Origin of the sequence: Rhizobium lentis (assembly GCF_017352135.1) — a bacterium.
Classification (GTDB): domain Bacteria; phylum Pseudomonadota; class Alphaproteobacteria; order Rhizobiales; family Rhizobiaceae; genus Rhizobium; species Rhizobium lentis.
Genome location: NZ_CP071454.1, coordinates 903,436 through 987,500, shown reverse-complemented (window position 1 = coordinate 987,500; position 84,065 = coordinate 903,436). Strand labels below are relative to the sequence as shown.

Sequence of the window (84,065 nt, the reverse complement as noted above, 5' to 3'; positions counted from 1 at the left end):
ACACAGGGCTCTGCGAAGTCGCAAGACGACGTATAGGGTCTGACGCCTGCCCGGTGCTGGAAGGTTAAGAGGAGAGGTGCAAGCTTTGAATCGAAGCCCCAGTAAACGGCGGCCGTAACTATAACGGTCCTAAGGTAGCGAAATTCCTTGTCGGGTAAGTTCCGACCTGCACGAATGGCGTAACGACTTCCCCGCTGTCTCCAACATAGACTCAGTGAAATTGAATTCCCCGTGAAGATGCGGGGTTCCTGCGGTCAGACGGAAAGACCCCGTGCACCTTTACTATAGCTTTACACTGGCATTCGTGTCGGCATGTGTAGGATAGGTGGTAGGCTTTGAAGCGGGGACGCCAGTTTCCGTGGAGCCATCCTTGAAATACCACCCTTATCGTCATGGATGTCTAACCGCGGCCCGTCATCCGGGTCCGGGACAGTGTATGGTGGGTAGTTTGACTGGGGCGGTCGCCTCCGAAAGAGTAACGGAGGCGCGCGATGGTGGGCTCAGACCGGTCGGAAATCGGTCGTCGAGTGCAATGGCATAAGCCCGCCTGACTGCGAGACTGACAAGTCGAGCAGAGACGAAAGTCGGTCATAGTGATCCGGTGGTCCCGCGTGGAAGGGCCATCGCTCAACGGATAAAAGGTACGCCGGGGATAACAGGCTGATGACCCCCAAGAGTCCATATCGACGGGGTTGTTTGGCACCTCGATGTCGGCTCATCGCATCCTGGGGCTGGAGCAGGTCCCAAGGGTTTGGCTGTTCGCCAATTAAAGCGGTACGTGAGCTGGGTTCAGAACGTCGTGAGACAGTTCGGTCCCTATCTGCCGTGGGTGTAGGAATATTGACAGGATCTGTCCCTAGTACGAGAGGACCGGGATGGACATATCTCTGGTGGACCTGTTGTCCTGCCAAGGGCATAGCAGGGTAGCTATATATGGACGGGATAACCGCTGAAGGCATCTAAGCGGGAAACCCACCTGAAAACGAGTGTTCCCTATCAGAGCCGTGGAAGACGACCACGTTGATAGGCCGGGTGTGGAAGTGCGGCAACGCATGAAGCTTACCGGTACTAATAGCTCGATCGGCTTGATCGTTCTCATTGACAATGCTCATCAGCCAAAGCTGATGAAGCCAGAAGGGAATAGGCAGTCGGCAATAGCCACTCCTCATTCGCTTCAAAGACGTGTTCAAAAAAACGATGACAATAGCGCTATTGCCTAATGGCAACTGCCTACTGCCTCATCCCCAGCTTCTCAAAACATAAGTTGCGCTTTGCCGACCTGGTGGTTATGGCGGGGTGGCTGCACCCGTTCCCTTTCCGAACACGGCCGTGAAACGCCCCTGCGCCCATGGTACTTCGTCTTAAGACGCGGGAGAGTAGGTCGCTGCCAGGTCTGCTAAGCGCAACTTTAATCTTCTCTGATCAATCAACGGCCCACGCCGTCACAAAAGGGTCGCTCAAGCGGCCCTTTCTGCTGTAAAATAATATCGCGGGGTGGAGCAGCCCGGTAGCTCGTCAGGCTCATAACCTGAAGGCCGCAGGTTCAAATCCTGCCCCCGCAACCAAATCTCTTCCTTCTAAAAGCAGAATGCTCCTCGTGGAGCAGCCCGCTCGGCGGGCAATCGATTCACTGGATCGATTGCTTTCCGCCTCGCCTCGTCAGGCTCATAACCTGAAGGCCGCAGGTTCAAATCCTGCCCCCGCAACCAAACTTCCAAAAGCTAAAGCAAAACGATCCCCTCGGATGAGCCCGCTCGGCGGCAATCGATTCACTGGATCGATTGCTCTGCCGCCTCGCCTCGTCGTTCGCTAAGGCTCACCATAACCTGAAGGGTGAGCCTGCGAACGGTTCAAATCCTGCTACAGCACGCGGCGCTGGTCTAAACTACAACCCTGTACGACGTTAAGGTCACGCTCCATGCTGGTCCGAGAGGGCAAGTCCTCGATGGGTTCCGTGCCAACGCTCCGCCTCAGGGCGTAAAGTCGGCGGGAGCGTTTCCTACGGTTCTACGACAGGCGCTTGGCTGGAACCCCTTCATCCGGTAAACATCCATCAGGCGAAGTGCTGCTTTCGAACCGAGCTTCATGATCCCGTCAGAGCCTCCGCCTGAGGAACGACTGCCTGCACAGCACGCTGCAATTTCTTCGCCGCGCCGAACTGGTCAGGGGTGCGGATCTTTTGAAGCCATCGATCAGAGCCAGGGATTGTCGCATCTTCGAACTCCCGCAGTTTCCGCCTTTTGACTTGTCAGATCATGATTTCTCCGCCGGTAACGGGGATGACCGCGCCGGTCATGTAATTTCCGAGTTCGGAGGCCAGCAAAACATAAGCGCCCGCAGGAGGATTCCAGCATCTGGGAGTTGGAGGACCGGGAGCACTACACGTTCTCCAAGATAGGCTGCTGGCTGGCGCTTTCCAACGCGGCCGAACTGGCCCGGAACGGCCATATAGCCGGCAACGCCGAAAGATGGGAAAAGGAGAGCGAACGCATCCGTGGCTGGATCGACGAACACTGCTGGTCCGAGGCCAAGCAGTGCTACAAGTTCCATGCCGGCACCGAGCGGCTCGATGCGGCGCTTCTGCTGACCAGCCGCTTTGGTTTCGAACATGAAGGCCGGCTCGCCAAGACCCGGGCAGCGATCGAACGTGAATTCGCCGTCGGGCCGCTCGTATGCCGATATAGCGGAGTAGTGGAAGAGGAAGGCACCTTTGTCGCATGCTCCTGCTGGCTCGTCGAAGCCTATGCGTTTCTCGGAGAGGTCGATCGGGCGGGGGGAGATGCTGCAAACCTTGCTGGCAAAGCTCGGCAACAATTTCGGCATCCTCAACGAACAAATCGACCCTCACACGGGCGCTGGACTTGGCAATCTTCCCCAAGGGTTCAGCCATCTCGCATTGCTGCACGCAATCTTTTCGATACAGGAAAAAAGGTGATCGAGTTCGATCGCAGCGGTGCGCACTGGACCAGTGTCCGGCAGATATATCGATCCGCTGCGGATAAGCTTGCGACCTGATCGATGACGTCAATCGAGGCCTGGTATCGCTAAGGTTCAAAGGCGTGAAGTGAGAAAAGTCTCCATGGCTGCGGAACTCCTCCTCGCCGCCTTTGTTTGTGGCTGGCAACAAGGAGATTTATGATGAGGAAGATTGCGTTTTCAATTGCCTTCGCCGCGCTTGCAACATCCGCTCTCGCCCAGTCGGCAGCGGAGAAAACCGGCGTCAATTCGGTCATGGGGGTGGCTCCGAAGACCGAGGACTTCCTGATGCTGGCGTCCGGCAGCGACCTGTTCGAGATCGAATCGAGCAAGCTGGCCCTTCAAAAAGGCGATGACGAAACCAAGAAGTTCGCGCAGCAGATAATCACCGACCACGAAAAGACCAGTTCGGAGTTGAAGGCGATGATCGCGAGCGGCAAGGTGAAAGGCTCCTCGGCCACCGTGTTGCCGGACAGTTTCAAGGAGGAAACCGACGACCTCGCGAAGCTTGATGCAGCCAAGTTCAAAGAAGAGTATTTTGACGATCAGGTCGATGCTCACGAGGATGCCGTGGACCTCTTCAAACGTTATGCCGAGGGTGGCGACAATCCCGATTTGAAGGCCTGGGCAGGCAGGACGCTCCCGGCGCTGGAGCATCACTACAAGATGGCGCAGGATCTCGAAAAGAATTGATGGGCCATCGAGCCGCCTCGGTATCAGGCGGTGAGGCAAATTGAACCCGCGCGATAATTTGCGCGGGTTTTGCTTATGAGGTGACGTCACGCGATTGGAGGAGCCCATATGCTGGGGACGAACCGGAATGCCGGACGGGCGGGACACCGTGAGCCAACCGGGCGGGCCGTCTAGCCCAAGCGCTCCTTGATCCACCCGCACAGGAAATCTCTGGCTTTCGCCGCAAGCCGCGTGGGCAGCCGCTCGAAACCATGGGGGGCTTCCGGGACGACGAGCAGGTCTGCATGACCCGTTTGGCGCTGCCAGACGTCGTGGATCCTGCGGCTGTCGTCCAGGATGGGGTCCAGCGCGCCGGCTATGAAGAGGGCAGGCGGCATGCCGGTCAAGTCGGCGAAGATCGGCGATACCTCGGGAGTTGTCGCGCGTGAACGCATGGTCAGCCGTTCAAGATTGTGGACGGCGGATGCAGGGTCGATGATCAGGCTGCGTCGGGCATTCACAAGGCTCCGTGACCCGCTCATGTCGAAGGCACCGCAAAACGAAACGAAGCCCGCGACGTTATCCAAAGGCTGCCTTTTCGCGACCTGGAGCAGGGCGCATGCGGCAAGGTGGGCTCCGGAAGACTCGCCCTCGACAACCAGCCGGTCGGTTCCGAATTCCGGAAGACGATCGAGTGCCCATTTGGTCAGAGCAACGGCATCACGGATCGTGCGCTCGAGATCGTCGTCCACGGCCAAATGGAAATCGCCGCTGGCAATGGCGACATTGCCGGATCTTGCGATCTCTGCATTCCAGCCATCGTCCAGCTGCGAATTGCCAAGTATCCAAGCTCCGCCGTGAAAGTGCAGGTAGAGGGCCGCCACCGGTCCCTGTGGTCGAAGAAGACGGATGGGTATTTCACGATCGTCCGCTCGCAACTTGACGATGTCGATAGTGACATCGCGCTGCCGCGGCTTGGGCAGCAAGATACCGGCAAGCTTCACGACGCCGTTGATTATCCTTGCATTCAGCCGCCTGCCGGTATGATAGCGCGGCAGGTGAGCGAGAACATGGTTGAGGCGACGCGCTCTTCGCACGTCGAGATCCTCGAAAACGGAAAACGGGTCTATTTCCATGTTACAGCCGAGTGGCGAGATGTCCGGCCGAAGGCCGGAGATTCAAATGTTCTTCTCGCGAACCGACGTGAATGCGTCGGTTCTGCTGACTTCGATATCAGGATGCGCTTCCGGATGCTGGAAAGCCCCGGATGGGCTTACAGCCCCTGGACGGCATCCGAGCTCGATAAAACGGCCGGCGCCGGAAACGAGGATGAGTTGATGCCAAGCTGCTCCTCCGCCTGGCGCCTGTGGTCGCCATCCCGGCCCTCCGGCCGGCCATCGCTTTCCCATATCTGATAGGCCCGTAGGCGGACTGCATCGTCTTGTCCTTGCATTCGATACTTCCTCTGTTCTCAATTTCGCGATCATTGGCTTAAATTCATCGATAGGCGTCATTGCTGATTTTGCCGGGCTTGGCCGAGTCGAGGACATAAGGCCGACCTTCGGGAACCGTGATCGCTTGAAAGTTTGCCGCCAGTTCGTGCAGGGGCTGCCGCATATGTTGCCCTTTCATCGGACGTCAACGTCCGCTGATCACCAGGTCTGGTTTCAGTTTGGCGAGGAGGCTGACCGATCTGTTCCGCCTCGTCCCAGTCCGGCGTAAGATAACGGGGCGGGCCGTGCATTTCGGGCTGCTGGGTGAGAGCCTCGTAGATGGATTCCTGGCCACTGAAGCAGGCCCAGGCGATATTCCTGGTTCGTCTTCCGGGCGCATGTTCACCAACCTTTCGAACTCGATAACGCGGCTGGCGGGACGAAGATCGAACGGGTTTCGGAACTGGCTGACATGGTTTACCTCTCGTTTGGAGAGCGCCCAACCAGGCGAGCGGTCCGGAGTTCCATGCGCATTGCCAATGAATGGACGCAGAAAGTATTTTGGAGGTCCTTGCGTTAATTTCACCTGAGCGTGAACCTCCGGCACCTCGCAAAGTTAGCGGCGCGGGGTTGCTGAGTTTTCAGACGGGAATGCAAGTGAACCAGGAAAGCCATATCAGCCTCTTTGCGGGCAAACGGGTCCTCGTCGTAGAGGACGAATATTTTCTGGCCGATGAGGTTCGCAGGAAGCTCAGTCAGCTTCAGGCCCTTGTCGTAGGGCCGGCGTCAAGCGTGGAAGCAGCCTTGGCTCTGATCGAGCAGGAGGAAATCGATGCCGCCATCCTGGATGTTCATCTTGGCGATGAATTCGTATTTCCCGTAGCCGAAAAACTCGACGAACTCGATATCCCGTTCGTCTTCGCCACCAGTTACGATCCCGCCTTCATACCGAAGGAATTTTCCGGTTTTACTCTGTGTGAAAAGCCGACAGAGCTTGAGAAGATAGCAAAGGCCCTCTTCGCGTCAGGTCCATCGAGCGGGATGCATTAGATCAGTCGTGCTAACCCAACTCGCGTGCAAGCTGCTGACGACCGCGGTTGACGCGGCTTTTCACAGTGCCGACAGGGCAGTCGCATTGGCTGGCAGCAATTTCGTAGCTGACGCCCTGGATGAAGATGAGGTCGATGGCAATCCGGTACCTTTCGGGCAGGCGCCCTATAGCGTCTTCGAGCTCATGCCCACGCACGACCCAGTCCTGAGTTGGGGGAACCGACGGCCGTTCAGCGACATTGGCTTCTATGCCGACTCGCTCCCGTTTGGCGAGGCCGAATTTGGTGCAGAAGCTGTTCCGCATGATGGTGAACAACCAGGATTTGAGGCGTGTGCCCTCTTCAAACTTTTCAAGATTGGACAGGGCCTTGAGGCATGTTTCCTGTACGAGGTCGTCGATATCGTTGGGGGAAGCATGGAAACGCCTTGCAAACTTTCTCAAGGCCGGCATGAGCTCGACGAGTTCGGCTTCTATGCGCCTTTGTCTTTGGATCGGGCTCATGCACTCTTCCTCCTCGTCTAGGACGCAACTATCGACGTGCTAACCAACCCGGTCGCCTATTGTTCCTTACCGTCTAGGTTGTCTGTTAAGCTGGACCACATTCCGTCTATTTTCGCGGCGCATATATCCGGTCGAGAACTTGAGCAGCGTCCGCGAAGTTCCTGCAGTCGTGGTCGAAACCCGGGTCTTCCGCGAGCCGGCGTACCCATGCGATGGCTGAGCGGCCGCCCCAGTCGTCCGGGGGATCGACGAGCCGTTCGCTGGAGGTGCCGGCAAATCGATCAGCGGCGAAGTCGTAGAAAGAGCCGCCGACATTACGCATGGACGCGCCGCCCTTTGTGCCGAAGAAACTCGCTGCGATGATGGCATCGCATCCCGCCTGCAGTCGCCATGAGCAAGCGACACGCACGATCGTTCCGGTTTTCAGCCCCAACGTCGCAAGGCCATAGTCCTCGACATCGGCTGATGCGGGATCGAGCGCTTGCCCACTGGAGATGATATGGCTGGATACGCCTTCCACCTCCGGAAAATCCAACGCCCAGAGGGCAAGATCAATCAGGTGGATGCCGAGATCCATCATGCATCCGCCGCCGGAAAGCGCCTTGTCGTAGAACCATGGCTTGTCTGGGCCATACGCGTTGTGAAAGGTGAGGTCGGCGGCAAAGACATCGCCGAGTTCTCCTTCCCGGACAAGTTCCCGGATGCGGCGCATGGCTTGCGTATGGCGATAGGAGAGATCGACGCCGAGCAGGCGGTCGGCGGCCTTTGCCGCGTCGATGACGGCGCGTACCTCGTGGCCCGTCCGTCCCAGGGGCTTCTGGCAGAACACCGCCATGCCTGCATCCAGCGCTCGGATGGACTGTTCGGCATGCTGAGCGCTCGGTGTTGCAACGACCACGCCGTCGATATCTTCCGCCAGCAGAGCGTCCAGATTCTCGACAATCTTTGCTCCGGGAGCGAGGTCGGCCGCTTCCCGCGCGACGTTTTCGGAGGAGTCGGCTATGGCGACGACCTGCGCCGCGCCGCTGTTCAAGATCGCCTGCATCCGATGGCGGCCGATCCAGCCGACCCCCAGGAATCCCAGCCGCACGGGCCGGGCTTGGCCGGCCAATTCTTCTTGCTTGACCATTTCGTTCATCGATAGATCACCAGCGCTTTCAGGAAATTTCCGGGGCGATCGCGAGTATCGTCGAGTGCCTGGCCGAGCTTTTCGAGCGGGTAGTGGTCGCTATAGAGCGAGGAGGGGTCGAGGCGCCCCTGCACAACGGCTTCGATCGCGTCCCTGATGCCCTGGATATAAACGGCCGGATCGCGTTCATGGGCATTGATCACGTCGAGTCCACGCCAGTTCCAGAGCTGCAGGTTCACCTGCCGCGGACCGTCCTGGTGATACCCGGCGATGATCAGCCGGCCGCGTTCCATTGTCAGTTCCGCTGCGAGATCGAGCGGCCACTGCTTGCCGACAGCCTCGATGACGCGGTCGCAGAAGCGCCCGTCCGTCAGATGCCGGACCTCTTCGATGATCCGCCAGTGGTCGTCCATGGCGATTGTCTCGGCGGCGCCCATCTTCCTTGCGACGTCGAGCGAATGCGCGCGACGGGAGATGGCGATCACCCGCGCGCCTGCTCCTGAAGCAAGCTGGGTCAGGAGGGCGCCGAGGAAACCGATGCCGACGATCGCGACCGTCTGGCCGGGCCGGATATCTGCCCGGCGGAAGATATTCATGGCGCAGCCAAGCGGTTCGCCCGGGAAGGGGAGGCCATCGAGCAAGGCTGGCAGGGGCACGACCATATCCGCGTCGGCGATGTCATGGGTGGCATAGGCATGGTGGCTGAGTGCGGCGATCCGATCGCCGACCGCGACATTCGTCACATCCTCGCCGATCGCCTCGACGCGCCCCCATCCCTCGTGCCCCAGGCCGCCGGGCTCCGTCGGAAAAATCATCCAGTCCGGGCCGGCCCAGGGGGTGAGGTTGGAGGCGCAGACCCCGCAGCCCTCCAGTCGCACCCGCACCTGTTTTGGTCCCGGTTCCGCAATCGGAATGTCTTTCAATTCGATCTTGCCGGGGCCGGTGATGACGGCGGCGCGCATCGTGGTCACTACGTTCTTGGAGATGACGTTCATTTGGCTGCCTTCTGCTGGACGTGGTCGAAAGGTCGGGCCGCACCCAACTGAAAACGTCCGCAAGAGTTCCGGAAGAAGTCAAAGAAGATGATGGTGAAGATGAAGAACGGCTCAGCTAGGTTGCTGGCGTTCGATCTCTTCCATCACCACTTCCGGCGGCACGTCCTTCTTCATTTCGTCGATCTCATGCGGCGCGACCTCAGTTTCGACGCCGAGCTTTTCAGCAATCGCCGCCACCATGGCGACGAGCCTAGTGGTTTCGTGCTCGTTGAGCAGCGAAATCTGCAGGCTGAGGTCAGCGCGCTTGTCGTCTTCGGCAGCCATGCGGTTCTGGCTGATCAGAACGAAGGTCGAGATAAAGATCGCTTCGACCGACGCTGCCATGGCGAGGATGACAAGCGAGGGATCAAACGGCGGGAAGATCGGCAACCATCCCAGATTGACGACGATCCAGAGGCTGAAAGCCGCCGCATGGATATAGACAAAGACCATGCTGCCGGCAAAATTTGTCATGACCTGGGCGAGCCGCTCCTGGCGCGACAAGGCCTTCTCATCCTCGGCCCTGCGGCGGATCAATGCACTTATGTTTCGATCGAGGACGACGGATATATGGTTTTCTTCCGACGGACGGTGCTGGACATCGGCTTCATCGGTGCGGTCGTGGAGCAAGTTTTCATCCTTCTGCAAGAAGGCGCCTAACCCGTCCGGTTGCCGCCGGTTCCAGGCCGTCGCAGAAATGGGATGATGTCATTGATGAAGTCATTGATGACAAAGATGACGTAGAAGAAGGAACTTTTGCACCCGAGCCATGTTGGGCGGCCCATTGAAATCCCAATCGCGATTGAAAGGGGCCCTCATGGCGAAGATCCTGGTGACTGGTGGATGCGGCTTTATCGGCCGCCACGTAACGGAAGAGCTTCTCGAAAACGATTATGAGGTACGTATCCTCGACGCCCTGATCGACCAGGTGCATGGCGACGCGGAGGTCGCCGTTCCGGAGGATGCGGAAGTCATTCGTGGCGATGTCCGGGACAAGGTGGTCGTCGAGAAGGCCTTCGATGGGGTGGACGGTGTCATCCATCTGGCTGCCGAAGTCGGCGTCGGCCAGTCCATGTATGAGATAGCGCGTTATGTGGGCGGCAACGATCTCGGCACCGCGGTTCTCCTGGAGGCGATGATCGGTCGTCCGGTCAGGCGGATCGTCGTCGCATCCTCGATGAGCGTCTATGGCGAAGGGCGATATCAAACACCCGACGGCAACCAGCTTGGCGTGGTCCGCCGCAGGCCGGAGCGGATCAAGATCGGTCAATGGGATCCCCTTTCCTCCGATGGCCAGCTCCTGACACCGGTCGCGACCGACGAGGAGAAGCCGGTCGATCTTGCCTCGATCTACGCGCTGACGAAATATGCTCAGGAAAAACAGGTGCTGATTTTCGGCGAAGCCTATGGGGTCGACGCCGTCGCGTTGCGGCTTTTCAACGTCTTCGGGGCGGGGCAGGCACTTTCCAATCCTTATACGGGCGTCCTTGCCAACTTCGCCTCGCGGCTCGCCAACAACCAGCCACCGATGATCTTCGAAGACGGCCGACAGCGCCGCGATTTCGTGCATGTGCGCGATGTCGCCCGCGCTTTCCGGCTGGCCCTGGAAAAGTCGAACGCCGCCGGCCATGTCATCAATATCGGAAGCGGCGAGGCCTATACGATCGAGGAGGTGGCCATCCTTCTTGCCGAAGCCATGGATGTGTCGGAGATTGCTCCCGACATCATGAACAAGGCCCGTTCCGGCGATATCCGCAATTGCTTTGCCGACATTTCCAAGGCGCGCGAACTACTTGGGTTCGAGCCGCAATTCGGGCTGGAGAATTCGCTCGCCCCGTTTGCGGAATGGGTGCGGAATTCCGGCGCGATCGACCGTGGAGCAGAGATGAAGCGCCAGCTCGAAGAGCGGGGGCTGGTATCATGAATATATCGATTCCCGCCGTGAATGTGTCGCAGGCCCGCAAGACTTTCGGTTTCGTCGAATGGTTTCGGCCCGGTGAATTCGAGCGGACCGAGCGCGTGCTTCCCGACATACTGGCAAGCGGCGCCAGCCACCTGCGCACCCACCTTTCCTGGGCCGAATATCTGGCGCCGGGTGGAGAGGAATGGTTCGACTGGCTGATCCCGCAACTCGGCCGTCAGATCGATCTTCTGCCGTGCATCCATTACACCCCGCCCTCCATGTCGCGTACCGGACGGTCGTCGGGTGCGCCGCATGAGCTGAAGTCCTACGCTGACTTCGTCGACCATGTCTTGACCCGTTACGGCAAACACTTCCGCCATATCGAATTGTGGAACGAGCCGAACAACCTTCTGGACTGGGACTGGCGCGAGGACGGTGACTTCCAGCTGTTTTGCGAGATGGTGGGCGGCGCGGCTTACTGGGCGAAACATCGCGGATGGAAGCCGGTGCTCGGCGGCCCGTGCCCCTTTGATCCCTATTGGCTGAACCTGATGGGTGAACGCGGTGTCCTGGGCGTCGTCGATGCCGTCGGCTTCCACGGCTTTCCTGGAACGTGGGACAGCGAGGAGGGTACCTGGGGCGGTTGGGACATGCATCTCGGCGAGATGCGGAAGATTCTCGATCGCTACAACCGTCACGCCGAAGTCTGGATCACGGAAACCGGTTATTCCACCTGGCGCAATGACGAGATGGAGCAGGCGCGCCGTTTCGTGAAGGCGCTGAACGTGCCGGCCGACCGGATGTACTGGTATTCCTGGGCCGATGTCGCGCCGGACGTTCCTGTTCAGGAAGGGCTATGGTTCGACCCCCGTCACTATCATTGTGGCGTCGTCACCTATGACAGCCAACCGAAACTGCTTGCGCGTCTTCTGACGGAGGGCGGCGTATCGCGGGTCGAGGACGTGACGCGGCTCGCCACGCCGAACGTCGCGAGCGGCGCCTTGCCAATCGTCATTACCGGCGGCAGCGGGTTCATCGGGTCAAATCTTGCCGACAGCTTCCTCAGCGATGGCGAGGATGTCGTAGTGCTCGACAATCTCGGGCGCCCAGGCGTCGACCAGAACCTTGCATGGCTGATGGATCGACACGGCAAGCGGGTTCATCCGGCGCTCGCGGACGTGCGCGATTTGCGCGGCATAGAGGCGGCCTTCGCCGATGCCAAGGCTGTCTTCCACTTTGCCGCCCAGACGGCGGTGACGACGAGCCTCGTGCATCCGGTCGATGATTTCGAGGCGAATGCCCGTGGCACGATCAACGTCCTCGAGGCGGTTCGGAAGGCGGGCAGACAAGCGCCGGTGATCTTTGCCAGCACCAACAAGGTCTATGGTGCGCTCGATGACCTGAAGATGCTCGAAACCGAAGACCGATATGTGCCGGCACATTCAGACATACGGCTGAACGGCATCGGCGAGGATCGGCCGCTCGACTTCTGCACGCCCTATGGCTGCTCGAAAGGCGTCGCGGACCAGTATGTTCTCGACTATGCGAAATCCTACGACATTCCGACGGCCGTATTGCGGATGAGCTGCATTTACGGTCCCCGCCAGTTCGGCACCGAAGATCAGGGCTGGGTCGCGCATTTCCTGATCCGCGCACTCGGCGGCGAGCCGATTTCGATCTATGGCGACGGCAAGCAGGTCCGCGACATCCTGCATGTCGAGGACGCGGTGGGCGCATATCGAACGGTCCTTGCCAATATCGACAAGGTAAAAGGTGCAGTTTTCAATCTCGGCGGCGGACCGCAGAACGCCGTCAGCATCCGTGCCGTTCTTCGTGAGATAGAGGCGATTACCGAGCGCTCCATCGATACCCGCTTCGGGGACTGGCGTGCGGGCGATCAATTCTACTTCGTCGCGGATACCCGAAGACTGGAGCGCGAACTGGGCTGGCAGGCGCGCGTTCGGTGGGCGAGCGGCATCCTACATCTGGCGGAATGGCTGGCCGAACATCGTTTTCCCGGTGAAGCGCTGCTCCGGAAGCGGCGGAAGGTGCCGGCATGACGGGGCGATCGAACAAAGCCGCTCGCCGCCGTATCCTGATGTCGGTCGATGCCGTCGGCGGGGTCTGGCGATACGCACTTGATCTCGCAGTCGGGCTGAAGCCCCTCGGGCTCGAAACCATATTCGCCGTGTTCGGCCCGCGCCCCTCCGCAGAACAGGTGCGGGAAGCGGAAGCCATCGGCAAATTGATCTATTGCGATGCGCCGCTCGACTGGATGGCGGAAACTGAAGCCGACGTGAAGGCCGTGCCCGGCACGATTGCGGAGCTCGCCGTCAGAGAGAGGGCAGATCTCGTGCATCTAAACCTGCCGTCTCAGGCAGCCGCGGTGGATGTCGGCGTTCCGGTTGTGGTCGTCTCACATTCCTGCGTCTCCACGTGGTTTCACGCGGTTAGAGGTTCAAGCGTACCGGAAGCTTGGCAATGGCAGGAGCGGCTCAACCGGCAAGGTTTCGATCAGGCAGATGCGGTTCTTGCCCCGAGCCGCAGTCATGCAGCCCTGCTTGGATGCGTTTATGGGACCATCGACGGTCTGCAGGTTATTCATAACGCGAGCCGCGTATCCCCAGCTGGCGGGCCGAAAGATGATTTCGTCTTTGCCGCCGGTCGCTGGTGGGATGACGGCAAGAACGGTGCCGTGCTCGATGCGGCAGCGCCGGAGATCTCGTGGCCTGTTGTGATGGCCGGCTCGAACCGGGGACCGACCGGGCAGTACGTGCCGATCGAAAAGGCCCGGAACCGAGGCGAACTTTCCCATGCCGAAACGATGCAGCTGATGGGAAAGGCGGCGATCGTCGTATCGCCGTCGCTGTATGAGCCGTTTGGGCTCGCCGTGCTCGAAGCCGCGCGTTGCGGCAGCGCGCTGGTGGTTGCCGATATCCCGACCTATCGCGAATTGTGGGATGGCGCCGCTCTCTTTGCGGATCCCCACGATCCGCGGGCGTTCGCGGCAGCAGTCAACCGCCTGGTCAGGGACCCTTCCTTGCGGACGATATGCGCGAACCGAGCCCGTATTCGTTCGCTCGATTTCACGGCCGAAGCGCAGGCGAATGCGGTGGCACGCCTCTACACCCAGATCCTTTCGACAAAATCAGCCCTTACCGCGGCGGAGTAAGCATGAAATTCATCTTCTACACCCATTCGCTAATTTCCGACTGGAACCATGGCAACGCCCATTTCCTGCGCGGCGTCATGCGTGACCTCGTTCGCCGCGGGCATCAGGCTTTGGCACTGGAGCCAAACGATTCCTGGAGCCGGGCGAACCTGATTGCGGAGCAGGGACCGGTCGCGATCGAAAGGTTCCGTGAGACATTTCCGGATCTGGGCTTTCAGATTTATGGGGCGGACTTCAACCATGAAGCGGCGATCGACGATGCTGACGTCGTTATCGTGCACGAGTGGACCGAGCCCGCCCTGGTGGAGCGGATCGGGCAAGCGCGCCGTGATGGCGGCCGCTTCACGCTTCTCTTTCACGACACCCATCATCGTGCCGTTTCGGCAGAAGGCGACATCGCCGGGCTGCGGCTGGATAATTATGACGGCGTGTTGGCATTCGGAGAGACGCTACGGCAGCGATATCTGAAAACCGGCTGGGGCAAGAGGGTCTATACCTGGCACGAGGCGGCTGATGATACGTTGTTCCGTCCGAGACCGGAGATCGCCAGGACCGGAGACCTGATCTGGATCGGCAATTGGGGCGACGACGAACGCTCCGCTGAGATCCTGGAATTCCTTGTGAGGCCGGTGAAAGTGCTCGGGCTCGATGCAGCCGTGCGCGGCGTGCGGTATCCGGAGCACGCCCTGGAGGCGCTTTCGGAGGCTGGCATCGAATATGGGGGCTGGATCGCCAACGCCGAGGCGCCGCTCGCCTTTGCCCGTCATCGTGTCACGGTTCACATTCCTCGCCGGCCCTATGTGGAAAATCTGCCCGGCATTCCGACCATCCGGGTGTTCGAGGCGCTTGCCTGCGGCATCCCGTTGATCTCGGCGCCCTGGAACGACGCCGAAAACCTGTTCCGACCCGGTCATGACTATCTGGTCGCGCATGACGGAGAGGAAATGGCAAGACAGCTGAGCGAAGTCCTTTCCGATGCAGACCTGTCGGACGCGCTGGTCGCATCGGGTCTCGAAACCATCCGATCCCGCCACACATGCCGCCACCGCGTCGACGAACTGCTTTCCGTCCTCGCCGAATGCGGCACGCGGCGTGTGGTCGAAAAACTTGCAGCAAAAGAGGCCGCCGAATGAAGATCGCCTTTTACGGATCGAGCATCGTCTCGGCTTACTGGAACGGCGCCGCCACCTACTACCGGGGCCTTCTACGGGCGCTGGCTCAGAAGGGTTATGACATCATCTTCTATGAGCCGGATGTCTATGACCGCCAGAAGAACCGGGACATCGATCCGCCCGAATGGTGCGGAGTGGTCGTTTATGACGGGACCGTCGAAGCACTGAAGACGGTAACTGCCGAAGCTGCACGGGCTGACATCGTCGTGAAGGCGAGCGGCGTCGGGTTCGAGGACGACCTGCTGCTGCAGGAAGTGCTTCGCAATGCGCCCCCCCGGGCGCTGAAGATATTCTGGGACGTGGATGCGCCGGCGACCCTTGCCGAGCTTCGGGGGGACCCCGATCATGTCCTCCGCAAGGCGCTCGGGGAGCTTGATCTCGTCCTGACCTACGGGGGAGGCGATCCGGTCGTAGATGCCTATCGGAGCCTAGGCGCTGCGAATTGTGTTCCCGTTTACAACGCGCTCGACCCGGTCACGCATCATCCGGTGCCGCATGACGCACGCTTCAGCGCCGATCTCGGCTTCCTGGGCAATCGCCTGCCGGACCGGGAAGCGCGCGTCGAGCATTTCTTCCTCGAACCCGCGGCGCGTCTGCCGCGTCAGACGTTCCTGCTGGGCGGATCCGGCTGGGGTGACAAATCCATGTCTGAAAATGTCAATTTCATCGGGCACGTCTCGACCCGCGATCACAATGCCTTCAACGTCACCCCTAAGGCGGTGCTCAACATCTCCCGCGCCAGCATGGCAGAGAACGGATTTTCTCCTGCAACCCGCGTATTCGAGGCCGCCGGCGCCGGTGCCTGCCTGATCACCGATTACTGGGAGGGTATCGAACTCTTCCTCAAACCGGAAGAGGAGGTGCTTGTCGCCCGGGATGGCCAGGATGTCGCCGATATCCTGGCCGGGCTCGACCGCGAACGGGCAAAGGCTATCGGCGAGAGGGCGCTTACCCGCGTCCTTTCCGAACACACCTATGTTCACCGGGCCGAGGCGGTGGACCTGCTGTTCCGAAGCCATGCAGGCGCGGCTCGGGAGGCGGCGGAATGAAGAAACCTCTCGATATCGTTGTTCTCGGACTGACACTTTCGTCCTCCTGGGGAAACGGCCACGCGACGACCTTTCGTGCGCTGATCCGCGGCCTGAAAGCGGAAGGTCATCGCGTTCTTTTCCTGGAACGGGACGTGCCGTGGTATGCCGAGCATCGCGATCTGCCGGAACCGGATTTCTGCGAACTCCTCTACTATTCCGACATCTGCGAGATGCTTGAGGTTTACGCGGGCCGACTTATGAAAGCCGACGTAGTCATAGTCGGATCGTATGTGCCCGACGGTGTGGTGTTGATCGATCGCCTGGAGGCGCTCGACCTCAAGAGACTATGTTTCTACGACATCGACACGCCTGTGACGCTGGCAAAGCTCGATCGAGGCGACGAGGAATACCTGGCGAAGCGTCAGGTCGCGTTGTTCGACATCTATTTTTCTTTTTCCGGCGGACAGGTGCTGACCCGGCTGGAAGAGCAATACGGGGCCAAGAAGGCGCTTCCGCTCTATTGCTCCGTCGATGCCGAGCGCTATCAGCACACGGGAGAGACTTTTCGCTGGGACCTCGGTTATCTCGGCACGTTCAGCCCCGACCGTCAGCCGACTGTCGAAAAGCTGCTGATTGAGCCGGCCCGGCGCCTTCCGCATCTTCGTTTCGTGGTCGCAGGTCCGCAATATCCCGCGGATATCGATTGGCCGAAGAATGTCGAGCGGATAAACCATCTGCCGCCGGCGGATCATTCAAGCTTCTACAGCCGTCAGCGGTTCACGCTGAACGTCACCCGCGCCGACATGATCGCCGCCGGCTGGTCCCCGAGCGTCCGGCTGTTCGAAGCGGCCTCCTGCGGCACGCCTATCATCAGCGACTACTGGCGCGGCCTCGACGAACTGCTGCTGGACCAGCACGCCGTCCTGATTGCCACGAAGACGGAGGATGTCCTCAAGGCGCTGACCGGGATCGACGAAAGACAGCGCCGCTCGCTTGCGGCCAGGGCAAAGGCGATCGTCCTTGAGGGCCATACCGGGCTGGCGCGCGCTCGCGGGCTCATCGCCGACCTCAGCCAGCTTCCGGAACGACAGATCCATCCGCAATCCATGCTTCAGCCAGTCTCAGCCTAAGGAGAGGTGTAATGCTGCAAAGAACCCGAAACGGAAAAGGAAAGACTGTTCTTGTCGCTGGAGGTGCCGGCTTCGTCGGTTCGCATCTCTGCGATGCGCTGCTTGCCCGCGGTGATCGGGTCATCTGCGTGGACAGCTATCTCACCGGCTCGGAGGACAATGTCAGGCCGCTCCTCAACCATCCGGGTTTTCGATTGATCGAGATGGATATCTGCGATCTGGAAGCCATCGATGTGCCGGTTAGCCAGGTCTACAATCTGGCTTGCGCCGCTTCTCCACCGCAATATCAGGCGGACCCTGTGCATACAATGATGACGTGCGTAGCCGGCACCGGCAACCTTCTGGCGATTGCAGAACAGAATGACGCCTCGTTCCTCCAGGCATCGACCAGCGAGGTCTACGGCGACCCGGTCGAACACCCGCAACGGGAGGATTATCGCGGCAATGTCAACTGCATCGGCCCGCGCGCCTGCTACGACGAGGGTAAGCGGGCGGCGGAAGCGCTCTGCTTCGACATGCTGCGTGCGGGAAGGGTCGATGCGCGCGTGGCTCGCATCTTCAATACTTACGGGCCGCGGATGCAGCCGAACGATGGTCGGATCATTTCCAATCTTCTCGTGCAGGCGATTTCCGGCGAGCCGCTGACGATCTATGGCACCGGCGAACAGACGCGCTCGTTCTGTTTCGTGAGCGATCTGGTGGCGGGATTGATGGCGCTGATGGATGTCGATCCCAATCCGGAAGGGCCGGTCAATCTCGGCAATCCCGGCGAATTCACGATCAATGAACTTGCGGCGATGGTGCTGGATATGGTTCCGACGACGTCCCGGATCGTTCACCGGCCGTTGCCGCAGGACGACCCGCAGCGCCGCCGCCCGGATATTTCCAAAGCACGCGAGCTGCTGGGCTGGCAGCCCCAAATTCCGCTTTCGGAAGGGCTGAAGCACACCGCCGGCTGGTTTATCGCGACGCTCGGCGAGCCGGCCGCCGATCTCTCCTCCACCAAGGCGCGTGGCAGGGCCGCGCCTTCTGAAGTCCATGCGGGAGTGTAGGTATGGATGCAAGACACGGCGGAGAGGAAGAGCTGCAAAGGAAGATCACCAGACTCGGCCCCTGGTTCCACAACCTTGAAATCAGGGGCGTCCAGACGGCTCCAGACCATTTTCTCGGTGACTACCCCCGTTTCAAGTGGGACGGGTTCAAACACGTCATTCCGGCGGATCTGCAGGGATGCAGCGTGCTTGACGTCGGCTGCAATGCCGGCTTTTACGCTCTCGAAATGAAGCGCCGGAATGCCGGGCGGGTTGTCGGTCTCGATCCCGACGCACGCTATCTGCGGCAGGCGCGGTTTGCCGCGGCGGAAACCGGGCTCGATGTGGAGTTCAGGCAGATGTCCGTCTATGACGTGGGCAGGCTGGGCGAGAAATTCGATCTCGTCATCTTCATGGGCGTGCTCTATCACCTTCGTCACCCGCTGCTGGCGCTCGATCTGCTTTACGAGCATGTTGTTGGCGACCGGATGTTGTTTCAGTGCCTGCAGCGCGGCGACGAGCGGATTCCCGATCTCAAGGAAGACTACGGTTTTTCGGAATGGTCGGTGTTCGACCGTCCGGATTACCCGAAACTCTTCTTCGTCGAGGAGCGATATGCCGCAGATCCGACGAATTGGTTCATTCCCAACAAGCCGGCTGTCCAGGCCATGCTGCGCAGTTCAGGCTTCGCCATCGAAGCCAATCCGGAACGCGAGGTCTATCTCTGCCGCAAGGGCGAGCGGCATTATGCGGTCGAGGCACCACCGAGCATAGGTTAACCTGTCTGGTCGCTCGCATGAGGCGAGGCACGCATCCCATAAGCATCGGCCGCCAACCGCTCGCGGCCGATCAGATGGCCTCGCCCGCCGGTGCCCATTGGCCCAGGAAAGAAATCGCGGTCGGATTCACGCAAGCGATTGCGCAATAAAAGTTGGAACTAACAACGCCAGTCCATGTTCGAAGCCTCAACTACGAGGATTCTACATGAGCGTTGCTCCTTTCCGCTGCCCCGCCATCGGCCAGTCGCGCTCGCGGTCATCGTCGTTGCCACCTGTACATCTCCTTCCTTCGCCCATAGGCAAACCCAACGCGGGGGTTTTGGACAAGCTGCAGACGTTCGAAATGCACAAGATCCACATCACCAAGCCGGTTGCGGCTGGTTGAACGGTCGAAGCCCGGGCATCCCGGGGTTCCTTTTTTCCCCTGTACTGAGGCCCGGATTGCCTCATCAGGCTACGCGAGGACTATCCATGAAGGCGCTTACCTGGCACGGCAAACACGACATCCGCTGCGAAAGCGTTCCCGACCCGGAAATCCACGACGGACGCGACGCGATCATCAGGGTGACGGCCTGCGCGATCTGCGGTTCGGACCTGCATCTCTATGACGGCGTCATGCCCGAGATGCATAGCGGCGACATCATGGGCCACGAAACCATGGGCGAGGTCGTCGAGGTCGGCAAGGAGAATACGAAACTGAAGGTCGGCGACCGCGTCGTCGTTCCCTTCACCATCTCCTGTGGCGAGTGTTTCTTCTGCCAGCGCGGCTTCTACTCCGGCTGCGAACGCTCGAACCCGGATCGTTCCAAGGTGACCAAGCTCTGGGGCAATTCCCCCGCCGGCCTGTTCGGTTATTCGCATCTTCTCGGCGGCTATAGCGGCGGTCAGGCGGAATATCTGCGCGTGCCCTACGCCGATGTCGGCCCCATCAAGGTGCCGGATGGCCTGACCGACGAGCAGGTGCTCTTCCTCTCCGACATCTTCCCGACCGGCTATATGGCGGCCGATTTCTGCAACATCGAGCCGGGTGATACGATCGCCATCTGGGGCTGCGGCCCCGTCGGCCAGATGGCCATCAAGTCCGCCTTCATCCTCGGTGCCGAGAGGGTGATCGCCATCGACACGGTGCCGGAACGGTTGGCGCTGGCTGCGGCCTCCGGAGCGGTCACGCTCGATTTCCGGGACGAGGATATCTACGAAAAGATCATGGACCTGACGAACGGCCGCGGCGCAGATGCCTGCATCGATGCCGTGGGCACTGAGGCCGATGCCTCGGCGAGCTGGGATTCCCGCCTCGACCGCATCAAGGTCGCGACCTTCATGGGCACCGACCGTCCCCACGTGCTGCGCCAAGCCATCCATTGCTGCCGCAACTTCGGCACCGTGTCGATCGTCGGCGTCTATGGCGGCTTCCTCGACAAGATCCCGATGGGCTCCGCCATCAATCGCGGCCTCACCTTCAAGATGGCCCAGACACCGGTGCAGCGCTATCTGCCGCTCCTTATGGAGCGCATCCAGAACGGCGAGATCGATCCGTCCTTCATCATCACCCACCGGGCGACCCTCGAAGAGGGGCCGGACCTCTACAAGACATTCCGTGACAAACAGGACGGCTGCATCAAAGTCGTTTTGAAGCCGTAAAGGAGAAATCCCATGAATCCCGTTCAAACAGGCAAGGGCCTTGCCGTCGTCACCGGCGCCTCGACCGGCATCGGTTATGAACTCGCCAAATGCGCGGCCGAGGACGGTTATGATCTCGCCATCGCCGCCGATGAGCCCCGCATTCAGGAAGCGGCCCTGAAACTTAAGGAATTCGGCGTGAGGGTGGAGGCCATGCAGGTGGACCTCTCGACACCGGACGGCTTGCGCCGGTTTGCATCGGGAATCGCCGCGCTCGACCGCCCGGTCGAGCTTCTGCTCGCCAATGCCGGCAGAGGGCTCGGCGACGGCTTCCTCGACCAGGATATCGGCGAGGCCCAACGCGTCGTCGATACGAACATCAGCGGCACGATCGCGCTCGTGCATGAGATCGGCAACCGCATGCGGATGCGCGGCGAAGGGCGGATACTCTTCACCGGATCGATCGCCGGCTTCATGCCCGGCACGTTCCAGGCGGTCTATAACGGCACCAAGGCCTTCATCAATTCCTTCTCCTTTGCGCTGCGCGAAGAGCTGAAGGACACGGGCATCACCGTGACCTGCCTGATGCCGGGTGCCACTGACACCGACTTCTTCGAGCGCGCCGACATGCTGGACACCTCGGTCGGCCAGGGCAAGAAGGACGATCCCGCCTTCGTCGCCAGGATCGGCTATGATGCGATGATGAACGGCGAAGGGGACGTCGTTTCCGGCTGGAAGAACAAGCTCATGTCCGCCGCCGCCAATGTCACTCCGGCGGAAACTCTCGCCAGGCAGCACCGCAAGATGGCGGAACCGGGCTCGGCGGAACATTGATGGCGCGCTTCCACGAAAAGGGCGGAATGCCAGGCAGATGCCGTCCAGGGTGAGCAGGCGTTTTCGTGGGTTGGCATGCGGGGTATAGGAATTTGGCGGCATCTGTGCGTCGACGTTCAACTGATGTTCATCGAGGATACACCGTGGCGGGTTCCCTGGATGGAGCGGGGGTTCTGCCGCAGATCGTCGAAGTCGCAGCACGTCATCCCGGCGAGGCACGAGGCCAGGGTTTAGCTTCTTCACGGCGATAGATGATCGTCTCTGCGGCCAGTTTATCGTGCGCTCGACCAATCGCAGGAATCGTCTCGGGTTCCGCTGCATCACGAGAGTGCGTTTGAGATTAGATGCGATTGCGCATCACCGTCTTGCTTCCTTGACGACTTGCTTTCCCCTATAATCCCTGCCGGGCACACAGGAGTTCTGTCATGAGCGAAGACGCCTTCAACATGTCGATTCGCAAGTTCCTGAAGGAAGTCGGCGTCACCTCGCAGCGCAAGATCGAGGAGACAGTGCGCGAAGGGAAGACCGACGGCAAGAAGCTGAAGGTCCGCGTGACGCTGACGGCGGAAGGCACCGGCCTCAACCACGTGGTGGATGGCGAAATTGAACTTCCATAAAAACCGCTTGGGCTGAGTGCCCTCGAATACCCGCGATTTTTGCAAGTTTCTGTGGTTTCAGGCCCCCGCAACCAAACATCACAAGCCCGCCTCGAGCGGGCGTTTTGTTGCGTAACGGCTCCAGGATTTAACCGCAGGCGCCTGCAAGCAGGCACAGCCGACGTGACGCGACAGAAAACAACAAATCCCTGACCACACAACCACAGCCCCAAATGCCTCCAAAAGGCTCCTCAAGGGCTTTTTGTGTTTCGGCGCCCGCTTGAAATCCATCGCAGCGCCTCATCGGGTATAGCCCTCACATCCGGCGGCGATGTCAGCAGCGGAGCATGGGCAGGTGTGAGAAGAAACTGGCCGATCGGTCAGTACAAGATGTTCCCATGATAGGCGGATTAACCCCCGTCTTTCAGGGAGAAGGCCAGCACGTAGTCGCCGATGTCGGTCGAATTTGCAGCTCCGCCAACCGAAACCAGAACATATTGCCGGCCTGTTTTCGGTGAGATGTAGGTCATTGGCGTCGCGCTCGAGCCGACCGGGAGAGGATATTTCCAAAGCTCGTTGCCGTTCTCGGCGTCATAGGCGCGGATGTAATAGTCCTGGAAGCCGGCAAAGAAGACGACGCCGCCAGCGGTCGCCGACGTGCCGGCATAGGTCGGCAGGCCCATTGCCATAGGCATGTTCATCTTCATCTTGAGCGGTCCGAGCTGTTCGGCAGTGCCGGCCGGCACCTGCCATGCGATCTTGCGCGTGTTCAGATCCACTGCGGTCACCGTGCCCCATGGCGGTTGCGTGCAGGGAATGCGCAATCGTGATGTCCACTTCTCGGTCGTCATGCCATAAGGCGTGCCCCGCTGCGGCGCGGAGGGCCCATGCGCGGTCGTGACGAGGGCGAAATCGACATATTCGTCGCGCGGAACGAGCGCGAAGATACTGGGGACGCGAATATCGTTCATGAAGACGCGGTTGTTGGCCGGGTCTACCGAGAGGCTTCCCCAGTTGAGACCGCCGAGGTTTCCCGGCTGCTGAAGTGCCGGTTGTGTGCCGATCGGTGTGAAATCGCCGTCGTAGCGCAGCTTTCGAAAGGCGATGCGGCAGGCGAGCTGATCGAACATCGTCAGGCCCCAAGCCCTCTGCTCCGTCACCTGTTCGGCACCGATTGTCGGCATGCCGACCGAATAAGGCTGCGTCGGAGACAGTTTCTCCTCCGGCGCACCCCCTTTCTGCGGCACGGGCTTTTCCTGAACGTCGGCAAGGGGGGCGCCGGTCTGCCGACTGAGCAGGAAAAGCTGCCCGCGTTTGGTGGTCAGCAGCACGGCGGGTACGGTGGCGCCGTTGCCATCGGGCAGGTCGATCAGCATCGGCTGGGCGGGGAGATCATAGTCCCAGATATCGTGATGCACGGTCTGGAATTTCCACCTCTCCCGGCCTGTCGTCACATCGAGCGCCACCAGTGTCGCGTTGTAATGATCGGCGAAAGCCGGCCGATTGGCGCCGTAATAATCCGGCGTGGTATTGCCAAGCGGGGCATAGATGAGGCCGAGCTTGTCGTCGAAGGCGGCTGTCGTCCACATGTTGGGCGTGGCGCGCGTATAGGTTTCACCCTCCAGTGGAAGCTTGGTGATCGCAGGATTGCCGAGATCCCATGCCCATTCGAGCTCGCCGGTGACCACATTGAATGCGCGGATGACGCCTGAGGGCTCGCCGACCTCCTGATTGTCGGTGACCCAGCCTCCAATGACGATGAGGTTGCGGGCGATCAGTGGCGCCGATGTCTGGAAGTAATAGCCCTTCTTGACTTCGCCCATGCCCTGGGAAAGCTGTACGGCGCCATTATCGCCGAAGGCCGTGCACGGCGCGCCGGTCTTGCTGTCGATCGCCAGAAGCCGGGCGTCGATCGTCGTCTGTATCAGGCGTTCGTTGCAAAGGCCGTCGGGCGAACGGTTCGCTTCCGGCATCTTGTAGTAGCCGAGGCCGCGACAGCGCTGCCAGTAGGGCGCCGACGCCTTGGGATCGAAGGTCCAGCGGGGTTTTCCCGTATCCGTATCGAGGGCCGCGATCACATTCGTCGGTGTGCACGTGTAGACGGTATCGCCGATCTGCAAGGGCGTATTCTGGTCAACGCCGTCGCCTCTTCCGGTGCGGTATGACCAGGCAAGCTCAAGCTGGGCAACGTTGCTGCGGTTGATCTGGTCGAACGGGGAATAGCGATCTCCCGCTGTGCTGCGGCCATAGGATGTCCAGTCGGAGGGGGAGTTGTCGCCTTTGGCCGCCTTATAGGCAGGAATGTCGGCGGAGGGGCGGATCACCTCGTGCGGCGTGAACGCAAGGCTGAAGCCCGCAGCAAACAGAATGGCGGCAAGCGCGGCGCCGCCATAGAAGAGCTTTCGGTTGGCGGCCGGTAAACGCGCTGGTGCAAAAAGAAATGCAAATCCCGCCAGAGCGATAGGCGACATCAAGCGTGCGAAGAGCGCCCAGAAATTGGTGCCAGACTCCCACAATGCCCAGGGAAGAGTGAAAACGGCGACAAGCAGGATAATGAGCGCGCCGAGCGGCTTTCGGAGCCATAGCAGAACTGCCGCAACGAGGTAGGCAAGTCCTGTGATTGCGTAATAGGGCGACCCGCCGAGGCTGATCAACAACGCGCCGCCTCCTATCAAGCCCAATCCGATAAGGGCGAGAGCGATACAGTATAGAGCGGCCAGATATTTCATCGTCTTCTCATCCAATTCGCTACCCGATCGCCCTCATTCGCCTCCGACCATCAAACGGCGCCTTGGGCAGCACAGGGCCATTGGAGCGATGGTCAGCTATTCGTCCCGAAGAGGGGCAGTCCCCTCAAATTTTTCCTGATGTAGCTGTGGTCACTGACACGTGTCCCCGAGCCGGCGATGATGCTTGTGATTACGTCAAAACTTCCGAAAGGGGCGCAGATGGTTCTCGGCGAAAAACTTGATCTGGCGAAGGGGCGGCCGACGGGATTCGATTACATGCGACTGCTGCTGGCCTTTTCGGTGCTTTGGATACATACGGCTCGCGTTACCTATGGCGATGATCTGTTTTTGTGGGAAACGCCCCTGCGTCCCTTTATCAAGTCGGTGCTACCCATGTTCTTTGCCCTGAGCGGGTTCCTGGTTGCCGGCAGCCTGGCGCGGTCGAAGACGTTGATCTCTTTTCTTGGCAATCGATTTATCCGGATTTACCCCGCTCTCGCGGTGGAAGTGTTGCTGGCTGCTTTTATACTTGGAGCGATCTATACCGAGTATGACCTCAGTAACTACTTCAGCGACCCCCAGTTTTTTGCATATCTCCTGAACGTCACCGGGCACATTCACTTCAATCTTCCGGGAGTGTTCCTGAACAACCCTGATGCCGCCATGGTGAATGGGCAGCTCTGGACGGTGCCTTTCGAACTTGAATGTTATGTCGCGATCGCCTTGCTTTTCCTGCTTGGCGTAGTCAAACGGCGCGCAATTGCGCTCGTGGCAACGACGGCGTTGATCGTGGGCTTTGGGCTTGCGAGATATTGGAAGCACGAGAGCAACTGGGCATCCATGCCGACGACCGCATCGGGGAATCTGCTGATCGGCGCCTTCCTCGTAGGCGTGACCATCTATCTCTACAAGGACAAGATTCTGTGGGATGTCCGCATCTTCATCGCTGCTGTTGCCGTCATATTGTGGGCTTACTGGTTCAGCCCATTTGGGGACTTCGTTGCCATTCCGGCTATTGGCTATGTAACCGTCTTTCTCGGGCTCACCTCGCCCCGCAAACTCGGAGTGCTTCAGGGAGCCGACTATTCCTATGGCGTATTCCTCTACGGCTATCCCATCCAGCAGGCCTTCGTCGCACTCGGACCGTGGGCGCATAACTGGTGGCTGAATGGGATCGTCTGCAGCATGATTGTCACTTGTTTTGCCGCCCTCTCGTGGCGCTTTATCGAAAAGCCTGCGCTGGGGTTGAGGAAACAGGTGACCTGGCTTGAGAACCTGTACCTGCAGCGCGGTTCAAGACGGGAGTTGGCCGGAGCGGTTTTGAAATAGGCTTCCGGTTTCACATCCGATAGCCCGGGAAACCGAAGCCGGCCAGCGAAGAGATCATCACGCTTGCCGTCGCCAAGCTCTGACGGCGCCTAAAGCTCAATACTGATGCTAGGCTCATGCCATCGCATGATGCCTCAAGCAGGCAATACCGTGCGGAGCGGAGCCTCGTTTAGATTTGCCCTAAACTTCGAGCGGCACGGGGGAAAATCCGATTGAGCGTATTGGCGGCTTCCAGGTTCGGTCACGATGGCGATCCAAGGGAGGCAGGGGCGTAGCCATTTTCATGCTTTTTCTGCGGATGTCGCTGCGCGGAACCAGGCATGTTCTGCTGGACTGTTTCGATTTCGTCCCCCGAGATATTCCTCCAATATTTCCAGCCCTCGCCTTGAATAAGCCCTTGATCGGACAAGTCCTTCCAGCTTGTGTAAGTGCCTGTATCGTCACAGACGAAGTCACCCATCCCCTTGTCGGCGGAGTAAACGGTGTATTCTTCCGTATGCTGAGAAAGGTGCTCGGCATCGGCAACTTTGTGCACGAAGGTCGATAGGAATTTGAAGTGAAGAAGGGCGCCGGATACGCAAAGCGCGCCGCGCATGTCGCCCAAATTCAGGCAGAGCGGCCAGACCTGGTGCGATGATTTGAGAAACAGCCGTTCACCTGTCACATATATAAGAGGGAGCTTGTTGAGCGCCGGCCCGTCCCAGAGCCTATCGCGAAAATAAATGCGTCCGCGAACGCCGCCTTTGATCCATGTCGTCCTGTTGCGGTCGTCGAAATGTGCGACATAGCCGGATCGGTCGAAAAGATTGCAGACCTCCAGCGGGTTGCGACCGGGTTCGCATATGTTTTCCAGGACCGGACGCTGACTGTACATGTCGATCATGACCGAGCGGAGGGAATGGCCGCCGGTAGATTCGATATAGGCTGTCAATTGATTGATTGGGCGGGAGTCGCAATGCGGATAGACCAGAAACTCGTCTGCATCGACATAAAGGACCCATTTCTCCTGACAGTGCCGGTTGATGACTTCATTGATCCAGTCGTTCCCGAACCTTGCCGCCTTGTAGGAACCGTGAGCCGAGAGCAGCGAGACATCGTCGAAGCTGGCCAGCAATTCTGCCGTTCCGTCCGTCGAGCCGTTGTCGATGCAGATGAAGTGCTCGAAACCGAGGTCGCGATAATATTGCAGGAAGAATGCCAGGCGGTGGCCCTCGTCACGGATGACGCAGATGACGACGTGGCGCGCCTGCTTGAGGGCGCTGCGCAGCAGGTCGTAGCGGACCTGCCGAGCCTTTAGCGACCGGCGCAGGCGCGCTTTTGCGTAATGCGAGATACTAGCGACGGAAGCCCGATAACTCATTTTCCATCCTGAGTTCTATATACGGATCTTTTTTCGGGTCGGACCAATATGCGTCATCATACAGCATAATCGCCAACCAGCAGGCTCTGGACCCTCGGGTGAGGCCCATTCCTCTCGATCGCGTGTTCGAGGCGTGCCCGCATCGACCGATATTTATAGAGCATCTTCCGATCGAGGCTTATTCCGCGATAGAGGGCGCTGTAAATCGGATGCGCCTTGCGCAGATCGACGTAGACTTGGCTTTCCCGATCAGTCCATGGAAAGAAGGTTCCATGCCATGGCTTGGGATGCGCCATATAGTGGACGATCGCCAGTGACGACATGTTCACCAGATGCAGAAACTGCTTGGGAAAGTTCCAACGGTTGGACACGAGGATGAGCGATGATCCGCAGACATAGTTCAATGCACCCTGATCATGTTTACCCTCGCAAGCCTCGGGATTTCTGGCAAAAAGCTCAAGCGCCTCCTGCCCGATCCAGCCGTTGCGATGGAATTTCAGAACCCCTGCGTTGAAGTAATGGTTGTCTTTTCCGGTGTTGAGGAAGTCCTGGATTGCCGTGTAGTCGCGGGCCGCGAAAAACCGGCCCTCAGGCACAGTGGCGTTTTCGAGTTTACCGAGATCGCTGACGATCTGGGTATCGCCATCGAGATAGATGATCTGGCTGTAATGGGCGGGCAGGATCTCGCAGAGGACCAGCTTGGCCATTGTGCTGACGCTGATGCGCCCCTGAAAATGCGAGCTGTCGAGTTTGCCGAGGGAGTCCTGCAGTGCGTCGGTCGCATCGATCAATTCGACTCCGCTCGCGGCGAGCAAGGCTCTCAACTCATTGAAATTATCGAGACGTTCAGACATGAGCACGCAAACATCGGTTGCGGGGCTTGCGGATTTGCGAGCCTGAAGCGCGGAAAGGATAGTTGGAAATGAATATTCCACATCCGTGACGTACACAACGCACTGATTGTTCATGTCATCACCCTTGCGGTTGTCTTCAAAGCGAGTGAATGGCTGCTCTCCTCGGGGTTGAGGGAACAGTTGTTGCTTGACCCGGCAGACCTGTCGTATGACAGTCCAGTCCTGTATACATTTCGGATCGCAGGACCACTCGTTTGTTGAAACAGCGTCCCGCCTCCAGTTGTGTGTTCCATTGTTGAGACGCTCGTCATGGAGAATGCCGTGCCTGTCACAGGACTGTGCTTCGACATCTTGAACCGCGGCAGGATGATTGGTGCCGGAATCCTTGTCGAAATGCAGAGGGAAGGGAGATCGTCATGCTGATCACCACCCTGGTGGCGGCCGTGATTTCGATAGCCGCCGGCGCTTCGATCCGCGCCTGGGCCTTTGCGATTTTCGCAATTCTTGTGGCAATCGGCGTCGGCTGCGTAGCTTTCGCCGACGGCTCTTCGCTGATCGCGGCAATCTTTTCCGGCCTCGCTTTCCTCGTGCTCATGGAGATCGCCTACCTCGCCGGCGTCTTCCTCTCGGGATTTGCGCGGCGTAGCGCCAGGCTGCGGCAAAGCAATTCCGCCGCCGAAAGCATCGCACCCACCAGCGAGCGCCAGCAGGGCTGACGCCGAAATAGGACCCGCCTCCCGCCCTTCCGAGGATGGGAGTGCGGAACCGCGTTCCTCCCACCTTGCAACACCGGCATTTCCTGACGGATGCGGCGCGCGCGGCCTTTGGCCTTGAACGGAATTCGCCACTGACGTCATCACGCTGCAAACATCGGCGCTCTCCTCAGAGATGCCGATGCCTCCGGTGGATGCCGATCTGAGACGGGTCGGGTCGCTCGATGCTGCGAGACATAGGGAGGGGCCAGGCAACCGGCAGCCAAACCCGCTGTGGTGCTGAACAGCAGTCCGAGATCGGTGCCGCTTCCTGAAATCGCCGCAGAGGCTATCTGTGCGATCGATGCCATGATGGCAGCATTTCCGATCGCATGCGTCTCCCGATCGCCCGAGACGTGCCGACCGGAGGCTCTGATAAGGCTGTACAGGAAGGCAACGAAGAGAAGCGTGCCGGTCAATCCTACGTTGGACAGCAATGCGGCGATGAAACTCGAAGCTCGAACCGTTCCGAGCCCAGCACCGAAGGTCGCGGTGTCGACGAATGCGATCAGTGCCAGCGTATTCCAGGCGGTGCGCTCTTCGCCGGATTGCGATTGAAGTTTGTCCGACACCGTGGTGTTAACGAGGCTGGCGATGGAGTGCCACGCATCAGGGGCAAGGCTGAGAGCGACGATGGCACAAGGGACCAAGAAGAGGGTTATTGCCAGGAAAGTTAGGTGCGAGTTCTTAGCCGATCCTGCGATCATACGTTTGAAGCAGAACAGCACGAGCATGCAGACAACGAAGAGCCCAGCGATATAGGCAGTTGTCGACGTGCAGAGCAGGATCGTCGGGCCGATGAAAAGCGTTGCCATGCCGGCCATGCGGCTTCGGACACGCTCCAGCCAGAGCAGAAGAGTGAACGAAAAATAGGCCAATGCGACCGTCCCATATATGCTTGCTTCGGGAAAGGCGCCGACAATGCGTTTGAAACCGCTGATCGTCTCGGCCGTATGCATCGTATAATTCGCGTTTCTAATGACATCGAGCAGGTAGGACTGGCCGGTCAAGAATGTTCCGATATCAAGCAACGCCAGAGCAAAACATGCGATTGACGCGACGATCAACTGCTGTGCGATGAAACGCTGATATCCGAGCCTCGCAAGGCCCGAGACCACGGCAAAGCAGGCGAGGTCGCCGAGCAGATAGACAGATTGGCTAAGGTTGGATGAACCTGGGGACAGGGGAGCGGCGACAGTCGACATCATGCCCGTCGCATCTCTCGCAGAGGAGTAGACGAGGGTCGCGCCCGCAAAAATGCGCGGCAGGAAAAAGGACGACACTACGGAAAACAGGACATAGGCGGCAAACCAGAAGCCGGGACCCGGATAGGCGATGCTCGCCAGCGCCGCTTGCGTCTGGACTGGGCGCACCAGGGTGGCGGCGACGATAAACAGCAACAAGAGATGGCTTGGCTGGATACTGCTGCCGCCGAGCGCGGGCAATTGGAGAGCCGCCGCGGCTCCCAGCAGCGTTAAGAGGCAAAGGGTCGTAACTGCGAAACGAGCGCCGTTGACCATGGCGAGCAGGCCAAGCAGGAGAATGATGAAACCGAGCGGCTCTATCGACATGCGTCCAATCCTGACCCGGTCAAACAGCTGGAATAGCGATTTGGCCGAATGCAGGCCCCCACAAGCCGGTATGATGGGCGAGGCGAGAGTCGCCCGCTGTCGTCGCTGATCATTGTCGCCTCCTAATTCGATCCCGTCTGGGATATCCAGCCGCGGCTCGCTCGATCATCCCCGGCGATATCAGACGAAGGGACTGTAGAGCTCTGCGTCTGGAGTGCCGGCTGCAGAGGCGAAGTCGGCGCTTGAAGATTGGTGTCCAAGCCAACCTCGACGAGATCATGCGGCAGCAATGCGGTTTGCTCGTCTGCTACGATGTTGCTGTAGGTTCCGTCGTTATTGCGGCGCATAATCCTGTAGTTCTTCTGCGCTCTGCCAACACCCGGCGCCTCCATGTTCATCTGAGCAAGCTGAGCGTCGTAGCCGGCCTGTTCGCCCAAAAGCTGCGCCACCTGGATATCGATAGCGGCCCTGCCGATCGCGAGGTTGACTTGATTCAGCAGCTCCTGGTTTTCGCTGTTCTGCCTATTGACGATATTGATCTTGGAACGGTTGGCTTCACTGAGGCCCTGGCGAGCCGTAGTCAGGGCAACTTCGAGATCGATCAGGGTACCTTGTGCATCCGCAACCCAGCGGTCGACAGAGACCTGGCGGGAATTGCTGACCAACCCCTTGCTCACCAGACTGTTGACGTTGTCCAATTCCTTCTGGGCAAGGTCGATCTGCCGCTTTTGCGAGCTGATCTTGGCCTCGAGCGACTCGACCTGCTGGCCATAGAGGCGGGTGAGGTCATTCGCCGCTGCAATCTGGCTGTCGATATCGACGCGACGCAGCCGCATCAGGTTCAATTCCTGTGCCTTCAGCTTGTCGACATCGGGCGTTCCCACGAGTTCGGTGGGGATCTCGAAGCTCTGCTCGCCGGCGATCTCCGCGCGCAGCCGCGCCTGCCGCATCAGGAGATCGCGCCGGTTGAGGACGGCGGTTCGGTATGCCCCGGCTGCCTGAATCCGATCGCGTTCGAAGTAGGTGTTGTCCTCGCGCTCCCGGAGAAAGCCCCCAGCGATGCTGATGGCCTTCATAACAGTCATCCGCGGTTCAAAAGGATAGCGCCCCGGGGTTTGAACGGTGCCGGTCACAAAGACCGGCGCATGCTCTGCAATCTCTAGGGCGATGTATGGCTTGCCAGGAAGTTCCGCCTTTTCAGCGAGCGCGCTGGCGATGGCGTCGGCGAGTTCTTCGGTTGTCTTTCCTGACGCCTGTACATGGCCAGCGATCGGGATCGACAAGTCGCCAGTATCGTCGATGGTGTAGACGCCATCGAGAGCTTCCCAGCTGGCGTAGCGGGAATCGGTCGAGCGCCATTCGACAACGCGCAGTCTTACCTTGTCTTCCGGCACGAGGGTGAATGTTTGCGCGCGGGCGACGCTGCAGCCGGTCAGACAGCAGAAAACCAGCAAGGCGAGGGCCGCGGAGATAAAACGATCGGGCAAGACTGTGGACTGCATTGATCTATCTCCGTTTCGGTGTGGTCGGCGGCGGCGCCGTTGCGCGGGACGGCGGATTGCCGAATTCGAGAATGCGGGACGGTGCGGCGCTGCCGGCAAGAAGATCGGCGAGCGCCAGCAAATTGCCTTTCAAACGGCCCCATCGGTCGACCAAGCGATGGTTGAACAACATGCCCGATGCGTTCGCCAGGATGTTGCGGCCAATCTGGGCTATCGCTCGGCTCTTCGACATCGTGCCCTTCCGGATCAGGTAGGCAGGATTTGCAACCTGGGAGTAACCAAGTCTTTGGCCGGGCTGTCGCCCGGATCTGACGCCGAGATGCACCCCACGGGCCCCTTCAACGCGCACGCATCTGCCGTAGTGGGCGATGGACCTGCTAAAATCCACATCCTCAAGCCAGCCATAGAGCGGCAGTTGCTCGTCGAAGGTCACTGCGTGTTGGAGAACGGGGGCTAGGCGAACCGCCATATTGCACCCGTAGGCATTATAGACATCCGCGATCCGCTCGCACCCTTCGCCGGCAGTTTGAAGAACCTCCAGGGCCTTCGACATGTCTAGCCCTCCTACGAGGACGCCATCGGCCAGGACCTCGCCGGTGGCGATCACGACGTCGGGTTTTGCTGAAAAAACGGCGTCCATTCGCGACAGGAAGGTTGTGGCGGGAATGAAGTCGTCGTCCAGGAAGATCAGAACATCCGTATCGGCCGCGGTCGCCCGGATGATGCTGTTGCGCTGGGAAGTGAGGCCACGGCTGCCGACAATGACTTCCACGTCGGCTCGGTCGGCGAGCCCGGCGGCATCGTCAATGCCCGGTACGCAGACGATTAACCGCTGCGGCTGGTCCGGCAAGCGGGCGAGATAGTTGACGGTTTCCAGCAGGATCGAAGGGCGGCCCGCGGATGCAATTCCGATGGCGAGCCGCAATGGCTGGCGCGAGCGTCGCGCCATCGCTTCCGCGTCGCAAGAAACAGAGGCCGGTTCCCTCAGCCCATCCGGTATGGCCGCTTTTGGCGAATGCGCGCTCATGACTGCATGCTCGCCGGAGCGTGGTTGATGACAGCGCCGAGGATCTCCGCGCCGACATTGCGCATCGTCTCGATGACACGGATGGCCTCATCGATCGAGGTGCGTCCGTGCGAGGCGACCACCAGAACTCCGTCAAGCTCCGGCGCGATCGCATTGGCATCCGGCGAAGCGGAGAATGCGGAAATGTCGACGAATATGGCGTCAAACTCCTTTTTCAGCTCGGCGAAGCTCAATTGCGTGCGACGCGAACTCAGGCGAATTGCCGGCGTCACGGTGTCGACCTCACCGAGCGGAAGGAACTTCAGCGTCGAGGAGAGGGACAAGGCCGCTGTCTGAATCAGTTCGCCATTGTCGAGGACGTCCACGAGGCCGCTGGAGCTATGGGGTGCGATCGCCTTGCTGAGCGATGGCTTCTGCGCGGCCGCATCAATCAGAAGGGTCGTCGCTCCGGACACCGACGACAGCACCGCAAGTTCGCTTGCGATGGTCGATGCTCCGCTGCCGGGACTGACGGCGACCACGCCGATGACGACCCGGCGTTTGCGCCGCAGGCCGACCACCGTTGCGCTCAGTTCCATTATGCCTGGAATAACCGGATAATCGGCCGTAGGGCTGCCGGTGCCGGCGGCGAGCAATGGCGTGGGGTGGCCGTTGCGTGTCCTTTTTGATGTCGTCAGCACAGTCACGAAGGGCAGATCACAGGTTTCGGCGATCTGATGCGGGCGGACGAGCCGGCGGTCACTGGCATGTCTTATCATCGCGAGTGCGAAACCCGTGCCAAGGCCAAGGGCCGCCGCAAAGGCAGCGATCAGCGTGCTGCGCGGTCTCGCCTTCGAAAGAGGCAGTGTGGCTCGCGAGACGATCGTGGCATCGGACATCGGATAGGTTATGCGCTGCTTTGCTTCGGTCAGCTGGTTCAAGGTGTTTTCATAAAGAGTGCGGCGGGCATCCGTCGCGCTCTGCAACTCCGCAAGCTTGAACTGGTCGCGCGGATTGCTCGTGAAGCTGGCCAGGGCGCTGGCGGCCTCCGCCAGCCCTCGCTGTTGCTCGGCCATGAATTTCGCCAGCCAGTCGCTATATTGACGGGCGGCGTTGGCCTTCATCGCGATATTCTTCTGGATGTATTGCCTGGCGAGCGTGTCGGCGATGTCGACAGCCTTCTGCGGAGTCGACGCCGCAGCCGATATCTCGACGATCGTCGAGTTTCCGATCCGGCGGATGCCCACCGTGTTCAGCAGTTTGGCCGTTGCCCAGTCACGGAGGCGCTCCTCCTCCGTCTGCGGTTGCGCTTCCCCTGTTCCCTTGCCCGCCGGGTCTTGCGATGGTTTATCCGATTGTGAGGAAAGCCCCATCAGCCAATTCTTCGCTCTGTCCTGCAGCGAAGGTGTCTGATCGACAAACTCCGGATCATGAACGAGGTCGAGCGCCGCCACTGTTCCGCCGACGACATCGGTCGATCTGGCGATTTCCAGCTGTCCTTCGATAAACGCATCCTCGGCGAAAGCCCTCTGTGCTTCAGAGCCGCTCACCTGGGGGAAAATCACGAGCTGTGTGCTGGCAACGAAGGTCGGTTTGGCCGTTAACAGATAAGTTCCGGCGATCGCCAGGAAGGCGATGGTGGTCACGACGATCCAATGCCAGCGCATTCTCAAGAAGAAGAGCATATCCCGCAGGGTCAGCGGCGAATTCCCGCCGGCTGTGGTTGCTGCGGACAGGGGTATGGGAGAGACACCGCTGAAGATTGTGCTGGAGGTCATGTCGTCCTATTCCAAAAATGGGCGAGATCGAGGAGTAACCACCTAGCGGCAGCTTGGCGGGGACGGTGGAGAAACGCACCTTCCGATCTCAGGCATGGTCGGCGCCTCCCCCTGAACGTTCAGTACGAGCCACGTTGCGAAAACAGCGCAGGAATGGTCTTGGCGATGATGATGAAGTCGCGGAGGAGCGACCAGTTGTTGAGATAGTGGACGTCGAGGGAAATCCGGTATTCGTAACTGACGTCGTTGCGCCCACTGGTCTGCCATTGACCGGTCAGTCCGGGACGGGCCGCCATATAGGCCCACATGTGTTCGCCGTAGCGCGGCAATTCCTCTGCTGTGACCGGCCGGGGTCCGACGAGGCTCATTTCGCCACGCACGATATTGATCAGCTGGGGAAGCTCGTCGATGCTCGATCGCCTGAGGATCTCGCCGACGGCGGTGATCCTCGGATCGTCTTTCAACTTGCGCGTCGCTTCCCATTCGCTACGGGCGGCCGGGTTGTTTTGCAGCAATTCCGCAAGCTGAGCGCTCGCATCGATCTTCATCGTTCGAAACTTGAGGCATCCGAACGGCGCTCCGCCATAGCCAATGCGCGTATGGGAATAGAAGACAGGACCGCGGTCGGAGAGTTTCACGATCACCGCGACAATCAGCAGAAGCGGGGAGAGCATGATCAGGGCGGTGATCGCGGTAACAAGGTCTATAACACGCTTCCACGACCTGCCCGCTGCACGGGGCCGGGAGTCGCGTAAATCGCCGCCCTTTGCGGTCCGTCCGACGCGCGACCAGGCCTCAAAACTATGTGCTTCCCATGTCATCGCGGCCTCCAAAACATTGCCGTCAAGAACCGTTCAAAGCTTGCTGCGCCGCACCCTGATTGTCTGTTACCAAGGTCATAATGCTTAATTAATTCTTTATGCTACCAAGCCGAATAAGAGATTTCCAATTACGGCTCTGTGTCATCAATTCTTTTAATTGGCTCTATAACCTGCTCTTAGGTGATAATTCTGGGTCGATCAGATTATAGATTTAATATATGCACTTCGCTTACTGGTGATTTTTAAATCATGTAGTCTTTTTATGGGCATGTATATTTTCTCAACCGATTAATTTTTGATCTTTTGGCGATTTTGATTATGGGTAGAGTTGTAGTTTTGGTTATAAATAGAATATAGACTTATTATTTTTGCCGCATTTTGCTGATGTTATTTGACTAACGTATTAACCCAATATAACTGATGCAGTGCAGCATTGCTGAGGGTCATTCTCGTACTGGAGTGGAGTGCATGGACGGGATCACGCATGCATCAGGTCGCAGGGTCGGTATCGGCAACACCACGATCTCGGCCAACGGCGGCATTCATCTCAACAGCCGCATCGTTGTCGACGACGAATTTCTTTCCTGCCGCTCGAGCGTGCGGCGTTTCCGTCGCGGTGAGGTCATTGCCGGTGCCGGGGTCCTTGTCGATATGTTCGCTCGCGTGCATTCGGGATTGGTCAATGCAAGCACGATGCTGCCCGACGGCAGGGAATTCATCGTCGAAATCATTCCGAAATCTGGTCTGATCGGCGAGCTCGAAGTCTTGCGCAGGCAGACATTGAGCCTCGAATATCGAGCCGCTGCCAACTGCGAGCTGCATTTCTTCGAAGGGCGGCTGCTGCGCGACATGTATGCCAGCGATCCGTGCTTCCGCGAAAAAGTTTTCTCAAGGGCGCTGGCGCGTATTTCGGAGCTCGAACACAGGATCATCTCCAATGCGGCGTCGACCTTGCAGTCAAGACTGGCGAGCACGCTGCTGCGGCTCTCGGCTGTTTACGGAAAGGATGCAGCAAACAGCGGCGACGAAGTGATCATCTCGCAAAATGATCTGGCCGCGACGCTGCCGGCGTCCCGCGAGAAGGTCAATCAATGCCTGCGGCGTCTGCGGGAATGCAAGATCATCGACGGAGGGCAGGGCAAGATCCGAATTCTCAATCGCAAAGCGCTTGAGGCCTGTGCGAATGGCGCATTTTCGGTGAAGTGATGCGCTCGTCGCTTCCCGAGGTCAGCCGATCCGCCGCAAATGTCAACCGCTTTCCCGGCTCCGACATGACAAGGATCGATCGTGTGGTCGTCATCGACGACTACTCGGTGGCCCGGGGCGGGGCGACAGGGCTGGCGGTCCTCTCGGCCAAGCTTTTTCGAGGCCTGGATATCCCCGTGACTTATATTTGCGGGGATGACGCGGCCAATGCGGAGCTTGCTGCTCTCGGCGTCTCCATGGTTGGATTGAACAGCCGCGATCTGCTGAGCGCCGAGCGCGCGAAGGCTTTCGTGACCGGCATTCACAATGGTGCGGCCACCCGAATGGTCGCGAACTGGATTGCCGCAAAAGATACCGTCAATACTGTCTACCATATCCACGGCTGGCATCAGATCCTGTCTCCCGCGCTTTTCCGGGCGCTGGCGCCGGTTGCCAGGCGAAGCGTCGTCCATGCGCACGACTTCTTCACCGCCTGTCCGAACGGCGCTTTTTTCGACTATCAGGCGCAAGAGATCTGCCTTCGGCGCCCGCTCGGCGCGGGCTGCCTTGCGACGGCCTGCGACAAGAGAAGCTATTCGCACAAATTGTGGCGGGTCGCCCGCGGCTCGAACATCCTCCGGCTTTTGAAGGCGCAGACCGATTTCGGCCGGATCATCCTGCTGCATGAGAAGATGGCGAGCTTTCTCGTCGGCGCCGGTTATCGGCCCGAACGGCTGACGACGATCCGCAATCCCGTTGCTCCTTTGTCGTTACAGCGCATCGAGGCGGAGGCGAACGACGAGTTCGTCTTCATCGGGCGGCTCGACGAGGAAAAGGGCGTGGAAGATGCAGTGGCCGCCACACGCAGAGCCGGCGCCAGGCTCTGCGTGATCGGGGACGGGCCGCTGAGGCGGTCGGTTGAAGCTTCCGGCGATCACGTCAGGGCCGTCGGCTGGCAGTCACATGCGGAGATCGGCACCATTATTCGCAAGGCGCGCGCCCTGTTGATGCCCTCGCGTTACCCCGAACCTTTCGGCCTCGTCGCGATCGAAGCGGCCAGGAGCGGTCTGCCCGTCATCATGTCACGCAGCGCCTTTCTTGCCGAGGAAATGGAACGAGCCGGCATGGCGTTTGCCTGCGACACGGGTGACGAAATCGCCTTTGCCGATGCTTTGACGCGCTTCAGCCAGATGCCGGGGCATGAGATCCGCGCCATGAGCGAGCGGGCTTTCCTGATGTCGCCGAATCTCGCTTCGACGCATGAGGAATGGCGCGACGCGCTCCTCGCCGAATATTACAGCCTGCTTTCGACGAATGCGGTTCCCGAGCTGACAGACGGTGTGGCGACACAAGGAGTATTCCGTTGACCTTCAAAGCAACAACCTCTCTTTCCGACGCAAGGGCATTTCTCGGCGATGCGCCTGTCATGGCGAAAAGACGCGTGGCCGAGGCGGGCAGCGTCAAGGAAACCGGGCAATTGCGCGTCGCCATCGTGCATTACTGGCTCGTCTCGATGCGCGGCGGCGAGAAGGTCGTCGAAGAGTTGTGCCGGATGTTTCCGCAGGCCGACATCTTCACCCTCGTCTGCAACCGGGATCGCATCAGCGATTTTCTAAAGACGCGGAACATCCGCACCTCCTTTCTGCAGAAGATTCCCGGCGCACAGCGGCATTACACCAAGATGCTGCCGCTGATGCCTTTTGCGCTCGAGCAATTCGATCTCCAGGACTACGATCTCGTCCTGTCAAGCGAATCCGGGCCTGCCAAGGGCATCATTACCCGCGCCGATGCTCTGCATGTCTGTTACTGCCATTCGCCGATGCGCTACATTTGGGATCAGTTCCACGTGTACCGGCATGGCCAGCCATGGATGGGGCGTGCGTTGATGTCGATCACCGCACCGATGCTGCGCGCCTGGGACGTGACGACATCCTCCCGCGTCGACATGTTCGTCGCCAATTCCGACTATGTCGCAAACCGCATTCGCCGCTTCTACGACCGGGACTCCGTCGTCATCCATCCGCCGGTTGCCACCGACGATTTTTCGGTCGGAAAGGGGAGGGGCGAATTCTATCTCTATGCCGGCCAGCTGACGGCCTACAAGCGGCCGGATATCGCGGTTCGGGCGTGCACCGAGGCAGGCCGGAAATTGGTGGTCATCGGAGAGGGAGAACAATTGCCCTATCTGAAATCGATCGCCGGGCCGACTGTTGAGTTTCTCGGACACCAGCCATTCAATATCCTTCGCGATCACCTGTCGCGATGCCGCGCCCTGCTGTTTCCGGGCATCGAGGATTTCGGCATCTTGCCGGTCGAAGCCATGGCATCGGGGCGGCCGGTCCTTGCTTTCGACGCCGGCGGCGCCCGGGAAACCGTGTCTTCGCCGCAGGTTGGTTTTCGCTTCGCACAGCAGACCGCGGAAGCCTTGCTGGAAACCATGGCGGCGTTCGAACAGGTCGAGGATGATATCGATCCGCATGCGATCCGCGCACATGCGATGAAATTCTCTTCCGCCGTGTTCCGCGATCGTCTGGCGGGCCTCATCGAGCAACAGCTGTCACTCCATGGCGAGCGATCGTTCGGCACTTTCGCGAGGCGGCCGGGCTGAGGGCAGGGAAAGTGGCTTCCGCCTTGCTGATGCAACCGCAACCGTCTCCATCCGCCGACGAGGAATAGAGAGCAGACCATGTCAAGCGTATCCCAGAGGACGGCGACGGCGAGCATCTGGACCATCAGCGGTAAATTCCTCGCCCGGCTCATCGATTTTGTCAGCCTTCTCATCCTGGCAAGACTTTTAAGTCCAGCGGATTTCGGCCTCGTTGCGATCGCGACCTCTGTCCTGGTCATCGTCGAAGCAATCCTGGACCTGCCCTTGACACAGGCGCTGATGCGTCAGCCGTCTCCCTCGGGGGAGATGTTTTCCACGGCCTTCACCCTCAGCCTGCTGAGGGGGCTGGCCATCAGCCTGTTGATGATGATCATGTCCTGGCCGATGGCCGCGATCTATAACGATTCCCGGCTTTTTGCGCTTGTCGCCGTGCTTTCGATCGCGCCGGCCATGCGCAGCATGATCAGTCCGCGCATGGTCCTTTTCATGCAACGTTTCGATTTCAAACGCGAGTTCGCGCTCGACCTCATCACCAAAGGATCGACGCTGCTGTTCGGCACCGGTGTGGCCCTGGCAACGGGCAGCTACTGGGGTTTGGCGATCGGGGCGGTTGCCGGTCCGACCGCGGCGATGATCACCTCCTATATCCTGGCTCCGATGCGGCCGAGGTTCAGCCTGTCCGAGTGGCAGCGGTTCCAGGATATGATCAGCTGGAATACCGTGTCGCAGGTGCTGAGCGCGATCAATTGGCAGCTCGACCGACTGCTTTTGCCGCGTTTTACCGGGCTGCCGACGTTTGGCGCCTTCAGCGTCGCCGACAATATCGCCGGCATCCCGTACCAGACCTTCGTCGGGCCGTTGCTGCGCCCGCTGATGGCGGCGTTCTCCACAGTCGAAGATCGTCGCAACCTGGTGGCCGCCTATCTGAAGGCCACGAGTGCAATCACCTTCGTCGCGGCGCCCGTTCTCATTGCGCTTGCTTTTCTCGCCGAACCGACGGTGCGTATCCTCGTCGGTGAGAAATGGGCAGCCGCTGCACCAATTCTGCAATGGCTGTGTCTGGTCAGCCTGCTCGGTCTTCCGACAAACATCGTGCCGGCATTGGCGATGGTCATGGACAATACCCGTTCCCTCGCCTTGCGGATGTTTGCCGAATTCGCCGTCAGAGTCCCGGTCACCATCCTCGGTATCGCCTATTTCCAGGTGGCGGGTGCGCTCGGCGCGCGCGTTGTCGCGGTTCTCGTCGCTTATGCCGCGTCGCTCGTCATCACACGACGGCTGATCGGGGCGAGTTTTGCCGCGCAGCTGTCTGCCTTTTGCCGGCCTCTGTCCGCGGGTCTGCCGATGATCGCGTTCCTGCTCTGGGTGGAGCCGAAGCTCGCCATCATGCCTGCCGGCTTCAACCTGATCGGCAGCCTGGCGCTTTGCGGCGCGGCGGCCGCGGCAATTTTCTGGGTCTTTGCATTGCTGCTGTGGCAGATTCTGGGAAGGCCCGACGGCATCGAGACCATCGTCGTCCAGAGGCTCATGCCGCGACGAAACAGGCTTCTTATTTCATGAAAAGGACCGGTGCGGTCCAACACTTGGTTCGGTATTTTCGGAGGAGCGCAATGCGTTACGGCATATCTTCTAAGGGCTTGGGTCTGCTTGCCGTGCTCGGTCTGGGGGCGTTGCCTGGCCAGCCCAGCGTCGCCCAGGAGCCGATCAACATCAATGCCTACCGGCTAACGTTCGCGGAGAATTTCGACAGCCTCGACGTTTCGGCCTGGGGAGAGAAAAGGTCCCGCTGGATCGCTCATACACCCTGGAATGGCGACTTCGGTGATGCCCGTTTCACCGATCCGGCACCCGGCTTTCCGTTCACCACCGATCAGGGGATCCTGAAGATCGAAGCGCGCAAGGGGACCGACGGCACCTGGCGCTCGGGTCTGCTATCGTCGGTGAACCCGAAGGGCGAAGGTTTTTCTCAGCAATTCGGCTATTTTGAAGCACGGATGAAGTTGCCGCCAGGCAAAGGCGTGTGGCCGGCATTCTGGCTCATTGGGGTCGACCGATCGAAATATACCGCCGAAATCGACGTCCTGGAATATTATGGGCGCGCGCCCTACGAATTCAGCATGGGCTTCCATATCTGGCGCCAGAGCCAAGGCGGCCAGAACTCCACCGGCGGCTATTGGAACAAGGTCCAGGACGGAATCTTGAACAGCGACTATCATACCTACGGCGTCGATATCCAACCGGACAAGACAAGCTTCTATTTCGACCGCCAGTTTATCTGGAGCTTCGACACGCCGAAAGAGTTCCACATGCCGTTTTATCCGTTGGTCAATCTGGCACTCGGTTCGGGCTGGCCGATCGATGAAACGCCGAACCCGTCCGTTCTGCTTGTCGATTATATCCACGTTTACCAGCGCAAGCCCGCCGAGGCCGCGAACTGACGAACGATTGCTCTATCGTTCTCGCAGGCAGTTGAGGCCGGTCTGCGGATCGAAGAGGTGCATCGCCTCCTCATCGAAGAACAGTGTGAGCTTTTCGCCGTCGCGGACCAGAGTGCGCGGCGGCAGGCAAGCCATCAGCCGCTGATTTCCCGCCAAGGCGGTGACGACGAGCTCCGGGCCGGTGAGTTCCGCAACCTCCAGGGTTGCCTCGATCGACGGTCCGGGACCGCCCGTGCGGAGGGCCTCGGGGCGGATGCCGAAGATGAGGTCGCGGCCGCTGGCAGCCGCCTTATCGAAACGGGCGGGCAGAGGCAGGCTGACATCGGAGCCCAGGAGCGCCAGCCGGCCATCACGCACTGTGACCTTCAGCAGGTTCATCGGCGGTGCGCCGACGAAGGTCGCCACATAGAGCGTTGCCGGATGGTTGTAGATCTCCTCCGGCGTGCCGAGCTGCTCGATGCGGCCGTCGCGCATGACGGCAATGCGGCTTGCAAGCGTCATCGCCTCGATCTGGTCGTGCGTGACGTAGACGACAGTCGTCTTCAGCATCCGATGCAGCCGCTTGAGCTCGGTGCGCATTTCCATGCGCAGCTTGGCGTCGAGGTTGGAAAGCGGCTCGTCGAAGAGGAACACCTCCGGCTTGCGCACCAGCGCGCGGCCAATTGCGACGCGCTGCCGCTGGCCGCCGGAAAGCTGGCTCGGCTTGCGATCGAGCAGATTTTCGATCTGCAGCAGCTTTGCGGCATCGCGCACCGCTTTGTCACGCTCGGGCGTCGGAACTTTGCGCATTTCCAGGCCGAAGCCGATGTTTCTATGCACCGTCAGATTGGGATAGAGCGCATAGGATTGAAAGACCATGGCGATATCGCGATCCTTCGGATGCACGCCGAGCACGGAGCGCCCGCCGATCCTGACGTCACCGCTCGTGGCTTCGGCCAGGCCGGCGATGATGTTCAGGAGTGTTGACTTGCCGCAGCCGGAGGAGCCGAGCAGCACAAGAAATTCGCCGCTTTCCAGGGAAATATTGATGCCTTTGAGCGTCTGGATATCACCGTAAGTCTTGCGGATGTTTTGGATATCGAGCGCGCTCATGACCGGGGCTCCTGAGAAAAGGTCGGGTCGCCATAGCTGCGGGGAAGCGTGGAGATGGCGCGCGAGGCAACCTCCGTTCCCGCACTCAAGCAAGAAATCAAAGGCTCATCCTTTACCAGTGCCGCGAGGAAGGCGGCATTGAAGACATCGCCGGCACCGATCGTATCGACGACCGCGACAACGGGCGCACCCACGGAAACCAACTGGCCGTCGGGCCCAATCGCGATTGCGCCGTCGGGGCCGCGTTTGACGACGACGATCGCGCCTCGTGGCATGTGCGAGCTTATCTCACGGGCCGCTTCGACCGGATCGGCGATGCCGGCAAGCGTCGTGGTCTCGACCTCGTTGAACAGTGCAATTCCGCTGCGAGAAAGCCAGGCGCGCGTTACAGCGCAATTCTCCTCCGTCCAGCCGGCAAGCGGCCAGCCAGTGTCGAGTGCGACGGTGATATCATGGCTCTCGGCCCAGTCGAACAAGGCGTCGTACTGGCGCGTCAGATCGTCGGTCAGGAAACCGCCGCAGAGAAGCGCGCAGCCGCCGCGGAGACTTTCGCCGTCGATGACTGCGAAGGCGTCGGCGAGGCTGAAGCGCGGCAGGTGACCTCGCGTCGTGAAGAAGGTGCGTTCGCCATCCGGATGGGTGATGCCAACGGAAAGGGTCGTCTGCTCGGGACGTACCTGCCACTTCTCGGAACGGTGGCCGAAGGCCTCGGCCAGCCAGCGGCCGAACTGGTCGCTGCCAATATTGGCGGCGATCTCGAATTCGATGCCGAGCGCCTGCCAGGCGAGCGCACTGTTACCGGCCGATCCGCCGACCCTGAGCTCGTCATGATCGACGATGATTTCCGTCCCGGCCTTGGGCCACGGCGCGGCCGGCCCAAGGATCAAGTCGACATTGACGTTGCCGATGACTGCAAGCGGCCGCATTCATTCGCTCCGGGTGATCTTAGAGGATCGAACGGGTGTTCCGGCATTCTCCACGCGAGTTTCGGCAAAGCCGATCATCAGCCGCTGGGCGACCGGCAGCATGGCGAAGATCGCAGCAAGGCCGGTTGCCGGAGCAAAGCCGATCGTCACGGCGCCGGCGACCGGCGCCCGTCCGGATGCGTCGAACAGGATGACGGGCGCGCCGGTCTCGACGGCGGAGATCGCCATGGCCGTGACGAGGGCGGCTGTCTCGTCCAGGCCGCGGAACAGAACGACGCCGATTTCCGGTCCCAGCATCTCCATCGGCCCATGGCGCAGTTGCCCGCCTTCGAGAGAAAAGCAGGGGCGGCGCGACAATTCGGTCAATCCGAGAGCCAGCGCCTCGGCAACACCCTGTAGGCGGCGGCCCGAAGTCACGACCGTCGCGACGTTTTCGAGTGCGGCCAGTGCGGCGGCGATGTCATGGTCTTCGGGCGCTTCAAGGACGGCAAGCGCGGCTGCGGGATCTTCGCCGAGGACGGCAAGGACTGCGAGATGCTGAGCAAAAGTCACCGTCAGGCTGCGGGTGGCGGCAAAGGCAAGCTCGGTGCCGCCGGCACCCACCAGCGACGGGGCGGTTTTTGCCAGGAAGGAGCTGGCTTCGAGCGTCAGGCCGAAAGTTTCCTGCGTGCCGCCGGTCTCGTTGAACCAGCGCACGACTTCCGCGCTTTCGCCCGATTGCGAGGTGACGAAGATCGTCCGGCCGCTGATCGGCAGCGGCTGGCCGAGCTGCTCGGACAGCGGCAGGGCAACGGCATCGATGCCGAGATTGCGGTAGAGCGGCTCGACGGCGCGATTGACGGCATGTGAACCGCCCATGCCGAGCAGGAGCAGCCGGCCGGTCTTCTTCAGTGAAGCGGCGGCTTTTTCCGCCATCCGCCCGGCGGCATGATAGGTGGCGAGCGCATCGCCATGCTGGCGCGCCATCTCGCGATCGATGGCCGCAAGACCGGCCGGCCGGGTTCTATCTGCTGTCATGTTCATCCTTTGACGCCGCCGCTGGTCAGCCCCGAAATGAGGGCGCGTTGCATGACGAGACCGATCAGCACCGGGGGCAGGGCGGCGAGCACGCCTGCCGTAGCGATCAGCCCGTAATCGGAAACGCGGCCGCCGGCGAGATCGGCAATGGCGACGGTCAGCGTCTTGGCGCGCTGGTCCGATGTGAAGAGCAGCGCATAGAAGAATTCATCCCAGGCAAGCAGGAATGCAAAGAGGCTCGACGTCGCGACCACTGGGGCTGCGAGCGGCAATGTGATGATCCTGAGCGTCTGGAACAGGCCGGCGCCGTCGATCATCGCGGCGGACTCGATCTCGCGCGGGATGGAATCGAAGCCGGATTTCATCAGCCAGGTGGTGAAGGGAGCGAGGATGCTGAGATAGACGAGGGCGAGGCCGAAGACGTTGTTCAGCATGCCGAGATGGGAGAGGCCCATATAAAGCGGCACGGCGAGTGCCACCGGCGGCAGCATATAGGTGGCGATCACCATCGACAGCGACCATCCCACCGAAGGCGTGCGCGATACTGCCCAGCCGGCCGGAATGGCGAGTGCGATGGCGGCGATCGTCGCCATGCCCGCCACCTCGATGCTGTTGCGCAGCGACGTGGTGAAGGCGGCGCCGGCGCTGTTTTCGAGCGTCGACAGCAGGAGCTGGTAGCGCGAGACATCCACCGCCTGCGGCCACCAGCGCAGCGGCCTTGCCGCGAGGTCTGCGGCCGGCGAGATGCTCATGATGAAGAGCCACAGGATCGGCGCCAGGATGACAGCGGCAAGCAGGAGCGCTGAGAGGTGAATGAAAGCGGAAAAAAGCGGGCTCCGGCGTTCCATCAGGCAGCACTCCCGGCGGTCTTGCGCACCAGCGCCGCGTAGCCTGCGGCAAGCAGCGTCACCAGTAGCGTGACAATCAAGGCGAGCGATGCGCCGGAGCCTGCCCGTTGGAAGGAAAAGGCTTCCTGGTAAACGAGGATCGACAGCGTGCGCGTGCTGTTAGCCGGGCCGCCGCGGGTCATCACCCAGATAATGTCGAACACCTTGAAGGCCTCGATCGTGCGCAGCACGAGCGCCACCATGAGCGGGCCGGCCAGATAGGGCAGGATGACGAAACGGAAGCGGGCGAGGGGGCCGGCGCCATCGACCAGCGAGGCGGCGGTGATGTCGCGCGGAACGGCCTGGAGTGCAGCGAGCGCAATCAGCGCCACCAGCGGGAAATTCTTCCAGCAGTCGGCGACGATAAGGGCGGCGAGCGCCGTGCCCGGCTCGCCGAGCCAGGAGCGATAGGCGTCGAGAAGTCCTAGCTGCGTCAGCGCGGCGTTCAGCGCGCCGTATTCCGGATTGTAGATCAGCCGCCAGAGCGTGGCATTGACGACGGTGGGCAGCGCCCAGGGCAGGATCATCAGGGCGCGAAGCGCGGTGCGGCCGCGGAATTGCTGGTTCAGCAGGAGGGCGGCCAGCACGCCGATCACCATTTCGGCGGCGACCGAGACGATCGCGAACCATGCGGTGGTGACGAGCGTGCGCTGGAAATTCGAGCCGGAGAGCATCTTCACATAATTGTCGATGCCGACGAAGCTGCCCTCCGTGCCGACGAGCTTGGCATCGGTGAAAGAGAGGCCGACGGTATCCACCAGAGGCCAGCCGATCACCGAGATCATGACCACGAGAAGCGGCAGCATCAAAAGCCACGCGCGGGTTGTCAGCCAAGTGCCCGACATCGAGGCGACCCTTTTCATATAGGATGGGAGGCCGGGCGGCGGCCGACGCCGCCCGGGGTTTTATTCGGATCTCAGAGACCGCTGTTTTCGGCGGCCGACTTCAGCGCATCCTCGGGCGTGGACTGGCCGAGCAGGGATTCCTGGATCGCCTGCTGCAGCGCGGTCGACAACTCCTGATATTTCGGCGTCGTCGGGCGCGGATACATGGCGGCAAGGCCGACCTTGGCGGCGGAGATCAGCTCTTCCTGACCCTTGGTGACGGCCGGATCCTCGTAAGAAGAGGCCCAGATCGGCAGGCTGAGCTTGGCATAGGCGTTCTGTGTGGCCTGCGAGGTCATGAAGGTGATGTACTTCCAGGCCTCGTCGGGATGCTGGCTGGCCGAAGTAATGCCGAGGCCCATCGAGCCATTGACGGCCGAAACCTCGCTCTTGCCGGCAATGCCTGGCGCCGGTACGACGCCGACCTTGCCCGCGACCTTGCTGTCCTTCGGGTCATTGGCCATGTTGTACATGTAGGTCCAGTTCAGCGCGAAGGCGGCATCGCCGTTCTGGAAGACCTTGCGGACGTCCTCTTCCAGGAATTCCTTGGAGTTCGGGTTGGTCAGGCCTGATGTATAGCTGGAAACCATGTACTTCAGCGCGTCGAGGCCGCCGCCGGTCTGGAAGGCAGGCTTGCCGTCCTTCAGGAAGTCGCCGCCATAGGCGCTGACGAGCGTGGTGTAGTCGCAGATCGCGGCTTCGGCCTGCGACCAGCTCCACGCGATCGGCGTGGCGAGCAGGCCCTTGTCCTTGATCGCCTTTGCCTGCTCGGCCAGCTCGTCCCAGGTTTTCGGCGGCGCCTTGATGCCGGCCTTTTCGAGGATTTCCTTGTTGTAAAACAGGTATTTGGTGTCGAGGATCCAAGGCATGCCATAATATTTGCCGTCATATTGCACGGTGGTCCAGGCGCCCGGCAACACGCCCTTCTTCATCTCGTCGGTAATGCGCGAGGAGACGTCGATCAGAACCTTATTGGTGGCGTATTCGGCCGGCCAGATGACGTCGAAGAGGACGACGTCATAACCGCCGCCGGAACCCTGCGCCAGCACCGTCTTGTCGTGCAGGCCTTCATACGGAACGAATTCGAGATTGACCTTGATATCGGGGTTCGCCTTGGCAAAGGCGTCGGTCATGGCGCGCACGTCCGCCTCGCTGTAGGCGGCCTGCGCCATGAAAAGCGCGTTGAGCGTCGTTTCGGCGAAAGCATGCGGGGCAAAGGATGCACCGATCAAAGCCGCACCCAAAAGCGTCTTGTTAAAAGATTTCAGCATTGCAGCCTCCAGTTTTTGAATTTTACGCATGGCCGAGGGCGGTTTTGCCGCCAGCGGTTTTCGAGAAGGCACGCGTGAAAAGAACGTGCCGGTCCTTCATCTCGGAGCGTCGTTGGAGGCCCTGTGCGGCTTCCCTGCGTTCCCCGGAACTCTTCGGTCCCTTATTAAGTCAAATGTCTTGACTTATTACTTCGCCAACATTCTACTGGAGTCAAGAGGCAATTGCACATGAATGACGTCAGGCCGATCCGGGCCAAGAGCGGCACCAACCACGAAGGCACCAGCGCGCATAACAGGCGCGTGATGATCGATGCATTGAGGATCAACGGTGCGCTCTCGCGCGCCGATCTGGCGCGGGCGACGCGGCTGACCAAGCAGACGGTGTCGAACATCATCGAGGAGCTCGCGCGCGATGGTCTCGTCAGTTCGCAGGAGGCGGTGCGCAAGGGCAGGGGCCAACCCTCGACACCCTATGGTCTGGTGCCCGAGGGGGCTTTCGCGATCGGCCTGCAGATCGACCGGCATGTGACGCGGGCGGTCGCCGTCGATCTCGTCGGCAGCGTGCTCGTGCATGCAGAAGCCGGCCTGCCGTCCGGAGGCCCGTCGACGGGAACCAAGGTCATTCTCGATCTCGTCGCCGGCGTGCGTTCCAGACTTGCCGGAATCGTCCAACAGTCGGAGAAACGCCTGGTCGGCCTCGGCGCAGCGATGCCTGGCCCCTTCGGAGTGGACGGCAGCGGCGATGATCCCTGGATGATGGGGGCATGGCAGAAGTTTCCGCTGTTGGAAACGCTGAGCGCCGGCACCGGGCTCGATGTCGGCCTTCAGAACGATGCGGCGGCGGCTGCGACCGCAGAGCGCATGGTGGGGGCCGCCCACGGCCTCGACCATGCCGTCTGCCTCTTCGTCGGCTACGGCATCGGTGCCGGCCTCATCCTGAACGGCGAGCTCTATCGCGGCGCCAACGGCAATGCCGGCGAGATCGGCATGGCGCTGCTCTTTGCCGACGGCAAAACGACACCGCTCGAACACCGCGCCTCGCTCGCCTCGCTCTACCAGCATTTATCGATCGACCCGGCCGATCCCGATCTCCATGCGCGCATCAGCGGCCTCGCCTCCAGCGGCGATGCAAGCATCGAAACTTGGATCGCGGCGGCGGCGGCGGATCTGCGCTGGAGCATCCATCTCATCGAAACGGTCTTCGATCCGCAGACGGTAATCCTTTGCGGTAGCGCGCCGGAAGCTCTGGTGAACAGGCTGATTGCGGCCATCGACCCGCTGCTGCCCTCGATCGCTGAAAGGCCCGGTCGAACACTGCCGCGCCTGCAGCCCGGCATGGCCGATCCCTGGTCGGTGGCACTCGGAGCGGCTGCCGGACCGATCAGCCGGGCATTCGATCCGCGTTTTGCTGCAATTTTGAAGGATTCTCTATGATTTCGAGGCTAAAACCAAGCGTTGCACAGCAGTGCAACGGCAAAAATTCAATTGTTTTTGCAAGTTTCATTGTCGTGCCTCGGGCGAATAAAGGCGGTTTCCGATAAATATAGGTAAATATTACATACCCCTGAAAATTATGGTTATTCGAATATAAATGCATAGAGCTGGCAATATGTTAGGGATTTTTGCAAATATTCTCTAAATACTTCTACTAGTGTTCCGAATAACGATTGCATGTCATTTTTATGACAACTACAATTCGAACATTTCATGTCATGTAATATTCATTGGCAGCGACAATTTGAACCGGCTAAATGGGCGTGCGCTGAAAGTGCGCGTCCCTTTTACGTTCGAGGTTCTCATGCAAGCCAAGCTTCTCGGCGCCGTCGGCGCCCTTCTCGCTACAGCGTTTCTTGCTGGCCCCGCTGCCGCCGCCGAAAAGACCAAGATTGATTTCTGGTTCGGCAATTCCGGTGACATCGCAAAGCGTGTCCAGGAGCAGTGCGATCGCTTCAACCAGTCGCAGGCCGATTACGAAGTCGTCTGCACTAGCCAAGGCAGCTACGACGCTTCCCTGCAGAACACGATTGCGGCCTTCCGTGCCGGCAAGCAGCCGACGATCGCCCAGGTTTCCGACGCCGGCACGCTCGACATCATGCTCTCCGACGCCTACTACCCGGCCAACAAGCTGATGGCCGACATGGGCTACACCGTCGATTGGAACGACTACTTCTCGGGCATCGCAGGCTACTACGCCACGTCGAAGGGCGAGATGTATTCCTTCCCCTTCAACTCCTCGACCGCTCTGCTCTACTGGAACAAGGACGCCTTCGCCAAAATCGGCAAGGATCATGCACCGGCGACCTGGAAGGAAGCGGGCGAAGACTTCAAGGCTCTGAAGGACGCCGGCTATGCATGCCCGCTCGCCTTCGACATCTCCAACAATGAAGTCTGGCAGTACATCGAGCAGTTCGAAGCCGTCAATGGCGAACCGATCGCGACGAAGAAGAACGGCTTTGAGGGGCTCGATGCCGAGCTGGTCTTCAACAAAAACCCGCTTCTCGTCAGCTACATCAAGGACCTCAAGTCCTGGTACGACAACAAGCTCGCCGTCATTAAGAACAAGGCCGTCGGCCAGACTTTCGTCGAAGCCTTCGCTGCCGGCGATTGCCAGGTCATCCTGACCTCGGTCGGCGACCACGGCAATATCGGCCGCACCGCCAAGCAGGGCATGAACTGGGGCGTTGCCATGCTGCCGACCTACGGTGACGCAACCCGTCACAGCTCCTATGTCGGCGGCGCTTCGCTCTGGGTTCTGAAGGGTCATTCCGACGCCGAATACAAGGCTGCAGCCGCCTTCTTCAACTTCATCGCAAAGCCGGAAGAAGCTCTCACCTGGTCGACTGTTACCGGCTATATCCCGGTTCGCAACTCCGGCTTCGAATATCTGAAGAAGCAGGGCTTCTACGACAAGGCTCCTTATGCCGGCCGGGAACTCGCCATCCAGAGCCTGACCGCATCGCCGGCCGGCGACGCTGCTGCCAAGGGGATCCGTCTCGGCGGCCTGCTGCAGGTCCGCACCGAGATCGCCAACGGCCTGCAGGCAATCTTCGTCAACAATGCCGACGTTCAGGCTTCGCTCGACTCGGCTGCCGATCGCGGCAACCAGCTCCTGCGCCGCTTCCAGCAGACCTACAAGAATGTTCAGCTTCCCTGATCGTCCGATATGAGCCGCACCCGGCCTGCCTTGCGCGCGCCGGGTGCGTCTTTGTAAGTTCTTTCTAGTTGTGGATGCGAGCTGCGCCCGCGCCAGAACCAAACTACGGCGAAAACGACCACCCATGGAAAAGCGCGTCACTTTCTCCTCGACGACGATCGGCCTGCTCTTCGCATTCCCGATGCTGTTGCTGATCTTCGTTTTCTTCTATTGGCCGAGCGCACAGGCGCTCTATTGGGCTTTCACGCTCGAGCAGCCATGGGGCGGCGGGAATGCCTGGGTCGGCTTCGACAATTTCAAACTGCTGCTCAGCGATCCGATCTATTGGGAATCGATCACCCGCAGCATGGTTTTCGGCTTCAGCTCGACGATCATTGCCATGGGCCTGGCGCTCATCCTGGCGCTGTTGACGGATCGTGAACTGCGCGGCCACAAGATCTACCGGTCGGTTTTCATCTGGCCTTACGCGATCGCCGCTCCCGCCCTCGGTCTCGCCTTCCGCTTCATTCTGGCGCCGGAGGCCGGCCTTCTGTCGGTCATCAATCACGCCTGGCCCGGCCTCTGGAACCCGGCGCTCGACGGCAAGGATGCGATGATCGCCGTCATCATCGCCTTCTCCTGGAAGTATATCGGCTATAATTTCATCTTCTTCCTTTCCGCCCTCCAGGGTATCCCCCGCTCGCTGATCGAAGCGGCCGCCATGGACGGATCCGGGCCGCTGCGCCGCATGTGGGACCTCCAACTGCCGCTGCTGACGCCGACGTTGTTTTTCCTGCTCGTGATCAACATCACCGAAAGCTTTCAGGATTCCTTCGGGATCGTCGACGTCATGACGCAGGGCGGTCCGGCGCGAGCGACAGAGCTCATGGTCTACAAGATCTATTTCGACGGATTCCGAGGGCTCGATTATTCAGGTGCGGCGGCGCAGTCCATCATCCTGATGCTGCTCGTCGTGCTGCTCACCATCTTCCAGTTCCGCTTCATCGAGCGGCGCGTGCACTACAAGTGAGGTCGCGGATATGATCGAACGCACGCCGATATTCAACTTCATCTGCTATACGCTTCTGGCGCTCGGCATGGTGATCGCGCTTCTGCCTTTCGTCATCGTCATCATCGCATCGACGCTCGATCTGGAAACGGTCAACCGCGTACCGTTGCCGCTGATGCCCGGTTCGCATTTCTGGGAAAATGCAAAGGAAGCCTGGGTTCGCGCCGATCTCGGCAACAAGCTGCTCCACAGCATCATTTTCGCCACGGCGGTCGCTGCCGGCAAGGTCATCCTTTCCGCCATGGCGGCCTTCTCGATCGTCTACTTCCGCTTCCGCGGCCGGCATCTGATTTTCTGGATCATCTTCATCACGCTGATGCTGCCGCTCGAAGTCCGCATCGTGCCGACCTATTCGATTGCGGCCAATGCGCTGGCGCCGTTTCAGGCGATCCTCGATGTCACGGGAATTTCCGCGCTCGTTGCCTGGCTGTCCGGCATTCACATCAAGCTCGAATGGGGTCTGCTGAATTCCTATACTGGCCTCGTAGCGCCCCTCGTCGCCACCGCGACCGGCACTTTCCTCTACCGGCAGTTCTATCTGACGGTTCCCGATGAGCTTGCCGAGGCTTCGAAGATGGACGGATCGGGCCCGGTGCGGTTCTTCTGGGACGTTCTGCTGCCGCTCTCGCGCCCCAATATGATCGCATTGTTCACGATCATGTTCGTCTGGGCCTGGAACCAATATCTCTGGCCGCTTCTGATCACCACCGATCCGAATTTCGGCATCGCGGTGACGCAGCTCAAGACCTTGATCCCGTCCGAATTCGGCCTGCCCGACTGGAACGTCGCCATGGCCGGTACGCTGATCATCATGTCGCCGCCGCTGGTGCTCGTCATCCTGATGCAGCGCTGGTTCGTGCGCGGCCTTATCTCCACCGAGAAGTGAAGGAACAGTCCAGTGGCACCGATCTCAATCCGTGATGTGAAAAAGAGCTACGGCAAGCATCCCGTCGTTCACGGCGTCGACCTGGAGATCCAGTCCGGCGAGTTCATCGTCATCCTCGGCCCGTCCGGCTGCGGCAAGTCCACGCTTTTGCGCATGATCGCCGGCCTTGAGGAAATCAGCGGCGGCGAAATCGCCATCGACGGCCGCGTCGTCAACCAGCTGGAGCCGCGCGAGCGTGGCTGCGCCATGGTATTCCAGAACTACGCGCTCTATCCGCATATGACGGTCGCCGAGAATATCGGCTACGCCTTGAAGGTGGCGGGCGTTTCGAAGGCCGAGCGCAACCGCCGCGTCGCCGACGTCGCCAAGGTCCTCAGCCTCGAGCCTTTCCTCGACCGCCGGCCCGCCGCCCTATCCGGCGGCCAGCGCCAGCGCGTCGCCATGGGCCGCGCGATGATCCGCGAACCGAAGGTGTTCCTCTTCGACGAGCCTCTGTCGAACCTCGACGCCAAGCTGCGCATCGCCATGCGCGCCGAAATCCGCCGCTTGCACCGCCGCCTCGGCGCCACCTCGATCTTCGTCACCCATGATCAGAACGAGGCCATGACGCTTGCCGACCGTATCATCGTCATGAACGCCGGCAAAGTCGAACAGGTCGGCACGCCGGAAGAGGTCTATCACCATCCGGTCTCGCGTTTTGTCGCCGGTTTCGTTGGCACGCCGGCGATGAACCTGCTCGAAGGCACGATCAATGACGAGGGAATTTTTGTCTACGACCAAAGCCGCAAGATCACATTGCCGCGCGAGCGCGCCGGTGCGCTGAAAGGCAAGCGTGTCGTGCTCGGCATGCGCGCCGAAGCCGCCCGGCTGGTGGCGCCGGATGCGCCCGGCGCATTGGTCGCAACGGCCGATTTCATCGAAGAACTCGGTGCGAGCCGCGTTGTTCATGCCGATTTCGATGGGCTTCCCTTCGCCGTAGCCTTGACCGAGGCAGTGAAGGTGAAGTCTGGCGATCCGATCGGCATCGCGATCGATTACAATGCGATCCATCTCTACGCAGCCGATACCGGCCGGATCATCGAAAGCCCTGCGGTGAGCGGGGCCGGGGCCGTTCACGCCTGACGGGCGCGAGGCATTGGCGATTTGAGTGAGATCAGCGATGGATCGGATCGATCCAGGCAACGTCTTCCGGCTTCTCGACTGGCTCGATATCGAGATTGACGACGACGGGTTCCTGGCCCGAACGGACGAGCACGCATTCCAGCGTCTCGTCGCGGCTGGCGTTGATCTCCTGATGGGGTACGAAGGGCGGGACATAGATGAAATCGCCGGGGCTGGCCTCGGCGGTATATTCCAGATGCTCGCCCCAGCGCATCCGGGCCCTGCCCTTGACCACGTAGATGATGCTTTCGAGATCGCCGTGATGATGGGCGCCGGTCTTGGCATTGGCATGGATCGTCACCGTCCCGGCCCAGATCTTTTCTGCGCCGGCACGCGCATTGTTGATTGCGGTCGCGCGGTTCATGCCCGGCGTCTGCGCGGTGTTCGGATCGAGCGAGTTGCCCGGAATGACCTTGACGCCATGTTCGCGCCAGTCGACGTGATGATGATCGTATCGCTCATGCCTTGCCTCCGCCTTCGATTTGGTCAGTCTAGGCGGATGCCGCACGGCGGCCAAGCAGATTTGCCGCCATCGCCCCTTCACAAAAAGGAAAGCACCGTTCCGATGAGCCACCTCCCGCAGATCGACTACGCTGCCGCCTCCGAAGAGATCCGTGCGGCGCATGATGAAGAGATCAGGCTGCGCGGGCGGATGACCAATATGAAGCGCACGCTGTTACATTCGCCGGTCGCCCATCGCATCTATGCCGAATGGTTTACGCTGCGGGCCGAACTCGATCCTGCGGTCAGTGACCGGGAGATCTGGATCTTCTCGCATGCGATCTCGAAGGCGGCGAAGTCGAAGATCGCCATCACCTTCTTTCGCCGGGCGCTGATCAACAAGGGTTTCGATCCCGACGCGCTGGAGCTTTCCGAGTCGGAAGCGCTGCTCGAGGCTTTCGGCAGGGCTGTTGTCACCGATTCCAACGCCGTTCCGGCCGAGCTCTGGGCAAGGCTGAAGGAGCGCTACGAGACCAAGACGCTCGTCGACCTCATCGCCTTTGCCGGCATCATGCTGGCGACGGCCGTGTTCAACAATGTGGTCGAGGTCGAGCTCGACCCTGAGCTTGAAGCCTTCGCGGAAGCCGGCTCAGCCTAGGCGCCAAGTGAAGCAATGGCGGCCCTGACCGCGTCTGCGCCGGATCTGGTCGGCCGGTATTCCAGGCCGACGGCGCCAGCATAGCCGTTGGCGAAGATCCAGTCGAGGCGGCGGGCAAGGTCGATGCTGCCGGAGCCCGGTTCGTTGCGACCGGGATGATCGGCGACATGAACATGGAAAACCCGATCGAGACGGCCGTCCAGCACCTCTTCGGTGCGTTCGTCCATCACCGCGGAATGGTAGAGGTCGTAGACGATGCCGATCTCGGGGCGGGCGACGTCATCGATGATGTCGAGGCCTTCGCGGGTCGAGTCGAGGAAATAGCCGACATGGTCGATGCGGATGTTGAGCGGTTCGACGCCGAGACGCACGCCACTGCCTTTGAGGATATCGGCACCGGCTTTCAGAGTTTCGGTGAGCGACCGGCGCTGCTCCTGACGGCTGGAGCCGGGAAGATCGTCGCCAGCCTGGGCAATCAGCACGGGTGCGCCTAGGCGCCCGGCGACAGCAACGGGATCGGCAAGGCCTTTCAGCCAGGCCTGCCGGTTGGCGGCGTCGGTCAGCGCGATCATCGGCTCGGCGACAAGGCTGGTGACGGCAAGGCCGGTTTCCGCCAGTACCGCCTCGATCGCACCCAGATCCTTGTCGGTCCAGCGCCAGAATTCGATCGCCGTCAGGCCGCCGGTATGAGCGCGGCGGATGCGATCGGGAAAGCTGTCGCCGACTTCGGCAAACAACCATTCTATGCAGGCTGAATAACGTCGCATGAAAACTCCCCCGACTTGGACGCAGGCTGCGACAGAACGGAGCCTGCCGCAAGAGGCGTCTGGGTGCTTGACGCCCGGATTCATTGGCGGAACACTTGCCGCATCGCCGGGGTCGCCGGCCGTTTCGGGAGGAAAAGATGGATCTGGGATTGAAGGGAAAGATTGCCGTCATAACGGGCGCGTCGGTCGGCATCGGGTTGGCGATCGCCGAGGGCCTGGCGGCCGAGGGTGCAGACCTCGTGCTGGCGGCGCGCGGCGGCGAACGGCTGGAGGCCGAAACCGCCCGTATTGCCGAGAAATTTGGGGTCAGCACCACCGCTGTCGTTGCCGATGTGGCGACGGCTGCGGGAACGGAGGCGATCATTGCGGCGGCGGCGGAGAAAGGCGGGGCCGATATCCTGATCAACAATGCTGGCACCGGATCGAATGAGACGGTGATGGAGGCGCCCGACGAGAAGTGGCAGGCCTATTGGGATCTGCATGTGATGGCCGCCGTGCGGCTTGCGCGCGGCATCGCGCCGCAGATGAAAAAGCGAGGCGGCGGTGTGATCCTGCACAATGCCTCGATCTGCGCCGTCCAGCCGCTCTGGTACGAGCCGATCTACAATGTCAGCAAATCGGCGCTGATGATGTTTTCGAAGACACTCTCGACCGAGCTCATCCAGGACAATATCCGCGTCAACTGCATCAATGCCGGCCTGATCCTGACGCCCGACTGGATCAAGACCGCCAAGCAACTGACTGCCGAAAGCGGCGGAAACTGGGAAGGCTACCTGCAGAGCGTTGCCAATGAACATGCCGCCTCCAAGCGCTTCGGCACGCCGGAGGAACTGGCGAACGTCTTTGTCTTTCTGAGTTCGGAGCGGGCGAGCTACTGCATCGGATCGACCTATTTCGTCGATGGCGGCATGCTGAAGACGATTTGATCGCAGCCGTCACAAGAGCCACGTGGCCGGCCGTTTCTTTCGCAAAACTGCCGGTCGGCTGTGGATGTTGCCGATGCAAGCTATAAATATTAGCTATTTTGTTGTATCTTCACGCTTTCGACGTTATTTGCCTGCTATTAGCGGGCGGATATTGCAGTTTTCACAAGGCGACGACGATGCTGACGAAGAAGGGGAAATACGGCCTGAAGGCACTGGTCGATCTGGCGCGTCTGGCGCCTGGCGAGACCGCCTTCATCAATGACATCGCGAGCCGCAACAATATTCCGAAGAAGTTTCTCGATACGATCCTGCTGGAACTGCGCAATGTCGGCATTCTGCGTTCAAAGAAGGGGCCAGGCGGGGGATACTCCCTCTCGCGGCCAGCCTCTGAAATCCGCATCGGGCATGTCATCCGCACGCTCGACGGTCCGCTGGCGCCGATCCGCTGCGCCAGCCGGACGGCCTATGAGGCCTGCGACGACTGCGCCGATCCGGAAACCTGTCAGGTGCGGCGCTCGATGACCGATGTTCGGGATGCGATCGCCGCGATTCTCGACAATATGACCCTCGACCAATTCGTCCAGGCCGGCGGCCGCATTGAAGGCGCCCCGGACGACTTCCCGATCTCTGCAGCCAGCTGAGACGTTTCGATAGGTCCCGGGCGCCACCGCTCGGACGGTGCTGAAATCGGTCAGGTCGCAGCCTTGCTTGACAGATAGTCGCCGGCGCGGTGCAGCAGTCTATCCCGCGGCAGCGACAGCGCGTGAATGCGGGCATTGCGCCAATGGCGATCGAGATTGAGGCCGATGCCGGCCGCTGCTTCGCCTGCGAGCTCGAACAGCGCATTTGCGGTGCGGAGTGCTGTCTCCTCGGCTGTGATCGCGGCCGCTGAAGCGGAAAAATAGGCATCCGCCATCGCGGCTTCTACAGGATTGACCTGGGCAATGTCGAGTTTGCGGCCTGCCCGTTCCAGAGCTGCCGCCGTGATTTCGATGCCGACGGCGTGTTCGCCGAGCCGGGCGGGGGTGACGGTGCGATCGCCAATCGCTGTCATCAGCTCAGCCCATGCAGCCCGCGCAATACCCAGGCTGACAGCGGCCTTGAGCAGCAGGCCGAGCGAGACGCCGGTCGAATATCCGGATGAGGGGGCCGGCGCGATCGCGTCGGCATTGATATGAACTGCGCCGGCGATCGTCGTTGCCGATCCATTGGTGCGCTGGCCGAAGCCGTCCCAATCGTCGACCACCTGCACATCTTCGTCACCGCGGCTGAGATAGATCGTCACCGGGCGCCCGGGCGGAAGTGTGAGGGCAGCGGCGATCCAGTCGGCATAGAGAATGCCGGGTGCCTGCCGTGTCCGTCCGCTCAGGCGGTAACCCGGCCCTTCGGCCGACAGTTGGGTACCGTCGACGACGGTCGTGCCCGCGAAGCGGTCGCCGAGCAGCACATGGGCAAACAGCGATGCCTTCAGATTCTCGGCCGCCTGGGTGCGGAGCGTTTCCAGCACGGAAAAATGATATTCCAGGGTCTCACCGATCGAGGCGTCGGCCTCGGCGATAATCGCAACGATCTCGGCGAGCAGGGCGTTCGGCACGTCGAGCCCCTCATGTTCGGGCGGAACAGCGATTGCCGTCAGTCCCGATAACGACAGCGCGTCGAGCTCGGCAAAAGGCAGGATGCGGTTGATATCGCGCTCGCTTGCCTGATGCCGGAACGTGGCGGCGAGGCTGCGAGCCGTGGACAAGGCCTCCTCTTCGCTTTCGATGCGGTGGGCCGGCGGCCTCAAGGGGTCATGAAACTGCGATATCGTTCCCATCGCTTCGCTCTTTCCTCGACGGATGACAGGAGTGGGGGATTTCGCTGTGAATGATAAGAACGGTTTTTCCAGAAAAACCCAATGCGTCGAATTTTTTCACCAACTTGATCGTCTCGTCCACCACGCTACTTATGGTTAACCGGGGCTTCCCTTCACTGAGAAACATGATGAGAGATTCACTTGCTCGCCATAGCGAGGTTTGGAAAATGGGCCGCCAGCAGAGACCGCGTCTGACGCTGGATATTGCCGACACTCCAACCTATGCGATCGGCGACATTCATGGACGCTATGACCTGCTCCTGAAAGCCGAAGAGGCGATCCTGCGCGATGGCGCGCAGCTGCCCGGGCAAAAGCTGATCGTGACGCTTGGTGACTATATCGACCGCGGCCCGGACTCGGCGCAGGTCATCGCTCATCTCATGACGCCGCCGCCGGATGGTTTCGACCGCATCTGCCTTGCTGGCAATCACGAGATCGCCATGCTCGACTATATCGACGGCTGGCTCTCTTACGACGACTGGATGAGGATGGGGTCGGCGGAACTGCTCAAATCCTATGGGCTCGATCCGGAGCACTTGCCGCTGATTTTTCCCTCCGGCGTACAGCTCGACGCCTTCCTGCGCCAGTCGCTGCCGCATACGCATATCGATTTCATGCGGGCGCTGCCCGTCATGCTGGAGACGCCGAACGTGGTGTTCGTGCATGCGGGCATCGATCCGATGCTGCCGCTTGCCGCACAAACGGAGGAGGATCTGGTCCTCATCCGCCATCGCTTTCTCGAAAGCAGGATCCCCTTGCCGAAACTTGTCGTGCATGGTCATACGCCCAACGATGAGCCCGACATTCGCTCGAGGCGGCTCAATCTCGATACACGCGCCTTTCGCAGCGGCCGGCTGACCGTCGCCCGATTCTGGCAGGGCAGGGTGCATCTGTTTTCCACCTGACATCATCCCGCCCGGCACGCTGATGGTCAGACCGTCTCCCTTTCGGCCGGAGCGGGTTCGAGCGGCCTTTCCGTCGCGCGGTGGCGACGCCGGCCGCGCAGCACGACGTAGAAAACCGGCGTCAGGAACAACCCGAAGAACGTGACACCGAGCATGCCGGAGAAGACGGCGGTGCCGAGCGATTGCCGCATTTCGGCACCGGGGCCAGTGGCGATGGCCAGCGGCAGAACGCCGAAGATAAAGGCGAATGCCGTCATCAGGATCGGTCGCAGGCGAAGGTGGCTGGCCTCGATGGCCGCGTCTACCGGTGATTTGCCCTCCTCCTCCGCCTGTCTTGCGAATTCGACGATAAGAATGGCGTTCTTGGCCGCAAGGCCGATCAGGACGATCAGGCCGATCTGCGTCAGCACATTGTTGTCCATTCCCCTGAGTGACACTCCGATCAGTGCCGCCAGCACGGCGAGCGGGACGATGAGAATGATCGCGAGCGGCAGAACCCAGCTCTCATACTGGGCCGCCAGGGCCAGGAAGACGAAAATCACGGAGAGGGCGAAGATGTAGACAGCGGTGTTGCCGGTGTGGGTTTCCTGATAGGCGAGTTCCGTCCATTCGAAGGTCGTCCCGGGTGGAAGGATCTTGGCCGCCAGTTCCTCCATCTTCTTCAGCGCATCGCCCGTCGAGGTGCCGGGCGTCGGATTGCCCTGAAGCGGCACCGAGACATACATGTTGTAGCGCTGGACGAGCGCCGGGCCGCTGGAGTCCTGAATGTCCATCAGGGTTCCGAGAGGTACCAGCGCGCCGGTTGCGGAGCGCACCTTCAACGCAAGGATATCTTCCCTGTCCATACGGTATTGCCGGTCGGCCTGGGCGCGAACCTGGTAAACGCGGCCGAACGCGTTGAAATCGTTCACGTAGGCAACGCCAAGATTGATGGAAAGTGCATTGAAGATATTGGGGATCGGCACGTTCAGGAACCGCGCCTTGTCGCGGTCGATCGACAGGAAATATTGCGGGCTGGCGTCCGAGAATGTCGTAAAGACGCCGGTCAGGCCCTCGGTCGTTGCCGCAGCCCCCATCATCTGGCGGGCGAGGCCCAGCACGCGCGTCATGTCAGGGTTTTCGAGATCGGAGATCTGCATCTTGAAGCCGCCGGAATTGCCGACGCCGCGCACGGACGGCGGCGGGATGGCAATGATGAAGGCTTCCTGGATGCTTTGCAGCTTGGCAAAGAGCTCGCCGATGATCTTGTTGGCGTTGTCTCCGCCTTCCTCGCGTTCGGCGAAGGACTTGAAGGGAACGAAGACGACGCCCGCATTCGAGGCATTGGTGAAGGTCGCTCCGCTGAAGCCGGCAAACTGCACGGCGTTTCCGACACCGGGCACGGTTCGGGCGATGTCGCCCACCTGTTTGACGACGGCATCGGTACGCGCAAGCGAGGCGCCGTCGGGAAGCTGCACGACGACGATCGCGTAACCCTGGTCCATAGTCGGAATGAAACCCGAGGGAACCCTGGTGCTCATGTACCAGGTCGCACCCAGAAGGCCGGCGAAGGCGAGCATCGCGCAGGTCAAGCCTACCCAGCTGCTGACTAGGTGCCGGACGGTCCACGAATAGCCCGAGCTCATCCGGTCGAAGCCGCGATTGAAGCCGTTCGCAAGACCTGTTCCCAAGCGTGAGGCGATGCTCTTGCGCTTTGTCTCGTGATCATGGGCCTTCAGCAATATGCCGGCGAGCGCGGGCGAAAGCGTCAGGGAATTCAATGCCGATATCGCTGTGGTGACGGAGATCGTCACCGCAAACTGCCTGTAGAACTGGCCAGATATGCCGGGGATGAAGGCGGTCGGCACGAATACCGCGATCAGCACCAGCGAGATCGCCACGACGGCGGTTCCGACTTCGTCCATTGTCACGTGGGACGCCTGCTTCGGCGTCATGCCGCGCGCCAGATTGCGCTCGACGTTTTCCACCACCACGATCGCGTCATCGACGACGATGCCGATGGCGAGCACGAGACCGAAGAGTGTCAGCATGTTGAGCGAAAAGCCGAAGGCGAGCAGAACGGCGAAGGTGCCGATCAGCGAGACGGGAATGGCGACGATCGGTATGATCGCGGTCCGCCAGGATTGCAGGAAGACGAGAACGACGATCGCCACCAGGATGGCCGCTTCGGCGATGGTCCTATAGACCTCGTTGATCGAGTCCGAGATGAATTCGGTCGTGTCGTAGACGATGCGATATTCCAGCCCCTCCGGGAAGTTCTGTGAGATATCCTTCATCAGCGTCTGGACTTGATGGGCCGTGTCCAGCGCATTGGTTCCCGGCCGAGCGAAAATGCCGAGAGCGACCGCAGGGTCGTTGTTGAGATAGCTGTTGGTGACGTAGTCCTGTGCGCCGAGTTCGATGCGGGCGACGTCCTGTAGCTGCACCAGCCGGCCCGCTCCCGTCGATTTCACGATGACATAGCGGAACTCGCGAACATCGGAGAAACGCCCGTCCGTTCGCACGGTATATTCGAAGGCGTTCCTGCCGGTCACCGGCGGCGCGCCGATTTTACCGCCCGATACCTGGACGTTCTGGTCCCTCAGGGCGGAGACGACGTCGTCCGAGGTCATGCCGTAGGCGGAGAGTTTTTCCGGATCCAGCCAGATGCGCATCGAATACTGACGCTCGCCGAAGATCTGCACGTCGCCGACGCCGTCGAGGCGCACGAGCACGTCGCGGATGCGATTGCGGGCATAGTTCGAGACGTAAAGCTGGTCGTAACGGTGTGACGGCGACAGGAGGTGCACAACCATCATCAGGTCGGGAGAGCTCTTGTCCGTGGTCACGCCGAGCCGCTGAACCTCCTCGGGAAGGCGGGGGAGCGCGATGGAAACGCGGTTCTGGACAAGCACCTGGACCTTGTCGAGATCGGTGCCGAGCTTGAAGGTGATCGTCAGCGACATGGCGCCGTCGGCGCTGGAGTAGGAAGACATGTACAGCATGTCTTCGACGCCGTTGATCTGCTGCTCGAGGGGGGTCGAAACCGTGTCGGCGATGGTCTGCGGGTCGGCGCCCGGATAGGAGGTGCGCACGACGATGGTGGGCGGCGCGATCTCCGGATATTGGGAGACCGGCAGCTGCGTATAGGCGATGCCGCCGACGACGAGGAAGAGAATCGAAATGACGGCCGCAAAGATCGGCCTGTCCACGAAGAAATGGGCGAATCTCATTGTCCGCTCTCCGCGTTTGCGGATTCCGGTGGCATGTCCTGCCGCTCTTGCGGCAGTTCGCTCATCTGAGGCGTGATGGTCGAGCCCGGCCGGGCGCGCATCAGGCCGTTGACGATGATCGTTTCGTTGCCGTCGAGGCCTTCACGGATGACGCGATAGCCGTAGAGCCGCGGTCCGGGGCGTACCGGCTTGGTCGAAACCTTGCCTTGGGCGTCGACGACATAGACGACGCGCTCATTCTGATCCGAGCCGATCGCCTCGTCCGGGACGAGAATGGCCTTGTAGGTATTGGAGGCTGCGACCTGCACACGGCCGAACAGGCCCGGCTGCAGGACGAGATCAGGATTGGCAAGGCGGGCGCGGATGCGAATGGTGCCGCTCTCGTTGTCGACCCGGTTTTCCGCAAAATCGAGCTTTCCCGTGAAAGGTTTGGCGGTGGGGTCGGAGATGGTGACGGACACGTCGACGCCGCCGCCGCCGAGCTGGAGGTCCTTGCCCAGTTTGCGCGCGGTGTCGGCAAAATTGAGCAGGCGACGTTCATCGACATCGAAATAGAAATCGATCGGATCGAGGGAGACGATCGTGGTAAGCACCGTCTGGTCGGCCTGCACGAGATTGCCGGTCGAGATCAGGCGACGGTCGATGCGGCCGCTGAGCGGCGCCTTGATCTCGGTATATTCAAGATCGAGAGCCGCGCGATCAGCGGCGGCCTGCGCGCCGCGGACATTGGCCTGGGCGGAATCGAATTCGCGGCGGCGATCGTCCAGCGTCTGTGCGGATTGGCTGCCGCTCGAAGCAAGCGACTGGGCACGCTTATACTGCGCATCGGCAAAGACAAGGGTGGATTGCGCCGCTTCAAGCGCGGCCTTTGCCTGGTTGAGCGCGGTTATGAACGGCCGCTGGTCGATGACGAAGAGCAGGTCGCCCTGCTTGACCAGGGCGCCGTCCTCGAAATGAACTTCCTGCAGATAGCCGCCGACACGCGAGCGCACGGAGACCTCATCGACCGGCTGGAAACGGCCGATGAATTCGTCGTTATCGACGACATCACGCACGACAGGCTTTGCGACGGTGACGGGAGGAGGGGCAGGCGGTGCGCCTTGCGCCATCACGGCCAGAGGCATGAACGTGGCGATGCAGCCGAGCACCAATATCCGTCGAAGCGCGTAAGTCATACCGGTCCCTCCAATCTCGACGGCCGATGGATGGTCGCCGAACCTAAGATGAAGTTATGTTATTCATGTCTTGCTGCTGTGAACGGAAGCCTGGGCTCCCGTGATACCCCCGGTATCCGATCGATAGAAGGGAAGGCCGGCATGCGATGCACAATGGAAAGTCTTAACGCTATGGAACGGGATATAAACGGCTGCCGCCAAAAATAGCAAATGCCAATTGCCGGCGGTTATCAATTCTTTACGAGCGGCGTCAGCTTTCGACAATCTCATCGCGGCCTGGCGGTAAGGCTGCGAGTTCGGCCCAATCAAGTTCCTGTTCCAGCATGTGAAATACATCGTCGTCGATCTCGCCGTCGCGGCGCATCGCGGCCAGTTTGCGGCGTTTGGCGGTGATGACGTTGCGGCGCTGTTTGTCAAGCCGGCTGACCTCGCGCGGGTGTTTTCCGTCAGCGGCGATCTCGCGCTCGGAGGTGTAGACATCGCGCAAGATGCGGGTGGATTTTTCATTGCCGTCAAGCTCGGCAAGCGCTGCATCGATGAGCGCGATGCGGGCTTTTGTGAGATCACGGTCCAAGGAGGTGTCCGGATCAAATTTCAGGAAGCGGATCAGCGGCCCGAGCGTCAGCCCCTGAACGATGAGTGTGCCGAGGACGACGGCAAGGGCGCTGAGTAGGATGATGTCGCGGTCGTGGAAGTCGATCGGCAAGGCGAGCGCGGTCGCCAGCGTCACGAGGCCGCGCATTCCGCACCATCCGGCAATAAGGCTCGTCGCGAAAGTGGGAACTGCCTGTTTCGTCAGCCTACGCACCGCCAGAAAGGTAATCACACGGTTATAGAGAAGCACCCAAGCCAGGCGGACCACGATGACGGTGATGAAGACCGAGGCGGCCAGGGTGATCGCGAAGTCGAGTCGACCGGGGTCGATATCAACGAAGATTTGGCGGACTTGCAGCCCCATCAGCAGGAAGGCGAGCACGTTGACCAGGAAGACCGCGGCTTCCCAAACCGAATAGGAGTGGATGCGATGGCGGGCGGTCTGCCTTTCGGGCATGTAGCGGGCGATCACCATCGCATAAACGACGATGGTCAAAATTGCTGAAAGGTGCAGCCGCTCGGCGATGATCCATGCGCCAAACGTGGCGACGAATTCGAGCAAGGTGCCGCCGAGCGTGCCGGCGAGCCTTACTCCGATGACCATGTAGAGACGGCCGAGGAGATAACCGAGGATGATACCTCCCGGCGCCGCCAGCGCCAGTTGCGCAAGGGCGCCGCTGAAGAAGGTCGGGCTCGAGGCGGCGGCCACCGCCGCGCTGAAGATCAGGAGCGCGACGGCATCGTTCAAAAGGCTCTCGCCTTTAAGAACCACATAGGTCTGCCGCGGCAGCTCGAAACGGTCGAGCATGGCGGTTGCCGCTGCCGCATCGGGTGGTGCGACGATGGCGCCGAGCGCCAAGGCTGCAGCAAGCGGCAGGCCGGCCGTCGTCATGGCGACGGCGGCGACTGCGACGGCCGTCAGGATGACGGCAATGGCGGCGAGCGAGAAGAGCGGCAGCCAGTTGCGCCTCAACGTCCGTGGCGGCAGGTCATAGGCGGCGTCGAAGAGGACGGGCGCGATCAACAGCGCCAGCGCCAGTTGCGGATCAATGGCGACGTCGGGCGCCCAGGGCACGGCGGCAACGATCATGCCGGCGATCGCCAGCATCGTGGGATAAGGGATGCGGAATTTCCGGGAGAATTGCAGGAAGACGATCGCTACCAGAAGCAATGTCAGCATGCTTTCGAAGAACGCCATCAAGCCCTCCTGCGCGCCTCCGGCCGAGGCGATCTCATCGGAAATTAGGGCCGAAGCCGGTCTGCGGCCACTGCAAGCAGCCGGCTCTTTTCGCGGCGGCTGCGGCATTTTGGCCGCGGCTGCGGAATCTGCCTCCGCGCCCTTGTGCAGTGCGGGCGACGGGAATATATCATCCACATCATAAGTATGCTTATAAATAGCCGGCAAAGGTCTCCATGAGCGCCACGCCCACCCTCGGATTTCTTTTGCACGACGTCGCGCGGCTGCTGCGCAAGCGGTTCGAGCAGCGCGCGAAGTGCCTTGGGTTGACGCGTTCACAATGGCAGACACTTGCCTATCTCTCAAACAACGAAGGCATCCACCAAAGCGGCCTTGCCGAAATTCTCGAAGTCGAGCCGATCACGCTGGTGCGTATTCTCGACAAACTCGCTGAACGAGGGCTCATTGAGCGCCGCCAGCATCCGACCGACCGGCGGATCTGGCTGCTCTACATGCGCGACGAAGCGCATCCTCTGCTCGCCGAAATGCGCGAACTCGGCGATGTGACCCGCGCAGAGGCGCTGGAAGGTGTCTCAGTCGAGCAGCGCGAGCAGCTTTTCCACATCCTGTCCGTAATGAAGACCAACCTGATCCAGGCATGCCGGACCCCGGTTGACGAGAATGAGATGAACGATGGCTGATCAATCTCCCCTCCGCGTCGTTGCCGACGCCAATGCAAAGTCACCTATTGAACAAAATGAAGCGAAACAGCAGGAAACGGTAGCCGAAGCGCCTTCATCCAGTTCAGCGCCGGCTGTCGCCGTGGCTGCGCCCGGCGGCAAGAAGGTCCGCCGCCGGCGCAGTCTCACGCGGCCCGTTCTCTTCGCCCTGCTGCCGGTCGCGCTCGTTGTCGGCGGTTATTATTACGTCAATGGCGGTCAGGTGATGTCGACCGACAACGCCTATATCCAGGCCGATATGGTCGGGGTCACCACGGATGTCTCGGGCATCGTCGACCGGATCGACGTGCATGAAAACGAAGCGGTCAAGGCGGGGCAGGTGCTCTTCAGCCTGAGGGCCGATTCCTTCAAGATCGCGCTTGCCGGCGCCGAAGCCCAGCTCGGCGTCCAGCGCAACCAGATCATGAACCTCAAGGCGAGCTATCAACAGTCGCTGGCCGAAATCACGCAGGCTGAAGCCGATCTGCCCTATTTCCAGGATCAGTTCGACCGGCAGCAGAACCTGGTCAACAACGGCAGCGCGACGCAGTCGGCCTATGACGAGGCCAAGCACAACCTCGAAGCGGCGCAGCAGAAGGTTGCCGTTGCCAAGGCGGAGGCCGCAACGACGCTCGCCCAGCTCGGCGGCAGGGCCGACCAGCCGGTCGAGGAAAATCCGCTTTATCTGCAGGCCAAATCGCAGGTCGACAACGCCCGGCGCGAACTCGACCACAGCGTCGTCAAGGCGCCCTTCAATGGCATCGTCACCAATGTCAACGCATTGCAGGTCGGCTCCTACCTGCAGGCTTCGCAGCAGGCCTTCTCGCTTGTCGCCACCGACCATCTGTGGATCGCCGCCAGCCCGAAGGAAACCGAACTGACCTACGTCAAGCCCGGCCAGACGGCCGAGATCTATGTCGACACATATCCCGGCGTCACCTGGAAGGGCAAGGTCGAGAGCATCAGCCCGGCATCCGGCTCCAGCTTCTCGCTGCTGCCGGCGCAGAACACCACCGGCAACTGGGTGAAGGTCGTGCAGCGCATTCCGATGCGCGTCAGCATCGAAGATGCCGAAGGCAGGCCGCCGCTGCGCGTCGGCATGAGCACGGTGGTCGATGTCGACACCGGCCACGCCCGCGGCCTGCCCGATTTCGTCAACAGACTTCTGGGCCGGCCTCAGGGCATGGATCATGAGTAGCGCTGCCGCCTCTCCGGCGACCCCCATCGCTAATCGCGGTGCGATCACGGCCTGCGTCATTCTCGCCGTCATCATGCAGGCGCTGGATACGACGATCGCCAACGTGGCGCTGCCCTATATCCAGGGCAGCGTTTCGGCTTCCGCCGACCAGATCAACTGGGTACTCACATCCTATATCGTCGCGGCGGCGATCATGACGCCGCCTTCCGGGTTCCTCGCCGCCAGGTTCGGTCGCAAGCGCGTACTGCTCGTCGCCATCGCCGGCTTCGTCGGGGCCTCGGTGCTCTGCGGCCTGGCGCAATCGCTGAACCAGATCGTCGTCTTCCGCCTGCTGCAGGGTCTGTTCGGCGCATCGCTGGTGCCGCTTTCCCAGGGCATCCTGCTCGACATCTATACTGTGGAGGAGCGCGGCTCGGCCATGGCCCTTTTCGGCGTCTCGGTCATGGTCGGGCCGGTCCTCGGACCCGTCATCGGCGGCTGGCTGACAGACAATATCAGGTGGCGCTGGGTGTTCTACATCAACGTGCCGATCGGCGCGCTCGCCTTCTTGGGCATCGTCATCTTTGTCGGCGAGACCAAGAGGGATCTGCTCGCCAAACTCGACTGGTTCGGTTTCGGGATGATGAGCCTGTTCATCGGCGCGCTGCAACTCTTCCTCGACCGCGGTGAGCAGCTCGACTGGTTCTCATCAGGCGAGATCATGCTCGAGGCGCTGATCTGCGCCGCCGCTTTCTACCTGCTGATCGTGCATACGCTGACGGCGGAGAAATCCTTCGTCAATCCGAAGCTGTTCCTCGACCAGAATTTCACGGTCAGCATGATTTTCATCTTCGTCGTTGGTGTCACCTACCTCGCCTCGCTGGCGCTGATGACGCCCTATCTGCAGACGCTGATGGGTTATCCCGTGATCACCGCCGGCATCGTCATGGGGCCGCGCGGTCTCGGCACCATGCTCTGCATGTTCATTGTCGGGCGGCTGATCGGCAAGGTCGATACGCGCTTGCTGCTGGTGCTGGGCCTCGGCCTCACCGCCTGGGCGATGTACGACATGACCGGCTGGACGCCCGACGTCTCGCAATGGACGATCATCTCGGTCGGCTTCATTCAGGGCGCCGGCCTCGGCTTTCTCTTCGTCCCGCTGACGACGATCGCTTTCGCGACGCTCCCCGCCGATATGCGCGGCGACGGCACCGGCCTCTACAATCTGTCGCGAAACATCGGCTCGGCGGTCGGAATCTCGATTGTCTCGGCACTGATCGTCGAGAACACGCAGAGCAATCATGAGTCGATCGTGGCCTATGTGACTCCGTTCAACCACGCCTTCAACGCCGTGGCGGCGCAGGGGCTGAGCCCTCTGACGCTCGCTGGCCGAGCCTCACTCAACGAGATCATCACGCTGCAATCGACGATCATCGCCTATATGGACGATTTCAAGCTGCTGATGCTGATGTCGCTGGCGGTCATCCCGCTGGTACTCCTGCTGCGCAAGCCGAAGGCGGCGCCCGCCGTCGATCACGGCGCGGTCATGGAATAGGCTTCAAGCGTTTAAGCAATTCCCGGCAAAAGCGCTTCGCGCTTTGCTTGGGAAAACCGCTTCACACTTTTGCTGGAATTGCTTAGCGAAACGGCTTGCTGAGATAACGCGAGCCCTGAATGCCGAAGCGCCAGGGTGCTTCGGCATTTTTCGTAATGCCGATGCGTTTGCCAGCGACGATCGGCGCCGGTGCGGAGGCCGTGAGCGCGTAGGGCGCGCGATCAAGCAGCCTGTCGTTGATCGCGATATCGATGCCGAGCGCCTGGCAGAGCTTGCCCGGGCCGCTGCAAAGCGCCGTCAGCATCTCGGTGCCGCGCCGTTCCATCATCGCAGGGATTCCCGCTTCCGGCTCAAGCGCCCGGATCAGCACGGCCGAGCCAGGATGGCAGACGAAGTTCAGGCACCAGTACATGCCATAGATGCGGTAGATGTAGACATTGCCGGGCCGGCCGAACATGGCGCCGTTGCGCTTCGTGGGCCCGCGAAAACTGTGCGAGGCCTCGTCATCGGGGAAATAGGCTTCGGTCTCGGTGATGCGGCCGCCGGCGCCGTCGACTGTGAGATGGCAGCCGAGCAGATCACGGGCGACGGCGATCGCATCGCGCTCGAAAAACGTCCTGAGGCCCTCGCCGGCAAGCGCGCCGGCGCCGATCGCGCCTGATATCGTTCCACCATCTGTCATGGCCGTGGCAGATAACATTCGATGCATCTGCCGTCACCCAAAAACCATTTGAACTGGCAGGCCGGCATCACCGGCCGGCGTTTGGATCGCGCATCGGGATCGAGGTTGATGTGACCGAAACCGGGTCGCTCGCTGGGAAGGAATCCTCCAGGCCCTCCTCCAGTTCCTCTTCGAGCAGGGCGGGGTCCTTGCCGCGCGCGCCGCCGCTGTGGACCGGTTCGATTGCCGTTGCAATCAGCGCCTTGGCACGTGAGACGGCGTTTTCCAGGGTCAGCTCGGGCGTGCTTCGCAGGGTCACGGCAATGCTGTCTTCGCCTTCACCGCCGAACTCGACGATGAAGCCGTCTTCCGTCTGGTAGACGGTGATATCCCTGAGTACCATGGCCAACCCCGGCGCCTCTATTAGCAAGACTTGATTTAGTGAAGCGCGTTTTCGGAATTTTGTCGAGCGAAGACCTTCACCAGCCAGTCGATGAAGACGCGCACGCGCGGCGAAAGCTGGCGGTTGCGGGGATAGAGCACGGAGACCGGGGTCGGGGTCAGCGGGAAATCCTGAAGCACATGGATCAGGGTTCCCGCGGTAAGATCTCCTTCGGCGTGATAGCGCGGAATCTGAATCAGGCCGAGGCCTAGTCTTGCTGCCGACACATAACTTTCGGCGGCGTTGACGGCGATGGTGGCGGGAATGGTGATCTCGCGTAGCGCGCCGTCGACGATGAATTCAAGCGGCAGCATTCTGCCGCTGCCGCTGGAGCGGAAGCCGACCATACGATGGCCGGCAAGCCGGTCCGGATGCTGCGGCAGACCATGGGCCGCGAGATAGGCGGGAGATGCCAGCGTGATCTCGTCGAGCATGGCGACGCGCCTGATGATCATGTCGCTATCCTCTGGCGTGCCGACGCGCAGCACGCAATCAATGCCTTCGCGCACCAGATCGACCAGCCGGTCGCCCTCACTCATATAGAATTCGATCTCGGGATAGGTTTCGAGAAAGGACGGCAGGCTCGGCAGCACGAAATGGCGTGCGAGGGTGCCGTGTACGTCGACACGCAGCGGGCCCTTCGGCTTGGCGCCGGCAAAAGCACCCTCGGCATCCTCGATGTCGGCGAGGATCGACAGGCAGCGCTGGTAATAGGCCTCGCCGTCGAGCGTGGGGCTGACATGGCGCGTCGTGCGCTGGAGCAGGCGCACGCCGAGGCGGGCTTCGAGCTGCTTGACGGCATCGGTGACGGTCGAGCGCGGCAGACCAGTGTCTTCGGCGGCGAGGGTGAAACTGCGCCGTTCCACGACGCGGCAAAACACCCGCATGGCATCGAATCTGTCCATCTTTTTTATTCGTGATTTCCGGATGGTGATGCCAAACAATGCATGATTATCCGATGAAAGAAAAGGCGCATCGTCTCCTTATCGAAACACGCGGGTGCAGATGAAGGAGAAGAACCATGGCTTTCAACGAAAACGGCAAGGTCGCGCTGGTTACCGGCGCTTCCCGCGGCATTGGCGCTGAAGTCGCCCGACGGCTCGCTAAAGACGGTTTTACCGTCTCCGTCAACTATTCCGGCAGTGCCGCGCCGGCCCAGGAACTGGTCCGCGAGATCGAGCAGAGCGGCGGCAAGGCGCTGGCGGCGAAAGCCGATGTCAGCGACGCTGAAGCGGTCCGCCGCATGTTCGATGCCGCGGAAGCCGCCTTCGGCGGTATAGACGTTCTCGTCAACAATGCCGGCATCATGATGCTCTCCTCGCTGGCCGAGGCTGACGACGCCAATTTCGACCGCCAGATCGCCGTCAATCTCAAGGGCACCTTCAATACGCTGAGGGAAGCAGCCAAGCGTCTGCGCGACGGCGGCCGGATCATCAATTTCTCGACCTCGGTCATCGGGCTGAAGCTCGAAACCTACGGCGTCTACGCCGCCACCAAAGCCGCCGTCGAAACGCTGACGGCGATCATGGCCAAGGAGATGCGCGGCCGCAATATCACCGTCAACGCGATCGCGCCCGGTCCTGTCGCCACCGAACTCTTCCTTAACGGCAAGCCGGAGGAACTCATTGCCCGGATGGCGAAGATGAACCCGCTGGAACGTCTTGGTGCGCCCGAGGACATCGCGGCCGCGGTCGCCTTCCTGGCCGGCCCGGACGGCGGCTGGATCAACGGCCAGACCGTGCGCGCCAATGGCGGCGTGATCTGACGAAGGTGCCGTTATCGCAATTATGTGAACGGCGCTTGTAGCTTTTCCCTCTTACAATCCACCGGAGAGTGCTTATAACTGTTTTATCGCGAGAGAGTGGATTCCCTGACGCTCTCTTCCGAACCTCCAAGCCTGCCGCGCCCAGTCTGCGGCGCGATAGGCCCGATGTTCAAAATATTGCGGCCCGTCGAAGGTTTCCCTTGCCTTCCGGGCCGTATTTGTTGCCGGCTCAGGCGTCGTTCAGCTTGGCCTCCATCAGGAGCTTCACCAGCCAATCGACGAAGACGCGGACCTTGTTGCTGAGGTGACGGTTCGGTGGATAGACCACATAAAGTGGTATCGGATCGCGGCGCCATTCCGGCAGCACGCGGACCAGTTCGCCCCGCCGCATCGGTTCACGCGCCATGAAGATCGGCACCTGCGCGACGCCGAGCCCCGTCAGGGCCGCAGTCAGATAAGTGCGGCTGTCGTTGACCGAGGCGATGCAGCGCGGGGTGGTCTCCACTATTTCATTGCCCCTGCGAAATTCGAAGGGCAGCGTCCGGTTGTTCTGGGCGCGGAAATAATTGACGGAATAGTGCGTCGCTTCCAGATCTTCCGGCCGTTCGGGCATGCCGAATTTCTGAATGTAGCTCGGCGAAGCGCAGGTGATCAGCTCCATCTCCGAAACGCGCCGGGCGATCAGCGACTGGTCGGTGGGCGTACCGGCCCGCAGCGCACAATCGACGTTTTCGACCAGGTAATCGACTGTGCGGTCGCTGACCCCCAGATCCAGGCGTATGTCAGGGTAGCGCTGGTAGAAGTCGCAAAGGGCCGGAACGACGATGGCATCAGCAAAGGCGCCGCTCATTTCGATGCGCAGCCGCCCGCTCGGCAGGCTCTGCGAGTTGGAGAGGCTGCCGTCGAGTTCCTCCAGCTCGGAAATGATCTGGGCGGCACGTTCGTAATAAAGTGCGCCGTCGGTGGTCACCATGACCCGGCGCGTGGTACGATTCAGGAGCTTGGTGCGCAGATGCGCCTCGAGGCCCTGAATGAGGTTGGTCACCGTCGCCTTGGGCATGGCGAGCATGTCGGCGGCGCGGGTGAAATTGCCCGTCTCCACGACGCGGATGAAGACGCGCATTGCCGAGAGCTGATCCATCGGTTTTCAAGTCCGCAGTTTGCATTGCACCATTGTTCGAGAATTGGAACAGTGTTATCGCGATATCGCTTCTTATTCCTTGTTCTGAATAACAATATCTTTTTTGTACAAAACGCAAGCGGCGGACTGTGTCTGTTTGCTCCGATGCGAGAAAGAGACCGGAACCATGACGGTGGAATGGAAAGATATGATGCTGGACAAGGTGGCCATCGGCCCCGTCTCCGCACGTATCTACCAGGGCGCCGACTACGGCAAGGGGCCGCCGATCGTACTTTACCTGCACGGCGGCGCATTTCTCGACAGTGAGACGAATGTCGATCGGCCGGTGGCGATGAGCCTGGCCAAAGCCGGCGCTATCGTCGCCGCCGTTGACTATAGCAGCCTCTCCGACAATGTGTTTCCGAAGGCGTTGGAAGTTTCCTTCTCCGTTTTCAGCTACCTCGCCAACAAACGTGCTGCCGGTCTTGGCGACCGCAAGTCGCTGCTGTTCGTGGCCGGGGAGGAAGCAGGCGGCAATGTCGCCGCCGGTGTGGCGTTGAAGGCGCGCGACCAACTGCCTGATGCGCTTGACGGCCAGGTTTTGATTTCGCCGCTGCTCGATCCCTTCATGGGCACCTCTTCGATCCGCAAGGCGGAAGCCATCGGCATGCGCCAGCGCTGGACGGAGGGCTGGAGCCATTACTTGAGCGGCGGCGGCTGTCATCCCTATGCCGCACCCTGCCTCTGTTCGCGTCTTTCAGGGGTCGCGCCGGCGCTGATATTCACCGCCGAGGACGATCCTCTGCACGACGAAACACTTGGTTACGGCGCCCGCCTGAAAAAGGCCGGCGTCGGTGTGCGCCAGCATGTCCTTCCCGCCGGGACGGGCTGGCCTTCGATTTATGGTGGGAAATCCGGGGAAGCGCCCGACTGGCAGGAGCACGTCAGCCGCCATTTCGGGAGTTTCCTGCAGGATGTAAGCGTCCAACCGCAATTGCATTGAAGAAGATCTGATATTTCGGCGGCTTAGGGCCGCAAGGAGAGTACTGATGACGTCCAGAAGCAAGCGCTGGGCCCTCGTGGGCGCCGGCATGGGACTTATTGCGTCGGTTTCAGGCGCTGCATTGTTTTTCGAACTACCAATGAGCACGACCGCTACGGCAGCTTCCGCCCCTGCGCAGCCTCCGGCCGTGCCGGTGACGGTTGCCGTCGTCGCAGAGCGCGACGTGACGGCCTGGGAGACCTTCTCCGGCCGTCTCGAAGCGGTCGATCGTGTCCAGGTCCGTCCCCGCGTCGAAGGCGCGATCCTTTCGGTGGCTTTCCGTGAGGGCGCGCTGGTGAAGCAGGGCGACCTGCTCTTCACCATCGATCCGGCTCCCTATCAGGCGAGCGTGGCGCAGGCGCAAGGCCAGGTCGCTTCGGCTGAAGCCAGGGTCAGCCTGGCGCAGACCGAGCTTGACCGCGGCCGCAGGCTTTCCGACAACCGCACTATCTCCCAGAGCGATCTCGATCAGCGCCAGAGCGCGCTGGCCGAGGCGCAGGCAGGATTGCGTTCGGCGCAAGCCGCGTTGCAGTCTGCCCAGCTCAATCTCGATTATACTCAGGTGCGGGCGCCGGTTTCCGGCCGCATCGGCAAAATCGAGGTGACGGCAGGTAACCTCGTTGCCGCCGGATCGGCCTCGCCGGCGCTGACGACGCTCGTTTCGGTCGATCCCATCTATGCAAGCTTCAATGCCAGCGAAGAGATGGTCACGCGTGCTCTCGCCCAGTTGCCGCAGACGGACGGCGCCCTGCCGCCGGTCGAAGAGATTCCGGTCGAGGTCGGCACGCTCGCCGACGAAGGCACGCCGATCAAGGGCAAGCTGCAATTGATCGACAACGAGGTCGACGCATCGAGCGGCACCATCAGTGTGCGCGCCGTCTTCGATAATCCGGGCGGACGCCTCATCCCCGGCCAGTTCGTGCGCGTGCGCATGGGCCAGCCGAAGGCTGAGAACAAGATCGTCATCAGCGACCGGGCTGTCGGCACGGACCAGGACAAGAAGTTCGTGTTCGTCGTCGACGGCGAGAACAAGGTCGCATACCGGCAGGTGCAGCTCGGCGCTCTGGCTGAGGGGCAGCGGGTGGTCGAAAGCGGCCTGAAGGCCGGCGAGAAGATCGTCGTCAACGGCCTGCAGCGCATCCGTCCGGGCGCCGCCGTCATTCCGCAGATGGAAGAGAAGGTCGCGACCGCGCAGTAAGACGCAGCCTTCCCCTCACGGGGAGGGCCAATACCAGAAATGATATGACCCGCCGGCGGCTCCCCAAACCGCCGGAGAGGGGCGTTGCATCCATGTTCACCCCGGAGAGGGCTTTGATATGAACATCTCCAGATTCTTTGTTGACCGGCCGGTCTTTGCCGGCGTTCTTTCGGTCCTTATCGTGGTTGCCGGCCTGATCGGCCTGCGCGCGCTGCCGATTTCCGAATATCCCAACGTCGTGCCGCCGTCGGTCGTCGTGCGCGCCACCTATCCCGGCGCAAATCCGAGCGTCATTGCCGAAACGGTGGCGACACCGCTCGAGGAGCAGATCAACGGCGTCGAAGACATGCTCTACATGTCGAGCCAGGCGACGTCGGACGGCGTGCTCAACGTAACCGTCACCTTCAAGCTCGGCACCGACCCAGACAAGGCGCAACAGCTCGTGCAGAACCGCGTTTCGCAGGCCGAACCGCGCCTGCCGGCGGAGGTGCGCGCCCTCGGGATCACGACAGTCAAGAGCTCGCCCGACTTCATCATGGTCGTCAACCTCGTCTCCGAGGGGAACAGCCACGACATCACCTATCTTCGCAACTACGCGACCTTGAACATCAAGGATCGGCTCGCCCGCATCCCCGGCGTCGGCCAGGTGCAGGTCTTCGGCGCCGGCGATTATTCGATGCGTGTCTGGATCGACCCGCAGAAGGCCGCCGAGCATGAACTCGCCGCCAGCGACATCAGCAACGCGATCAGCTCGCAGAACGTCCAGGCGGCGGCCGGCATTATCGGTGCCTCGCCGAGCCAGCCGGGAGTCGACCTGCAGCTCAACGTGAATGCCCAGGGCCGCCTGCGCACGCCCGAGGAGTTCGGCAACATCATCGTCAAGACGGGCGCCAATGGCGAGATCACCCGCCTTCGCGACGTCGCCCGCATCGAGCTTGGCGCCGCCGACTATACGTTGCGGTCACTGCTCGACGGCAAGCCGGCCGTCGCCGTGGCAGCCCTTCAGGCGCCCGGTTCGAATGCGATCGAAATCGCCGACAATGTGCGCGCAACCATGGATCAGCTGCAATTGGCCATGCCGGAGGGCGTCAAATACGAGATCGTCTACGATACGACGAAATTCGTGCGCTCCTCGATCGAGAAGGTCATCGACACGCTGCTCGAGGCCGTCGCGCTCGTCGTCCTCGTCGTCATCCTCTTCCTGCAGACATGGCGGGCTTCGATCATTCCGCTGATCGCGGTTCCGGTCTCGATCATCGGCACCTTCGCGGTCATGTATGTCTTCGGCTTCTCGATCAACGCGCTCAGTCTGTTCGGATTGGTGCTGGCGATCGGTATCGTCGTCGACGACGCCATCGTCGTGGTGGAAAACGTCGAGCGCAATATCGAGCATGGCCTATCGCCGCGCGCGGCCACCTATAAGGCGATGAAGGAAGTCTCCGGCCCGATCATCGCAATCGCGCTGGTGCTCGTCGCGGTTTTCGTGCCACTCGCATTCATCTCTGGCCTGTCGGGTCAGTTCTATCGTCAGTTCGCGCTGACGATCGCGATCTCCACCGTCATCTCGGCCTTCAACTCGCTGACCCTGTCGCCGGCGCTCGCCGCCCTTCTGCTGAAGGGCCACGACGCGCCCAAGGACTGGCTGACGCGGTTCATGGACGCGATCTTCGGTTGGTTCTTCCGTGGCTTCAATCGCGTCTTCGGCGCAGGCTCGAATGCCTATGGCAAAGGTGTTGGCGGCCTGGTGTCGCGCAAGAGCATCGTCATGGTGGTCTACCTGGCGCTGGTCGGCGCGACCTACAGCATGTTCACCACGGTACCCGGCGGCTTCGTGCCGTCGCAGGACAAGCAGTATCTGATCGGCTTCGCCCAGCTGCCGGATGCCGCTAGCCTCGACCGCACGGAAGACGTCATCAAGCGCATGACCGATATCGCGCTCGCGCAGCCCGGCGTCGCCAATGCCATCGCCTTCCCCGGCCTGTCGATCAACGGCTTCACCAACTCTTCGAATGCCGGCATCGTCTTCGTGACGCTGAAGGATTTCGAGGAGCGTAAGACGCCGGATCTTTCTGGCGGCGCCATCGCCATGGCGCTGAACCAGAAATTCGGCGCCATCCAGGATGCCTTCATCGCTATGTTCCCGCCACCGCCGGTCAACGGTCTCGGCACGACGGGCGGTTTCAAGCTGCAGATCGAGGATCGCGCAGGCTTGGGCAACCAGGCGCTCGACGAGGCGACCAAGGCAGTGCTTGCCAAGGCCTACCAGACGCCTGAACTCGCCGGGCTGTTCTCCAGCTTCCAGATCAACGTGCCGCAGCTCTATGCCGATCTCGACCGCGCCAAGGCCGAGCAGCTCGGGGTTTCCGTCACCGACGTCTTCCAGACGCTGCAGATCTATCTCGGCTCGCTCTATGTGAACGACTTCAACGCCTTCGGCCGCACCTACAGCGTCCGTGTGCAGGCCGACGCGAAATTCCGCGCCCAGCCGGAAGATATCGGCCAGCTGAAGGTTCGTTCGGCATCGGGCGAGATGATCCCGCTGTCGGCGCTCCTGAAGGTGGAGCCGAGCACGGGTCCGGAGCGGGCGAACCGTTATAACGGCTTCCTCGCTGCCGATATCAACGGCGGTCCCGCGCCGGGCTTCTCGTCCGGTCAGGCACAGGCGGCAATCGAGAAGATCCTTCGGGAGACGCTGCCTGCTGGCATCGACTTCGAATGGACGGATCTGACCTATCAACAGATCCTTGCCGGTAATTCGAGCGTCGTCGTCTTTCCGCTCGCGCTATTGCTGGTGTTCCTGGTGCTTGCCGCCCAGTATGAAAGCCTGACGTTGCCGCTGGCGATCATCATGATCGTACCGATGGGTGTCCTGGCGGCTCTGACAGGCGTCTGGCTCACCGGTGGAGACAACAACATCTTCACGCAGATCGGCCTCGTCGTCCTTGTCGGCCTATCGGCGAAGAACGCAATCCTCATCGTGGAGTTCGCCCGCGAACTGGAGTTCGAGGGAAGGACGCCGCGGGAGGCCGCGGTCGAGGCCAGCCGCCTTCGCCTGCGTCCGATCCTGATGACCTCCATGGCTTTCATCATGGGTGTCGTACCGCTCGTCGTCTCCACCGGTGCGGGCGCGGAAATGCGCGCGGCCATGGGGGTCGCGGTCTTCTCCGGCATGATCGGCGTGACCCTCTTCGGCATCTTCATGACGCCGGTGTTCTACGTGCTCTTGCGGAGGCTGACGGGCAACCGACCGCTCGTGCAGCACAAGCCGGACGAGCACAAGGAAGAAGAGGCCGAAGTTATCCGGCTCGCAGCGGAATAGACGGAATTCACCCTTCCTTTGTCGAGTAAATCGGGCGGGAACTTCGGTTCTCGCCCGTATCGTTTTCAGGCATCGACAAAAATGCGTTACGTCAATCAAAACCGTTTGCAACGGTGGGCGAGGGGGCTATCAAAGGTGCAGAGCAGGTGGGAGGATAACAGTGACGAACGACCATTCGCGGAAGCGGCGTCTGCGCTCGCAGGATTGGTTCGATAATCCCGATCACATCGACATGACGGCGCTCTATCTCGAGCGTTTCATGAATTACGGCATCACGCCGGAAGAGTTGCGCTCGGGAAAGCCAATCATCGGCATTGCCCAGAGCGGCAGTGACCTAACGCCCTGCAACAGGGTGCATATCGAGCTTGCCAAGCGCGTGCGTGACGGCATTCGCGATGCCGGCGGCATTCCAATCGAATTTCCCACGCATCCGATCTTCGAGAACTGCAAGCGCCCGACGGCAGCACTCGACCGCAACCTCGCCTATCTCGGCCTCGTCGAAATCCTCTACGGCTACCCGCTCGACGGAGTCGTGTTGACCACCGGCTGCGACAAGACCACGCCTTCGGCAATCATGGCCGCCTCGACGGTCGATATCCCGGCGATCGTGCTCTCGGGAGGACCGATGCTCGATGGCTGGCACGAGGGGGAACTGGTCGGCTCCGGCACGGTGATCTGGCGGATGAGGCGGAAATATGCGGCAGGCGAGATCGATCGGGAGGAGTTTCTGCAAGCGGCGCTCGACTCGGCTCCATCCGTCGGCCACTGCAATACGATGGGCACGGCTTCGACGATGAATGCGCTGGCCGAGGCGCTCGGTCTGTCGCTCACCGGCTGCGGCGCCATTCCTGCCGCCTACCGCGAGCGCGGGCAGATGGCCTACCGCACCGGACGGCGTGCCGTCGAGATCGTGTTCGAGGATCTCAAGCCGTCGGATATCCTGACGCGGACGGCGTTCCTCAATGCGATCCGCACGAATTCGGCGATCGGCGGCTCCACCAATGCGCAGCCGCATCTGGCTGCGATGGCGAAACATGCCGGTGTCGAACTCCATGCCGATGACTGGCAGGTGCACGGCTTCGACATCCCGCTGCTCGCCAATGTCCAGCCGGCCGGCGCCTATCTCGGCGAGCATTATCATCGCGCCGGCGGCACACCGGCGATCATGTGGGAGCTGCTGCAGGCCGGAAAGCTCGACGGCGACTGTCGCACGGTGACGGGCAGAACGATGGCGGAGAACCTGAAAGGGCGGGAGGCCAGCGACCGCGAGGTCATCCGGCCATTCGACGAGCCGCTGAAGGAGCGGGCGGGATTTCTCGTTCTCAAGGGCAATCTCTTCGACTTTGCCATCATGAAGATGAGCGTTGTTTCAGAGGATTTCCGTCGGCGCTATCTCCAGGAACCCGGGCGGGAAGGCGTTTTTGAGGGCAGGGCGGTCGTTTTCGACGGGTCGGAAGATTATCATCGCCGCATCAACGATCCCGGGCTCGGCGTCGACGAGAATACGATCCTTGTGATCCGCGGCGCGGGACCGCTTGGCTGGCCAGGTTCGGCCGAGGTCGTCAACATGCAGCCGCCGGACCATCTCCTGAAGCGCGGCATACGCAGCCTGCCGACGATCGGCGATGGCCGTCAATCGGGCACGGCGGACAGCCCCTCGATTCTCAACGCCTCGCCGGAGAGTGCTGCCGGCGGTGGCCTCGCCTGGCTTCGCAGCGGCGATGTCATCCGCATCGACTTCAACCAGGGGCGCTGTGATATGCTCGTGGATGACGCCGAAATCGTCCGGCGCAAGGGGGAGGGTATTCCGCCTGTGCCGGCCGATGCGACGCCGTGGCAGCGGATCTATCGCCGCTCGGTGACGCAGTTGGCGGACGGCGCGGTTCTGGAAGGGGCAGCAGAATTCCGCCAGATCGCGAAAAAACCACCGAGGCATAATCACTGACCCGACGCTGCGGCCAACGTAAAAGCTTCTGATCCAAAAGGGGAAAAGCGTAACGAAGATTTCACCTCGCATTCGTGATCGTCGAAATCGGCAAGGCGCTTAACGTCGAAGGGATCGCCGAAGGCGTCGAGACCAAGGCCCATGCCAGCGTGCTGGCGCAGCTGGGTTGCGACGGCTTGCAGGGCTACGCGTTTGGTTATCCTGCGCCGGCAGCCGAGACAGACCGGCTGCTCCCGCCGATCACGGGTGGGGCCGATAAGCACAAGGCAGTGATTGCTGGCTGATTTCCGCTACGGCGCGATATTTTATTCGCACCGCCGGCAGGAAGATTATTGGGCGCCAAGTAATTTTCTTGAGCTTGCAACGCCGTTGTTTCATGGTATTGCGGAAGCCGAAGCTTACTGCATTGCATCGAAAATGATTACACGCGTCGTCAAGACCATCGGCGCTGCTTCTCCATCATTCGCAGGTGCGTTCGGGAAGCCGTGACCTGACAATTGCTTTGCCGTTGCCGGGATGGACTTGCGGGACATTCAATCTGGGAAGGTCGCATGAATTCGGAATTTGCCGTTCGTTCGATGCGGCCCGGCGAATTGGAGCTCGTGCTCGAATGGGCGCGTCAGGAGGGGTGGAATCCGGGCCTCGATGATTCGCTTGCCTTCCTCGAAGCTGATCCGTCGGGATTTTTCATCGGCGCCATCGGCGAGGTCCCCGTCGGCTCGATCTCGGTCGTCAAATATGGCGACAGCTTTGCTTTTCTCGGCCTCTACATCGTCCACCCCGATTTCCGCGGCAAGGGCTACGGCAAGGCGATCTGGGATGCGGGGATCGCCACGGCGGAGGGCCGGACGATCGGGCTCGACGGTGTTGCCGCGCAGCAGGAGAACTACCGCAGGGCCGGCTTCGAACCCGCTTATGCCACCATTCGCTACGGCGGCGTCGCCAGCTCGCTGCCTGCCTCGACGCTCGTCGCGCAGCCGGTGCTGGATTCCCGCCTCGAAGGCCTGCAGCGCTATGATTCGGCGATCTTCCCGCAGCCGCGGGATGCCTTTCTTGCCGCTTGGTGCACCGGACGCAAGGGACGTCGGACGGCCGTGGTGCGAAAGAGCCACAAGATCCGCGGTTACGGGACGATTCGCCGCTGCTACGAGGGCTACAAGATCGGGCCGCTCTTTGCCAATGACGCCGACAGCGCTGCGGCCTTGCTTGCCGAACTGATCCCTGAAGCGAAAGGCGCTTCGATCTTCATCGACATTCCCGCGGAGAACCACGAGGCGGCGGCACTTGCCGAAGGCATGGGCCTTCAGCCGGTGTTCGAGACCACGCGCATGTATCGCGGACCGGCGCCGGCCATCCCGCTGAAACACGTCTTCGGCGTGACGACGCTCGAGCTCGGTTAGCTAATCCACGGGTGAGGCGGGCACTGTCGAAGCGGAGGCTTTCGGCCGGCCCTTTTCGGCGATTGCTATGCCGCCGAGTGTCAGCACCAGTGCGATCATATGGAAGGACTGAAGTCTTTCTCCGATCAGCAAGACGGAGAGCAAAGTCCCGAACACCGGCACGAGATTGATGAAGAGACCGGCGCGGTTGGCGCCGATCGCCTCGACGCCTTTGATGTAGAGGATCTGCGCCAGGAGCGAGGGAAAGATCGCGGTGTAGAGAGTAATGCTCCAGCCGGCCTGGTCCGGCCACTTCGCGGCGCCGCGGCTGACTTCCCAGAGAAGCAGCGGGAGCGAGGTCAGCATGGCGGCGAGGGCGGGGAACGCCATCAGAGTGCGCCAATCGACCGGCGGTTTCCACCGCAGGAAGATGGTATAGAGCGAATAGGCAGCGATGGCGACCAGCATCAACCCATCGCCGCGGTTGAGCTGCAGCTGCAGCAGCGAGGCAAGGTCGCCATGGGCGGCCGTCAACGCCACGCCCACCAGCGTCATGCCGAAGCCGAGACATTGCGCCAGCGAGATGCCGGTGCGGAAAAAGAAGAAATTCAACAGGAAGATCAGCATCGGAATGCCGGCCTGTTCGATGGCGACGTTGATCGCTGTCGTATATTGCACCGCCGAGTAGAGCATGGCGTTGAAGAGCGTGTAGCCGATGGCGCCGTAGCAAAGCAGCAGCGGCAGGTTTTTCCTCGCCACGGGCCAATCCTTCTTGAGTTGCGGCACCGAAATCGAGGCGATCAGCGCGACGGCGAGGAACCAGCGCAGGAAGGTCAGCATCATCGGGCTGATATGCCCGACCGCAAGTTTGCCGGCGACGGAGTTGCCGCCCCAGCAAAGGGTGGCGATCACGAGGCAGATATAGGCCGTGGCTTGCAAGAGCGTTTCTTCCTCGTCTTTCGGCGGTCGCCAGGTGGCGTTTTCTCAGGGGAAATAGCCTGCCGGCTCCTGATTTGTCACGTAAAAAGCCCAATCGGCTGTGACAACAGGGTCGCTTTCCCAAAAACAAAGCTTTATAGATGCGCGGGTTTGAGCAGGTGCGCGGTTCCGCGCCGGTAACAGGAAGAGTTAGATGACGAACGTAGTCGTGGTCGGTTCGCAATGGGGTGACGAAGGCAAGGGCAAGATTGTCGACTGGCTTTCGGAACGTGCCGACATCGTCGTGCGCTATCAGGGCGGCCACAATGCCGGCCATACGCTCGTCATCGACGGCACGAGCTATAAGCTCTCGCTGCTGCCGTCCGGCGTCGTGCGCACGGGCAAGATGGCGGTGATCGGCAACGGCGTTGTCGTCGATCCGCATGCCCTGATCGCCGAGATCGGTCGACTGGAGGCGCAGGGCGTGGCGGTTACGCCTGACAATCTGCGCATCGCCGACAATGCGACGCTCATTCTTTCCCTGCACCGCGAGCTTGACGCGATGCGCGAGGATGCGGCATCGAACAGCGGCACCAAGATCGGCACGACGCGCCGAGGCATCGGCCCGGCCTATGAAGACAAGGTCGGCCGCCGCGCTATCCGCGTCATGGACCTTGCCGATCTGGACAGCCTTTCCGGCAAGGTCGACCGTATTCTGACGCATCACAACGCGCTTCGCCGCGGCCTTGGCGTCGCCGAAGTCAGCCACCAGGCGATCATGGAAGAGCTGAC

General features: G+C 60.9%; 72 protein-coding genes, 2 tRNA genes, 2 rRNA genes and 3 pseudogenes (2 of these 79 only partly in view). 47 read left to right on the top strand and 32 right to left on the bottom strand.

The window, feature by feature from the left end; genetic code table 11:
• The 4 genes from J0663_RS04825 to J0663_RS04810 all read left to right on the top strand — a co-directional run.
• Positions 1–1,093: ribosomal RNA gene (locus J0663_RS04825) — 23S ribosomal RNA — on the top strand; it begins 1,787 nt to the left of the window's first position.
• A gap of 185 nt (positions 1,094–1,278) precedes the next feature.
• Positions 1,279–1,393: ribosomal RNA gene (gene rrf, locus J0663_RS04820) — 5S ribosomal RNA — on the top strand.
• Between the two features lie 95 nt (positions 1,394–1,488).
• A tRNA-Met gene (locus J0663_RS04815) sits at positions 1,489–1,565 on the top strand.
• 49 nt (positions 1,566–1,614) lie between these two features.
• Positions 1,615–1,705 (top strand) — tRNA-Leu (locus J0663_RS04810).
• Positions 1,706–2,248: 543 nt separating this feature from the next.
• On the opposite strand, the pseudogene J0663_RS31180 reads toward J0663_RS04810, so the two are convergent.
• Positions 2,249–2,338: pseudogene (locus tag J0663_RS31180) on the bottom strand (NAD(P)-dependent oxidoreductase); the annotation flags it as partial.
• 23 nt (positions 2,339–2,361) lie between these two features.
• Between J0663_RS31180 and J0663_RS04805 the strand changes: the two are divergent.
• Both J0663_RS04805 and J0663_RS04800 read left to right on the top strand, forming a co-directional pair.
• On the top strand, positions 2,362–3,015 hold the full coding sequence (locus J0663_RS04805) for a glycoside hydrolase family 15 protein (RefSeq protein ID WP_207243300.1): 654 nt from the start codon (positions 2,362–2,364) through the stop codon (positions 3,013–3,015).
• 123 nt (positions 3,016–3,138) lie between these two features.
• Complete coding sequence (locus J0663_RS04800; RefSeq protein ID WP_207244436.1) at positions 3,139–3,669, top strand: DUF4142 domain-containing protein; 531 nt, start codon at positions 3,139–3,141, stop codon at positions 3,667–3,669.
• Positions 3,670–3,839: 170 nt separating this feature from the next.
• Here J0663_RS04800 and J0663_RS04795 read toward each other — a convergent pair whose 3' ends face one another.
• A complete protein-coding gene (locus tag J0663_RS04795; protein WP_207243299.1) occupies positions 3,840–4,784 on the bottom strand; it encodes an alpha/beta hydrolase in 945 nt (314 codons plus the stop codon).
• 137 nt (positions 4,785–4,921) lie between these two features.
• The gene (locus J0663_RS31175) at positions 4,922–5,101 is read right to left on the bottom strand and encodes a DUF2934 domain-containing protein (protein ID WP_221108856.1); all 180 of its coding nucleotides are present in this window, start codon (positions 5,099–5,101) and stop codon (positions 4,922–4,924) included.
• A gap of 523 nt (positions 5,102–5,624) precedes the next feature.
• Between J0663_RS31175 and J0663_RS04785 the strand changes: the two genes are divergently transcribed.
• Positions 5,625–6,131 carry a response regulator gene (locus tag J0663_RS04785; RefSeq protein WP_311043480.1) on the top strand — a complete coding sequence of 169 codons (507 nt, stop codon included), beginning with the start codon at positions 5,625–5,627 and terminating at the stop codon, positions 6,129–6,131.
• Positions 6,132–6,141: 10 nt separating this feature from the next.
• On the opposite strand, the gene J0663_RS04780 is transcribed toward J0663_RS04785, so the two are convergent.
• The 4 genes from J0663_RS04780 to J0663_RS04765 all read right to left on the bottom strand — a co-directional run bounded on the left by J0663_RS04780 (position 6,142) and on the right by J0663_RS04765 (position 9,426).
• Positions 6,142–6,633, bottom strand: coding sequence for a sigma-70 family RNA polymerase sigma factor (locus J0663_RS04780; RefSeq protein ID WP_207243298.1), 492 nt, complete (start codon positions 6,631–6,633; stop codon positions 6,142–6,144).
• A gap of 106 nt (positions 6,634–6,739) precedes the next feature.
• Entirely contained in the window at positions 6,740–7,771 is a 1,032-nt protein-coding gene (locus tag J0663_RS04775; RefSeq protein WP_207243297.1) for a Gfo/Idh/MocA family protein, read from the bottom strand.
• Positions 7,768–8,757 (bottom strand): MDR/zinc-dependent alcohol dehydrogenase-like family protein, encoded by a 990-nt coding sequence (locus J0663_RS04770; RefSeq protein WP_207243296.1) that lies wholly within the window; start codon positions 8,755–8,757, stop codon positions 7,768–7,770. Before J0663_RS04770 ends, J0663_RS04775 begins: the two co-directional genes overlap by 4 nt.
• Positions 8,758–8,868: 111 nt before the next feature.
• Positions 8,869–9,426 (bottom strand): DUF1003 domain-containing protein, encoded by a 558-nt coding sequence (locus tag J0663_RS04765; protein WP_246590375.1) that lies wholly within the window; start codon positions 9,424–9,426, stop codon positions 8,869–8,871.
• Between the two features lie 187 nt (positions 9,427–9,613).
• On the opposite strand from J0663_RS04765, the gene J0663_RS04760 reads away from it, so the two are divergent.
• The 12 genes and pseudogenes from J0663_RS04760 to J0663_RS04710 all read left to right on the top strand — a co-directional run bounded on the left by J0663_RS04760 (position 9,614) and on the right by J0663_RS04710 (position 22,085).
• On the top strand, positions 9,614–10,720 hold the full coding sequence (locus tag J0663_RS04760) for an NAD-dependent epimerase/dehydratase family protein (RefSeq protein WP_207243295.1): 1,107 nt from the start codon (positions 9,614–9,616) through the stop codon (positions 10,718–10,720).
• Positions 10,717–12,759, top strand: coding sequence for an NAD-dependent epimerase/dehydratase family protein (locus J0663_RS04755; RefSeq protein WP_207243294.1), 2,043 nt, complete (start codon positions 10,717–10,719; stop codon positions 12,757–12,759). Before J0663_RS04760 ends, J0663_RS04755 begins: the two co-directional genes overlap by 4 nt.
• Positions 12,756–13,871: a glycosyltransferase family 4 protein gene (locus J0663_RS04750; RefSeq protein ID WP_246590374.1), complete on the top strand. Its 1,116-nt coding sequence runs from the start codon at positions 12,756–12,758 to the stop codon at positions 13,869–13,871. The genes J0663_RS04755 and J0663_RS04750 overlap by 4 nt, the downstream gene beginning before the upstream one ends.
• 2 nt (positions 13,872–13,873) lie before the next feature.
• Positions 13,874–15,004, top strand: coding sequence for a CgeB family protein (locus tag J0663_RS04745; protein WP_207243293.1), 1,131 nt, complete (start codon positions 13,874–13,876; stop codon positions 15,002–15,004).
• Entirely contained in the window at positions 15,001–16,092 is a 1,092-nt protein-coding gene (locus J0663_RS04740) for a CgeB family protein (RefSeq protein WP_207243292.1), read from the top strand. Before J0663_RS04745 ends, J0663_RS04740 begins: the two co-directional genes overlap by 4 nt.
• A complete protein-coding gene (locus J0663_RS04735) occupies positions 16,089–17,204 on the top strand; it encodes a CgeB family protein (RefSeq protein WP_207243291.1) in 1,116 nt (371 codons plus the stop codon). The genes J0663_RS04740 and J0663_RS04735 overlap by 4 nt, the downstream gene beginning before the upstream one ends.
• An 11-nt stretch (positions 17,205–17,215) precedes the next feature.
• A complete protein-coding gene (locus J0663_RS04730) occupies positions 17,216–18,256 on the top strand; it encodes a UDP-glucuronic acid decarboxylase family protein (RefSeq protein WP_207243290.1) in 1,041 nt (346 codons plus the stop codon).
• A 2-nt stretch (positions 18,257–18,258) separates the two neighbouring features.
• Complete coding sequence (locus J0663_RS04725) at positions 18,259–19,014, top strand: TIGR04290 family methyltransferase (protein WP_207243289.1); 756 nt, start codon at positions 18,259–18,261, stop codon at positions 19,012–19,014.
• Between the two features lie 471 nt (positions 19,015–19,485).
• On the top strand, positions 19,486–20,655 hold the full coding sequence (locus J0663_RS04720; protein WP_207243288.1) for a zinc-dependent alcohol dehydrogenase: 1,170 nt from the start codon (positions 19,486–19,488) through the stop codon (positions 20,653–20,655).
• Positions 20,656–20,667: 12 nt separating this feature from the next.
• Complete coding sequence (locus J0663_RS04715; RefSeq protein ID WP_207243287.1) at positions 20,668–21,468, top strand: SDR family NAD(P)-dependent oxidoreductase; 801 nt, start codon at positions 20,668–20,670, stop codon at positions 21,466–21,468.
• A 75-nt stretch (positions 21,469–21,543) separates the two neighbouring features.
• Positions 21,544–21,677: pseudogene (locus tag J0663_RS31170) on the top strand (cysteine hydrolase); the annotation flags it as partial.
• Between the two features lie 216 nt (positions 21,678–21,893).
• Positions 21,894–22,085, top strand: coding sequence for a DUF6494 family protein (locus tag J0663_RS04710; RefSeq protein WP_207243286.1), 192 nt, complete (start codon positions 21,894–21,896; stop codon positions 22,083–22,085).
• Positions 22,086–22,474: 389 nt separating this feature from the next.
• On the opposite strand, the gene J0663_RS04705 is transcribed toward J0663_RS04710, so the two are convergent.
• Positions 22,475–24,793, bottom strand: coding sequence for a membrane-bound PQQ-dependent dehydrogenase, glucose/quinate/shikimate family (locus J0663_RS04705; RefSeq protein WP_207243285.1), 2,319 nt, complete (start codon positions 24,791–24,793; stop codon positions 22,475–22,477).
• 219 nt (positions 24,794–25,012) lie between these two features.
• Between J0663_RS04705 and J0663_RS04700 the strand changes: the two genes are divergently transcribed.
• The gene (locus J0663_RS04700) at positions 25,013–26,122 is read left to right on the top strand and encodes an acyltransferase family protein (RefSeq protein ID WP_207244432.1); all 1,110 of its coding nucleotides are present in this window, start codon (positions 25,013–25,015) and stop codon (positions 26,120–26,122) included.
• 241 nt (positions 26,123–26,363) lie between these two features.
• On the opposite strand, the gene J0663_RS04695 is transcribed toward J0663_RS04700, so the two are convergent.
• Together J0663_RS04695 and J0663_RS04690 are read right to left on the bottom strand one after the other, a co-directional pair.
• Positions 26,364–27,482 carry a glycosyltransferase family 2 protein gene (locus tag J0663_RS04695; protein WP_207243284.1) on the bottom strand — a complete coding sequence of 373 codons (1,119 nt, stop codon included), beginning with the start codon at positions 27,480–27,482 and terminating at the stop codon, positions 26,364–26,366.
• Positions 27,483–27,538: 56 nt separating this feature from the next.
• Positions 27,539–28,450, bottom strand: a complete 912-nt coding sequence (locus J0663_RS04690) for a glycosyltransferase family 8 protein (RefSeq protein WP_207243283.1) — start codon at positions 28,448–28,450, stop codon at positions 27,539–27,541.
• A 302-nt stretch (positions 28,451–28,752) separates the two neighbouring features.
• Here J0663_RS04690 and J0663_RS04685 point away from each other — a divergent pair, with 302 nt between their 5' ends.
• Positions 28,753–29,052, top strand: coding sequence for a hypothetical protein (locus J0663_RS04685; RefSeq protein WP_246590372.1), 300 nt, complete (start codon positions 28,753–28,755; stop codon positions 29,050–29,052).
• Positions 29,053–29,192: 140 nt separating this feature from the next.
• Here J0663_RS04685 and J0663_RS04680 read toward each other — a convergent pair whose 3' ends face one another.
• From J0663_RS04680 to J0663_RS04660, 5 genes are all read right to left on the bottom strand, one after another.
• Positions 29,193–30,659, bottom strand: coding sequence for a hypothetical protein (locus J0663_RS04680; RefSeq protein ID WP_207243281.1), 1,467 nt, complete (start codon positions 30,657–30,659; stop codon positions 29,193–29,195).
• A 122-nt stretch (positions 30,660–30,781) separates the two neighbouring features.
• Positions 30,782–32,161 (bottom strand): polysaccharide biosynthesis/export family protein, encoded by a 1,380-nt coding sequence (locus J0663_RS04675; protein ID WP_207244431.1) that lies wholly within the window; start codon positions 32,159–32,161, stop codon positions 30,782–30,784.
• 4 nt (positions 32,162–32,165) lie between these two features.
• Positions 32,166–33,188, bottom strand: coding sequence for a glycosyltransferase family 2 protein (locus J0663_RS04670; RefSeq protein ID WP_207243280.1), 1,023 nt, complete (start codon positions 33,186–33,188; stop codon positions 32,166–32,168).
• Positions 33,185–34,945, bottom strand: coding sequence for a tyrosine-protein kinase domain-containing protein (locus tag J0663_RS04665; protein ID WP_207243279.1), 1,761 nt, complete (start codon positions 34,943–34,945; stop codon positions 33,185–33,187). Before J0663_RS04665 ends, J0663_RS04670 begins: the two co-directional genes overlap by 4 nt.
• Positions 34,946–35,064: 119 nt before the next feature.
• On the bottom strand, positions 35,065–35,766 hold the full coding sequence (locus J0663_RS04660; protein WP_207243278.1) for a sugar transferase: 702 nt from the start codon (positions 35,764–35,766) through the stop codon (positions 35,065–35,067).
• 468 nt (positions 35,767–36,234) lie between these two features.
• On the opposite strand from J0663_RS04660, the gene J0663_RS04655 reads away from it, so the two are divergent.
• The 5 genes from J0663_RS04655 (at position 36,235) to J0663_RS04635 (ending at position 41,997) form a co-directional block, all read left to right on the top strand.
• A complete protein-coding gene (locus J0663_RS04655; RefSeq protein ID WP_207243277.1) occupies positions 36,235–36,972 on the top strand; it encodes a Crp/Fnr family transcriptional regulator in 738 nt (245 codons plus the stop codon).
• Positions 36,969–38,318 (top strand): glycosyltransferase family 4 protein, encoded by a 1,350-nt coding sequence (locus tag J0663_RS04650; protein WP_246590371.1) that lies wholly within the window; start codon positions 36,969–36,971, stop codon positions 38,316–38,318. The genes J0663_RS04655 and J0663_RS04650 overlap by 4 nt, the downstream gene beginning before the upstream one ends.
• Positions 38,315–39,559: a glycosyltransferase family 4 protein gene (locus J0663_RS04645; RefSeq protein WP_207243275.1), complete on the top strand. Its 1,245-nt coding sequence runs from the start codon at positions 38,315–38,317 to the stop codon at positions 39,557–39,559. Before J0663_RS04650 ends, J0663_RS04645 begins: the two co-directional genes overlap by 4 nt.
• 78 nt (positions 39,560–39,637) lie before the next feature.
• Positions 39,638–41,119 carry a lipopolysaccharide biosynthesis protein gene (locus tag J0663_RS04640; protein WP_207243274.1) on the top strand — a complete coding sequence of 494 codons (1,482 nt, stop codon included), beginning with the start codon at positions 39,638–39,640 and terminating at the stop codon, positions 41,117–41,119.
• 50 nt (positions 41,120–41,169) lie between these two features.
• The gene (locus J0663_RS04635) at positions 41,170–41,997 is read left to right on the top strand and encodes a glycoside hydrolase family 16 protein (RefSeq protein WP_207243273.1); all 828 of its coding nucleotides are present in this window, start codon (positions 41,170–41,172) and stop codon (positions 41,995–41,997) included.
• A gap of 12 nt (positions 41,998–42,009) precedes the next feature.
• On the opposite strand, the gene J0663_RS04630 is transcribed toward J0663_RS04635, so the two are convergent.
• The 6 genes from J0663_RS04630 to J0663_RS04605 all read right to left on the bottom strand — a co-directional run bounded on the left by J0663_RS04630 (position 42,010) and on the right by J0663_RS04605 (position 48,074).
• Positions 42,010–43,089: an ABC transporter ATP-binding protein gene (locus tag J0663_RS04630; RefSeq protein WP_207243272.1), complete on the bottom strand. Its 1,080-nt coding sequence runs from the start codon at positions 43,087–43,089 to the stop codon at positions 42,010–42,012.
• Positions 43,086–44,015 (bottom strand): PfkB family carbohydrate kinase, encoded by a 930-nt coding sequence (locus tag J0663_RS04625; protein WP_207243271.1) that lies wholly within the window; start codon positions 44,013–44,015, stop codon positions 43,086–43,088. Before J0663_RS04625 ends, J0663_RS04630 begins: the two co-directional genes overlap by 4 nt.
• A complete protein-coding gene (locus J0663_RS04620; RefSeq protein ID WP_207243270.1) occupies positions 44,016–45,038 on the bottom strand; it encodes an SIS domain-containing protein in 1,023 nt (340 codons plus the stop codon). It abuts the gene before it with no gap.
• Entirely contained in the window at positions 45,035–45,880 is an 846-nt protein-coding gene (locus J0663_RS04615; RefSeq protein WP_207243269.1) for a carbohydrate ABC transporter permease, read from the bottom strand. The genes J0663_RS04620 and J0663_RS04615 overlap by 4 nt, the downstream gene beginning before the upstream one ends.
• Entirely contained in the window at positions 45,880–46,764 is an 885-nt protein-coding gene (locus J0663_RS04610) for a carbohydrate ABC transporter permease (protein WP_207243268.1), read from the bottom strand. Before J0663_RS04610 ends, J0663_RS04615 begins: the two co-directional genes overlap by 1 nt.
• Positions 46,765–46,835: 71 nt before the next feature.
• Complete coding sequence (locus J0663_RS04605) at positions 46,836–48,074, bottom strand: extracellular solute-binding protein (RefSeq protein ID WP_207243267.1); 1,239 nt, start codon at positions 48,072–48,074, stop codon at positions 46,836–46,838.
• Between the two features lie 228 nt (positions 48,075–48,302).
• On the opposite strand from J0663_RS04605, the gene J0663_RS04600 reads away from it, so the two are divergent.
• From J0663_RS04600 to ugpC, 5 genes are all read left to right on the top strand, one after another.
• Positions 48,303–49,508, top strand: coding sequence for an ROK family transcriptional regulator (locus J0663_RS04600; RefSeq protein ID WP_207243266.1), 1,206 nt, complete (start codon positions 48,303–48,305; stop codon positions 49,506–49,508).
• A 364-nt stretch (positions 49,509–49,872) separates the two neighbouring features.
• Positions 49,873–51,228, top strand: coding sequence for an extracellular solute-binding protein (locus J0663_RS04595; RefSeq protein ID WP_207243265.1), 1,356 nt, complete (start codon positions 49,873–49,875; stop codon positions 51,226–51,228).
• Between the two features lie 124 nt (positions 51,229–51,352).
• Positions 51,353–52,237 (top strand): carbohydrate ABC transporter permease, encoded by an 885-nt coding sequence (locus tag J0663_RS04590; RefSeq protein ID WP_207243264.1) that lies wholly within the window; start codon positions 51,353–51,355, stop codon positions 52,235–52,237.
• Between the two features lie 10 nt (positions 52,238–52,247).
• Positions 52,248–53,162: an ABC transporter permease subunit gene (locus J0663_RS04585; protein WP_207243263.1), complete on the top strand. Its 915-nt coding sequence runs from the start codon at positions 52,248–52,250 to the stop codon at positions 53,160–53,162.
• A gap of 12 nt (positions 53,163–53,174) precedes the next feature.
• Complete coding sequence (gene ugpC, locus J0663_RS04580) at positions 53,175–54,284, top strand: sn-glycerol-3-phosphate ABC transporter ATP-binding protein UgpC (RefSeq protein ID WP_207243262.1); 1,110 nt, start codon at positions 53,175–53,177, stop codon at positions 54,282–54,284.
• 31 nt (positions 54,285–54,315) lie between these two features.
• On the opposite strand, the gene J0663_RS04575 is transcribed toward ugpC, so the two are convergent.
• The gene (locus J0663_RS04575) at positions 54,316–54,813 is read right to left on the bottom strand and encodes a cupin domain-containing protein (protein WP_207244430.1); all 498 of its coding nucleotides are present in this window, start codon (positions 54,811–54,813) and stop codon (positions 54,316–54,318) included.
• A 75-nt stretch (positions 54,814–54,888) separates the two neighbouring features.
• On the opposite strand from J0663_RS04575, the gene J0663_RS04570 reads away from it, so the two are divergent.
• Positions 54,889–55,422, top strand: coding sequence for a carboxymuconolactone decarboxylase family protein (locus J0663_RS04570; RefSeq protein WP_207243261.1), 534 nt, complete (start codon positions 54,889–54,891; stop codon positions 55,420–55,422).
• Here J0663_RS04570 and J0663_RS04565 read toward each other — a convergent pair.
• Positions 55,419–56,189: a TIM barrel protein gene (locus tag J0663_RS04565; protein WP_207243260.1), complete on the bottom strand. Its 771-nt coding sequence runs from the start codon at positions 56,187–56,189 to the stop codon at positions 55,419–55,421. The two genes, J0663_RS04570 and J0663_RS04565, sit on opposite strands and share 4 nt — an antisense overlap.
• Positions 56,190–56,326: 137 nt before the next feature.
• Here J0663_RS04565 and J0663_RS04560 point away from each other — a divergent pair, with 137 nt between their 5' ends.
• Complete coding sequence (locus J0663_RS04560) at positions 56,327–57,115, top strand: SDR family NAD(P)-dependent oxidoreductase (RefSeq protein WP_207243259.1); 789 nt, start codon at positions 56,327–56,329, stop codon at positions 57,113–57,115.
• 176 nt (positions 57,116–57,291) lie between these two features.
• Entirely contained in the window at positions 57,292–57,756 is a 465-nt protein-coding gene (locus J0663_RS04555; RefSeq protein ID WP_207243258.1) for an RrF2 family transcriptional regulator, read from the top strand.
• Positions 57,757–57,806: 50 nt separating this feature from the next.
• Here J0663_RS04555 and J0663_RS04550 read toward each other — a convergent pair whose 3' ends face one another.
• Positions 57,807–58,931, bottom strand: coding sequence for a monooxygenase (locus tag J0663_RS04550; RefSeq protein WP_207243257.1), 1,125 nt, complete (start codon positions 58,929–58,931; stop codon positions 57,807–57,809).
• Between the two features lie 167 nt (positions 58,932–59,098).
• On the opposite strand from J0663_RS04550, the gene J0663_RS04545 reads away from it, so the two are divergent.
• Positions 59,099–59,875: a metallophosphoesterase family protein gene (locus J0663_RS04545; RefSeq protein ID WP_207243256.1), complete on the top strand. Its 777-nt coding sequence runs from the start codon at positions 59,099–59,101 to the stop codon at positions 59,873–59,875.
• Between the two features lie 26 nt (positions 59,876–59,901).
• Here J0663_RS04545 and J0663_RS04540 read toward each other — a convergent pair whose 3' ends face one another.
• The 3 genes from J0663_RS04540 to J0663_RS04530 all read right to left on the bottom strand — a co-directional run bounded on the left by J0663_RS04540 (position 59,902) and on the right by J0663_RS04530 (position 66,054).
• Positions 59,902–63,087, bottom strand: a complete 3,186-nt coding sequence (locus J0663_RS04540) for an efflux RND transporter permease subunit (RefSeq protein ID WP_207243255.1) — start codon at positions 63,085–63,087, stop codon at positions 59,902–59,904.
• Positions 63,084–64,262, bottom strand: a complete 1,179-nt coding sequence (locus J0663_RS04535; protein ID WP_207243254.1) for an efflux RND transporter periplasmic adaptor subunit — start codon at positions 64,260–64,262, stop codon at positions 63,084–63,086. Before J0663_RS04535 ends, J0663_RS04540 begins: the two co-directional genes overlap by 4 nt.
• 250 nt (positions 64,263–64,512) lie before the next feature.
• On the bottom strand, positions 64,513–66,054 hold the full coding sequence (locus tag J0663_RS04530; RefSeq protein ID WP_207243253.1) for a cation:proton antiporter: 1,542 nt from the start codon (positions 66,052–66,054) through the stop codon (positions 64,513–64,515).
• Positions 66,055–66,269: 215 nt separating this feature from the next.
• Here J0663_RS04530 and J0663_RS04525 point away from each other — a divergent pair, with 215 nt between their 5' ends.
• From J0663_RS04525 to J0663_RS04515, 3 genes are read left to right on the top strand one after another with little or no spacing between them, the layout of a single operon-like run.
• Positions 66,270–66,734 (top strand): MarR family winged helix-turn-helix transcriptional regulator, encoded by a 465-nt coding sequence (locus J0663_RS04525; protein WP_207243252.1) that lies wholly within the window; start codon positions 66,270–66,272, stop codon positions 66,732–66,734.
• A complete protein-coding gene (locus tag J0663_RS04520; protein WP_207243251.1) occupies positions 66,727–67,950 on the top strand; it encodes an HlyD family secretion protein in 1,224 nt (407 codons plus the stop codon). Before J0663_RS04525 ends, J0663_RS04520 begins: the two co-directional genes overlap by 8 nt.
• Positions 67,943–69,484: a DHA2 family efflux MFS transporter permease subunit gene (locus tag J0663_RS04515; protein WP_207243250.1), complete on the top strand. Its 1,542-nt coding sequence runs from the start codon at positions 67,943–67,945 to the stop codon at positions 69,482–69,484. Before J0663_RS04520 ends, J0663_RS04515 begins: the two co-directional genes overlap by 8 nt.
• An 82-nt stretch (positions 69,485–69,566) precedes the next feature.
• Here J0663_RS04515 and J0663_RS04510 read toward each other — a convergent pair whose 3' ends face one another.
• Genes J0663_RS04510 through J0663_RS04500 form a run of 3 tightly spaced genes read right to left on the bottom strand, consistent with a single transcriptional unit; the run spans position 69,567 to position 71,492 of the window.
• Entirely contained in the window at positions 69,567–70,184 is a 618-nt protein-coding gene (locus J0663_RS04510; protein WP_246590370.1) for a DNA-3-methyladenine glycosylase, read from the bottom strand.
• A 49-nt stretch (positions 70,185–70,233) separates the two neighbouring features.
• On the bottom strand, positions 70,234–70,548 hold the full coding sequence (locus J0663_RS04505; protein ID WP_207243249.1) for a hypothetical protein: 315 nt from the start codon (positions 70,546–70,548) through the stop codon (positions 70,234–70,236).
• A gap of 35 nt (positions 70,549–70,583) precedes the next feature.
• Positions 70,584–71,492: a LysR family transcriptional regulator gene (locus J0663_RS04500; protein ID WP_207243248.1), complete on the bottom strand. Its 909-nt coding sequence runs from the start codon at positions 71,490–71,492 to the stop codon at positions 70,584–70,586.
• Positions 71,493–71,608: 116 nt separating this feature from the next.
• Here J0663_RS04500 and J0663_RS04495 point away from each other — a divergent pair, with 116 nt between their 5' ends.
• The gene (locus J0663_RS04495) at positions 71,609–72,352 is read left to right on the top strand and encodes an SDR family oxidoreductase (RefSeq protein WP_207243247.1); all 744 of its coding nucleotides are present in this window, start codon (positions 71,609–71,611) and stop codon (positions 72,350–72,352) included.
• A 229-nt stretch (positions 72,353–72,581) separates the two neighbouring features.
• On the opposite strand, the gene J0663_RS04490 is transcribed toward J0663_RS04495, so the two are convergent.
• Positions 72,582–73,493, bottom strand: a complete 912-nt coding sequence (locus J0663_RS04490) for a LysR family transcriptional regulator (RefSeq protein WP_207243246.1) — start codon at positions 73,491–73,493, stop codon at positions 72,582–72,584.
• A gap of 166 nt (positions 73,494–73,659) precedes the next feature.
• Between J0663_RS04490 and J0663_RS04485 the strand changes: the two genes are divergently transcribed.
• The 7 genes and pseudogenes from J0663_RS04485 to J0663_RS04455 all read left to right on the top strand — a co-directional run bounded on the left by J0663_RS04485 (position 73,660) and on the right by J0663_RS04455 (position 82,376).
• The gene (locus J0663_RS04485; protein ID WP_207243245.1) at positions 73,660–74,475 is read left to right on the top strand and encodes an alpha/beta hydrolase fold domain-containing protein; all 816 of its coding nucleotides are present in this window, start codon (positions 73,660–73,662) and stop codon (positions 74,473–74,475) included.
• A 46-nt stretch (positions 74,476–74,521) separates the two neighbouring features.
• The gene (locus J0663_RS04480; RefSeq protein WP_207243244.1) at positions 74,522–75,712 is read left to right on the top strand and encodes an efflux RND transporter periplasmic adaptor subunit; all 1,191 of its coding nucleotides are present in this window, start codon (positions 74,522–74,524) and stop codon (positions 75,710–75,712) included.
• Between the two features lie 118 nt (positions 75,713–75,830).
• A complete protein-coding gene (locus J0663_RS04475) occupies positions 75,831–79,031 on the top strand; it encodes an efflux RND transporter permease subunit (RefSeq protein ID WP_207243243.1) in 3,201 nt (1,066 codons plus the stop codon).
• Between the two features lie 160 nt (positions 79,032–79,191).
• Complete coding sequence (locus J0663_RS04470; protein ID WP_207243242.1) at positions 79,192–80,976, top strand: IlvD/Edd family dehydratase; 1,785 nt, start codon at positions 79,192–79,194, stop codon at positions 80,974–80,976.
• A gap of 77 nt (positions 80,977–81,053) precedes the next feature.
• Positions 81,054–81,260 (top strand): annotated as a pseudogene (locus J0663_RS04465) (EAL domain-containing protein); the annotation flags it as partial.
• Complete coding sequence (locus J0663_RS04460; protein ID WP_207243241.1) at positions 81,250–81,465, top strand: hypothetical protein; 216 nt, start codon at positions 81,250–81,252, stop codon at positions 81,463–81,465. The pseudogene J0663_RS04465 and the gene J0663_RS04460, both read left to right, overlap by 11 nt.
• Before the next feature lie 62 nt (positions 81,466–81,527).
• Positions 81,528–82,376 (top strand): GNAT family N-acetyltransferase, encoded by an 849-nt coding sequence (locus J0663_RS04455; protein ID WP_207243240.1) that lies wholly within the window; start codon positions 81,528–81,530, stop codon positions 82,374–82,376.
• Here J0663_RS04455 and J0663_RS04450 read toward each other — a convergent pair whose 3' ends face one another.
• Complete coding sequence (locus J0663_RS04450) at positions 82,377–83,294, bottom strand: DMT family transporter (protein WP_207243239.1); 918 nt, start codon at positions 83,292–83,294, stop codon at positions 82,377–82,379.
• A gap of 193 nt (positions 83,295–83,487) precedes the next feature.
• Here J0663_RS04450 and J0663_RS04445 point away from each other — a divergent pair, with 193 nt between their 5' ends.
• Positions 83,488–84,065, top strand: the start of a protein-coding gene (locus J0663_RS04445) for an adenylosuccinate synthase (RefSeq protein WP_207243238.1). It continues 721 nt past the right edge of the window; only the first 578 of its 1,299 coding nucleotides appear in the window; the start codon lies at positions 83,488–83,490; its stop codon lies beyond the right edge, outside the window.

Bases quoted from the DNA above. Each gene is read 5' to 3' on its own strand.
- J0663_RS04480 (WP_207243244.1), top strand. From the start codon at position 74,522: ATGACGTCCAGAAGCAAGCGCTGGGCCCTCGTGGGCGCCGGCATGGGA.
- J0663_RS04770 (WP_207243296.1), bottom strand. From the start codon at position 8,757: ATGAACGTCATCTCCAAGAACGTAGTGACCACGATGCGCGCCGCCGTC.
- J0663_RS04520 (WP_207243251.1), top strand. From the start codon at position 66,727: ATGGCTGATCAATCTCCCCTCCGCGTCGTTGCCGACGCCAATGCAAAG.
- J0663_RS04760 (WP_207243295.1), top strand. From the start codon at position 9,614: ATGGCGAAGATCCTGGTGACTGGTGGATGCGGCTTTATCGGCCGCCAC.
- J0663_RS04665 (WP_207243279.1), bottom strand. From the start codon at position 34,945: ATGACCTCCAGCACAATCTTCAGCGGTGTCTCTCCCATACCCCTGTCC.
- J0663_RS04735 (WP_207243291.1), top strand. From the start codon at position 16,089: ATGAAGAAACCTCTCGATATCGTTGTTCTCGGACTGACACTTTCGTCC.
- J0663_RS04795 (WP_207243299.1), bottom strand. From the start codon at position 4,784: ATGGAAATAGACCCGTTTTCCGTTTTCGAGGATCTCGACGTGCGAAGA.
- J0663_RS04705 (WP_207243285.1), bottom strand. From the start codon at position 24,793: ATGAAATATCTGGCCGCTCTATACTGTATCGCTCTCGCCCTTATCGGA.
- J0663_RS04485 (WP_207243245.1), top strand. From the start codon at position 73,660: ATGACGGTGGAATGGAAAGATATGATGCTGGACAAGGTGGCCATCGGC.
- J0663_RS04625 (WP_207243271.1), bottom strand. From the start codon at position 44,015: ATGCGGCCGCTTGCAGTCATCGGCAACGTCAATGTCGACTTGATCCTT.
- J0663_RS04725 (WP_207243289.1), top strand. From the start codon at position 18,259: ATGGATGCAAGACACGGCGGAGAGGAAGAGCTGCAAAGGAAGATCACC.
- J0663_RS04570 (WP_207243261.1), top strand. From the start codon at position 54,889: ATGAGCCACCTCCCGCAGATCGACTACGCTGCCGCCTCCGAAGAGATC.
- J0663_RS31175 (WP_221108856.1), bottom strand. From the start codon at position 5,101: ATGCAAGGACAAGACGATGCAGTCCGCCTACGGGCCTATCAGATATGG.
- J0663_RS04500 (WP_207243248.1), bottom strand. From the start codon at position 71,492: ATGGACAGATTCGATGCCATGCGGGTGTTTTGCCGCGTCGTGGAACGG.
- J0663_RS04600 (WP_207243266.1), top strand. From the start codon at position 48,303: ATGAATGACGTCAGGCCGATCCGGGCCAAGAGCGGCACCAACCACGAA.
- J0663_RS04630 (WP_207243272.1), bottom strand. From the start codon at position 43,089: ATGAGCGCGCTCGATATCCAAAACATCCGCAAGACTTACGGTGATATC.
- J0663_RS04590 (WP_207243264.1), top strand. From the start codon at position 51,353: ATGGAAAAGCGCGTCACTTTCTCCTCGACGACGATCGGCCTGCTCTTC.
- J0663_RS04655 (WP_207243277.1), top strand. From the start codon at position 36,235: ATGGACGGGATCACGCATGCATCAGGTCGCAGGGTCGGTATCGGCAAC.
- J0663_RS04730 (WP_207243290.1), top strand. From the start codon at position 17,216: ATGCTGCAAAGAACCCGAAACGGAAAAGGAAAGACTGTTCTTGTCGCT.
- J0663_RS04785 (WP_311043480.1), top strand. From the start codon at position 5,625: ATGGACGCAGAAAGTATTTTGGAGGTCCTTGCGTTAATTTCACCTGAG.
- J0663_RS04755 (WP_207243294.1), top strand. From the start codon at position 10,717: ATGAATATATCGATTCCCGCCGTGAATGTGTCGCAGGCCCGCAAGACT.
- J0663_RS04710 (WP_207243286.1), top strand. From the start codon at position 21,894: ATGAGCGAAGACGCCTTCAACATGTCGATTCGCAAGTTCCTGAAGGAA.
- J0663_RS04740 (WP_207243292.1), top strand. From the start codon at position 15,001: ATGAAGATCGCCTTTTACGGATCGAGCATCGTCTCGGCTTACTGGAAC.
- J0663_RS04610 (WP_207243268.1), bottom strand. From the start codon at position 46,764: ATGTCGGGCACTTGGCTGACAACCCGCGCGTGGCTTTTGATGCTGCCG.
- J0663_RS04780 (WP_207243298.1), bottom strand. From the start codon at position 6,633: ATGAGCCCGATCCAAAGACAAAGGCGCATAGAAGCCGAACTCGTCGAG.
- J0663_RS04605 (WP_207243267.1), bottom strand. From the start codon at position 48,074: ATGCTGAAATCTTTTAACAAGACGCTTTTGGGTGCGGCTTTGATCGGT.
- J0663_RS04565 (WP_207243260.1), bottom strand. From the start codon at position 56,189: ATGCGACGTTATTCAGCCTGCATAGAATGGTTGTTTGCCGAAGTCGGC.
- J0663_RS04515 (WP_207243250.1), top strand. From the start codon at position 67,943: ATGAGTAGCGCTGCCGCCTCTCCGGCGACCCCCATCGCTAATCGCGGT.
- J0663_RS04510 (WP_246590370.1), bottom strand. From the start codon at position 70,184: ATGTTATCTGCCACGGCCATGACAGATGGTGGAACGATATCAGGCGCG.
- J0663_RS04525 (WP_207243252.1), top strand. From the start codon at position 66,270: ATGAGCGCCACGCCCACCCTCGGATTTCTTTTGCACGACGTCGCGCGG.
- J0663_RS04555 (WP_207243258.1), top strand. From the start codon at position 57,292: ATGCTGACGAAGAAGGGGAAATACGGCCTGAAGGCACTGGTCGATCTG.
- J0663_RS04535 (WP_207243254.1), bottom strand. From the start codon at position 64,262: ATGACTTACGCGCTTCGACGGATATTGGTGCTCGGCTGCATCGCCACG.
- J0663_RS04680 (WP_207243281.1), bottom strand. From the start codon at position 30,659: ATGTCGATAGAGCCGCTCGGTTTCATCATTCTCCTGCTTGGCCTGCTC.
- J0663_RS04505 (WP_207243249.1), bottom strand. From the start codon at position 70,548: ATGGTACTCAGGGATATCACCGTCTACCAGACGGAAGACGGCTTCATC.
- J0663_RS04775 (WP_207243297.1), bottom strand. From the start codon at position 7,771: ATGAACGAAATGGTCAAGCAAGAAGAATTGGCCGGCCAAGCCCGGCCC.
- J0663_RS04745 (WP_207243293.1), top strand. From the start codon at position 13,874: ATGAAATTCATCTTCTACACCCATTCGCTAATTTCCGACTGGAACCAT.
- J0663_RS04455 (WP_207243240.1), top strand. From the start codon at position 81,528: ATGAATTCGGAATTTGCCGTTCGTTCGATGCGGCCCGGCGAATTGGAG.
- J0663_RS04615 (WP_207243269.1), bottom strand. From the start codon at position 45,880: ATGGAACGCCGGAGCCCGCTTTTTTCCGCTTTCATTCACCTCTCAGCG.
- J0663_RS04720 (WP_207243288.1), top strand. From the start codon at position 19,486: ATGAAGGCGCTTACCTGGCACGGCAAACACGACATCCGCTGCGAAAGC.
- J0663_RS04545 (WP_207243256.1), top strand. From the start codon at position 59,099: ATGAGAGATTCACTTGCTCGCCATAGCGAGGTTTGGAAAATGGGCCGC.
- J0663_RS04585 (WP_207243263.1), top strand. From the start codon at position 52,248: ATGATCGAACGCACGCCGATATTCAACTTCATCTGCTATACGCTTCTG.
- J0663_RS04560 (WP_207243259.1), top strand. From the start codon at position 56,327: ATGGATCTGGGATTGAAGGGAAAGATTGCCGTCATAACGGGCGCGTCG.
- J0663_RS04530 (WP_207243253.1), bottom strand. From the start codon at position 66,054: ATGGCGTTCTTCGAAAGCATGCTGACATTGCTTCTGGTAGCGATCGTC.
- J0663_RS04750 (WP_246590374.1), top strand. From the start codon at position 12,756: ATGACGGGGCGATCGAACAAAGCCGCTCGCCGCCGTATCCTGATGTCG.
- J0663_RS04660 (WP_207243278.1), bottom strand. From the start codon at position 35,766: ATGACATGGGAAGCACATAGTTTTGAGGCCTGGTCGCGCGTCGGACGG.
- J0663_RS04595 (WP_207243265.1), top strand. From the start codon at position 49,873: ATGCAAGCCAAGCTTCTCGGCGCCGTCGGCGCCCTTCTCGCTACAGCG.
- J0663_RS04620 (WP_207243270.1), bottom strand. From the start codon at position 45,038: ATGAACATGACAGCAGATAGAACCCGGCCGGCCGGTCTTGCGGCCATC.
- J0663_RS04640 (WP_207243274.1), top strand. From the start codon at position 39,638: ATGTCAAGCGTATCCCAGAGGACGGCGACGGCGAGCATCTGGACCATC.
- J0663_RS04670 (WP_207243280.1), bottom strand. From the start codon at position 33,188: ATGAGCGCGCATTCGCCAAAAGCGGCCATACCGGATGGGCTGAGGGAA.
- J0663_RS04690 (WP_207243283.1), bottom strand. From the start codon at position 28,450: ATGAACAATCAGTGCGTTGTGTACGTCACGGATGTGGAATATTCATTT.
- J0663_RS04490 (WP_207243246.1), bottom strand. From the start codon at position 73,493: ATGGATCAGCTCTCGGCAATGCGCGTCTTCATCCGCGTCGTGGAGACG.
- J0663_RS04495 (WP_207243247.1), top strand. From the start codon at position 71,609: ATGGCTTTCAACGAAAACGGCAAGGTCGCGCTGGTTACCGGCGCTTCC.
- J0663_RS04695 (WP_207243284.1), bottom strand. From the start codon at position 27,482: ATGAGTTATCGGGCTTCCGTCGCTAGTATCTCGCATTACGCAAAAGCG.
- J0663_RS04675 (WP_207244431.1), bottom strand. From the start codon at position 32,161: ATGCAGTCCACAGTCTTGCCCGATCGTTTTATCTCCGCGGCCCTCGCC.
- J0663_RS04540 (WP_207243255.1), bottom strand. From the start codon at position 63,087: ATGAGATTCGCCCATTTCTTCGTGGACAGGCCGATCTTTGCGGCCGTC.
- J0663_RS04550 (WP_207243257.1), bottom strand. From the start codon at position 58,931: ATGGGAACGATATCGCAGTTTCATGACCCCTTGAGGCCGCCGGCCCAC.
- J0663_RS04685 (WP_246590372.1), top strand. From the start codon at position 28,753: ATGCTGATCACCACCCTGGTGGCGGCCGTGATTTCGATAGCCGCCGGC.
- J0663_RS04715 (WP_207243287.1), top strand. From the start codon at position 20,668: ATGAATCCCGTTCAAACAGGCAAGGGCCTTGCCGTCGTCACCGGCGCC.
- J0663_RS04700 (WP_207244432.1), top strand. From the start codon at position 25,013: ATGGTTCTCGGCGAAAAACTTGATCTGGCGAAGGGGCGGCCGACGGGA.
- J0663_RS04635 (WP_207243273.1), top strand. From the start codon at position 41,170: ATGCGTTACGGCATATCTTCTAAGGGCTTGGGTCTGCTTGCCGTGCTC.
- J0663_RS04475 (WP_207243243.1), top strand. From the start codon at position 75,831: ATGAACATCTCCAGATTCTTTGTTGACCGGCCGGTCTTTGCCGGCGTT.
- J0663_RS04800 (WP_207244436.1), top strand. From the start codon at position 3,139: ATGAGGAAGATTGCGTTTTCAATTGCCTTCGCCGCGCTTGCAACATCC.